Here is a 111932-nt window from a genome sequence, read left to right on the forward strand (position 1 = left end):
ATACCGCGCCACCGTCCTGACCGGCCTGACGACGGACATGCCGGCCTGGCGCGAGGAGATCTTCGGCCCGGTCGCGCCCGTCATCTCCTTCGCCACCACGGAGGAGGCCGCGCGGATCGTCAACGACTGCGAGTACGGACTGTCGGTCGGCATCCTCGGCGACGTCGGTACGGCGATGAAGCTCGCCGACCGGATCGACTCCGGCAAGGTGCACATCAACGAGCAGACGGTCAGCGACGAGCCCAACGCCCCCTTCGGCGGGGTCAAGGCGTCGGGCACCGGCTCCCGGTTCGGCGGCGCCGCGGCCAACGTGGAGGCGTTCACCGAGACCCAGTGGCTCACGGTCCGCCCGGACATCGCCGACTACCCGTTCTGATCCCTCCGGTCACCCCTACCGGTCCCACCCCCGGCCGCCCCGGCCGGTCCGGCTCCGCTCACTCACACCCGTCCCCCGGGGGGAGAGTCACCATGGCTTCCACCACCACGTCCGGCGCGCCCGCGCAGACCGGCCGCGCCGTCGGCGGCACCTGGACGGTGATCCTGTGCTGGATCACCGTCCTGCTGGAGGGCTACGACCTCGTCGTCCTCGGCGCCATCATCCCCACCCTGCTCAAGACCCACCACCTCGGCATGACCGCGGGCGACGCGACCACCATCGCGACGCTCTCGCTGGTGGGCGTCGCCATCGGCGCGGTCTGCGTCGGTCCGCTGGCCGACCGGCTGGGCCGCCGTCGCCTGCTCATCGGCTCGGTCGTGCTCTTCTCGGTCCTCACCATCGTGGTGCCGCTGGCGAACTCCGTCGCGATGTTCGCCGCGCTGCGCCTCCTCGCCGGTCTGGGCCTGGGCGCCTGTATGCCGGTCTCGCTCACGATGATGGCCGAGCACATGCCGGCCAGCCGCCGGGCACGGGCCAGCACCCTGACGATGACCGGCTACCACACCGGTGCGGTGATCACCTCGCTGCTGGCCCTCCAGGTGTCCGACAACTGGGAGATCCTCTTCTACCTGCTCGGCGTCGTCGGCCTGGTGATCGCCGCGATCCAGTGGTTCAAGCTGCCGGAGTCGGCGGCCTTCGAGCGGGCCAAGCGGGACGGGGCGCAGCGGGTGCCGTTCACCGAGCTGCTCAAGCCGGCGTACCTGCGCGCGGGCATCGGCATCTGGGTCGCCTCGTTCATGGGTCTGCTGCTGGTCTACGGCCTCAACACCTGGCTGCCCAAGCTGATGAACGACGCGGGCTACCCCGTGCCGACGGCCGTGACCCAGCTCCTGGTGCTCAACATCGGCGGGGTCGTCGGCCTGGTCCTGGGCGGGTACGTCGCCGACCGGCGGGGCATCAAGGGCACCACGATGGTCTGGTTCGCCGTCTCGGTGCTCATGCTGGGGTGTCTGAGCATCAAGATGGAGAGCGACCTGCTGCTCAACGTCGTGGTCTTCTTCACCGGCGTGTTCGTCTTCTCGGCCATGGTGCTCGTCTACGCGTACGTGACGCACTACTACCCGGCGTCCGTGCGCGGCACCGCGCTCGGCTCGGCGTCCGGGATCGGCCGGATCGGCTCGATCGTCGGCCCGTCGATCACCGGCGCGCTGGTCGCCTCGGGGGTCGGGCACCCGTGGGGCTTCTACTTCTTCGCCGCGGTGGCGGTCCTCGGCTTCCTGGCCGTACTGACGCTGCCGCGCGGCGGCGGGGCCGAGCCGGCCGGGGCCACGGCGCCCGCGGCGCCCGCCGCACCGGCCGGGTGACGCCCTGAGGACATGAGGAACGGGAGCAGTGGGCCGCGCGGCCCACTGCTCCCGTCGGTGTCCGGGTGGGGGTGGTGTCTCAGTCCTTGTCGACCTTCTGGCTCAGCACCTTGCCGTTGGCCGCGTCGACCTCGACGGTGGTCTTGTTCCAGTTGCCCTTGTCGACCACGTCGACGCCCCAGACGACCTGCTGGTTGTCGTTGTCGCCGAGTTCGACGTGGGTGACGGTGCCCTTGGCCTTGGCGGTGGCCGCCTTGACCGCCTGCTGCGGCGTCTGCTTGGCCTTGTCCAGCCACTCGGTGACCTGGGTCTTGTCGTCGGGGTCCTGGTCCGGGTCGACCATGGTGCGGAAGACCTTGCCGCTCACCGCGTCGATGTCGATGCGGTGCAGGGTGCCGTCGGACTGGGCGACCTTGGCCTCCCACTCGGGGGCACCCTCACTGGGCGCGGGGTTCGGCATGCTGGGGCTCGGGGAGCCGGTCGGCGAGCCCGTCGGCGACGCCGTTGCGTCGGCCTCCACGCGCTTGAGTTCGAGGTCCACGAGCTTGCCCTCGGGGACCTCCTTGACGGCGGTGTCGGCGGCCTTGTCCCAGGTGACCTTCGTCGCGGAGACGAGGTCCTTGCGCTGGGTCTGGTCCTCGTTCATCGAGGGAGAGCCGGTGGGGGACGGGGACTGGGTATCGGTGCCGGTCGGGGAGGGAGACTCGGTCTGGGCCGCCTCCGCGACGCTGGAACGGGTCGTGTCGGCGTTCGTGCAGGCCGTCAGCAGCAGGACGGAGGCGCCCAGGGCACCGGTCACGGCCAGCGAACGCAAGGAGGGAAGTCGTCGTGCAGAGCTCATAATGCTGTCCGTAACCGCTCCGTCACGCAGACACACCGCGAAAGTACGAAAATCACCCTATTAGCCGGGGGTGCGACCCGGCCGGCAGCGGGGCCTGCGGAGGCCTCAGCGGGCCCGCACGAACTCCACCCGGCCGCCTCCCGTGGCGGTCACCGGGCATCGGGGCAGCGTCCGGATCCCGCCCCCTTCCAGCCACTCCCGGTAGGCGGTGGACTGACGGGCGGCCTCCCAGTACGCGTCCTCCAGCGCGGGGAAGACGGCGTCCAGCTCGGCCCGGGTGCGGGCGGCCAGCAGCAGGCGTACGCCGAGGGGGTCGCCGTACAGGCGCCGCACCGCCGTGTCGGGGCGGGACTGGGAACTGGGCTGGCAGACCGTGACGACCTCGCCGGTGGCGACCAGGGAGGCGGCCGTGTGGTAGTCGCCGTGCAGCACCCGGGGGTTGAGGCCGACGGCGCGCAGCATGCGGTGCACGCCGTCCCATTCGCCGTCGACGGTGGGGTCGACCATCCACCGGTCGTCGGCGAGGTCGGCGAGGCCGACGACGGGCCGGGCGGCCGCGGGGTGGTCCGCGGGCAGCATGACGAACTGCGGTTCGCGCTCGACCAGGACGCGCAGCCGCAGGTCCTCGGGGATGTGCAGCGCACATCCCTCGACCTCGTGCACGAAGGCGACGTCGAGCTGCCCGTCGGTCACCCGGCGCAGCAGCGCGTTGGCGGAGACGTCCATCTGCAGGGTCGGTTCCAGGCCCGGCCGTCTGAGCCGGCGCAGCCAGCCGGCCAGGGCCCGGCTGGCCGTGGAGCCGACCCGCAGCCTGCTGTCGCCGCCGGCCGCGGCGGCGCGGGCCTCGCGGACCAGGGTGTTCATGTCGGTCAGCAGCGGACGGGCCCGGCCGAGCACCGTCCGGCCGAGCGGGGTGGGGCGGCAGCCGGTGCGCTCCCGGGTGAACAGCGGTCCGCCCAGGGCCTGTTCGATGCGGGTCAACTGGGTGCTCAACGTGGGCTGCGCGACACCCAGTTGGCGTGCCGCCCGGTGCAGGCTGCCGGCGTCGGCGATGGCGCACAGTGCGCGTAGGTGCCTCACCTCGAGCTCCATGCAGGGAGCGTAAAGCGGAACAGTTGGTTGCGCCAGGTGAACAAAACGCGGCGGATCAGGGCGAGTTCTGCACTCTGGTCAAAGCTGGAACGAGTGGCCGGGCGGCGGGTGATAGCCCGGTCCTATCACCTGTTGCCATCATCACAGCGGGCTCATGGGCGCCCCACACTCACCGATGACGACTTCTCCCCACTCCCCCACTCAAGGAGTCATCGATGCGTATCACCCTGCCTCTGCTGTCCACCGCGGTCGGTCTCGGCCTGACGGCCGCCGTGCTCGGCACCGGCCCCGCCGCGACGGCCGCGGCGCCCCAGGAGCCGGTCAGAGCCGCCCAGCTCGGCTACCAGCCCTCGGCCGGCTCGGGCGAGGACGCGGCCGCCAACCGCGCGTTCTTCGAGGCGGTCGTCAAGTCCGTCGCCGAGAAGCGCGCCGCCAACCCGTCCGCCGCCGCGGCCGTCACCGTCTACTACAGCGCCACCAACGCGCCGAGCTTCCGTTCCCAGATATCCCGCTCCGCCCAGATCTGGAACAGCTCGGTGTCCAACGTACGGCTCGCGGAGTCGAGTTCCGGCGCGGACTTCGCGTACTACGAGGGCAACGACTCGCGCGGCTCGTACGCGTCCACGAACGGGCACGGCAGCGGCTACATCTTCCTCGACTACCGCCAGAACCAGCAGTACGACTCGACCCGCGTGACCGCCCACGAGACCGGGCACGTGCTCGGCCTGCCCGACCACTACTCCGGGCCGTGCAGCGAGCTGATGTCGGGCGGCGGCCCCGGCCCGTCCTGCACCAACCCCTACCCGAACTCCAACGAGCGCAGCCGGGTGAACCAGCTGTGGGCCTACGGCTTCCAGGCCGCCCTCGACAAGGCGCTGGAGAAGGCCTCCCAGCGCTGACGTACGCGCACCACCGTGCGGGCGGCCCGGCCGGGCCGCCCGCACGCGTGTGCGCTCCCCGCACCTCCGCTTGGGCAACCTTCCTGCGGGTACTCGCAGTTCACCGGAGAGCGGCATCCCGAAGGAGTCGGACGTGGACGAGCGGATGGCACCTGTCGACGACGGTCTCGGCGACCTGGAGCCGGGCACCAGGCAGCGCACGCAGCTGCGCGTTCGCGTCGCCGACATCGCCTGGACGGCAGCGTGCGCGGTGCTCGCGCTGTGGGCCGTGTGGAGCGCGATCGATCTCGCGCGGGGCGCGACGGCGTGGGTGTACTGCGCCGTGGCCTGGCTGCTGCTCGCGGTGGCGCTGACCGTGCGCGTGCTGGCGGTCCGGCGCAGGACCTCGCTGTAGCGGCAAGGCTCCGGACGCGTCACGGGACCGCGGGCAGCGCGGCACCCACGGCCCGGTGGACGGCGCGGGCGAGCCGGGCGCCCCACTCGGACCTGGGTCCCGCGAAGGCGAGCACCTCGGCCTCGCCGACCGGGGCCCGGGCGGCGACGCACACCGCGTCGGTGGGGGTGCCGGAGCAGTCGAGACCGGCGTCGAGCAGCGCCTGGACCTTGGCCTCGGTCGCCGTCATCACCGCGTTGACCAGGGCGGCGTCGCTCAGTGCGACCGGCAGCGCGGCGACGATGTTGATCGTTCCGGGCGGCACGGCCCCGGCGGCGCCCTCCTCCGGTGCGGCCGCCCAGCCCCGCACCGAGATGCCGGCGGTCGCCACGGCCTCGGCCCCGCCGTCCCGCGCCCGGCCGTGGGCGGACACGTCGGCGGCCGTCATCAGGCCCACGCCCGGCCCGTGGGCCCCGGCGGCTCGGGCCAGGTCGGCCAGGTGCCGTGCGGGGTCGGTGCGCCGGTAGCCGTGGGCGACCTGGGCGTTGAGCACCCAGGCGCGCTCTCCGGTCCCGCCGCCCAGCACGGCGCTGCTGACCATCCGCCACCCCGGCCCCGGGCGCCACAGCAGGGCGTGCAGCCGTTCGCCGTCCTCCACCCGGGTCAGGTCTTCCACGTTCAGCAGGCGGTCGGCCCCGGTGCGGGGCGGCGGCAGGAGGGCGGGCACGGGTCGGGGCTCCCAGCGGTGATCGGCGCAGGTCGGAGGCGGGCCGGACGATCGTACTCGGGGCCGGTGTCCCGGCCGCCGGCCGGCCGGTCCGTCGCGGGGCGCATTGCGGACCCGGGTCCGGGCACCTTCACTGAACACAACTTCGCCACCAGGCGACGGATCGGAGGCCGCGATGCTGTCCCACACCCTGGAGCATGGGGTCCTGGTCATCACGGTGGACCAGGACCCGGGTATCGCCGGGCGGGCCACCCTGACCACGCACATCACCAACCTGGTCGACGCCCATCAGCCGACCCCCGTCGTCATCGTCCTGACCGAGCGGGCGGGTGGCCACGCCGCGGTCAGCGCGGTGCTCCGGGCCCATCAGTGGTGCGGGCGGCTGGGTGTCCTGATGTCCGTCGTGACCCACAGCGCGCCCGTCCGGCGGCTGCTCGAGGCCAACGCCGACTCCTCGGGGCCCCGGCTGGTGGTGCACGCCCGCGTGGACACCGCGATCAGCACCGCGTTCACCGCCGCGGCCTAACGCCCGTACCGGAGTTCCGCGGCGGGCGCCCTCGGCCGCCACCGGCGCTACTGCTGTCCGAGCCAGAGGTCGGGGCCGAAGACCTCGTAGTGGACGGCCTCGGCGGGCACCCCGCGGCGCAGCAGGTCGCCGCGGACCGCGCGCATGAAGGGCACCGGGCCGCACAGGTAGACCGTGAGGTCCGCGGGCAGCTCGAGGTCGCCGAGGTCGGCTCGGCCGGTGGACGCCTCCGGGGCCTGGTCGCCGGGCTCCTCGTACCACAGGTGGAGCCGGGCGCCCGGCAGCGTGCGTATCAGGTCGAGCTGCTCCTGCCGGTGGGCGTGGTGGTCGGGGGTGCGGTCGGCGTGCACGACGGTCACCGGGCGGGTGGCACCGGCGGCGGCCAGGTGGTCGAGCATCGAGAGCATCGGTGTGACGCCGATGCCGGCGGAGACCAGCAGCAGCGGGCCGTCGTGCTCCGCCAGGGCCAGGTCCCCGGCGGGAAGCGACACGTTGAGCTGGTCGCCCTTGCGGGCGTTCGCGTACAGCCAGGAGGAGACCTCGCCGTCCGGCTGCCCGTCGCCCCGGACGCGCTTGACGGTGATGCGCCAGTCGGACCGGCCGGGCGCGGCGGACAGGCTGTACTGGCGGATCTGCCGGGCGCCGTCGGCCAGTTCGACCTGGACGCTGACGTACTGGCCCGGCCGGAACGGCGCGACGGGACGGCCGTCGGCCGACCCCAGGACGAGGGAGACCGCGTCGGCGCTCTCCTCGACCCGGTCGACGATCTCCATGGTGCGCCAGACGTCTCCCTCCGCGACGCCCTTCTCGGCGTAGAGGCGGGCCTCCAGGGCGATGAGCGCGTTGGCCATCAGCCAGTAGACCTCGTCCCAGGCCCGGGCCACCTCGGGGGTGACGGCGTCGCCGAGCACGTCGACGACGGCGGCCATCAGGTGCCGGTGGACGATCGTGTACTGGTCGGGGGTGATGCCGAGCGAGGCGTGCTTGTGCGAGATGCGGGAGAGCATCACGTCGGCGCGCTCGTCCGGGTTCTCCAGCAGCAGGCCGGCGAACGCGGCGACCGAGCCCGCCAGGGCCCGCTGCTGCTCGCCGTTGGCCTGGTTCCCCCGGTTGAACAGGTCCCGCAGCAGCTCCGGGTGGGCGTCGAAGAGCTTGCGGTAGAACAGGTCGGCGATGTCACCGATGGCCGCTCCGACGGCGGGAAGGGTGGCTCGGACCACGGGAACGGACTGTTCGGAGAGCACAGCGACTCCTTAATTGGTAGATGATATTCGTGTTTTAGGTCACAGCTCGACGGCCCCAGGGGGCCGCCGCCCGTCATCCCGAGGGGCGGTCCGTCAGGCCGAGGAGGACCGGGCCGGTCGGTGCGGCCACCAGGTCGGTCACGGTCAGCGGGTCGAGCGCCGCGTAGAACGCCTCCTGGGCGTCGCGCAGCGCACGGCGCAGCCGACAGGCCCCGCGCAGCGGGCAGGGGTTGTCGCCCTCGCAGTCGACCACCTCGGCCTCGCCTTCGAGTTCGCGCACCAGCCAGCCGACGGAGGCGCGCCGGCCCAGGTCGGTCAGGGTCAGCCCGCCGCCGCGACCGCGTCGCGCCTCCACCACACCCAGGTGCTGCAGGCGGGTGATGGCCTTCGCCGCGTGCGTGTACGGCACCCCCACGACCTCGGCCACCTCTCGGGTGGCCAGTGGTTCGTCACCGTCTCTCACGACCGCCAGGCGCATGACCGAACGCAGCGCCAGGTCGGTGAACTTCGTCAACCGCACACCGGGACGCTATCAAATGCGCATGCTAGATTCGCCTTTACCCGGGGTACTGGGCCTGTGCGGTGCGTCACTGGACCGGCCTCCCCGGCACGGACCGCTCAACGGGGCGGCGTACGGACACGGTTGGGCATACGGAACGGCGGTACCTGATGGCAGCGGAAGACGGCGGCTCCCCGGGCACCGCGGGCCCTCCCCTCCCCCGGGTGCTGTGCGACACGGCGGAGCTCCTGTCCCTGGGCGGCGACGCGCCGGCCGGCGCCCTGTGGAAGCTGGCGGAACCCGGCCGGCAGCTCGACGCCAACGTCGTCCGCCTCCCCGCCGGCGGCCGGGTGGACACCCACACCGAGCCCGACCTCGACGTCCTGCTCCTGGTCCTCGAGGGTGCGGCCCGCCTCGATGCGGGCGACGGCGAGCACCCACTGCGCGCGGGCGTCCTGACCTGGCTGCCGCACGGCTCGACCCGGGCCGTCCTGGCCGGGCCGGACGGGGTGACGTACCTGACCGTGCACCGCCGGCGCCCCGGCATGCGCATCCAGCCGCCGGAGGCCGCCGACCGGCTGAGACGCTCCCTCGGCGGCGACGCCTGACAGACCCCGGGCGACGTCGGCGTACCGGCGCTCTCCGCGCGCGAGGGCCCGCGGCGCCGACCTGGAGCGGACGTGCTGAACCGAGGCCGCTCAGCGTGCCTCGGCACGCAGCTCCGTGAGGGACCGCGCCGTCAGCGGGCGCGGCTCGGCGTCCGGGTCGACGAGTACGACGGTGCAGGTGGCCGCGTGGGTGAGGGCACTGGTGAAGCTGCCGTCGGCGAACTGGACCAGCGGGCCGCGCGGGGAGCGGCCGACCGCGACCGTGCGGGCCCCCACCTCGGCGGCGTGCCGGGCCAGGGCGCGGCCCGCGGCGGCATGGTCGCCGACGCCGGTGAGGATCTGGCCGGTCGCGGCCACCCCCATGCCGTCGAGCCGGTCGAGGTGCGCGGTGACGGCGGCCTTCGCCTGCTCGTCGGTCTCGGTGTCGGCGGCCTGTTCCTCGACGACGGCGGTCCGCCGCACGTGGACGACCTCGAGCGGGCTCGCGGTGTCAAGGGCGATGCGGGCCGCGGCGTCCACGACGGCGGCCGCCTCGCGGTGGGCTGCGACGGCCACGACCACGGGGGGCGCGTCGGTCGCCGCCCGGACCCCGACGGGGGTGAGGGCCGGGGCCACCTGCTCTGTCCCGCCGGTGTCCGTCTCGGCCCGGCGCAGCAGTCGGTGGCCGCTGGCCAGGACGGGGACGGCGAGGAGGAAGGTGGCGGCGCCGAGGTAGAACGGGACGCTCAGATCGGTGGCGTCGGCGAGCTTTCCGGCGACGTAGGGGGCCAGCCCGCCGCCGATGAAGCGCAGGAAGCCGTACGCGGAGGAGGCCACGGGGCGCTCCACCGGCGAGACGAGCATGACGGCCTGCGTGGTGAGGGTGTTGTTGATGCCGATGAAGGCGCCGCTGACGACGACCGCGACGATCACGGTGGTGGGGTCGGTGACGCCGGCGGCTATGACGGCCATGACGACGGCGAGGCCGAGCAGGTTGGCGTAGAGGACGGGCGCGGTGCCGTAGCGGGCCTGCAGGCGGGGGGCGAAGAAGACGCTGAAGGCGGCGACCAGCAGTCCCCAGCCGGTGAAGACCAGGCCGAGTTCGTGGGCGTCCAGCTCCATCGGGTACGGCGCGTAGCCGAGCATGGTGAAGAAGCCCCAGTTGTACAGCAGGGCCATGATGCCCATGGTGAGCAGGCCGCGGTGGCGCAGGGCCTTCAGCGGGGCGAGCGGTGAGGTGACCTTCTCGGGCCTGGGCAGGTCGGGGACGAAGGCGAGGGTGGCGATCAGGGCGACGGCCATCAGGGCGGCGACGCCGAAGAAGGGGCCGCGCCAGCTGATGCCGCCCAGTTCGCCGCCGAGCAGGGGGCCGACGGCGATACCGAGCCCCAGGGCGGTCTCGTAGAGGATGATCGCGCCGCTGAAGCCGCCGCTGGCCGAGGCCACGATGACCGCGAGGGAGGTGGCGATGAACAGGGCGTTGCCCAGTCCCCAGCCGGCCCGGAAGCCGACGATGCCGTTGATGGAGCCGGTGGCGCCCGCCAGGGCGGCGAAGACGACGATGACGGCGAGGCCGGTGACCAGGGTGCGCTTGGCGCCGATGCGGCTGGAGACCCAGCCGACGAAGAGCATGGCGACGGCGGTGACGATCAGGTAGCTGCTGAACAGCAGGGAGACCTGGCTGGGGGTGGCGTCGAGGCTCTCGGCCAGCGCCGGCAGGATCGGGTCGACCAGGCCGATGCCCATGAACGAGATGACGCAGGCGAAGGCGACCGCCCAGACGGCCTTCGGCTGCCGGAAGGGACTGGCGGCCTTTCCACGGGGTGCACTCATGCGCGGTCTTCCTCCGAGGTGTCCTGACGGTGGTGGATGACCCGGGCCAGCGCCAGCAGCGCGGTGGTGGTGGCCTGCCGCTCCGGCCCGGTCATGTCCTCCATGAGCTGCCGCAGGGCCAGGGCGCGCTCGGCCCGGCGCCGGTCCAGGACCTCGACGCCGGTGGACGTCACCGCCACGAGCACGCCACGGCCGTCGCTCGCGTCGGCGGCGCGCCGGGCCAGGCCCGCGCGTTCCAGACGGGTGACGAGCTGGGTCATGTTCGGCTGGGAGACGCCCTCGGCCCTGGCCAGTTCGGTCAGCCGCTGGGGGCCCTCGCGGCTCAGCCTGGCCAGCGTCGAGGAGGCCGCGGTGCTCAGACCGCCGGTCCGGGCGCTCTGCCGCACGTAGCGGATCATCTGCTCCACGGCGACGATCAGGTCGTCCGGGCCCTCCGGGGACGTGTCCATAAGCGCATTATGCATTTAGGTGTAGTACGAAACAAGATAGGTCGCGGCCGCCTCCGCCCTGTTGGTTCGGGCCACCGCTGGGCACTCGGCACGGGAGCGAGGGAGGACACGGCATGGACGACTGGCGCGGCTTCGCGCAGCAGATGGCCTCGCTGGCCCGCGATCTGCTGTCCCAGGAATCGCTGCACGACACACTGGAACGGATCACCGCCTCGGCCACGGAACTGGTGGAGGACTGCGACGCCGCCGGCATCCTCATCCTGCGGGGCACCAAGGTGCAGTCCCTGGCCCCCACCCAACAGGTGGTGATCGACAGCGACGAACTGCAGGGTCGCGTCGGAGAGGGTCCGTGCTTCGACGCCGCTCGCAGCGGCACGGGGGAGCGCCAGTTCCGGATCGCCGACTTCACCGACGAGGCACAGCGCTGGCCCAAGTACGTCCCCGAGGCACGCAAGCTGAACCTCGGCAGCATGATGGGCTTCCTGCTGTTCACCGAGGACGAGGACCTCGGCGCGCTGAACATGTACTCCTACCGCCCCGGCGCGTTCACCGAGGCCGACGAGACGGCCGGCTGGCTGCTGGCATCCCACGCGGCGGTCGCCTTCTCCAGCGCCCGGACGCACGCCCAGATGCAGGAGGCCATCGGCACCCGGCACACCATCGGGGAAGCGATGGGCATCCTCATGGGCCGGCACCGCATCTCCGAGGACCAGGCCTTCGCGGCCCTGCGCCGGTACTCGCAGGACCACAACGTCAAACTGCGGGACGTGGCGGCCCAGGTCTGCGAACGGGGCGGCCTGCCCTGAGCCAACACACAAAAGATGAACGAGTTTCCGCTCTTTCGGATCACGAACCCTCGTATAGTGATCGTCAGTTGAGTGCCGCGTGACAGCCCTCGGCTCGCACGCGCCCCCGTTGGACGACCCGAGGGCCGCTCCGGCGGCCAGGCGAGGACCCGATTGATGACCGCGCCCGCCCGCCCCGGCGACCGCCCCACTCCCCGCGCCCTCGCCGCAGTGGCCCTGCCGTGCGCCCTCGTGTCGGCGCTCGTCGTCGGCGGGGCCGTCGCCGCCGCGCCCTCCTCGGTACGCCTTCCGCTCGGACTCGGCGCCGGTGCCGCGGCGATCCTGCTCTGCGCGGCGCTGACGGCGGCCGTGCACGCGGTCCGTGCCGAACGGGCCACCCGCCGGCTGCTGACGGCCGCCCGGGCGGAGGCGGACGCCGACCGGACCCGGGCCGCGGCCACGGCCGAACGGGAACGGGACGCCCTCGTCGCCGAGTTCACGCGCGAGCGGGAGCGGCTCGCCGAGCAGCGGGACCGGGAGGTGGCACGGCTGACCGAGGAGTCGGCGCGGCTGGGCGAGCGCCTCAGGCAGGCCACCGGTGAGCGGGCCGCCGCCGTCTCCGCGACCGCCAACGCGGCCGGCCGGATGCAGGCGCTGGCCACCGGCATGCTCGCCGACCTGCGCGCCATGGAGGAGCGGCACAGTGACGAGGCCGTCCTCGCCGACCTCCTCCACCTCGACCACCGCACCGCACAGGCGGGCCGGCTCGCCGACTCCGTAGCCGTCCTCACGGGCGCCCGCTCCGGCCGCCGTTGGGCGCGTCCGATCGGCATGGAGTCCATCCTGCGCGGCGCCATGGGCCGGATCGCCGGTTACCGGCGCGTGCGCGTGCACTCCAGCAGCGACACCGCGGTCGCCGGGCACGCCGCCGAGGGCGTCATGCACGCCCTGGCCGAAGTCCTGGACAACGCCGCGAACTTCTCCCCGCCGACGGCGGAGATCCACGTGTACGTGGAGGAGGTGCCGGCCGGTGTCATCGTGTCCGTGGAGGACAGCGGACTGGTGATGGGCGAGGTGCAGCTGCGCCGGGCCCAGCAGGCGGTGGCCGGTGAGACGGCGGGGCTCGGCGGCCTGACCGGCACCCGGCTGGGCCTGGCCGTGGTGGGGCGGCTGGCGGCCAAGTACGGGCTGAAGGTGTCCTTCCGGCCGTCCGCGCGCGGCGGTACGGGCGTACTGATGCTCGTCCCCCAGGACATCCTGAGCGGTCCCGCCCTCCCCGCCGCGCCGGGGGCTGCCCCGGCGGCGACGCCCGCGGAGGTCCGGGACGACCGGCGGCACACCCCGAGCCGCCCGCGGCCGGGCCCGCCCCGGCCGACGTGGCCCCCGAGCCGCCGCCCGCCCACGATCTCGCGGACCAGGACCAGGACCGGGACCGGGCCCCACGGGACCAGGACCGACACGGGCCGGACCGGGACCGCGACCAGGAGCCGGACCGGGAACCGGACCCGTCCGCCGAGGAGCTGCTGCCCAAGCGCCGTCGTGGCCGCACCCTCGCCGCCGCCGAACGCGCCCGCGCCGCCGCCCGGGCCGCCGAGCCCCGCGCGAAGCCGTCCGCCGACGACGCGAAGGCCCGCGCCGCCCGCTTCAGCAGCTTCCGCCAGGCCGTCCGGACCACCACCGCCGGCGCCGCCGCCGAACCGGCCGAGACGGCCCCCGACCTCCCGTCCCACTCATCCGCGCACCCGGAAGGCGACACCACTCCATGACCGGCTCGACCACCGCCGACGAGAAGCTCACCTGGCTCATCGAGGGCCTCCTGGAGCGCACGCCGGGCGCGCGGCACGCGCTCGTCCTCTCCCGTGACGGACTCAAGCTGTGCCGCACCCCGGAACTCTCCGTCGACCAGGCCGATCAGCTGGCCGCCATCGCCGCCGGCATCCAGTCGCTGTCCCACGGTGCCTCCGTGGAGTTCGGCGACGGCAGCGGCGGGGTGCGTTCGGCGATGACCGAGTTCTACGGCGGGATCCTGTTCATCGTGGAGGCGGGCGAGGGCGCGCACCTCGCCGTGGTCACCTCCGAGGACGCGGACGCGGGGCTCGTCGGACACCACATGAGCGAACTGATCGAGCAGCTCGGCGAGCACCTCACCGCGCGGCCGCGCACGTCATGAGCCGCCCCGGCAGGGACGACGCGCCCGACCGGCTGTACACCGTCACCCAGGGACGCAGCAGCTCGGGCCCCGACAACCCCTTCGACCTGGTCACCCTCGTGGTCGCCGAGTGCGCGCCGATGCCCGGCATGCAGTCCGAGCACACGGCGATCCTCAGGCTGACCGAGGCCCCCACCGCCGTCGTGGAGATCGCCGCCGAACTGCGGCTCCCGGTGAGCATCACCAAGATCCTGCTCTCCGACCTGCACGCCGCCGGCCGGGTGAGCGCACGCCATCCGTACACGGCAGCCGTCCCCGATCCCGACATCCTGGAGCAGGTGCTCGTTGGACTCCGCAATCTCTGACGCCCGTACCCCGGCGAGCGCCCCGGCGCGCACCCCGCTGGGCGCGGCCGCCGACAACGGTCTGAAGATCGTGGTCGTGGGCGGCTTCGGTGTCGGCAAGACGACCATGGTCCGTTCGGTCAGCGAGATACGCCCCCTCAACACCGAGGAGACGATGACGCAGGCCGGCGAGGCGGTCGACGACATCAGCGAGGTGCGCGGCAAGTCCGCGACGACCGTCGCCTTCGACTTCGGCCGCATCAGCCTCGACGCGCGCAACGTGCTGTACCTGTTCGGCGCGCCCGGACAGGAGCGGTTCTGGTTCCTGTGGGACCGGCTGTTCTCGGGCACGCTCGGCGCGGTGGTCCTCGTGGACACCCGGCGCATCGACGACTCCTGGTACGCGATCGACCGCCTGGAGCACCACGGCACGCCGTTCATCGTGGCCTGCAACGACTTCGGCGGCCCGGAGCACTCGCCCGAGGCGGTCCGCGAGGCCCTCGACCTGGACCCGCGGGTGCCGCTGGTCGCCTGCGACGCCAGGTCCCGCCAGTCCAGCAAGCAGGTGCTGATCACGCTGGTCGAGCATCTCCAGGCCCACTACGCCGGTCCCGCCGCCCGGCCCCGACAGGAGTTCGCGTGAGCACCGACGCCCACGACGTCCCGGGCGCCGTACCGCTCGGCGGCCCCCGCTTCCAGACCGATCCCGCCCTGCTGTACCGGCAGATGCGGCGCGAGCACGGCGCGGTCACGCCGGTCGTGCTGGACGGCGACGTACCGGCCTGGCTGGTGCTCGGGTACCGCGAGCTGCACCAGGTGACCGGCGACCCGGTGCTGTTCAGCCGGGACTCGGACCTGTGGAACCAGTGGGAGAACATCCCGGACGACTGGCCGCTGCTGCCGATGATCGGCCGCAGGCAGCCGTCGATCCTGTACACGGTCGGCGAGCGGCACCGCGAGCGCGCCGCCATGATCAGCGACGCGCTGGAGGCCGTCGACCCGCACCTGTTGCGCGGTCACGCCGAGCGGTTCGCCGACGAACTCGTCGACCGGCTGTGCGCGAAGGGCGAGGCCGACCTCGTCGGCGACTACGCGATGCTGCTGCCGGTCCGGGTCCTGGCCCGTCTGTACGGGTTCCCCGACGAGCAGGGTCCGGCACTGGTCACCGCGCTCAACGACATGATCGACGGCAGGGAGCGGGCCCTGGCGGGCCAGACGCATCTCGGCACGTCCATGGCGCGGCTGCTGGCGGACCGGAAGGCGGCGCCCGCCGACGACGTCGCCTCCCGGATGCTGGCCGACGAGAGCGGCTTCACCGAGGAGGAGGTCGCCCAGGACCTGATGGTGATGATGGCCGCGGGCCACCAGCCGACGGCGGACTGGATCGGCAACTCGCTGCGCCTGATGCTGACCGACGACCGCTTCGCCGCCTCCCTCTTCGGCGGGCGCAACAGTGTCGCCGAGGCCATGAACGAGGTGCTGTGGGAGGACACGCCCACGCAGAACGTGGCCGGCCGCTGGGCCGCCCGGGACACCCAGCTCGGCGGGCGCCGCATCCGGGCCGGCGATCTGGTGCTGCTCGGGCTGCAGGGCGCCAACTCCGACCCGCAGGTCCGCACCGACGGCTCCGCGCTCACCGGCGGCAACAACGCGCACTTCTCCTTCGGCCACGGCGAGCACCGCTGCCCGTTCCCCGCGCAGGAGGTCGCCGAGGTGATCGCGCGCACCGGCATCGAGGTCGTGCTCGACCGGCTGCCGGACATCGACCTGGCGGTGCCCGCCGGGTCCCTCACCCGTCGCCCCTCGCCCTGGCTGCGGGGGCTGACCGAGTTGCCCGTGCGGTTCACCCCGACCACTGCCCTGGGAGGCACGTCAGCATGACGACCGGCACCGAAGAAGCCCGGATCCCGCTGGACCCGTTCGTCACCGACCTGGACGGCGAGAGCGCCCGGCTGCGTGCGGCCGGACCGCTCGCCGCCGTGGAGCTGCCGGGCGGCGTGCCCGTCTGGGCGGTCACCCACCACGCGGAGGCCAAGGCCCTGCTCACGGACCCGCGGCTGGTCAAGGACATCAACGTGTGGGGCGCCTGGCGGCGCGGCGAGATCCCCGCCGACTGGCCGCTGATCGGGCTGGCCAACCCGGGCCGCTCGATGCTCACGGTGGACGGCGCCGAGCACCGCCGGCTGCGCACCCTGGTGGCGCAGGCGCTCACGGTGCGCCGGGTGGAGCACATGCGGGGGCGGATCACCGAGCTGACCGACCGCCTGCTCGACGAACTGCCCGCGGACGGCGGCGTCGTGGATCTCAAGGCGGCCTTCGCCTATCCGCTGCCGATGTACGTCGTCGCCGACCTGATGGGCATCGAGGAGGCTCGGCTGCCGCGGCTGAAGGTGCTGTTCGAGAAGTTCTTCTCGACGCAGACCCCGCCCGAGGAGGTCGTGGCGACCCTCACCGAGCTGGCCTCGATCATGGCCGACACGGTCGCCGCGAAACGCGCCGCACCGGGCGACGACCTGACGAGCGCGCTGATCCAGGCGTCCGAGAACGGCGATCACCTCACCGACGCGGAGATCGTCTCGACCCTGCAGCTGATGGTGGCCGCCGGTCACGAGACGACGATCTCGCTCATCGTGAACGCCGTGGTCAACCTGTCCACCCATCCCGAGCAGCGGGCGCTGGTGCTCTCCGGCGAGGCGGAGTGGTCCGCGGTGGTCGAGGAGACGCTGCGCTTCTCGACGCCCACCTCGCACGTCCTGATCCGGTTCGCGGCCGAGGACGTCCCGGTCGGCGACCGGGTGATACCCGCGGGGGACGCGCTCATCGTCTCGTACGGCGCGCTGGGCCGCGACGAGCGCGCCCACGGTCCGACGGCGGACCGGTTCGACATCACCCGCACGTCCGGGAACCGGCACATCTCCTTCGGCCACGGCCCGCACGTGTGCCCCGGTGCGGCCCTGTCCCGGATGGAGGCGGGCGTGGCGCTCCCGGCCCTGTACGCCCGCTTCCCGCACCTGGACCTGGCGGTGCCGGCCGCGGAGCTGCGCAACAAGCCGGTGGTCACGCAGAACGACCTGTTCGAACTGCCGGTCAGGCTGGCCTGACCCCGCCCGGCCGCGGCCCGGTCCTCCACCCGCGGGGCGTTTGCATCCCGCCCCGCGGGTAACTCCGGCATTCCGGACACCGATCCCCGGGAGTCGCCATGTGGAAGCGCAAGGGCAGGAAGGACCGCCGGGCCGCCAGGCCGGTCCCCATGGAGCTGTGCGACCTGTGTGCCAGGGTCTTCCCCGAGGACGAGGCCGTGACGGGCTACGTGCCGGACTCCTCCGCGGTGCACGCCACCAATGAGTGGTTCGACGGGCTGCGGCTCATCACGGCGTGCTCGGACGACCACTTCGACGTGATCAAGGACGGGTACGCGCACCGGCCCTTCGTGGACGAGGAGCTGTGGGCGGCCAAGCTGACCCGGGCGCTGACCACCGGCCCGCCGGCCCTCTCCATGGACCAGCTCGGCTGCCGGACGGGCCTCCAGGAGCCCCAGATCCGTGCGGCCGTCGCCTGGCACAACGAGCGCATGCGGGAGGCCCAGCAGCGCAGCGACCCCTGACGTCGGCGATCCTGCCGGGTCCGGCGGGGTCAGCGCGGCGGCCGGACTCCGCGCACCCGGTAGGGCTCCGCGTCGGCCCACCTCACCTCCAGGCCGAGGCCGGGCCGCGAGGTGTCGGGGCGCAGGGCCCCGCCCTCGGGCGACGGGACGCCGTCGAACAGCAGCCGCTCGACGCGCACGTGGTCGTGGAAGTACTCCAGGTGCCGCAGCCGGCGCACGGCGCAGAAGGCGTGGGCGGACACCGCGGGCGCGCAGTGCGCGGACAGGTCGAGGTGCCGGGCGGCGGACAGCCCCGCGACCTCCAGCACACCGGTGACGCCGCCGCACCGGGTGACGTCGGCCTGGAGGCAGTCGACGGCGGGTCCCTCGGTGAGGTTGGCGAAGTCCTGCGCGGTGAAGGCGTACTCCCCCGCGGTGATCTCCAGCCTCGCCGGGCCCCGCTCGCGCAGCATCCGCAGCCCCTCCAGGTCGGCGGAGGCGACCGGCTCCTCGAACCAGCGCACGTCCCACTCGTCGTGGAAGCGGTGCGCCCAGTACAGGGCCGCCTTGCGGCCGAGCGCCCCGTTGGCGTCGGTGAACAGCTCGGGCCCGTCGCCGACCGCCCGGCGTACGGCGGTCAGGCGCCGCGGGTCGGCCTCCGGGTCCCGCGAGGTCTTCAGCTTCACGCGCCCGATGCCCTGCCGGACCCATCCGGCGAGCTGGTCGGTGAGGCGGTCCAGGGGATAGTTGGTGAAGCCGCCGCTGCCGTAGACGGGCACCCGGTCGTGGTGGGCCGGCAGCAGGTGGACCAGCGGCAGACCCAGCAGCCGCGCCTTGAGGTCCCACAGCGCCACGTCGACGGCGGACAGGGCCATCGCCCCGACGCCGGGACGGCCGGCGTTGCGCATCCGCGCCCCCATCAGCTCCCACAGCGCGGGCGGCGAGGAGACCGGCCGGCCCTTGACGACGGGCCCGAGCACGGAGTGCGCGAAGGACGCCACCGACACGTCCCCGTAGGTGTACCCGAGGCCGGTGCGGCCGCCGGCGTGCACGCGGACCAGGACCAGGGTCGTGGCGTCCCACTCCAGGGTGCCGTCCTGCTCGCGGCCCTCGGGGCCGTCGGTGGGGACCTCGAAGGCGTGCACGTCGACCGCGTCGACCACGCATTCGTCCAGTGCCGGTGTGTCCTGGCCGGTCAGCGGCGTCATCGCGCACTCCTCGCCTTCGCGTACCGGGGCCGGTTCCCCGCGCCGTCCGGTCCATGCGCGGGCCGTCCGGGTCAACCGACGTTTGTCGGGGCGCGGGCCGGGTCACTCAGTTTCCCGTCGCGAGCCATCGAAAGGACGCCCGAGGAGCACCCGTGAACCGGTTGTGGCGGCCGTTCCACCGTGTGTGGGACTGGCTGGCCGCGTCCGCCCTGGTCCGGCGCGGCCGGGACCTGGAGCTGATGCACAGGGCCATGGGCTTCGCCACCCTCGCCCTGGTCACGCTGGCACCGCTGCTGATCGTGGTGGCGGCGGCCGACCCGCTGGGGCGCGGGGGCTTCGCCTCGTGGCTGGCCGACGGCATGGGGCTGTCCGGGCGCTCGGCCAAGGTGCTGACCGACATCATCAGTCCGCCGACCAAGGTCGTCGGCACGACGAGCGTGTGGGGCGGAATCCTGCTCGGCGTGTTCGGCGTGTCCTTCGCGGCGAGCGTCCAGAACGGCTACGAACGCATCTGGGAACTGCCCTCCGGCCCGTGGCACCGGATCTGGCGCCAGATGACCTGGGTGGCCCTGCTGACCGCCTACCTCTACCAGGAGGTGCAGACGCGGACCGCGCTGCACGGTTCCGCGCGGATCGCGCTGTCGACCGCCAGCGGCATGCTGTTCTTCTGGTGGGGCCAGCACTTCCTGCTGGGCGGCCAGGTCCGCTGGCGCGACCTGCTGCCGGGGGCGGTCGCCACCATGGTGGGGCTGATCGGCCTGCGCGGCTTCTCGTACCTCTTCTTCACGCCGCTGATCCTCGACAACGCGTTCAGCTACGGCGCGGTCGGCATCGTGCTGGTGGTGGAGTCCTGGCTGATCGGGGTCGGGTTCGTCGTCTTCGGCGGCGCGATGGTCGGGCACTGGTTCTGCGAGCACCACTGGTGGGCGCGGAACATCGACCGGAGACCGCCGGACTGACGGTCAGCCCGCGCGTCGGCGCAGGCCCCCGGTCAGGGCCGCGGCGACCGCCCCGGTCACGGCCGTGGCCAGGGCCAGCGGGCGGCGGTTGCGGGAGATCCAGAACTGGACGCTGCGCGCATGGGCCTCGTCGTCGAAGATGCCGTGTGCGCCGTAGTCGTCCGGTGCGGTGTCGTCCGGCGGCTTCCAGAGGTTGGCCGGCCGCGACGGATCGACGGGCCGGTCCGTCTGCTGCCCGTCGTACCCGGTGCGCGCCAGATAGCGGTCGAGGAGCCCCGGGGCGAGCTTCTGGCCGAGCAGGGTGGCGACGGTGGAGCCGCCGACCCAGTACACGCGCCGCTCGGGATGGTCGGCGGCGTGCAGCACGGCCCGGGCGGCGACCTCGGGCTGGTAGACGGGGGCCACCGGGCGCGGATGGCGGGGCAGCCGGGTGAGGACCCAGCTGAACTGGGGCGTGTTGAGGCCCGGCATCTGCACCATGGTCACCCGCACCCCGCTGCGGTCGTGCAGCAGTTCGCAGCGCAGCGACTCGGTGAACCCCTGGATGGCGTGCTTGGCCCCGCAGTAGACGGCCTGGAGCGGGACGCTGCGTTCGGCCAGGGCCGAGCCGACCTGGACGATGGTGCCGCGGTCGCGCGGCGTCATGCGCCGCAGGGCGGCCTGGGTGCCGTGGACGAAGCCGAAGTAGGTGACCTCGGTGGCCCGCCTCAGCTCCTCGGGCCGGATCTCCGGCACGGGCGCGAAGACGGTCGAGAACGCGGCGTTCACCCATACGTCGATCGGGCCGAGTTCCTCCTCGACCCGGCCGGCCGCCGCGTCCACGGCCTCCGCGTCGGCGACGTCCACGACCAGCGGCAGCGCCTGCCCGCCGGCCTCGCGAATCTCCTCGGCCGCCCGTTCCAGGGCGTACTCGCCCCGGGCCAGGAGGGCGACCGCGGCTCCGCGCGCGCCGAAGGCCCGGGCGGCGGCCCGGCCGACGCCGCCGGTCGCGCCCGTGACGACGACGACCTGTCCGTGACCTCGGGCGCCGCTCACTTCCTGCCCCGGCCGGGGAGGTGCTCGGCGTACTCGGTGAGCTTCTGGCGGACGCCCTTGGTGGCGATCCCGGTGGCCTCCGGGTCGTGCAGCGCTGCCTTGATGGCCTTCTTGCCCTGCTCCTTCATGATGTGCGGCGGGATCGGCGCGATCTCCGCGTCCACCTTGAACTCGAGGACCACGGGGCGACCGGCGGAGAGCGCCTCGTCCCAGGCTGCGCCCACCTTCTTGGGGTCGTCGCAGACGATGCCCTTGAGGCCGAGGAGCTCGGCGTAGGCGGCGTAGGGCACATCGGGGATGTCCTGGGAGCCCGGGTACTTGGGGTCGCCGGCCATGGCGCGCTGCTCCCAGGTGACCTGGTTGAGGTCCTGGTTGTTGAACACGCAGAAGATGAGCGGCGCCGACCCGGACAGGCGGTCCAGATAGCGCTTGACGGTGATCATCTCGTTCATGCCGTTCATCTGGAACGCGCCGTCCCCGATGAACGCGATCACCGGCCGCTCGGGGTACGCGAACCGCGCCGCGATGGCGTACGGCGTCCCCGGGCCCATCGTGGCCAGGGTGCCGGAGAGCGAGGCCTGCATGCCGTCGCGCAGCAGGATGTGCCGGGCCCACCAGTTGGTGCCCGAGCCGGAGTCGGCCGTCAGGATGACGTCGTCCGGCAGCCGCGGGGAGAGTTCGGCGGCGACGGCCTGGGGGTTGATGGTCTTGCCGAAGTGCTCGCCCGCCCAGCGGTCGCACAGGTCGTGCCACTCCCGGACGTCCTTCTCGATCTTCTCCCGCCAGCCGCGGTCCTTCTTGCGCTGGAGCATCGGGATCAGGGCGCGCAGGGTCTCCCTGGAGTCGCCGACGAGGTGGGCGTCCATGGGGTAGCGGATGCCGATCATGCGTCCGTCGATGTCGATCTCGACGCCCCGGGCCTGCCCCTCCTCCGGCAGCCACTCCGAGTACGGGAAGCTGCTGCCGACCATGAGCAGGGTGTCGCAGCCCTGGATCATGTTGTCGCTGGCCTTGCTGCCGAGCAGGCCGATGGGGCCGGTGACGTAGGGCAGGTCGTCGGGCAGGACCTGGCGGCCGAGCAGCGCCTTGGCGACTCCGGCGCCGAGCAGTTCGGCGACCTCCTTCACCTCGGCCTCCGCGTTCGCCGCGCCCTGACCGACGAGCATGGCGACCTTGTTGCCCGCGTTGAGGACGTCGGCGGCCTTGCGCAGTTCGTCGAGGTCGGGCAGGACCCGGGGCCTGCTCCAGCCGACGCTGGAGAAGACGGACCCGTGCTCCCTGGGCGGGGAGGGCTGGGCCTCCTCCTCCTGGATGTCGTTGGGGATGATGATCGTGGCGACCCCGCGTGTGGTCAGCGCGGTCTTGAAGGCCCGGTCGACGACGTGCCGGGCCTGGCCCGGATGCACGACCATCTGGCAGTACTCGGAGACGTCCGCGAACAGCTGGTCGAGGGCGATCTCCTGCTGGTAGTGGGTGCCCAGCGACAGCCGCTTCTGCTGGCCCACCACCGCCACGACCGGCTGGTGGTCGAGCTTGGCGTCGTACAGGCCGTTGAGGAGGTGCACGGCGCCCGGCCCCGACGTGGCGACGCAACAGCCCACCTCGCCGGTGAACTTGGCGTGACCGCAGGCCATGAACGCCGCCATCTCCTCGTGCCGGGCCTGGATGAACTCCGGGTCCCCGTCCGCGCGGTCGAAGGCGCCGAGCAGTCCGTTGATCCCGTCACCCGGATAGCCGTACACCCGCTGGACGCCCCACTCGGACAGGCGCTGGAGCACGTAGTCGGCGACTTGGGTCATGGAGCTCTCCCGGGCGTGTGTAGGACAACGGTCGGCTTGTGGGGTTACCCTCCCGGCCGCCCCTAAACCGGCGGTCCGTCCCCTTCGGCCGCTCCCGTGCCCCGCCCGGCTACCCGGGCGGCGGCGCCGTGCTCGCCCGGGTCACCAGCCGGGTCGGCACCAGCGTCGTGCCCTGTTCCGGACCCGCCGCACGCATCTTGCGCAGCACGGCCCGCACGCACAGCCGCCCGACCTCGGCGAAGTCCTGGTGGACGGTGGTCAGCGGGGGCAGGAAGGAACCGGCCTCGGCGATGTCGTCGAATCCGATGACGCTGATGTCCTCGGGCACGCGCCGGCCGCGTTCGTGCAGGGCGCGCAGCAGGCCGAGGGCCATCTGGTCGTTGGCCGCGAAGACGGCGGTGCAGTCCTCGCGGGCGGCGAGTTCCAGGCCGGCCCGGTAGCCGGACTCCGCCGACCAGTCGCCCCGGACGAGCGGCGGCGGGGTGCGGCCGGCCTCGGTGAGCGTGCGCCGCCAGGCGTCGGTGCGGCGCTGGGCGGCGAAGGAGCCCTCGGGGCCGCCGAGGTGCCACACCGTGTCGTGCCCGAGGTCCAGCAGGTGGCGCACGGCGGCGCGGCTGCCGCCGGCCTGGTCGGTGTCGACGACGGTGTAGGTGTCGCCGGCGTCCGAGTCGACCACGACGACCTGGACGTGCGGCGGCAGTTTGAGGGAGGCCGCGTCCAGGAGGTGGACCTCCATGATGACGATGACCGCGTCGACGGCCAGCTCCTCCAGCCGCGAGAACGCGCCGCGCACCTCGTCCTGGGTGGGGACGGCGACCGGCAGCAGCGTCACCGCGTACCCCTCGCTCGCCGCGGAGGTCGCGATGGCCTCCAGGGTGCGCACGTTGCCGGTGGTGGCCAGCGTGAAGGTGATGACCCCGATGGTGCGGAACTCGCCGCGCTTGAGGGCCCGGGCCGCGCTGTTGGGCCGGTAGCCCAGCTCCTTCATGGCCGCCAGCACCTGCTGCCGGGTCTCCTCGGTCACGCCCGCGTAGCCGTTGGAGACGCGGGAGACGGTCTGCGAGGAGACCCCGGCCAGCCGGGCCACGTCCGCCATGGAGGCCGTGCGGTCCCGGCCGCGCCGGGGTGGCGCGGGTGCGCTCGTCGGGACTTCCTCAGCCGTGCTCACTCGCCGTCAGCCGCCTCTCTGTCGCTGTCGGGCCCGGGTGCGCAAGGACCCTTGACCGTCGTCATCGGGGCAGTGTAGACATGCCGCCATCAGATGTTTACGTAAACATAACAGCTCGCCGCTCTTTCGCGGTGCGCCATGTTTACGTAAACATCAGGCGAAGCTCCAGGACGTGGACGAGCGAGGAACGACATGACGACGCTGCAACCGCCGGCCGCCGCCGAGCCGCGGCCGGCCCCGCCCCCGGTGAGGCGGGACCGCCGCTCCTGGACGGGGTGGGGGTTCCTCGGCCCCTTCGTGGCCGTCTTCGCCCTGGTGTTCCTCGCGCCCCTCGCGTACTCGGTCTACCTCAGTCTCTTCCGCGACCAGCTGATCGGCGGGACCACTTTCGTCGGCCTCGACAACTACGCCGAGGCGCTGAAGGACGACCGGTTCTGGGCCTCGCTCGGCCGGGTCTCGCTCTTCCTCGCCGTGCAGGTGCCGATCATGCTCGGCATCGCGCTGCTCGTGGCCCTCGCGCTGGACAGCGGCCGCCTCTACGGCCGGGACTTCTTCCGCATCTCCATCTTCCTGCCGTACGCCGTGCCCGCCGTGGTGGCCACCCTGATGTGGGGCTTCATGTACGGCACCCGCTTCGGCCTGGTCGGTGACATCAACGGCGCGCTGGGCGTGTCGCTGCCCGACCCGCTCTCCCCCGACCTGGTGCTCGCCTCCATCGGCAACATCGTGACCTGGGAGTTCGTCGGCTACAACATGCTGATCTTCTACTCGGCACTGCGCGTCGTGCCGCACTCGCTGTACGAGGCGGCCCAGATCGACGGCGCCGGGCAGATCCGCGTGATCACCGCCATCAAGCTCCCGGCCATCCGCGGGGCCCTGGTGATCGCCACGATCTTCTCGATCATCGGCAGCTTCCAGCTCTTCAACGAGCCCAGCATCCTGCAGCCCCTGGCGCGCAACGCGATCACCACCGACTACACGCCGAACTACTACACGTACGCGCTGTCCTTCAACGGGCAGCAGCACAACTACTCCGCGACGGTCGCCATCGTCATGGGACTGATCACCATGGTCATCGCCTACGCCGTGCAGCTGCGCGGCATGCGCAAGGGAGTGTGAAGCAGCGATGACCAGCCCCGTCGCCACCGCCTCGGACCGTTCCGCACCCACGTCGTCCGGTACCTCCGGCTCCGCCCCGCGGCTGCGCACGCCCCGGCGCCGGCACTCCGCCGACCGGCCCCGGCGCAGCGTGCTGCTGACCGTGCTCACCTCGCTCGTCCTGCTGTACAGCCTGGTTCCGCTGGTCTGGCTGGCCATCAGCGCCACCAAGACGCAGGAAGGGCTGTCCCGTTCCGCCGGTCTCTGGTTCGACGGCGACTTCGCCCTGTGGGACAACATCACCGAGACGTTCACCTACGACGACGGCGTCTTCACCCGCTGGCTGCTCAACACCCTGCTGTACGTGGGGCTGGGCGCGGGCGGCGCCACCTTCCTCGCCGTGCTCGGCGGCTACGCGCTCGCCAAGTTCGACTTCCCGGGCCGGCGGTCCGTCTTCGCCGTCGTCATCGGCGCGGTGGCCGTGCCGGGGACGGCACTGGCGGTGCCGACCTTCCTGATGTTCAGCAAGATGGGCCTCACCAACACCCCCTGGGCGGTGATCGTCCCGTCCCTGATCTCGCCGTTCGGCCTGTACCTGATGTGGGTGTTCGCGACCGAGGCCATCCCGACCGAGCTGATGGAGGCCGCCCGCATCGACGGGGCGGGCGAGCTGCGCACCTTCTTCCGGGTCGCGCTGCCGCTGCTGGCGCCCGGCGTCGTCACCGTCCTGCTGTTCACCATGGTCGCGACCTGGAACAACTACTTCCTGCCGCTGGTCATGCTCAAGGACCCCGACTGGTACCCGCTGACCCTGGGGCTCAACAGCTGGAACCAGCAGGCCGCGACCGCGGGCGGCGAGGCCGTCTTCAACCTCGTCGTCACCGGGTCGCTCATCACCATCCTGCCGCTCATCGCCGCGTTCCTGCTGCTCCAGAAGTACTGGCAGTCCGGTCTCGCCGCCGGAAGCGTCAAGGAGTAGCCCTCCCCCGTCCCGCCTTCCCCCACCCTCCCCCGACCAACAACCCCGCCAACCCTCAACGGTGCCGGTTCCGGCCACGAAGAAGTGGAAGCACGCCCATGCCCACACACCTGACCAAGCACTCGCGCCGCCTCCTGCGCGGCACGGTCCTCGTCTGCGCCCTCGCCCTGGGGGCGACCGCCTGCGGCGACTCCGACGACGGGGGGTCGAGCCAGAAGGCCGTCTCCGAGGCGGACATACAGGCGGCCCTCAAGGAGGGCGGCACCATCACGGTGTGGGCCTGGGAGCCCACGCTCAAGCAGGTGGCCACCGACTTCGAGAAGGAACACCCGGGCGTCAAGGTCGACCTGGTCAACGCGGGGACCAACAAGGACCAGTACACGGCGCTGCAGAACGCCATCTCGGCGAAGAAGGGCGTCCCGGACGTCGCGCAGATCGAGTACTACGCGATGGGTCAGTACGCCCTGACCAAGCAGCTCACCGACCTCAAGTCCTTCGGCGCGGACAAGCTCTCCGCCCAGTTCTCCCCCGGCCCGTGGAACGGGGTGAAGGCCGGTTCGGACGGCGTCTACGCGCTGCCGATGGACTCCGGTCCGATGGCGCTGTTCTACAACAAGAAGGTCTTCGACAAGTACGACATCAAGGTGCCCACCACCTGGGCCGAGTACCTGGACGCCGCCCGCGACCTGCACAAGGCCGACCCGAAGGCGTACATCACCGCCGACAACGGCGACGCCGGGTTCGCCACCAGCATGCTCTGGCAGGCCGGTTCGCGGCCGTACACGGTCGACGGCACCAAGGTGAAGATCGACTTCTCCGACCAGGGCGCCAAGACGTTCACCGGCACCTGGCAGCAGCTCATCGACGAGAAGCTGCTCGCCTCGGTCCCCGCCTGGACCGACGAGTGGTACAAGGGCCTCGGCGACGGCAGCATCGCGACGCTGGCGACCGGCGCCTGGATGCCCGCCAACCTGGAGTCCGGCGCGAAGTCCGCCTCCGGCGACTGGCGCGTAGCCCCGATGCCCCAGTGGAAGGCGGGCGACAAGGTCAGCGCCGAGAACGGCGGCAGCGCGCTCGCGCTCCCGGAACTGGGCAAGAACGAGGCACTGGCGTACGCCTTCGTCGAGTACGCGAACGCGGGTGACGGCGTGCAGACCCGGCTGAAGAACGGCGCCTTCCCGGCGACCACCGCCGACCTCCAGTCCACCAAGTTCCAGGACACCGCGTTCCCGTACTTCGGCGGCCAGAAGGCCAACAAGATCTTCGCCGAGTCGGCCGCGGACGTCCCCGACGACTGGTCGTACCTGCCCTACCAGGTCTACGCGAACTCCGTCTTCAACGACACCGTCGGCAAGGCCTACGTCTCCGGCACCACGCTGGCCGAGGGCCTCGAGTCCTGGCAGGAGGCCTCGGTCAAGTACGGCGAGGAGCAGGGCTTCACCGTCGAGAAGTAGCGCACGCCCCCACCGGAAGGACCGCCATGATCTCCACCCTCCACTCCCGCTCCCACCGCGGGGCGGACGGTGCGCCCGCCCCGCGTCTCGCCTACGGCGCCGACTACAACCCCGAGCAGTGGCCCCGGGAGGTGTGGGAGGAGGACGTACGGCTGATGCGGGAGGCCGGGGTCAACATCGTGTCGCTCGGCATCTTCTCCTGGGCCCGCATCCAGCCGGGGCCGGACACCTGGGACTTCGCCTGGCTCGACGAGGTGATGGACCTGCTGCACGAGCACGGGGTCGGCGTCGACCTGGCGACGGCCACCGCGTCCCCGCCGCCCTGGCTGACCACCGCGCACCCGGAGATCCTCCCGGTCACCGACCGGGGCGAGACGCTGTGGCCGGGAGCACGTCAGCACTGGCGCCCGACCTCGCCCGTCTTCCGGGAGCACGCCCTGCGGCTGGTGCGGAAGCTGGCCACCCGCTACGCCGAACACCCGGCCCTGGTCGCCTGGCACGTCAACAACGAGCTGGGCTGCCACAACGTCTACGACTACTCCGACGACGCCGCCCGCGCCTTCCGGGACTGGCTGCGCGCGCGGTACGGCACCACGGACGCCCTCAACCACGCCTGGGGCACGGCGTTCTGGTCGCAGCGCTACGGCGACTGGGCGGAGGTCCTGCCACCCCGGCTGGCGACCTCGCACCCGAACCCGACCCAGCAGCTGGACTTCAAGCGCTTCTCCTCGGACGCGCTCAAGGACCACCTGCGCGCGGAGCGGGACCTGCTGCGGGAACTGACCCCGGACGTCCCGGTCACCACCAACTTCATGGTGATGCCCGGCACCAAGGGCATGAACTACGCGGACTGGGCCGGCGAGGTGGACTTCGTCGCCAACGACCACTACGTCGTCCCGCACCCCCAGGCCCGCGACGAGCTGTCGTTCTCGGCGAACCTCACCAGCGGCATCGCGGGCGGCCGCCCGTGGTTCCTGATGGAGCACTCCACCAGCGCGGTGAACTGGCAGCCCGTCAACCTGGCCAAGCTGCCCGGCGACATGGCCCGGGACTCGCTGACGCACGTGGCGCACGGCGCCGACGCGGTGTGCTTCTTCCAGTGGCGCCAGTCGGCGGCCGGCGCCGAGAAGTACCACTCGGCGATGGTCCCGCACGCCGGTGCGGACAGCGACCTGTTCCGTACGGTCACCGCGCTCGGCGAGACCCTGAAGACGCTCGCGCCGGTCGCCGGGAGCGAGCGGGAGCCCGCCGAGGTCGGCATCCTCTTCGACTGGGAGTCCCGGTGGGCCAGCGAGCAGGACTCGCACCCCACCTCGCTGCTCGACTACCACCAGGAGGCGCTCGACTGGTACTCGGCGCTGCTCTCCCTGGGCGTCCGCGCCGACGTCGTCACCACCGGCGCGGACCTGAGCCGCCACCGGGTGCTGATCGCGCCGGTGCTGCACCTGGTACCGGCCGAGCTGGCCAAGGAGCTCACGCGCTACGCCGAGCAGGGCGGTCACCTGGTCACCACGTACTTCTCGGGCATCGTGGACGAGAACGACCACGTCTGGCTGGGCGGCTACCCGGGTGCGCTGCGGGACCTGCTCGGCATCCGCGTCGAGGAGTTCGGCCCGCTGCCCGCCGGGCAGAGCGTGGAGCTGGACGGCGCGGGCAGCGGGAGCCTGTGGACCGACCGGATCACCGCGACCGCGCCGGAGACCGAGGTCCTGGCGCACTACCGCACCGGCACCCACGCGGGCCGCCCCGCCGTCACCCGGCGCCCGGCGGGCGGCGGCTCGGCCGCCTACGTCTCCACCCGGCTCGGCGCCGACGGGCTCGCCGCGCTGCTGCCGAGGCTGCTGGAGCCGGCCGGGGTGACCAGCGAGCTGCCCGCCTCGGTGCGGGGACGGGTCGAGGCCACCGTGCGCCGAGGCGCCGGGGGTCGGTTCCTGTTCCTGGTCAACCGGACCGACGAGGCCGTGACCGTCCCCGGGCTCACCGGAGACGTCCTGGTGGGCGACACCGGCGACGAGGGCGCCGTCGTCCTGGCGGGCCGGGGGGTCGCCGTCCTGCGCACGCCCGCCTCCTAGGCACCCCGCACCATCCCATGCTCCCCGGAGCGGGCACGGCCCGCTCCGGGGCCGTCCCCCGCTGCCCCGAACCGGGCGGCCGGGGCCACCGCAGCGACCACACCTTTCCGTTGGGAGCACACGATGGCACGCCGTACCCGCAGCAGACGCCTCCTCGGCGCCGCGGTCCTGACCGCTCTGACCACCGGGGCCGCCCTGCTCGGCGTCCCCGCGCAGGCCGAACCGGCCGCCGCCTCCGTCACGGTGCGACCGGATCCCTCGTACCAGCAGGAGAAGTTCGAGGGCTGGGGCACCAGCCTGGTCTGGTTCGCCAACGCCACCGGCGACTACCCGCCCGAGATCCGCGAGAAGCTGGCCCGCCTGCTGTTCGGCGACGACGGCCTCGGTCTCAACATCGCCCGCTACAACATCGGCGGCGGCAACGCGCCGGACGTCGAGGACTACCTGCGGGCCGGCGGGGCGGTCGAGGGCTGGTGGCAGGCGCCCGCGGGCACCACGCGCGAGGACACCGACTGGTGGAGCGCCGACGACCCGGCCGACTGGAACGAGGACGCCGACGCCACCCAGCGCTGGTGGGTCGAGCGGATCAAGGACGACATCGACCACTGGGAGACGTTCAGCAACTCCCCGCCCTGGTTCATGACCGTCAGCGGTTACGTCTCCGGCGGCTTCGACTCCTCCGCCGACCAGCTGAAGCCCGAGTCGGTCGACGACTTCGCCGCCTACGTCGCGGGGGCGACCAGGCGGTTGGAGAAGGCCGAGGGCATCGAGGTCGACACCGTCGACCCGTTCAACGAGCCCAACACCCCGTACTGGGGTACCCAGCTCGGCGCGGACGGCGATCCCGTCGGCGGCCGGCAGGAGGGCGCCCACATGGGTCCCGAGCTGCAGCGCGAGGTGCTCCGGGCCCTCGCCCCCGCGCTGAGGAAGGCGAAGGTCGAGGCGGACATCTCGGCCATGGACGAGACCAACCCGGGGACCTTCGCCAAGAACTGGAGCGCCTACTCCGACGCCGACCGCGCCCTCGTCGGGCAGATGAACGTCCACACCTACGGCACCGGGCAGCGCACCACCGTGCGGGACCTCGCCAAGGCCGCGGACAAACCGCTGTGGATGAGCGAGGTGGGCGGCGACTGGGGCGACGGCCAGGACTTCGCGGACATGCGGCCCGGCCTCGGCCTCGCCCAGCAGATCGTCGACGACCTGCGGGAACTGGAGCCCCGCGCCTGGGTGTTCTGGCAGCCCGTCGAGGACTACGACAACATGAAGCCGGGCGGCGAGTCCGCGAAGGGCGGCAACTGGGGCAGCATCCAGCTCCCGTTCGACTGCACGGCCCAGGACACCCTGGAGACCTGCCCGATCCGGACCAACACCAAGTTCGACACCGCGCGCAACTTCACCCACTTCATCAAGCCCGGCGACCGGCTGATCCAGACGGACGACACCTCCAGCGCCGCCGCCGTCACCCGCGACGGCAAGGGCGCCTCGGTCGTCCACGTCAACCGCACCGCCGAGGCCCGCACGGTCACCCTCGACCTGTCCAAGTTCCGCGACGTGAGCCGCCGGGCCACCGTGACCCCGGTCGTGACCAGCGCCGACGGCAAGCTGGAGAAGCAGTCCCCGATCCGGGTGAGCGACCGCACGGCCACCTTCACCGTGCCCGCCCAGTCCGTCACCTCGTTCGCGGTCGAGGGCGTCTCGGGCGTCGCGAAGGACGCCGCCGGGCTGCGCAAGGGCCACACCTACACGCTGACCGGCGTGCAGAGCGGCAAGGCCGTCACCGTGGCCGCGGACGGCACGAACCTGGTCCTCGGCACCGGCGCCGACGCGAGCGCCGAGCAGTGGCGGCTGAGCGCGGTGCGCCGGGACGGCGGCGTCCGCGACCGCTACGTCTTCACCCGGCCCGAGGACGGCACGCGCCTCGCCGTGCGCGACGACGTCCCGGTGGCCGAGCCCGACAGGGGCAGGCGGGACCGGGCCGCCGAGTGGCTCGCGTCGAGCACCGGCGACGGCACCTGGACCCTGGTCAACGCGGGCACCGGCCGCCTGCTCGAAGTGGGCGGCCAGGCGACCCACGACGGTGCCGCCGTCACGACCTGGCCGCCCAACTCCGGTGCCAACCAGCGCTGGACGCTGACGGACGTGTCCGCCGGCTGAACCCTCCCCCGGTCGCCGGCACTCCCGTCCGCACGCCCGCCGGCGCTGCGGACGGGAGTGCCGGACCACCCCGTACGGACGCGAGGAGACCGCATGACCACCGACCCCCGTGAACGCGAGGTCCGCCGCAGGATGGCGGCCCGTGAGCTGTACTCGGACGGCGACCCGGGGCTGGCGGCCCTGGCGGAGGAGCGGCTGCGCGGCAAGGAGCTGGCCGACGCCTACAACCGGACCGGCGCACGGGACGAGGAGGGCCGCCGGGCACTGCTGAAGGAGATGCTCGCCTCACTCGGCACGGGGGTGTGGATCGAGCCGCCGCTGCACGTGGCCTACGGCAACCGGGTGCACCTGGGCGACGACGTGTACGCCAACTTCGGCCTCACCCTCGTCGACGACGTCGAGGTCTTCGTCGGCGACCGGGTGATGTTCGCCCCGCACGTGACGGTCAGCACCACCGGGCACCCCGTCCACCCGGACCTGCGCAGGGACGGCACCCAGTTCTCGGCGCCGGTGCGCATCGAGGACGACGTGTGGATCGGGGCCGGCGCGCTGATCATGCCGGGGGTGACCGTCGGCCGGGGGTCGGTGGTCGGCGCGGGCAGCGTGGTGACGGCACACGTGCCGCCGATGACGGTCGTGGCCGGGACCCCGGCGCGGGTGCTGCGCGCGATCACCGACGCCGACCGCGAGTGGAGCTACCGTCCGCCGCGCACCCTGGGCCCGAGTGGGGACGGGGGACCGGGGTGACGGGGTGACGGGGTGACCGGCAACTTCCGCCGCCCGTCCGGCACATGGCACGGCGCCGCCGCAGTACGATGATCCAGAACTGCGGCGGAGCGTCACCCTCCCGGAGCACGGAGCCTGCCATGACCACGGACCACACCCAGCCTCCCCACATCGACACCGGCCGGGCCCACCCCGCGCGGGTCTACGACTGGCTGCTGGGCGGCAAGGACAACTACCCGGTCGACGAGGCGGTGGGCGAGACCCTGCCGCCCGAGGCGCGGGACGCGGCGCGGCAGAACCGCGCGTTCATGAACCGCGCGGTGGCGCACCTCGCCGCGCGGGGCATCGACCAGTTCCTGGACATCGGCACGGGCATCCCGACCGAGCCGAACCTGCACCAGATCGTCCAGCGGACGGTGCCGACGGCCCGGGTCGTCTACGCCGACAACGACCCGATCGTGCTGCGGCACGCGGAGGCGCTGCTGGTCAGCACTCCCGAGGGGGCCACGGACTACATCCAGGCCGATGTCCGCGAGCCCGGGGAGATCGTGCGGCACGCCCGCGGGATCCTGGACTTCGACCGGCCGATCGCCCTGTCGCTGATCGCCCTGATGCACTTCGTCCCCGACGACCAGGACGCCCACGGAATCGTCCGGGGTCTGGTCGAGACCCTCCCCGCGGGCAGCCACCTGGTCCTCTCGCACGCCGCGCTCGACCTCTTCCCCGAACTGGCGGAGCAGGTGATCGCCCAGTACGCCAAGGGCGGCATCCGTCTCGGCTTCCGCACCCGGGCGGAGGTCGCCCGATTCTTCGACGGTCTGGAGCTGGTGCCGCCCGGCCTGGTCACGGCCACCGAGTGGTACGGCGAGGGCCTGGAGCCGCCCGCGCCCGAGGAGAGCGGCATCTACGCGGGCGTGGCGCGCATCCCCTGACGGGTGACGAGGGCGCGGGGGCTCAGCGGCGGCGCCCGCGCGGCGCCCAGCCGCTGCCGACACCGGCGACGTGCAGGGCCAGCAGGGCGAGGCCGATGAGCATGACGTTGGTGGCGGTGAAGACGTCGTTGGTCGAGACCTCCGCCGCGTTGATCAGCCAGGCGATGAGGAACAGAACCGCCGCGATGATGGCGAGCACGGTGTACATCCCTTCGGATCGGCGGCACCGGAGCGGCGCCGTGTCTCGCGTATGCCCCCGACGGGCCGCGTGACACGGCGGAGGGCACCGCGCGCTTCGTACAGTGGAGGACCGGACCGCGGCGAAACCGCCCGGCCCCTCCCGCACACCGCCCCGGAGCCGTCATGCACGACCCGTCCACCGCGCCGGACGACGGCTTCGGCACGCTGTTCGGCCTGGACGCCCTCACGCCCGGTCCGCCGCCCGCCCCCGGACCGCTCTTCCGGGACTCCGCGGCCGCCCGCCGGCTGCTGCCGGTGCGGGAGATCCACGCCGAGCCGGCGGCGGCCGCCTCCCCGCGCGGCCGGCAGGTCCTCGCCCGGTTCCCGGACGCCCGTGTGGTCGAGGTGGACTCCCACTGGGGCATCCCGGGGCTGCACGGCAACGAGGGCAACGTCGAGCGCTGGGTGCGCGTGAAGGGCGAGACGCTCGTCCTGGGCGAGCGGAAGACGACGGCCACCCGGCCCAACGGCCGCTCCGCGGACTGGATCGCGCCGGGTGCCTCCAACGGCTGCGCGATGGCCTGCGCCTACTGCTACGTGCCGCGCCGCAAGGGGTACGCCAACCCCGTCACCGTCTTCACCAACATCGACCGGATCGTCGCCCACCTCGGCCGGCACATCGCCCGGCAGGGACCCAAGCGCGAGCCGAACCAGTGCGACGCCGAGGCCTGGGTCTACGACATCGGCGAGAACGGCGACTGCTCGGTGGACGCTCTGATCTGCGACAACACCGCGGACCTGGTGCACGCCTTCCGGCAGTGGCCGACGGCCAAGGCCTCCTTCGCGACGAAGTTCGTCAACCCCGACCTGCTCGCCCTGGACCCGCGCGGCCGGACCCGGGTCCGCTTCTCCCTGATGCCGCCGGACGACTCCCGGCTGCTGGACGTGCGCACCTCGCCCGTCGCCGAGCGCATCGCCGCGGCCGGCGACTTCCTGGAGGCCGGTTACGAGGTGCACTTCAACCTCTCCCCCGTGGTGGTACGACCGGGCTGGGAGGAGGCCTGGGCCCAGTTGCTGCGGCAGCTCGACGACGTCCTGCCCGAGCGGGTCAAGCGGCAGGCCGCCGCCGAGGTGATCATGCTGACCCACAACCAGGGCCTGCACGAGGTCAACCTGGGCTGGCACCCCCGAGCCGAGGAGGTGCTGTGGCGGCCGGAGATCCAGCAGGCCAAGCGCTCGGAGAACGGTGCGCTCAACGTGCGCTACCGGGCGGACGTCAAGGCCGGGGCGGTGGCCCGGCTGCGTGCGCTCGTCGCCGCTCACGCGCCCTGGCTGCGGATCCGTTACGCCTTCTGAGCGCGGCGCCCGATAATGTTGCGTGTGCAACAACCGCCGGAGGCAACGCTTCCGGCGGTTCCGCGAGCGCACTTGGGAGCCGGCCTTGCCGCACACGATCGACACGACCGGAGACCGGCCGGACGCCGCCACCGCCACCGCCACCGCCACCGCCGCCGAAGAGGGCTGGGTCGAACTCGGCTCGCGCGCGCAACTGCGTGAACTGCTGGGCGAACCCTGGCCCATCGTCATCGACAAGGTGCACGACCGGCTCACGGCCGACGACCGGGACATCCTGGCCCGCTCCCCGTTCTGCCTCCTGGCCACCTCCGACGCGGGCGGCAACTGCGACGTGTCGCCGCGCGGCGACGTACCCGGCTTCACCCACGTCCTCGACTCCCGCACCCTCGCCCTGCCGGACCGGGCGGGCAACCGACGCGGGGACAGCTTCCACAACGTTCTCGCCAATCCGCACGCCGGCCTGCTCTACCTGATCCCCGGCGGCAAGGAGGTGCTCCGGGTCAACGGCCGGGCCCGCATCCTCACCGACGCGCCCTTCTTCGACGCGATGGCGCGCGACGGACGGCGTCCGGACCTCGCCCTGCTCCTGGAGATCGACGAGATCTACCTCCACTGCCCGATGTCCCTGAACCGGGCAGGGCTGTGGAAATCGGGTTCCGCGCAAGCGAGTTGAGCCCTTCGCTCCGCCGCCGCGACGGCGGACGGGGCAGCGTCCGCGCAGCCGTTGTGACCCCCGTCTCTACCAGCACTTTTTAGGTTAGGCTAACCTTCACTGCGTGAGATCAGGTGAAGACGCAGCCGGTACCCCGCGCCTGCGCGGACACGAGCTGTCGGCCACGGGCGTGACCGTCGCGTACGACGGAGTCGATGTCGTGCACGACGCGGAGGTCAGGCTCAGGCCCGGCGAAGTGACCGTCCTGGTGGGCCCGAACGGCAGTGGGAAGTCGACGCTGCTGCGGACCGTCGCCCGGCTGCAGCGGGCCCGCAGTGCCACGCTCAGCCTGGACGGCGCCACCGACGGGCTGGCGCTGACGTCCCGTGAGTTCTCGCGGTACGTCGCCCTGCTGACGCAGGGCCGTCCGACGCCCGGCGGGCTGACCGTGCGGGACGTCGTCGAGTTCGGCCGCTACCCGTACCGGGGCCGCTGGGGACGGCCCGATCCGGACGGCCCCGCCGCCGTCGAGCGGGCGCTCGCGCTCACCGGCGTCGACGGCCTCGCCGACCGCGGCGCGGACCACCTCTCCGGCGGGCAGTTGCAGCGGGTGTGGCTCGCGAGCTGTCTCGCCCAGGAGACCGGCGTACTGCTCCTGGACGAACCCACGACCTACCTGGACCTGCGCTACCAGGTCGAACTCCTCGACCTGGTCCGGGACCTGGCGGACGACCACGGCATCGCCGTCGGTGTCGTCCTGCACGACCTCGACCAGGCGGCGGCCGTCGCCGACCGGATCACGCTGCTCGAAGCGGGCCGCATCGTCGCCGACGGCACACCCGAGGACGTGCTGACGCCGGAGCGGCTCACCGCCGTCTACGGCATCCGGATCGACGTCGACACCGACCCCCTGACCGGCCGGCTGCGCACCCGCCCGATCGGCCGCCACCACATACGCACCCCCCGCACACGAACCCCCGAAAGGCTCGGCACCACCTCATGAGACGCCTCCTGCTCACCGCGGCCGCCACCACCGCCGCGGCGCTCACCCTGGCCGCCTGCGGCACCACCGAACCCGCCGCCGACAAGACGGAGAAGAAGGCCTCCGAGGCGATCACGCTCAAGGACGGCAAGGGCACCGAGGTGAAGCTCGACGGGCCGGCCACCAAGGTCGTCGCCACCGAGTGGAACGTCGTCGAGAGCCTCGTCTCGCTGGGAGTCGACCCGGTCGGCGTCGCGGACGTCAAGGGCTACAAGACCTGGGACAGCGCCGTTCCGCTCAAGAACGAGCCCAAGGACATCGGCACCCGCGGCGAGCCGAGCATGGACACCGTCGCCTCCCTCGCCCCGGACCTCATCGTCGCCACCACGGACCTCACCCCCGCGGCGGTGAAGCAGTTGCGCGAGGTCGCGCCGGTGATCGAGGTGCAGTCCGCCGACGGCGCCGGCCAGATCGACCGGATGCTGGCGAACGTCGACCTCATCGCCAAGGCCACCGGCACCACGGACAAGGCGAAGTCGCTGCGGGACGGCTTCGAGGCCAAGGTCGCCGAGGGCAAGAAGGCCCTGGCCGACGCCGGGATGGCCGGCAAGGGCATCGCCTTCGCGGACGGCTACGTCGCCTCCAACCAGGTCTCGATCCGCCCCTACACCGCGACCTCGCTCATCGGTGAGGTCAACGAGGCCGTCGGTCTGAAGAACGCCTGGACGGTGAAGGGCGACGAGGCCTACGGTCTCGGCGCCACCGACGTCGAGGGCCTGACCAAGCTCCCCGGGGACACCCAGTTCGCCTACATCGGCAACGACGACGACCCGAGCGCCACCCCCTTCACCGGCGAGCTGGCCAAGAACCCGGTGTGGAAGTCCCTGCCGTTCGTGAAGGCCGGTGACGTGCACCGCCTCGACGACGGCATCTGGATGTTCGGCGGTCCCGGGTCGATGGAGGCGTACATCGACGCCGTCGTCGGCGCGCTGACGAAGTAGCGGGGCCATGGCCGTCACCACGACCGAACCCGCCACCGAGCCCACCGCGGCCCGTCCGTCGACGGTCCCGTCGTCCCGGTCGGGCGCGGCCGCGGTGACGGCCGGAATCGTCCTGCTGGTCGCCGTCCTCGCCGTCGTCGACATCACCCAGGGCACCGCCGCCGTCGGGCCCTCCGAGGTCCTCGAGGCCCTGACCGGCCGGGCGGACCCCGACGACGCGTCCGTCGTCGTCGCCTCCCGGCTGCCCCGGATGACCGCGGGGCTCCTGGTCGGTGCCGTGCTCGGCATGGCCGGCGCGGTGCTCCAGGCGGTCAGCCGCAACGTGCTGGCCTCGCCCGACACCCTCGCGGTGAACGCGGGTTCCTATCTGGCGCTCGGGCTGGCCGGCGCCACCGGCGTCTCGCTGCCGATGCTCGCCTCGTCCGGCATCGCCTTCGTGGGCGGTCTGGCGGCGGCGGCCGTCGTGCTCGGACTGTCCGGCCTCGGCACCGGCACCGTCCGGCTCGTGCTGGCCGGCACCGCGCTGATGCTGGGTCTGCACTCCATGACGCAGGCGCTCCTGCTGCTCTTCCCGGAGCAGACGAAGGGCCTGTACGAGTGGAACCAGGGCAGCATCGCCCAGAACGGCTTCGACGGCGTCCTGCAGATGCTGCCGATCGCCCTGGTCGGCCTGATCGGCCTGCTGCTGACGGCCCGCCGGGTGGACGCGCTGGCCCTCGGCGACGACGCGGCGCGCGGTCTCGGCGTCCCGGTGCGGGCGACCCGTCTCACCGTCGTCGTGCTCGCGGCGCTGCTCTCCGCCGCCGCGGTCACACTCGCCGGACCGATCGGCTTCGTCGGCCTGTGCGCACCCGCCCTGGTGCGCCCGCTCGCCCGCCGCTTCCGCGGCTTCAGCCGCTCCCGCACGGCCATGCCCGCGGCGGCGCTCACCGGCGCGGCCCTGGTGCTCGGTTCGGACGTGCTGCTGCGGGCGTTGATCGCGGACGACCGCTCGGTGGCCGTGCCCACGGGCGTCGTCACGAGCCTGGTCGGCGCCGTGTTCCTGGTGGCCATGGCGCTGCGGGTGCGGGACACCGCCGGGGCCGGGGCGCCGGACCGGCTGCGGATCCCGAGCCGGGCGGTGTTCCTGGCCACGGTCGCCGTGCTGGTCGTGGTGCTGGTGGGGCTCGTGATCGCCGCCGTGCTGGTGGGCGACAGCAAGCTGCTGCTCGGCGACGTCGTCAACTGGGCCCAGGGGCGGGCCGGCCGGACCGTCTCCTTCGTGCTGGACACGCGGGTGCCGCGGGTGCTCGCCGCGCTGGGCGCGGGCGCGGCGCTCGCGCTGGCCGGCACGCTCGTGCAGGCCGTCACCCGCAACCCGCTCGCCGAACCGAACGTCCTCGGGGTGACCGGCGGCGGCGCCCTGGGTGCGGTGATCCTGGTGACCACCGTGCCGGCCGCCGGGACGTGGGGCGTGGCGGGAGCGGCGTTCGCGGGGTCCGCGGTCACCGCCGTCCTCGTCTTCGGGCTCGCCGCGCGGGGCGGTTTCCGGCAGAACCGGCTGGTCCTCGTCGGCATCGGCGTGGCCTCCGGGACGGCGGCGCTGATCAGCCTGCTGATCGTGCTCACCGACCCGTTCAACGCCAACAAGGCGCTGACCTGGCTGTCGGGTTCGACCTACGGGCGGACCATGCCGGACGTCGTGCCGGTCGCGCTGGCGCTGCTGGTCGGCATCGGTGTCGCGGTCGCCCGGCGCACCGAACTGGACCTGATCTCGCTGGACGAGGACACGCCGCGGCTGCTCGGCCTGCGGCTGGCACCCGGGCGCCTCGGCTTCCTGGTGCTGAGCGTCGTCCTCAGCGCTACCGCGGTGGCCTGCGCGGGCACCATCGGCTTCGTCGGGCTGGTGGCGCCGCACGCGGCCCGCGCCCTGGTGGGCCGTCGGCACGCACGGGTCGTACCGGTCGCGGTCCTCCTCGGCGCCACGCTCGTCTGCGCCGCCGACCTCCTCGGCCGCACGGTCATCGCCCCGGCCCAGCTCGGCGCCGGGCTCATGACAGCGGTGATCGGAACGCCGTACTTCCTGTACCTGCTGGTACGAAGCCGTCGCTAGGCACGGCGGGGGAAGTGCCGGGCCGAGACCGGCCCGTCGGGCACCCCGGCCCGGCTCTTGTTAGACGCGACGTCAAGTTACTGAACCGTAATGAGTCAGGTGCTACCCCTGGTAACCCCTGTCCGGTTACGGTCCCGTGACCCCACAGGAGCAGCGCGACCACGGCCCCGGCCCCACGGGACCGCGGGCGACCGGATCCGGCCCTTCCCCAGGAGGTTCGCCATGCCCCCACGTCCCCGCATGCTCGCCGCGGCGATCACCGCCGCGCTCGCCCTCGGCGCCCAGGCAGTCCCGGCCGCGGCGGCCGACGGCCCGGCCGGCGACTCGACGACCACGACGTCCCGCGGCGTCGAGATCCCCGCCTTCTACACCCCGCCGTCCGAACTCCCCGGCGCCGACGGCACCCTGATCCGCCATGAACCGCTCCCCCTGGCACTGAGCCTGCCGGGCATCGACGGCCCCCTCCCCGGCCGGGCCACCCGGCTGATGTACAAGTCCACCGACGCGAACGGCGAAGCCGTCGCCGTGACCGGCGCCTACATCGAACCGGCCGCGAAGTGGCGCGGCGACGGACCCCGCCCCCTGGTCGCCGTCGCGCCCGGCACCATGGGACAGGGCGACCAGTGCGCCGCCTCGATGGCCCTGGAGCACCCGTTGCAGCTCAACGGCCAGACGGTCTCGGTCGGTTACGAGGACCTGTCGGTCTACCGGCTGCTGCTGCGCGGCGTCGCCGTCGTCGTCACCGACTACGTCGGCCTCGGCACCACCGACCGGCTGCACACCTACGTCAACCGCGTCGACGGGGCCCACGCCGTGCTGGACGCCGTACGCGCCGCACGCGCCCTCGACTCGGCGTCGGTCACCTCGGGCTCCCGGGTGGGTCTGTTCGGGTACAGCCAGGGCGGCGGCGCCACGGCGGCAGCGGCCGAGCTGCAGCCCTCCTACGCCCCGGACGTCCAGCTGGCGGGCACCTACGCCGGGGCGCCGCCCGCCGACCTCACCGAGGTGACGAAGGCGATAGACGGCAGCGACCTGGCGGGCGCCCTGGGCTGGTCGCTCAACGGCTTCCTGCAGACCGAGCCGGCCCTGCGGCCCATCGCCGACCGGTACATCAACGAGGCGGGCCAGGAGGCGCTGAAGGACCTGTCGACGATGTGCGTGGGCGACGCGCTCTTCGGGTACGGCGGCGACAGCAGCACGGACTGGACGAAGACCGGCCAGTCCATCAGCGACGTCATCCGCGCCGAACCCGCGCTGCAGAGCTTCCTCGCCGAGCAGCGCATCGGCTCGTCCGAGCCCGGCAGTCCGGTGCGGGTGGCCACCGGCGTCAGCGACGACCTGGTCCCCCACGGCCAGGCCCGCCGACTGGCCGTCGACTGGTGCGGCAAGGGCGCGAAGGTGACCTACGTGCCCGTACTGCTCCCGGGCGTGGGCAGCGGCCTGCTCAACCACTTCGCCCCGTTGCTCGCCGACCAGGGCAACGCCATCGCCTGGCTCACCGACCGGCTCTCCGGCGAGCCCGCCGGCTCCAACTGCTGGAGCATGCCCGTACAGCCCTGAGCCCTGTCCCCGGCATGCGCCGACCCCGGGTTCCTGCACAGAATTCGCTCAGGCGAATCGTGGCGGAGCGACGGAGAGGCGACGGCGTGGTGGAGGCGAAGCCCGACGGCGGGTCCGGCCCCCCGGACAGGGCGAAGATGCCGAGCACGATCGCGCACCTGCCGCGGCAGGTGCGCGAGGAGCTGACCCGCCGGCTCCGCCGCACCAGGCGGGCCTTCCGCGAGGACGACGTCCAGGTCGTCGAGGCACCGCTGCTCAAGCGCGCGGTCGGGGCCTCGGCGCTCGGCAACTGCATGGAGTGGTTCGACTTCGGCGTCTACAGCTATCTGGCCGCCACCATCGGGAAGGTGTTCTTCCCCGGCGCCTCCCCGGCCGCCCAGGTCATCTCCTCCTTCGCCACCTTCGCCGCGGCCTTCGTCGTACGCCCGCTCGGCGGCCTGGTCTTCGGGCCGCTCGGGGACCGCGTCGGGCGGCAGAAGGTGCTCGCCACCACCATGATCATGATGGCTCTCGGCACCTTCTCCATCGGCCTCATCCCCAGCTACGCCACCATCGGCATCGCCGCCCCGATCCTGCTGCTGCTCGCCCGAATGGTCCAGGGCTTCTCCACGGGCGGCGAGTACGGCGGCGCCACCACCTTCGTCGCCGAGTACTCACCCGACCGGCGGCGCGGCTTCCTCTCCAGCTGGCTCGACTTCGGCACCTTCGTCGGCTACGCCCTCGGTTCGGCGCTGGTCACCGTCCTGAACCTGGCGCTGACCGACGCCCAGATGCTGCACTGGGGCTGGCGGCTGCCGTTCCTGATCGCCGGGCCGCTCGGCGTCATCGGCCTGTACATGCGGCTCAAGCTGGAGGAGTCCCCCGCCTTCCAGCAGCAGCTCGACGAGCACGAGAAGGGCCTCGCACAGGAGTCGGCGGGCAGCGAGTTCAAGACCATCGTGCGCGAGCACTGGCGCCCGCTGCTGGTGTGCATGGGCCTGGTACTGCTCTACAACGTCACCAACTACATGGTGACCGGCTATCTGCCGACGTACCAGACGGAGACCCTGGACCGCTCCAGCGGCTTCGCGGACGTGCTGGTGCTGATCGGCATGGTGTGGATCGTGCTGCTGATCACCTTCCTGGGCCGGCTCAGCGACCACGTCGGCCGCCGCCCGCTCTACGCCACCGGCGCGGCGGCGATGATCGTGCTCGCCGTCCCGGCGTTCCTGCTGCTGAGGGCGGACGGCGTCTGGGCGCCGGTCCTGGGGGTGCTGCTGCTGTCCACCCTGCTGGCCTGCTTCGCCGCGCCGAGCGCCGCCACCCTGCCGGCGCTGTTCCCGACCGCCGTGCGCTACGCCGCCATGGCCATCGGCTTCAACTTCGCCGTCGCGGCCTTCGGCGGCACCACACCGCTGGTCGCCGAGGCACTGGTCAGCATCACCGGTGACGAACTGATGCCCGCCTACTACCTGATGGTCGCGGGCGCCGTCGGCCTGGTGACCGTGAAGTTCCTGCCCGAGAGCGCCCAGGTGCCGCTGCACGGTTCCCAGCCCATGGTCGGCTCCCGGCAGGAACAGCGCGAACTCATCACGACCTCGAAGGACCTCTACAGCTTCTCCAAGGACCGCTCGGGCGCAGTCTGACGCTGCGCCGCGGGCCGTCGTGCGCGCGCGAACGGGAGTACGGCGCCCGACCCCACGGCCACGCCGGCGAAGACCAGGGCGCTGCCCACCGCCTGGGCGGCGCCGTAGGAGCCGGTACCGACGAGCGGTGCCGTGCACGCGGCGGCGACCGGGATCAGCCCGGAGAACAGGGTGGCGCGCTCGGCGCCGATCCGCTGCATGCCCATGTACCAGCACACGAACCCGACGACGGTGACCACCACCGCCTGCCACAGCAGCGCGCCCGCCTCCACCGCGTCGGGCCGGCGCAGCCACCCGGACCCGTCGGCCAGGACACCGGCCAGCGCCGACTCGGCCGCCGCGACGCCACACACCACGGTGGACAGCAGCCGCGGGCCCAGCGGCCGCAGTACGGGCACGGCCAGCACCGCGAAGCCGACCTCGCCGACCAGGGCGCACACGGAGAAGGCGATGCCCGCGCCGTCGGTGCGCCCCCAGCCCTGGACCGTGAAGGCGCCCACGGCCACGAACAACGCCCCGTACAGGACGATCCGTTGCGGACGGCGCCCCTCCAGGAGGGGGACCAGGACGGCGACGACCACGGGCGCGCAGCCCACGAAGACGCCGGGTACCGCGGGCTCCGCCGTGCGCTCCGCGGCGAGTACGGCCAGGTTGAAGCCGACCATGCCCACGGCCGCCAGCAGCGCCAGGCGCAGCCACCGGGCGGCGCCGAGGGCGCGCAGCCGGGTCGCCGCGCCGGGCCCGGCCAACGGGACGAGCAGCAGGAAGGCCAGGCCGTAGCGCAGGAACTGGCCGCCCGCGTACGGGTAGTCGCCGAGCAGGCTGTTGGCGGTGAAGGACCCTCCGACGAGGACACATGCGAGCGCGGCGAGCAGGGACCCGCGCGTGGTGGTGGCGTTCATGGCCACGACGCTAGAGAGCGCGGCGGCCCGTCACGGGGTCCACTTCGCGTGCGCTGTCGGGGACCAATCCGCACCGCGGGCCGCTCACACGCCCGTCACGGATTCTCCTTCACGTGCATGTCCCGTCGATCGCGGGTAGTCGAAGGGTCCCGATGCCAACACATCGGGACAGCAAGGGATTTGACGGTAATGGACTGACATGGGGAGGACCTTCCAGTGCGAACCGGCAAAGTGGCAACCGCTGTGGCGACCGCGAGCGTGTCCGTCGCCCTACTGGCCGGCTGCGGCGGCGATTCGGGTGACGAGGGCAAGCCGTTCGAGGGGCAGAGCGCCGACGACATCGCCGCGAAGGCCGTCGAGGCCACCCGGCAGGCGACGTCCATGCATGTGAAGGGCGACACCCGGTTGGAGGACGGCAGCACCGTCACCATCGACGTCTCGGTCGACCGGGAGAAGAACTGCCAGGGCACCATCGGCGCCGGCGAGACCAGGGCTGACGTGCGGCACACCGACGCGACCCTCTACCTGCGCGGCGACGAGCAGTACTGGCGGACCGCCCTCGAGCAGCAGCCCGACGCGGCGCAGAAGATGGCGCCGAAGCTCCAGGACAAGTGGGTCAGGATGCCGGCGAACGATGCCACGACCGCCGGAGTCTGCGACAAGCAGGGCTTCATCGCCGCCATGGACGAGGACGAGTCCGAGCGCCGGGGCATGAAGCGGGGCTCCACGACGGAGGTGAACGGGGAGGAGGCCCTGGCACTGACCAAGGACGCCTCCGGCGGCGAGAAGCTCACCCTCTACGTCGCCACCGAGGGCGAGCCGTACATCCTGAAGACCACCACCGAGGGCGGCAAGAGCCCCGGCGGCGTCACGTTCAGCGAGTACGGCGAGGCGGTGAACCCGCAGCAGCCGCCGGCCGACGAAACGGTCGACATGAAGGAACTCGCCGGCGAACAGCGGACCTGACCGGTCTAGGATCTGCCGCCGCCTGCCTCCCCACGCTCCCGGTCCGAACTCGGCCACACATAGGGCAGGTCGTCCGGAACCCCTGGGAACAGCTCGGCGTACACCTCGGGCTCCTTGCGCACCAGGGCCGAGCGGTGACTGCGGTGGAAGGCCTCGTCGCCGAGCCAGGGCGGCAGTTCCCCGGCGGCCGACAGCTCCTCCTGGTCGCGCACCGGTTCGCCCGGACGGACCTCGGCGAGTCCGGCGACCAGCGAGGCCGCGCAGCTGTCCTGGTGACCGTGCTCGCGCCAGACCCGGCAGACGTCGAGGCCGTAGCGGACCAGGGCCTCCTCGTAGCCCGCCCACATCCGCACCGCCGGGTGGCGGCGCCAGCCGTAGCCGGGGACGGTGAGTCCGCGCAGCACCTGGAGCGCCTCCACGCGCTGTTTGCCGAGGCGGCGGCGGTCCAGGGCCAGGGCCGAGTCCCGGAAACCGGGGTGCGGCAGGAAGGTCTGCATGCGGGTGCCGCTCCGTTCAGCCGGGGAAGAGGCCGCGGGCGCGCAGGTGTCCGCGGCGTTCGGCGTAGGCGAGGTCGTCGCGCCACAGCCGGCCCGCGGCGGCGCGCATCAGCGGGCGCAGGGCCGGCGCGAGGCGGCGGGCCAGGGGGAAGCCGGGCCGGTCCGAGGTGGCCAGCACGGCCTCGGTCACGGCGGTGCGCGGCCGCCCGTTTTCGTCCGGTCCGAGCGGCGTGGCGTGGCTCTCCACGACCGACCCCGCGCCCTCGCCGTCGGTGATGCGCATGACGACGGTGCGGGGTCCGGGCGCGGTGAACTCGGCCCGTACGGGGACGACCAGGCGCCCGGTCAGCCGGAAGGAGACGTCCACGACGAAGCGGTCACCGCTCCCGTCGTCGTCCGGGGCCTCGCCGGGTGTCCCGGCGACGGTGAGGTCCACGAAGGAGTACGGGTGGAACCAGGCTCCGTGCCACGGGTCGAGCCGGTTGGCGACCACGTCCTCGGGCTCGCAGGTCCCCACCCCGCGCCACACGGACGTCAGCGCCGTCTCGCGGGGCGGCCGTTCGGGCACGAGGGGCGCCGGGGTCGGTGACTCCTCCCCCACGGTGTCCAGCCGCACCCACACCAGTACGCCGTCGTCGTGGACCGGCAGCGGCTCCCAGCCCGCGAACGGGGCGCCGTCCAGGGCGAGTCCGTGCCAGTGGCACACCAGCGTGCCGCACCGCACCGGGCTGTCGGCCAGCGGGGCGCCGAGGTGCGGGCAGGCGCCGGGGCCGCCCACCAGACGCCCCCGCGCGTCGCGCCAGACGACGACCTCGACGCCCTCGACGGTGCCGGACAGCGGTCGCGTGGGACGTACGTCGGTGCTCCCGCCGAGGACGTACCAGTTGCCCGAGGGACGGGCCTCGGCGCGCTTGAGGGCTGCGGCGACGAGGGCGGGGCGTGCCTCGCGCCACGTCGGCCGTTGCCGCTCCCAGGGGACCGCGCGGCGCCGCAGCCGCAGCGGGAGGCGTCCTCGGCGGGGGCGGGGGTCCGGGCTCATCGGGGCTCCTTCACGTCGCGGGCGTCACCGCCGCACGGCACGGGCGTCGGCGGCATGCGTCGTGCGCCGAGCCGGGCGGCGAGCACACGGACGAGCCCGTCGGCCGCGACGGCCGCACGGCGCCGCCGGGACACCACCGCACGGCGGTGCAGGACCGCGTACCCTCCCTCCGCGACGGTGTCGAGGATGTGCCGGTAGAGCAGGTACGCGGTGCGGATGCAGGGCCGCGCGACGGGGTCGAGCATGGCCAGTCCGGGTTCGGCCTCGCGGTAGACGGCCCGGGTGAGGTCCTCGGCGGCCCGCAGCGCGGCCGTGATGCGCGGGTCGTGGCGGCCGGTGGACCTGCTCCAGAGCAGCAGGTCCCGGTCGACGCCGTGCGCGGCCAGCAGGTCGGCGGGGAGGTAGATCCGGCCGCGGTCCAGGTCCTCGCCGACGTCCCGCAGGAAGTTGGTCAGCTGGAAGGCGACGCCCAGTGCGGCGGCGTGCGGGGCGGCCAGGGCGCGGGCGGTCACGGTGCCGAGCACGGGCAGCATCTGGAGGCCGATGACGGCGGCCGAACCGTGCATGTAGGCGCGCAGGTCGGCGTAGGTGGCGTAGTCGGTGACCGTGAGGTCGGCGCGCATCGAGGCCATGAAGTCGGTGAAGTGCGCCGGATCGATGGCGTACCGGTCGGCGGTGTCGGCCAGGGCGAGCACCACGGGTTCGGCGGCCGGGCGGCGGCCGGTGAACGCCCGTCGCAGCAGCGTGTCGAGGCGGGCTAGGGCGGCGGCGCGCTCGGCGGGCGTGGCACCGGCCCCGGTGTCGTCGACGATGTCGTCCGCCCACCGCGCGAACCCGTACAGGGCGTGCACGGCCGGTCTGCGGTCGGCGGGCAGGAGTCGGGTGGCCAGGAAGTAGGTGCGTCCGTGGCGGGCGTTGAGGTGCCGGCAGCGGATGTAGGCGGCGCGCAGCCGCGGGTCGGTGATGCCGGCGGCGTCGAGTTCGCGCCGCGTCATCGGCGACCGCCCCGTGCCGCGGCGGGGCGGGCCCGCCCTCCGGTGATGCGGGCGGCGGCCAGTTTCCCGGAGAGAAGTACCGTCGGCACCCCGACGCCCGGAGTGGTCCCGCAGCCCGCGAGGACCGCGTTGTCGGTGCCGCCCACCAGGTTGCGGGGCCGGAAGGGCCCGGTCTGGGCGAGGGTGTGGGCCACCGAGAACGGGGTGCCGGCGGCATGGCCCTGCGCGGTCCAGTCGGCGGGTGTCACCAGGCACTCCTGCTCGACCGCGGCGGCGATGCCGGTCAGTCCCCGGCGTTCCAGGGTGGCGAGCAGGCGGTCGCGGTAGCGGGGGGCGAGGTCGTTCCAGGCGCGGGCGCCGGGGCCGATGTCGGTGTTGGGGCAGGGCGCGAGGACGTAGTGGAGGTGGCGGCCCTCGGGGGCGAGGGTGGGGTCGTGGGCGGTGGGTCTGGTGATCAGCAGGGAAGGGTCGGTCATGAGGGTCCCGGTCCTGGTGAGTTCGTCGAAGGTCCGTCGCCACGCGGCGCCGAAGGAGAGCGTGTGGTGGGCGAGGTGCGGCCAGGTGCGGGTGGTACCGGCGTGCAGGACGACGGCGGAGGGCGCGTGCCGCAGGGCTAGGGGGCGGCGCGGCCGGCGGCCCAGCAGCCGGTGGACGACGGGCAGGTCGGGGGTGAGTACGACGGCGTCGCACGGGATGCGCTCGTGTTCGGTGACGACCGCGGTGACGCGGGTGCCGGACCGCTCCAGGCGGGTGACGTCGCGTCCCAGGCGCAGGTCGGCCCCGGCGTCCACGGCGGCACCGGCCATGGCCCGGGGCAGGGCGTGCATGCCGCCGCGCGGGAAGTACACGCCGGCCACGGTGTCCATGTACGCGATGACGGCGTAGGCGGCCAGCGCGCGGGCCGGTGCGACGCCGGCGTACAGGGCCTGGAAGGAGAAGACCCGCTTGAGCCGTTCGTCCGTCAGGAAGCGTCCGACGCGGGCGTCCAGACGGCCGAAGCCGCCGAGGGCGGCGAGCCGGGCCAGGTCGGGGGTGAGCAGGCCGAGCGGCGAGTCGAAGTTGGCGTCGATGAACCGGCGCAACTGCACGGCGTACAGCCGCCCCAGCCAGTCGCGCAGCCGCCGGTACCCGGCCGCCTCCCGGGCCCCGGCGAACCGTTCGACCTCCGCCTCCATGGCGTCGGCGTCCGTGTGGACGTCCAGTGCGCTGCCGTTGGCGAAGCAGGCGCGGTAGGCGGGGTGCAGGGGCAGCAGTTCGACGCGGTCGCGCAGCCGCTCGCCGACGGCCGCGAAGGCCTCGTCGGCCAGGTCCGGCATGGTCAGCACGGTCGGGCCGGTGTCGAGGTGGTAGCCGCCGAGCTCACGCCGTCCGGCCCGGCCGCCGGGCAGCGCTTCGCGTTCCACGACGGTCACCCGCCGTCCCGCGCCCAGCAGGTGCAGGGCGGCGGACAGCCCGGCGAGCCCGGCCCCGACGACCACGACGTGGTCCGTGCGTCCGGGTACCGTCCGCGTCATCGCACACCCCGGACCGCGCGCGGCCGGCCGGTCCGGTGGGTGCCGTCGTCGTCGACCGTGCCGGGGCGCATCGCGGGGTCCTCTCGTGGGGTTCGGTCATGCCTTCCCCCTTCGCTTCCGGTACGACGCCGCAGGGGCCGGTTCCCGTCCGGCAGTCACCCGTCCGGCAGTCACCTGCCCGGCAGCCGCCCGTCCGGCAGCCACTCGTCCGGCAGCCGCCCGTCCGGCAGTCGCCCGTCCGGCGGTGCCGCGGCCCCGGGCGGGCGCCCTTGTCGCGCCGTTCAGCGCGCCGTACGGCCGCGGGCGGCGGCGGGCGGAATACTCCGCCGCACCGGATCGGACCGGCGTGCGGACCCACGGGAAGGAGGCGGGCGTGCTCGACGCGGACATCGTGGTCGTCGGGGCGGGGGCGGCCGGGCTCTCCCTGGCGCACCGGCTCCCGGCGCGGGCGTCACCCCGTGCGGTGTCCTCCGTCGTCCTGGTCGATCCGCCGCCGGGGCCGCTGCGGCCGCCGCGTCGCACCTGGTGCTTCTGGGAGGCCGGGCCCGGCCGCTTCGACCCGGCGGCGACCGCGTCGTGGGAGTGGCTGCGGGTGCACGGCCGGGACGGGCGGGCCGTCCGGCGGCACATCGCGCCCACCCGCTACAAGATGATCCGCTCGGACGACTTCGAGGCGCTGGTGGAGCGCGATCTGAAGGACCGTCCGGGGCTGCGGCGCGTCGAGGCCGTCGTCGGCGCCGTGACCGGTCTGCCCGACGCCACCGTGCGGGTGGCGGCCACGGACGCGGCGGGCGCGCCGGTCGACCTGCGCGCCCGCTGGGTCTTCGACTCCCGTCCGCCGGACCGGCTGCCGGCCGCCCGCACCCGTCTGCTCCAGCACTTCCGCGGCTGGTTCGTCCGTACCGAGCGGCCGGTCTTCGAGCCGGACACGGTCGACCTGATGGACTTCCGCACCGCGCAGCCGGCCCGGGGTCTGTCGTTCGGCTACGTGCTGCCGACCGGACGGCACACCGCGCTGGTCGAGTACACCGAGTTCGGCCCGGAACCCCTGACGACCGAGGCGTACGACCACGCGCTGGAGGACTACGCGGGGCGGGTCCTGCGCACCGGCGCGACGGAGGTGCTCTCGGCCGAGCAGGGGGTCATCCCGATGACCGACGCGGTCTTCGACCGTCGGGCCGGGAGTTGCGACCGGGTCTTCCGGATCGGGGTCGCGGGCGGCGCGACCCGGGCGTCCACCGGCTACACCTTCGCCGCCGTGCAGCGGCAGTCCGAGGCCGTCGCGCGTGCGGTGCGCGCGGGCCGCCCTCCGGTGCCTCCCGCCCCGCACCCGGCACGGGCCCGGCTGATGGACGCGGTGCTGCTGCGCGCCCTGGACACCGGCCGGGTCGACGGACCCGACCTCTTCTTCCGGCTGTTCGACCGGGTACCCGCCGACCGGCTGCTGCGCTTCCTCGACGGCCGGTCGCGGCTGTACGAGGACCTCGCAGTCGGGCTGCGCGTGCCCGTCCGGCCGATGCTGCGCACGGCGGCCGAACTGCCGTGGGTGCGCCGCCGCCACCTGCCCGTCCACTGAGCGCCGACCGACCCGGGAGCCCTCGATGCCCTCGCCGCCCGACACCGTGCGGGTCACCGCGCCCGACCGCGCGGCAGGCCGCCACGGTCGGCCGCCCGCCACCCGACCGCGCCGCCACGCCCACGCCCACGCCCCGCGCTCCGGCGTGACACGGAGTGGCCCCGCCCGCGGCGGCGGTGCGCGGTGATCCGGCGTGGTGGGACGGGGCAGCGGGGCGAGGGAGGGCTTCCCGGGAGGGACCGGCGGGCGCGGGTGCTGCGCCCGGGGCCGGGGCGGGAGCGGGTGGCCGGTGATCCGCCGTCGGTGGCGGTGGTCGGCGGCGGCATCGCGGGCCTCGCGGCGGCGACCGCCCTGGCGGAACGCGGGGTGCGCGTGGTGCTGCACGAGCGCGAGCCCGTGCTCGGCGGCCGGGTCGGGGGCTGGACGATCGCCCTGCCGGACGGCACTCCGGCCACGATGAGCCGGGGCTTCCACGCCTTCTTCCGTCAGTACTACAACCTGCGGAGTCTGTTGCGCCGTTGCGATCCGGGCCTCGGCATGCTGACCGGCCTGCCGGACTACCCGCTGCGGCACAGCGGCGGGCTGTGCGACAGCTTCCGCAGGATTCCGCGCACTCCCCCGTTCAGCGCCCTCGCCTTCGTCGCCCTGAGCCCCAGCTTCGGCCCGCGCGACCTGGCGGCCCTGCGGCCCTCCGCCGCGCTGCCGCTCCTCGACGTCCGTACCGGCCGCGTCCACGAGCGCCTGGACGACGTCAGCGCCCACGAGTTCCTCGACTCCCTGCGCTTTCCGGCCGCCGCGCGCCATCTCGCCTTCGAGGTGTTCTCCCGCAGCTTCTTCGCGGACCCGCGCGAGCTGTCGGCCGCGGAGATGGCGCTGATGTTCCACATCTACTTCCTCGGTTCCAGCGAGGGGCTGCTGTTCGACGTACCGCGCGAGCCGTTCCCGCAGGCGCTGTGGGACCCGCTCGCGGGACACCTGGCACGGCACGGGGCCGAGGTGCGGACGAGCACGTCCGTCGAGGCCGTCCGGCCCGGTCCGTCCGGCGGGCAGCTCGTGGTCGACGCCGCCGGAGCCCGGCCGTACGACGCCGTGGTGCTCGCGATGGACGCCGGCGGGCTGCGGGGCGTGGTCGCCCGCTCACCGCACCTGGGCGACTCCGCCTGGCGGGCACGGGTGGCACGGCTGCGCGACGCTCCGCCGTTCCTGGTCTCCCGGTTGTGGCTGGACCGCCCGGTGGCCTCCGGCCGGCCCGGTTTCCTCGGCACGAGCGGTTACGGCCCGCTGGACAACGTCAGCGTGCTGTCCCACTGGGAGGGCGAGGCGGCCCGCTGGGCGGCGCGCACCGGCGGCTGTGTCGTCGAACTCCACGCCTACGCCGTGCCGCCGACGGCGGTCCGGGAGGTCGAGGAGAAGCGGCTCGTCGACGCGTTGCACCAGGTGTATCCGGAGACCCGTCGGGCCCGGGTGGTCGCCGCACGGCACGAGTGGCGGGCGGACTGCCCGCTGTTCACCGTCGGTGGCTACCGCGACCGTCCCACGGTCCGCACCCCCGACCCGGCCCTCGTCGTCGCCGGGGACCTGGTCCGCACGGATCTGCCGGTGGCGCTGATGGAGCGCGCGGCGACGTCCGGGTTCCTCGCCGCCAACGCCCTGCTGGAGCGGTGGAGCGTGCGGGGCGAGACGCTGTGGACGGTACCCGACCGGGGCCGCTCCGCGCCGCTGCGTGCCCTGGCGCGACGGTTCGGGACGCGCTGAACCGGGCATCGCGCCGGCCCCGGTGGCTACGTACGCGTTCCCGCCGCGTGGCCGGCCCGGCCGCCCTCCCCGAGCGGACCGGTGGGTCCCAGTGCGTCCTCGGCCTCCAGGCGGGGCAGTTCGCGGCGGGACAGCCGTGCCACCACGGGCGGCAGTGACGCGCGCCCCAGCTGCACCAGGCGCAGCCAGCCCGGCACGTACACGGCGCTGCGGCGGCGCTCCAGTGCGCGGACCAGCCGGGCGGCGACGTCGTCCGCCGAAAAGGTGCGGCGGGCCGGAGGCGGCATGTGGGTGCGCAGTTCGCGCAGGACCGGGTGGCGGTCGGCGTCCCGGATCATGTCGGTGTCGATCCAGTTGAGGTAGGCGATGCCCACGGCGACGCCGCGGTGGGCGACCTCGGCGCGCAGCGAGTGGGCGAAGGCCTCCACGCCCGCCTTGGAGGCGCAGTAGGCGCTCATCATGGGCGCAGCACCGAGCGAGGCCAGCGAGGCGATCTGGAGGTGGTAGCCCGCGGTGTCGAGCAGGTCCGGCAGGAAGGCGCGGGCCGTGTGGGCGCTGCCGGTCAGGTTCACGTCGACGACGCGGCGCCACTCGGCGGGGTCCGACGTGGCGAAGGGCCCGCCGTGCGCGACCCCGGCGTTCGCCACCACGACCGACGGCTTGCCCAGGCGCCGGCGCGTCTCACCGGCCGCGTCGGCCAGCGCGGCGGGGTCGGTGACGTCGGCCTCGACGGCGAGCGCCGGGGTCGGCAGCTCCGCCGCGAGGGCGTCCAGCCGGGGCTTCTCGAGACCGAGCAGCGCGATCCGGGCGCCGCGCAGCGCGCAGGCGCGGGCCAGGGCGGCGCCGAGTCCGCGCGCGGCGCCGGTCACCACGACGGTGCGGTTCTGCAGGGGACTGTCTGTCACCGGTCGGCCCTTTCCTCGGGTGCTTGGCGTACGGTCGCGACGGTCAGTGCCGGTCACCCGCCCGGTCCCGCCGGGTCAGGGCCCGCTGGACCCGGGCGAGGCCCGCGAACCGGTGCTGGCGCAGGGCGGCGCGCGCGGCGTTGGCGCCGGGCGCTCCGTGTACGCCGCCCCCGGGGTGGGCGCCCGCGGAGGCGAGGAAGAGACCGGCCACCGGGGTCTCGGGCCGCCCGGTGCCGGGCACGGGCCGGAAGACGAGTTGCTGGTGCATGGCGGTGGTGCCGCCGTTGATGGCGCCGCCCTCCAGGTTGGCGTCCATGGCCTGGAGCGTCGGCGGGGCGAGCACGCGGCGGGCCCGTATCAGGGCCCGGAAGCCGGGCGCGAAGCGTTCCACCTGGCGTTCGACCCGGTCGGCCATCAGTTCCCGCTCCCGGGTGTCCCAGGTGCCGGTGATGCCCTCCTCGCCCGCGTCGGCGCGGATGTCGTGGGGGACGTGGGTGTAGGCCCAGGCGGACTCCGTGCCGCGCGGTGAGCGGGTCGGGTCCGTGGTGGTCATCTGGCCGAACAGCGCGAAGGGACGGTCGGGGACCTGCCGCATGGCGATCTGGGCGGCGAACCGGGTCAGTTCGTCGAGGCCGTCGGACAGGTGCACGGTGCCGGCCCGCGCCGCCGCCTCGCACCGCCAGGGCACGGGCCCGTCCAGCGCCCAGTCCACCTTGAAGGTGGCGAAGTCCCACTGGAAGCGCCGCAGGTCGGTGAGGACCTGGTCCGGCAGGTCCGCGGGGGCGACCAGACCGCCGTAGAGGGCGGGCACGGAGACGTCCGCGAGGACGGCGCGGCCCGCGGTGACCGTCTCCCCGTCGGCGGTGCGCACGCCGACGGCGCGCCGGTCGCGGACCAGGACCCGTTCGACGCGCCGACCGCAGTGCAGCGTGCCGCCCCGGGCGCGCAGCCGGTGGACCAGGGCCTCGGTGAGGGCGCCGGAACCGCCGACCGGTACGGGGAAGCCGTAGGTCTGTCCGAGCATCGACATCAGCCAGCCGAAGCCGCCGCTGCCGGCCGCCTCGGGGGCGAGGTCGGCGTGCAGGGCGTTGCCGGCCAGGAGCAGTCTGCCTCCCTCGCCGCGGAACTCCTCCTCGCCCATGCGGCGCACCGGCAGCACCAGGGTGCGGGCGAGCCTGAGTCCGCCCGCGCCGCGCAGCCGCAGGGCCAGCCGGGCGGTGGCGCGCACCGGCGGGAAGGGGGTGAACAGGGCGTCCAGGATGTCGGCCCGGTAGCGGTCCCACACGGAGTGCAGCCGCTCCCAGGCGGCGCCGTCCCCGAGGGCGAAGGCGTCGAGGGAGGCGGCGGTGGTCGCGACGTCGCGGTCGAGGACGGCGCAGGTCCCGTCGGTCAGGGGGTGGGCCAGTACGTGGGGCGCGTGCGCCCAGCGCAGTCCGTGCTCCTCCAGCCGCAGTCCGCCGAGGACCGGGGAGGCGGCGGCGAGCGGGTAGAAGGAGCTGAACAGGTCGTTGACGAAGCCGGGGGCGACCTCGCCGTCGTGCCGTACCGCGCCGCCCGGCTCGGGCTGCTCCTCCAGGACCGTCACGCTCCAGCCGGCGTCGGCCAGCAGGTTCGCCGCCACCAGCCCGTTGGGCCCGGCCCCGACCACGACGGCGTCAGGCACGGCCGGTCCCCGGCCGGTACGCCACGGACCCCGTCGCCTCCGAGGGGTCGGGACGGCACCGCTCACCGGCCGCGGACTCGCACAGGTTGGCGAGCCTGGCGAGCATGGCCCGGTGCCGCACCTGGATCAGCGCCTCGACGCCGACGTTGTGCAGCAGACCCCCCGGCCCGCGCAGGGGGTGTTCGTCCACGATCACCAGGCACTGCTCGCCCCAGGGGCGCAGCTCGACGGCGATCCGGGCGGTGCCGAGCCTGCCCGCCTTCGCCTCCAGCTCCAGCTCCGAGCCCGGCACGCAGCGTCTGACCACCGACTCGTTGTTGAGCCGCAGCGGCCCGAGCCGCACCTCGTACGCGATCGTGGCGCCGACCTGCGGCCACTGTCCGGCCCCGGGGGTGACCTCGGAGGGTCCCACGACCCACTCCACGTACAGGTCGCCGTCCGCGAGGACGTCCCAGACCGCGTCCGGGGTCGCCTGGATGAGCCTGTGCCGAACCGCCACGCGTACCTCCCACGTCAGTGGCCGCCGTGCGGCCGTCATCGCGAGGACGCAGCACTGAGTGCCCCGTCGGCGCCCGGCCAACCGGAGGGAACGGGTCGACGTGGCGCCGAACCGGCGGCACGGAAAGGCCGTGCATTGGCATGGACCTGATGACAAGGGCTGGCTAAGCTCGAAGCGACCCGATGAGAGCGCTCTCAAACCGCGGTTGTTCCATGCCATCTGTTCCACCCCCACCTTGCTGGAACGACGAAGGGCAACTCCCGTGAGACGCAGCAGACTCAGGCACCTCGGCCTGGCCGGACTCCTCGTACTCGGCAGCCTCACCGCGGTCGGCACCCTGCCGGCCTCGGCGGCCGACGCCCCCACGCACTCCCCCTCCTCCTCCGAGCAGCCGGCCTCCGCCGGTCTGCTGGACGCCATGCAGCGGGACTTCGGCCTCACCCGGGCCGAGGCCGAGGACCGGCTCGCGGCCGAACGCGAGGCCACCGGCATCGAGCCCGCGGCACGCCGGGCGGCCGGAAAGGCCTTCGGCGGCTCGTGGTTCGACGCGGACGCCGGACGGCTGACGGTGGCCGTCACCTCGGACGCGGCACCCTCCACCCTGCGCGCGGTCCGCGCCACCGGCGCGCAGGTCCGCACCGTGGAGCACAGCGCACAGCAGCTCGACGCGGCCAAGGCGCGCGTCGACCGGCTCGACGCACCGGCCGGAGTGAGCAGCTGGCGCGCCGACCGGGCCACCAACAAGGTCGTCGTGGACGTGGTCGCGGCCGAGCGCGCTGACAACGATGTCCAGAGCTTCCTGAAGCAGGCCCGCGCGACCGCGCCGGTCACGGTGCGGACGGTGCCGTCGGCCCCGCAGACCTTCGCGGCGGGCACCGTCGGCGGTGACCCCTACTACACCGGCAACGTCCGCTGCTCCATCGGCTTCTCGGTGCACGGCGGGTTCGTCACCGCCGGGCACTGCGGCCGGGCCGGCGCCGGGGTCAGCGGCTGGGACCGCTCGTACATCGGCACCTTCCAGGGCTCGTCCTTCCCCGACAACGACTACGCGTGGGTCAGCGTGGGCAGCGGCTGGTGGACGGTGCCGGTCGTGCTCGGCTGGGGCACCGTCTCCGACCAGCTCGTGCGCGGCTCGAACGTGGCACCCGTCGGTGCCTCGATCTGCCGCTCCGGGTCGACCACGCACTGGCACTGCGGCACCGTGCTCGCCCACAACGAGACGGTCAACTACAGCGACGGCTCGGTGGTGCACCAGCTGACCAAGACCAGTGTGTGCGCCGAGGGCGGCGACTCCGGCGGCTCCTTCATCAGCGGTGACCAGGCACAGGGCGTCACCTCGGGCGGCTGGGGCAACTGCTCCAGCGGCGGGGAGACCTGGTTCCAGCCGGTCAACGAGATCCTCAACCGCTACGGCCTGACCCTGCACACGGCCTGACCGGACGGCGGCGGGGAGGGACGGGCCGTTGTCCGCGGTCCGTCCTTTCCCTGCCGCCGTTGTCCGTGGTCCGTCCGTCTCCGGGCCGCCGGTGTGTCCGCGGCCCGTCTCTCTCCTGACAGCTGTGTCCGGGGCTCCGCGGGCCCCCACGCGCCGGCGGGCTCAGGCCTCGCCGGGTCCGGTCCCGTGCTCCGGCACCTCCGGGCCCGTCGCCGTGGTCAGCCGACGGTAGGCCGCCCGCGCGTGGACCAGCCGGGCCAGCCGTGCCGACGAGGGCCGCGCCGAGCAGACAGGCCAGCCAGAGCGCGTCCCGCCGGCCGGCCCAGGTGAGCGTGCCGGCCGGCGGTATGGCGAAGCCGTTGAGGGACAGCCAGCACAGCACGGCCGTCCCCGGTGCGGCCGTGAACCGGGCGCAGAGGCCGAGCAGGGCCGCCAGCAGGGAGAGGGCGACCAGGGCGAGTCCCGGACGCCCCGCGCCCACGATGCCGTTGAGCAGCCCGACCAGGAGGAGGGCACCGCCGAACGCACCCGCCCACACCAGGGGAGCCGCGACCGGCCGGGGAACGGGTCTGGCACCGCTGCCCAGGGGCACCCACTCGATCATGCTGACGGCTCCTTCCGGTCCCGGACGCGTCCGACCCCGGCGTCGGACAACGACCCTGTGGGCAGATTGTCCCACCGGGAGCCGGGGCGCCGTGCCGCCCGGAGCGACGACCGGCCATGCCCGCGGGCCTCGACGCGTGACCCTTCGCCTCCCCGGCCAGTGCTCGGCTAGTGCTCGGCCTCCGTGTGCTCCGGGGAGGACGACGACCTGAACGCGGGAGAGGCCTGGGCCGGCACCGGCACCGGGTCCGGCTCGGGGCGGCCGTCGCCTTCCGTCTCCGCGCCGCCGGTCCCGCCACCCGCCGCGGCGACCGGTGTCCTCGTCCCCGGCAGGAGGCCGCCGGCGGCTCGCAGCGCGGCGGCGAGGACGTGGGCGCGTCCCGCGACGATGGGGCCGAGGACGGCGAGGACGAGGACGTATCCGGCGATGAAGGGAGCGAGCCGGGCGTCGAGTCCGGCGCCCGCGGCCATCGCGGCCAGGATCAGCGCGAACTCCCCGCGGGCGACGAGGGTGGTGGCGATCTCCGCGGCCGGTTCGGAACCGTAGTGGTAGACCCGGGCGACGCACAGCCCGGCGACGATGTTCATGACGACGGTCAGGGCCGCCGCCGCGGCCACCGGACCGGCGACGGAGGCGAGGTCGCCGGGGTCGATGGCGAGCCCGAAGGCGAAGAAGAAGATGGCTGCGAAGGCGTCGCGCAGCGGATGCACCAGTTCGCGGATCCGCGGCCCCGAGGGCGTGCCGGCGAGGATCAGACCGACCATGAAGGCGCCGATGGCGTCGGCGACGCCCAGGACTTCGGAGACACCGGCGACGAGCACCGCGGCACCGAGGAAGCTGATGACGAGCAGTTCGTTGTCCCGCGTGTGGATCAGTCGCCCCACCAGCCGGGTGCCGTAGCGGGCCGCGGCCGCCAGTACCAGCAGGAAGCCGAAGGCCTTGCCTGCCTGGAGGGCGGTGTCGGCGACGCCGTGCGCGCCGGAGATCACCGGCTGCAGGGCGGCCAGGTACAGCGCGAGGAAGATGTCCTCGACGACGATGACACCGAGGATCAGGCGGGTCTCCGGGCGGCCGATCCGGCCCAGGTCGATGAGGATCTTGGTGACGATCGCGGACGAGGAGATGCCGAGCACACCCGCCAGCACCAGGGCCTCGCGCACCCCCCACCCGAGGACGAACCCGAAGCCGAGTCCGGCGCCCACGTTCAGGAGCAGGTAGATGCCCCCGGCGGTGAGGAGCCGTTTGCCACCGCTCTTGAGGTCGTCGAGGTGGAACTCCAGCCCGAGGTAGAAGAGGAGCAGCACCAGTCCGAGTGCGGAGAGCATCTCGAAGTCGTGCGCGTCCTCGACCAGGACGAAGCCCGGTGTGTGAGGGCCGAGCAGGATGCCGGCGAGCATGAACAGAGGGATCGTCGGAAGTCCGATCCTCCCGCCGAGGCGGGCGAGGAACGCGGCGGCGACGAAGGCACCGCCCATGGCGAGCAGGGTGTCAGCGTGTCCCACGGGTCACCGCCTTCGACCGCGCGGAGGTTCGGGAGGGCTTCACTTGACGGGGATGGATGCGGGTTCTCCTTCTTCGGGGATGCGTCATCGGACGAGCGGACGGGCGGGCCGACGGACGAGCGGACGGACGGGCGGACGGACGGGCGGGCGGACGGGCGGGCGGGCGGTCCGGCAAGCGGCCGGCCGGGAAGCCGGGCCGACAGCCGAACCGGCAGACGGGCAGACGGGCAGACGGACATACGGGCGGACGGGCAGACGGGCGTACCGACACCGGGGCATGCGGGCGGGCACGCCGCCCGGGGCATCCGCGTCGCGACACCGCCCCCGGCACCCGGGGTGCGCACCGCACACCCGGAACGAACCACGCGGCAACGCCCCTGAACGGGCGGCACCAGCCGCCGGCCCACGCCCTCCCCCGGCACCCGCGAGGACCGCCGGAGCGCGGCGCCGGTCCACGGTCACACGCCGGGCCACCGCGCGGCCATCGGGGACGACACCCAAATGGTCCGGCGGCCGACACCCATCGTGCCCGCCGGGCAGGCCGCTCGGCGGCCCGAGGAGGATGCGCCGCGGCCGACTCGGGGATCCCGGCCGCGGCGCCTCCTGCCGCCCCGGGTGCGGGAGGACGACGCGCGCCGGGGCATGACCGGCGACTTCCCCGGCTCCCCGTGAGGACACTGCACCAACCGAGTGATCGTCAGGAAGCGGCCCCCGCTTCCTGATTCCCGGCCCGGGCCCCCGGAGTCCGGCCTGAGGGACTTCGACGCCGCCCGCTGCGACAGCGGGCCGCTCCGCAACCGGCCCGCGCAGGTCCAGGACCATGACCCCAGCCGACAATCACGCCGACCCGGTACGCCGTCCGCCCCGCCGCGGGATGCGACGGGGCAGACGGCTTGCGGACGGTCCGTCAGCACGGTGTGGTTGCCATCAACTTCTCGAACGAAGCCATGCAGTCCGGGCAGTGACGCGCCCGTTCACCGTCGGATGCCTCTATACGTTCACGGAGCTGCTGTCCGCAGAGTGTGGCCGCGGCCTGTTTGGACAGTACGTGCCACACCAACGCTCCGCCCGCCTTCTCCGGGCCCACGCACATTTCGTACATGATCGGCCTCCCAGCCTGGACGCCGCTGACACTCTCCAGGAGACACCGGTTCGGCCGTGACCAGTAGCGTTCGGGGTCCATTCGGGTGACGGCCACTTCGGCCGCCCGGGGCGGGCGCACACCCGCAGGGCTGCAAACGATCAGCCAACCGGCCCTGTACGGGTGGCCGCGTGACGCGCCGTCCACCGGACCTCTGACGCCTGGTCAGGGCGCGCGCACGCCGGTGACGACGAAGCCGCTGCGGGGGCGGGTGGGGATGCGGCGCAGCGGGATGCGCAGGTCCTGCTCGGGGACCGTGCAGTCCAGGCGCGCCAACCGCACCGCCAGGGACTCCAGCAGGCCGACGGTGACGCGCTCGCCGGGGCAGCGGTGACCGGCCGCGGGGTCGCCGCCGCCCTGCGGGACCAGTTCGTCGGGGGCGGGTGGCCGGTCCAGGAACCGCTCGGGCCGGAAGTCGTACGGGTCGCCCCAGAGTTCCTCGTCGTGGTTCTGCCCGTAGACGTCGAGCAGCAGGATCCCGCCCGCCGGGACGGACTGGCCGTGCCAGGTCAGCTCCGTCACGGTGCGGCCGCCGAGGAACGGGGCGAACGGGTAGAAGCGGCGGACCTCGTGCGCGAAGGCCGTGGCGTACGCGCCGTCCCCGCCGCGCAGCCGCTCGCGGTGGGCCGGCCACCGGTGCAGGGCGTGGGCGGCGAAGGCCACGAACCAGCTCACGGCGACCGTGGGGCGCAGGACGTTCAGCAGTTCCACGGCTGCCGTGCGGGAGTCCAGCAGACCCTCGGCCGGGTCGCGGTGCCGGGCCACCCGCTCCAGCATCGAGTCCGCCGGAGCGGCGAGGGTCCCGGCCCTGACCTCCTCGACCAGGCGGGCCGTCCGGGCCTCCTGCCGGGCGCGGGCGCGACGGGCCCGCAGGTGGCGCGGCCCCGGGGTGGCGAAGCCGTCGACCATCGCGATCAGATCCCGTGCCAGGAGTTCGGCGTCGACGGCCCGGGGCGGGAGTCCTGCCCAGTCGCAGACCCCGCGGGTGAGCACGACGGCCGCCTCGTCGAACAGTACGACGCGTTCGCGCCCGCTCCAGGTGCGCACGGCCTCGTCCCACGCCGCGGTGACGTGGTCGGTGAGGCGGGCCACGCGGTCGGCCTCCAGCAGCGGCAGGAACAGCTCCTTGCGGGCGCGGTGGGCGGCGCCGTCGAGGGTGTGGACCGCGCCCTGTCCGAACAGGGTGTCCAGCACGGGTGCCGGGACGGCGCCGTGGCGGTGGACGTGCGACTCGTCGTAGAAGAAGCGCACGGCTTCCGGTCCCCGTACCGCCAGCGCGGGCCTGCCGAGCAGCCGGGTGCGCAGCACGGAGCCGGTGCTGTCGCGCATGCGGTTCGGCAGCCAGGCGTACCCCTCGACGAGCAGTGCCGGGGTGCGGTCCATCAGCGGGCGGCGGTGAGCGTCCATGGCGGGTGGGTGCCCCGGGGCCGCGGGCGGACACCCGGGCCGCGCTCGCCGCGGGCGCGCTCACGGCCACCGTCCGGCCGCGCCCAGCGGCGGGGACCCGGCGCTGAGCGATGTCCGCATCCGGGCGGCCGAGGTCCGTCTCCGCCGGGAGCGGGGCAGGTGCACAACCTCCGTCCGGGGGCGGCGAGAGGATCGCCGGCGTCCTGGACTGCTGGGGGCGCCTCGTCCTCCTCAGCCGGCCGCGTTGTCGGTGCGCAGCCTCACCTGTTCCTCCAGCCGCCGCAGGCTGCCGTCGAGGGCCTCGGCGACCGTCCGCCGGCCCGGGTCGTGGGTGTCGTCGAAGAACGACAGGTGCACCGTGACCTCGCTGGCCCCGCTGTCGAGCCCGGCGACCTGGAGCCAGCCGGCGTAGCTGCCCTGTTCGCGGGTGCCCCACTCGAGCCGCATCTGCTCGGGCCGGGCACTCAGCAGCGCCGAGGTGTCCTGGTCGGTGCGGTCCTCGTGCACGGTGACGGCGGGCGGTTCCTCCGGCTCCACGTGCAGGTCCCGGGGCAGCCAGGTCCCCAGCTGCCCCACGTTCGCGGCCTGGTCGAAGACCTGCTCGGGCTGGGCGGGCATGGTGCGGGAACGCTCGTACTCGGTCATGCGGCACCACTCCTCGGCGCTCGGGGTCGTACGAGGTGACGCGTGCCCCTTCTGGCGGGACCGAAGCGCCGCACGGTTGGACGGCACGACGGGCGGGGTGGGACGGGCGGTGCCAGACTGCTGGGCATCGTCCCCGCCGCGGCGGGCTCTCGACGAGAGGAGACGAGGTGTCCACGTCGGACCCCGACGACGCGGGGCTGCGGAGCTTCCTCGCCGATCCGGCCCACCTCACCCTGGACCTGCGCACCGCCACCGCCCGGTGCGTCAAGGCGCTGGGACTGCGGCACGCCGTCGTCTACCTCGTCGACCTCCAGCAGCGCCACCTCGTGCCCCAGACGGCCGTGGCCCCGTCGGTCCCGGTCGACGGTTCGCCGGCGGGGTGGGCGTACCGCACCCAGTCGCTGCGGGTGGAGGAGTCCGGAACGGGCGGCGGCATCACCGCCTGGTTCCCGCTGCTGGACGGCGCGGAGCGGCTCGGCGTGCTGGCCCTGTGCGAGACGGCCCTCACCGCCTCCTCGCTGACCCGCGGCCGGGCGCTCGCCTCACTGCTCGCCATGGTGATCACGTCCAAGCGGCTCTACGAGGACTCCTTCGTGCGGCGCACCCGCACCGAGCGCATGGAGCTGCCCGCCGAGATGCTCCGCGCCCTGCTGCCGCCGCGCACCATCGGCAACGGCAACGTCGTGTCGACGGCGGTGCTGGAACCCGCCTACGAGATCGGCGGCGACGCCTTCGACCACGCGCTGACGGAGACCACCCTGCACGTGGCCGTCCTGGACGCGATGGGACACGACCTGGCCTCCGGACTGACCACCACGGTCTCGCTGGCGGCCTGCCGCAACGCCCGGCGCACCGGCGCCGACCTGCCCGAGCTGGTGCGCGGCGTGGACGAGGCGCTGTCCAGCTGGCTCCCGGACAAGTTCTGCACCTCGGTCATCGCGCAGCTCGACCTGGTCACCGGCGTGCTGCGCTGGGCCAACTGCGGTCACCCCGCGCCCATCCTGATCCGCGACCAGCGGCTGATCATCGACGCCATGGAGCGCGACGCCGACCCGCCCATGGGCATGCCGTCACTGCTCAGCCCGCACGCGCGCCGGACGCACGAGATCTCGCTGGAGCCCGGGGACCGGGTGCTGATGTACACCGACGGTGTCGTGGAGGCCCGGACCCGGGAGGCCAAGCTGCTGGGTCTCGAACGCTTCGCGGACTACGTCATCCGGGCCACGGCCGGCGGTGAGCTGGCGCCGGAGTCCTTGCGCCGGCTGATCCACTCGATCCTGGCCATGCAGGAGGGCCGGCTGCGGGACGACGCGACGCTGCTGATGTTCGAGTGGCGGCCGCCGTCGTGACGCGGCACCGGTGTTCGCGTCCGCCTCACACGGTGTGCCCGCGGGCGCGCAGCCAGGCGTGCACGGTGTCCTTGTCCGCCGGGGTGATCCGCACGGGGCCCGCCACGTAGGGGCCCTCGTCCTCGGTGAAGCCGGTGTCCGTGACCCTGGCGGTGACCCAGGTGGCCAGGTCCTGGGCGGACCGGTCGGACAGCGCGTCCCGTTCCCATCCGTCCCGGGCCTCGTCGGCGGCCTCGGGATCGTGCCGTTCGGTCTCGGCCAGCCAGGCCGCCACCAGCCGTTCCACGGTCCGCAGGTCGGCGGAGCCGGTCCGCTGTCGCATCCGCTCGTCGCTCATGCCGGCCGAGTGCCCGCGATCCCCGCGCGCCTCACACCGGCACCTGCCGCGGTGTCGGCGGTACGGCACCGGGTACCCGCCCGGCGAGAAGGGGAGGGCCGGTCCGGTCCGTTCCGCCGACGGCGACAGCCCGGGAAGGGGACAACGATGAGGCAGCCCGCCGACGAGCAGGCAACCGGCCGACGGGCCGGCGTCTCCGAGCTGCGCCCGGCCGACGGGGACCGCGGCCCCGCGCCCCGCCGCGAGGCACCCCACGAGGATCTCCCGCTCGACCGCAACCAGGCGATCCTCCAGGCCGCCAAACAGGTGGGCTCGACCCTGAAGAAGGCGGAGCACCCGTTCGCGCTGGCCGGCAGCGTCGCCGTGTACGCGCACGGCGGCACCCAGAACCTCCAGCACGACGTCGACTTCTGCATCCGTCCCGAGGACGCCGACGCCGTCGCCGCGACGCTGCGGGAGGCGGGGCTGACGGTGTACACGCCGCCCGAGGACTGGCTGCTCAAGGCGGACTGCCTGGGGCAGCAGGTCGACCTGATCTTCGAGCTGGCGCACGAGCCGGTCACGACGGCTCTGCTGGACCGGGCCCGGGATCTGTCGGTCGACTCGGTCCTGATGCCGGTCCTGTCGCCGACCGACCTGCTGCGCGGTCTGCTGGCCGCCTTCTCGGAGCACCACTGCGACTTCGGCGCGGTACTGCCGATCGCCCGCACCCTGCGCGAGAAGATCGACTGGGCGGCACTGCGCCGCGACTGCGGCGACGATCCGATGCCCGCCGCGTTCTTCTTCGTTCTCGAACGGCTGGAGATCATCCCTCCGGCCGGTCCGCCGGCCACCGCCCCGAAGGAGGACCAGCCATGAGCGACCCCGGTGTCCAGAACGTCGAATACCGTGTGGCGCACCTTCAGGACCGGCTCGCCGCGGAGGAACTGGGGGAACTCGGTGTCCGTGCCGAGGTCAGGGCCGGGGCGGTCGCGCTGACCGGGACGGTGCCCTCCGCGCAGTGCCGCGAGACCGTGCTGCGCCTGGCCCGTGAGGAGCTGGCCGGGCTGACCGTGCACGCCGACGTCGTGGTGGCGCAGACCACCCGCCCCGACCACGCGGAGGAGCTGTGACGATCCGGGTCGCCGCCGTCGGGGACATCCACATGGGACCCGACAGCGAAGGGCTGCTGCGGCCGGCCTTCGAAACCCTGCCCGACTGTGCCGACGTGCTGCTGCTGGCCGGGGACCTCACCCGGCACGGCACCCCGCGGGAGGCGCGGGTGGTCGCCCGGGAGGTGCGGGACCTGCCGGTGCCGGTGGTGGCGGTCCTCGGCAACCACGACCACCACGACGAACGGCCGGAGGAGGTCACCGCGATCCTCCGGGACGCCGGGGTGACCGTGCTGGAGGGCGAGGCGACGGTCGTGGAGTGCGCCGGGGGCCGACTGGGGATCGCCGGGACCAAGGGCTTCGGCGGCGGGTTCGTGGGGCGCAGCGCCGGTGAGTTCGGTGAGCCGGTGATGAAGGAGTTCGTGCGGACCACCCGCCGTTCGGCGGACAGCCTGCACGCCGCGCTGAAGCAACTGGACGAGGAGGACTGCGCGGCGCGGGTGGCGCTGACGCACTTCTCCCCCGTCGCGGACACGCTCGCCGGGGAGCCGCCGGAGATCCATCCGTTCCTCGGCAGCTACCTCCTGGCGGAGGCGATCGACACGGCCGGCGCCGACCTGGCCGTCCACGGCCACGCCCACCTGGGCACGGAGCACGGGATGACGGCGGGCGGAGTCCGGGTGCGCAACGTGGCGCAGCCGGTCATCCAACGGGCCTTCAACGTCTACCGGCTGGACGGGGACTGACCGCCCGCCCGTCCGGCCGTCAGGTCCGTCCCGTGTCCCGCGCGCTCTCCGTCTCCCGCGTGTGCTGCGTGTTCTCCGTGTCCCGCGTCGTGCGTCCCAGGCAGGTGACGTCCGCGGGGTCGAGACCGGACGCCGCGACCTCGTGGAAGCCCAGGCGGTCGTAGAAGGCCCTGGCCGGGGTGTTGGCCGTCGCCATGACCAGGTGGACGGCGGGGACGCCGCGTTCGCGCAGGGCCCGCCACAACGTCCGCATCAGGGTCCGGCCGTGGCCCCGCCCCTGCCAGTCGGGCAGCAGGTCGATGTGCAGATGGGCGGGGTAGGCCGCCAGTTCCGGGACGACCATGCGCTCCGGGTCGTGCAGCAGTCCGGCCATGACCTCGTCCGGGGTCCGGGTGCCGGGCGGCCCCTGCGGGGCCGGGAACCGGTCGGCGACCCTCGGCAGCCACTTCGTCCGGAACTCGGCGGCGAAGCGCGCGGTGTCCGCGGTGCCGAGAATGTACCCGACCGCGCGGCCCCGCCCGTCGTCCAGCACGAAGGCCAGACCGGGGTCCAGGTGGACGTAGGGCGCGGCGAAGATGGCCGGCAGGACGGCGGGGTCCGCGTACACGGGCCGGCTGTCCCGGCCGTTGTGCGCGGTCCGGATGCAGATGTCGTCGAGGGCCGGGGCGTCGGCGGGGCGGTAGGGGCGTACCGAGGCAGTCGCTGTCACCTCGGCATCCTGCCCGCTTGGGAGCGCTCCCACAAGTGGCTCGCTTCGATCGGTGGCGCCCGGGTACCCGGCGGCCGGCAGTGCGACGTACGTGGGCGGGAGGCCGGCGATGGAGGATGCGACGGACCGGATCGCGCGGCCGTGGGGCACACGGGTGCCCTACGGGCGGCACGAGACCTGGCCGGCCCGGGTGGACACGTTCCTCGCCGAAGGGGTGGAGCCCGGGGCGGTGCGGCGGTGGGTGCAGTCCGCGTCGATCCTGCACTCGGACGGCGACGCCATGGACATCGCGGTGGCCGACGGCCGCATGGTGGGCGTACGGGGCCGGGACGTGGACCGGGTCAACCGGGGGCGGCTCGGCCCGAAGGACCTGTTCGGCTGGCAGGCCAACGCCTCCCGTGACCGGCTGACCCGGCCGCTGGTGCGGCGGGACGGGCAGCTGGTGGAGACGGACTGGGACACCGCGATGGACCTGGTGGCCGCCCGCTCGCGCGAACTGCTGGACTCGCGCGGGCCGGGCTCGATCGGGTTCTACACGAGCGGTCAGCTGTTCCTGGAGGAGTACTACACCCTCGCGGTCCTGGCCCGGGCCGGCATCGGCACCAACCACCTCGACGGCAACACCCGGCTGTGCACGGCCACGGCCGCGGAGGCGTTGAAGGAGACCTTCGGCTGCGACGGGCAGCCCGGCAGTTACGACGACTTCGACCACGCCGACGTGGTCGCGCTGTTCGGCCACAACATCGCCGAGACCCAGCCCGTGCAGTGGATGCGGCTCCTCGACCGCCTGGAGGGCGCGGACCCGCCGCGGCTGCTGTGCGTGGACCCGCGCCCCACCCGCGTCGCCGAACACGCCGCCGTACACCTCGCGCCTCGCAGCGGCACCAACGTCGCCCTGCTCAACGCGCTGCTGCACGAGACGATCCGGCACGAGCGGATCGACCGGGACTTCATCGACGCGCACACCGTCGGCTTCGAGGAACTGGCCGCCCGGGTCGCCGACTGCACGCCCAAGTGGGCGGCGGAGATCTGCGACGTGCCCGCCGCCCGGATCGAGGAGGCGGCCGAACTCGTCGGCACCGCCGAAGCGTTGGTCTCCACGGTCCTCCAGGGTGTCTACCAGTCCCACCAGGCGACCGCCGCCGCCGTCCAGGTCAACAACCTGCACCTGATCCGCGGGATGCTGGGCCGGCCCGGTGCCGGGCTCCTCCAGATGAACGGCCAGCCCACCGCCCAGAACACCCGCGAGTGCGGGGCCAACGGCGACCTGCCGGGCTTCCGCAACTGGCAGAACGACGCCCACGTGGCCGACCTGGCCCGGGTGTGGAACGTCGAGCCGGAGACCGTCCCGCACTTCGCGCCGCCGACCCACGCGATGCAGATCTTCCGGTACGCCGAGCAGGGCTCGCTGCGGATGCTGTGGATCAGCGGAACCAACCCCGCCGTCTCGATGCCCGAACTGCCGCGCATACGCTCGATCCTGTCGCAGGAGCGGCTGTTCACGGTCGTACAGGACCTCTACCTGACGGAGACGGCGCGGCTGGCCGACGTGGTGCTGCCCGCCGCGACCTGGGGCGAGAAGACCGGCGCGCTCACCAACGCGGACCGCACGGTGCACCTGTCCTGCAAGGCGGTGGAGCCGCCCGGTGAGGCCAGGCCCGACCTGGACATCTTCCTGGACTACGCACGGCGCATGGACTTCCGGGACAAGGACGGCGGGCCGCTGATCACCTGGGACGACCCGGAGTCGGCGTTCGAGGCGTGGAAGCGGTGCAGCGCGGGCCGACCCTGCGACTACACGGGCCTGTCCTACGCCAGGCTGCGCGACACCAGCGGCACCCAGTGGCCCTGCGACGACCGCGCGCCCGAGGGGACGGCTCGGCTCTACACGGACGGCATCAGCTGGGCCCACCCCGACATGTGCGAGAGCTACGGCAAGGACCTGGAGACCGGGGCCTCGCAGGAGGTCGTGGAGTACCGCTCCCTCAACCCCGACGGCAGGGCGATGCTCAAGGCCGCCGCCTATCTGCCGCCGCACGAGGAGCCGGACGAGGAGTACCCGTTCCAGCTGACGACGGGGCGGACGCTCTACCACTTCCACACCCGGACGAAGACGGGGCGCGCGCCCCAGCTCAACGACGCGGCCCCCGACGTGTGGGTGGAGGTCTCCGCCGGGGACGCGGAGCGGCTCGGCCTCGGCGAGGGCGACCTGGTCGAGGTCACCAGCAGGCGCGGCTCCCTGCGCGGGCGGCTGCGGGTGACCGGCATCCGGACAGGGCTGCTGTTCGTGCCGTTCCACTACGGCTACTGGGACACCGCGGGCGGGTCGGGGCCGGGCCCGGACACCCCCGGGCGGGCCGCGAACGAGACCACGGTCACCGACTGGGACCCGGCTTCCAAGCAGCCGCTGTTCAAGACGGCCTCGGCCGCGCTCACCCTCGTGGAGCGCGGGGGCGGACGGCCCTCCCCGGCGCCGACCACCACCGCGTCCGCACCGGTCGCCGCCGGTGCAGCCCCGCCCACCTCGGGCGGTCCGGCGGCGCGCACGACGGAGCAGGAGCCCACCGAGTTCCCACACGGCCACGAGGAAGGCGCCCGGTGAACGGCATCGACCTGACCCTGCGCACGCTGCACCGCGGCGAACGCCATCTGGCGCACGACCTGGTGACCGTCGCCGAGCGGCACCGCACCGAGCACGAGGTCCACCATGTCGCCACCGACCTCGCCCGCTGGTCCCGCGAGCACATGCGGCAGCTCGCCGAGACCGCCGCGGAGCGCGGCGTGAAGCTGGGCGAGCCGCCGGACCACTCCACGGACGGCGTCTTCGCGACCCTGCGCGAGAAGGCGTCCGAGGCGGTCGTGCACCGGCCGGAGCCGGGCCTGCTCCTCCTGCGCGACCTGCGCGAGCTGCATGTCCGCGCGGCGGAGAACTCGCTGCACTGGGAGATGCTGTCCCAGGCCGCCCAGGCGTCCAGGGACAGCGCACTGCTGACGCTCGCCTCCTCCTGCCACCCGCAGACACTGCGCCAGATGCGCTGGACCAACACCATGATCAAAAACCTGGCGCCGCAGGTCCTCACCAGCCTCTGAGCTGCGTCCCGCCCGCCCGCTGCGGTGCCCGACACCGCCGGTGCGCCACCGGACGCCGAATGGCGGCGGCGGGCCGTGGCACCTGATGATCCCAGTGGGGCACCAACCCCTGGTGTCCCCGTCGGTACCCCCTCCGAGAGAGCGAGACAGCGTCATGAGTCTTCTGCGTCTGGCCGGCCGGCCGATGCTCGCCTCGATGTTCGTCGCGGGCGGCCTGCAGTCGCTGCGCAGGCCCCAGGACGTGGCACCGGCGGCCGAGCCGGTCGTGCGGCCGGTGGCCGACCGCGTACCGGTGCTGCCCGACAGCACCGAGCAACTCGTACGGCTCAACGGCGCCGTGCACGTGGTGGGCGGAATCATGCTCGGCATCGGCCGCTGTCCGCGGCTCGCGGCGCTGGCCCTCGCCGTGACGCTGGTCCCCACCACGCTGGCGGCGCACCGGTACTGGGAGGCGGAGGACCCGTCCGACCGCGCCCAGCAGCGTGTCCACTTCCTCAAGAACCTGTCCATGATGGGCGGGCTGCTGATCGCGGCCGACGACACGGGCAGCGCCCCCTCGCTGCTGTGGCGCGGCCGGCACGCCGCCCATGACCTCCGGCACGACGCCCACCTGGTGCACCGCTCGGTCCGGGCCGCGGCCGGCCCCGCGGCACGGGCGGGCGGTGTCCGGGCCAGGCTCGGGGCCTGACCGGGCGTTAACCCGCCTCCTGCGGGGGGACCCGGGGCCCGTGGCGGTGAGTCCCGCAACCGCCACGACCCTCTTGGAGGTGGACATGGGACACGGAGGAAACGTCATCGACGAGCTGACGACCGATCACCGTGAGGTCGAGGAGCTCTTCGGCAGGATCGAGGCGCTGCCGCCCGGTCACAAGGACCGCAAGCTGTACGCCGATCAGGCCACGATCGAGCTGGTCCGGCACTCGGTGGCGGAGGAGGCGTATCTGTACCCGGCCGTCCGGGAGCACGTGCCGGGCGGCGGTGCTCTCGCGGACAAGGAGCTCGAGGACCACGCCGGGGCCGAGCAGATCATGAAGGACCTGGAGGGCTGCGCGGCGGACGACGCCGAGTTCGACCGGTTGATCGGCAAGCTGATGAGCGAGATCCGTGAGCACGTCGCCGACGAGGAGGGCAACCTGTTCCCGAGGCTGCGCGAGGCCTGCCCCGCGGACGCCCTGGACGAGTTGGGCGAGAAGGTCCGTCGGGCGAAGAAGACGGCGCCGACCCGGCCGCACCCGTCGACCCCGGACAAGCCGCCGATGAACAAGCTCCTCGCCCCCGGCGCGGGCATGGTCGACCGCGTGCGGGACGCGCTGTCGGGGCGGGGCAGGTCCGACTGACTGAGCGGCCACCGCCGGTTCATGTGCGAAGGGTCCCGCCGCGGCGACGGGACCCTTCGCACGTATGCCGGAGGCGACGGGACCCTTCGCACCTATGCCGGACGGGGCCCTCGCACGTGCCGGGTGACGGCAGGCTCACCCCTACGCCCACCACTCCCCCATCCGTTCCTCCGTCGGCTCCCGGGTCGCCGTCGGTACCGGGTCGGGCCGGTCGCGGAAGGCGGCGACGGTGCGCTCCAGGCCGTCCTGCCAGGTCACGCTCGGCAGCCAGCCGAAGATCTCGCGGGCGAAGCCGGTGACCGGCCGGGGCCGCGGGCGCTCGTCCCCGGCGTCCTCGACGAAGGCCAGCGGGGAGCGGGAGCCGGTCAGCTCGATCACCAGGCGGGCGATCTCCGCGGCGGTGGGCTCCTCGTCGCCGCCGATGTCCACGGGCCGCACCGACCGTCCGGCCGCGACCAGGAGTACGCCGTCGACCATGTCGTCGACGTAGCACAGGGGGTGCGTCCCGCTGCCGTTCCCGGGGACGGTGACCGGCCGGCCGGTCAGGGCCGCTTCGATCAGCGCGGCCGGTGTGCCCGCGCCGTCCGCCCGCATGCCGGGTCCGTAGCCGTCGAACAGCCGGACGATCCCGGCGTTCGAACCGTGGGCGCCCGCGTGTGCGGCGACCAGGGCCTCGGCGAACCGGACGGCCTCGGCGCAGGCACGGTGCGGGCCGACCGGGTCGGCGTCGTCCGCGGCGTCGCCGCGGGCGTCGGGTCCGCCCGGGGGCGAGGAGGCGAGGAGGAACCGGGCGCCGTCCCGGCCGGCCACGGACAGCGCGGTGCGGGTGCCCAGGCTGCCCGCGTCGAGGGCTTCGACGGGCCGGTCCGGCCGGGCGGCCGGGGACGCGGGGCCCGCCAGGTGCAGGACCAGGTCGTAGGGGCCGGTGAGCGCGTCCGCGCAGCCGGGTGCGGAGATGTCCCGCTCCAGGAAGCGGAAGCCGGGGCGGCCCGCCAGGTGGGCCACCTTCTCGGCCCGCCCCGTGGAGAGGTTGTCCAGGCAGTCGACCTCGGCCCCCGCGTCCAGCAGCCGGGTGCACAGGTGCGAGCCGAGGAATCCGGCGCCGCCGGTCACCAGGACGCGGTCCCAGGGCGTGCGGGGCTCCCCCCGTGGGCTGAACGCCGCCATCGGCATCATGAGGACGACCTTTCTCCCTCGGAGCGCTGAACAGCGTGCGCCGAGTGCCCCGCCGGGGCGCTCACATGCTCCGGCGCCCGCCACGGGACGACGGTCCGTGACCGCGGTCACGGACCGCGGGTGGTGCGCCGCCCGCCGCGGACCGCTGTGATCAAGCACACTCTTCGGCTCAAATGCGGCAGCGGCGGCGGCGGTTGGCCCGTCCGGGCCGTGGGCGGGGGCGCGGACCGACGACGACTCGCCGGTCCCTTCTGCCACGATGGTCGGCGCCGTGTCCGGATCGGTGGAACAGCCGCGCAGCGCAGCCGGCCTACTCGTTCCCGTCCGCTTCCCCTACGGGTCCCGCGACCCGCCTTCGAGTGGCGCACTGTGTCTTCTTCCCCCGTCTCCGCCCCGCCGTCCCCTGTCGCCCCGCCGTCCGAGCCGTCCCGGTCGCCGTGGCGGTCCCTGAGACACCGCAGCATGCGCTGGTGGTCGGTCGCGAACTTCGTCTCGAACGCCGGTACGTGGATGCAGCTCACCGTGCAGAACCTGCTGGTCCTGCAGATCACCGGCTCCGCCGCGGCGACCGGTCTGTCGATGTCGGTCCAGGCTGCGCCCGCCCTGCTGATCAGTGTGTTCGGCGGCGCGGCCGTCGACCGCTGGCCGCGCAAACTGACCGCCGCGGTCAGCCAGGCACTGCTCGGAGCCGTCGCGTTCGTGACCGCGCTCATGGTGGCGCTCGACCGGCTCGACATGGCCTCCCTGATGGTGCTGGCCGCCGTCACCGGCGTCATCGCCACGGTCGACGGCCCGGCGTGCTCCCTGCTGGGCAACGACCTCGTCCCGCGCGAGGACGTGCCCTCCGCGATCGGGGTGGGCGCCCTGGTGCACCAGGCGGGCCGGCTCACGGGGGCCGCGCTCGCCGGTGTGACGGTCGGCTTCCTCGGCACGGCCGCCGCGTACGCCGCCAACGGCCTGTCGTTCCTGTTCGTGGCCTCGGTCATCCCCTTCCTGCGCCCGGCCCGGGGTGCGGTCAGGCATGCTGCGGCGGAGGAGGAACGCGGCACGAAGGACACCATGAGCGTGCGCGAGGGGCTGGCCTTCTTCGCGCGCCGCCCCCGGCTGCTGGCGCTGGCCGGTGTCACCGGGGTCAGCGCGGTCTTCGGGCGCAACTACCAGTTGACCCTGGCCGTGCTGGTCACCGGGCCGCTGGCGGGCGGCGCCGGGTCCTTCGGCACCGTGTCCACGGTGCTGGCGGTCGGCGGCATCGTCGGCGCCGTCCTGGGTGCCCGGCTGCGCCGCCCCTCGGTACGGGTGGTGGGCGCGCTGGCCGCGGCGGGTGGGCTGTTGCAGGTGGTGGCGGGGCTGTCGCCGTCGCTGGCCGTCCTGCTGGTGATGGTGCTGCCCATGGCCGTCGTGGAGTCCGTCTCCGACACCGCCGGTACGGCGGTGCTCCAGACCGACCCGCCCGCACACCTGCGGGGCCGGGTGCTGGGGGTGTGGGGCAGCATCGGCACGGTGTGGGGCCTGGGCGGGCCGCCCGCGCTGGGCCTCCTGATGGAGCTGGCCGGTGCCCGCGGCGCCCTGATCGCCGGTGGGTTGGTCATCGCCGGCACGATCGGCGCGGGCCACCTCCTGCGCGAACGCCGGGCGGCGGTGCCCAGGGTGTCCCCGGTGGCGAACCTGGAGACGGCTGCCTGAGGACCCGCCCGGCTCCGCGCGGACGTCCGCGCCCCCTCGCGCCGCGGGTCAGGCGACGAGTGCCCGGCCCGGGTCCAGCCGGGCCAGGAGCGCGGCGTGGTGCAGGGCGGCGACGGGGGCGACGAGGTCCGGGTGGCGCAGCAGGGCCGCCGCCCGGCGGTCGGCGTCGCCGGGTGCGAGCAGGCGGCGGAACTCCGCCGGTGTCCCGGCCGAGGGGCCGCCCTCGGCCAGCGCGGCCACGGCCGGCCCGGCGAGCGCCGGGTCGGTCAGCAGGCAGGCCGCCCAGCTGGCGACGACCTCGTCCACCCAGGTCCGCCAGGCGTCCGCGTCCGGGTCGGTGGGCGTCGCGCCGTCGGCTCCCGTGATCCAGTCGAGCCGGGCGGAGCCTCCGGGGCCCGCCACGCCCAGCAGCGCCACGTCCATCGGGGTCGGATAGCGCAGCCGGGCGGCGACCGTCACGGCCTGCCGCGCCTGCACCTCGCACAGGGCGTCGGCCAGGGCGCCGCCGGACGCCGGGTAGGCGCGGACGAGCCACTGTGCGGTCGCCGCGATGACGGGGGAGAGATCTGTGTGCACTGCCGGGCCGTCCGAACTGCTCGTCGTGGGGAACACGGGGTCCGTGGAAACGGTAGCCCGCGGCGCACCGCCGGGAACATGGCCCGGCTCCCGCCCGGGGCGTGGCCTCGGCCACACCATGGCGTACGGATCCGTGCCCGCCCGGGGGATGCGATCCTGGAGCGCGTTCGCCGATCGGCAAAGTCCCGCCCGGCCCACCGGTGTGGAGGAACAGTCCTGAGTACCACCGTCCTCTCCGAGGCCGTGCCCGTCGTCCTGCTGCTGGGCGTCCTGGCCTTCGCCGTGCTGCGCCCCCGGGGGCTCCCGGAGGCGGTGGCCGCCGTGCCCGCCGCCGTGCTGGTCGTGGCGCTCGGCATGGTCTCCCCGCACCGGGCGTGGGAGCAGACCCGTACGCTGCTGCCGGTCGTCGTCTTTCTCGCACTCGTGCTGATGCTGGCGTACCTGTGCGCCAAGGAGGGCCTGTTCGAGGCCGTCGGCGCGGCCGTGGCCCGCAGGTGCGGCGGCAGTCCGCGGCGGCTGCTGACCGGGGTCTTCGCCGTGGCCTGCGCGGTCACGGCCGTGCTCAGTCTGGACGCGACCGCCGTACTGCTCACCCCCGTGGTCCTGGCCACCGCCTCCCGGGCCGGTGCGCGGGCCCGCCCGCACGTGTACGCGACCGCGCATCTGGCGAACTCCGCCTCGCTGCTCCTGCCGGTCTCCAACCTGACCAACCTGCTGGCGTTCACGGCCAGTGGGCTGACCTTCACCCGGTTCGCCGCGCTGATGGCGCTGCCCTGGCTGGCCGCGATCGCCGTCGAGTACGCCGTGTTCCGCCGTTTCTTCCGCACCGACCTGGCCGAGCCGGTGTCCGCGGCCCCCGTCCGCCCCGGCTCCGTGTCCGTCGCTCCCGGTCCCTCCGGACCCGTTGGACCCACTGGACCCAGCGGACCCATCGGATCGGCCCCCGCGAAGGCTCGGGGCGGCGCCCCCGGTGCCGGGCCGGGCGTGGCGTCCGCGCCGGCCGCGCCCGCCGTGCCCCGCTTCACCGTGGTCGTCGTGGCCCTGACCCTGGCCGGGTTCGCGCTGGCCTCGCCGGCCGGGGTGGACCCCGCCTGGGCCGCGCTGGGCGGCGTGCTGGTGCTCGGGGTACGGGCGCTGGCCCGCCGCCATGTCACGCCCCAGGAGATGGCGGGCGCCGCCGCGCCGCTGTTCTGCCTGTTCGTACTCGCCCTCGGCATCGTGGTGCAGGGGGTGCTGGCGGGCGCGTCGGCGACCGGGCTGGGGAGGCTGCTGCCGGACGGGGACTCGCTGCCGGCGCTGCTCGGGGTGGCGGCGGTCGCCGCGGTGCTGGCCAACGTCGTCAACAACCTGCCCGCCGTACTCGCCCTGCTCCCGCTGGCCGCGCCCGCCGGTCCGGCCCAGGTCCTCGCCGTGCTGATCGGGGTGAACCTGGGCCCCAACCTGACCTACGTCGGCTCGCTGGCGACCCTGCTGTGGCGGCGCATCCTGCACCGGCACGGCATCGAGGTGGAGCTGGGCCGGTTCACCGCCCTGGGGCTGCTCACCGTGCCGGCCACGGTCGCCGCCTCGACAGTGGCCCTGTGGGGGGCGCTGCGCCTCGTCGGGGCCTGACGCCCGCGGCACCGCCGCCCGCCGGACATCCGCTCACTGGGTCGCCACGACGATGCAGCGCCGCAGCTCCGCCAGCGCCCCGGGATCGCCCTCGACGGTCACACCGCGGTCCCCGTCGGCCCCCGCCCGGTTCCACAGCGACCGCAGCACACTCTCCGGCGGGCCGCTCAGCGTCGCGTCGGCCGTGCCGTCGCCCGCGCCGTCCGTGACGGTGAACTCGCCCGGTCCGGTCCGCACCCGCCAGGCGGCGCGGTCGCCGGCCCGCACCAGGAACGTACGCCCCGGCGAGCCGTCCAGGATCTCCGTGAAGTAGTCGCCCCACTCCGCCACCGAGTACGCGACGAAGACCTTCAGCAGTTCGTCGACGCCGTCCACGGCGAGGTCGTCGGGTACGGCGGTGACGGGCCGTCCGGTGGCGAGTTCGGCGTCGATGCGGTGGACGACCGTCTCCTGCGCCATCCGCCGGATCCAGAAGCCGACGCTCTGGTCGGGCCCGTACCAGGTGCCGGCCGGGTCCTCGGGGGCGCGGGCGGCGAACTCGGCGCGCAGCGCGGCGTAGCCCCGGTCGAGCAGCTCCGTCGGTGCCTCGTCGGCGAACTCCTTGGGCGGCCAGGGCTCGGGCTCGGCCCCGTCGCGCATGGCGGCGGCCTTGTGCAGGTAGACCTCGCCGACGTGACGGGTCAGATCGGCGACGGTCCAGCCGGGGCAGGTGGGCACCGGGGCGTCGGGGTCGGTCTCGACGACGCCCCGCAGCCGGTCGTGGTCGGTCGCGAGGCAGTCGAGGAAGCGGGTGAACTCCATGCCGCCGAGCCAAACACACGCTCAGGCCCGGGGCACGCCGTTTTCACCTTCCCGGCGTCCCCGCGCCCCCAGCCCGGCCCGCGCTCACCACGCCGGGCTGGGGACCGCGGGGCGCCGGACCGCTTCGGCGGCGTCCCGCAGGTGCAGCGCGACGGAGATCAGGGCGCGCAGTGCGGAGGGCCGCAGGCTCTGGGCGCTCTCGGCGGCCAGCACCAGCAGGCAGCCCGCGGCCTGCTCGACGACCGGGACGGAGAAGGCGAAGTCGTCGCCGTCGGCGCCGCGGAAGGCGCGCCACGGTGTGGCGGCACCGTCGATGGCCTTGTGCACGGCCTGCTCGAGGTGCTGTGCGGCCTGCCGGCACACGGGGGCGGGCAGAACGATCGTGCGATGAAACGCTGAACTGGTCATAGTCCCACTGCTCCCCCGCGCCGGGGCCTTTCGATCGGCACACCGGGCGCTTTTCACCGGGTCGGCGGCAGCGGCGCCCCGGGCACTCATGTCCCAACGGGTCACATGTCCCACTGGGACATTTTCAGGTGTACGCTCGGAGGCATGACGGCAACGAAGCCCTCCCCCGCCACCGAGGACCGGCGGCAGCGCAAGGCGCGGCAGACCCGCGACGCGCTGGCCACCGCCGCCTGCGACCTGATCCTGGAGCACGGGCCGGCGGCGACCACGGTGGAGGCGATCGCCGAGCGCGCGGACGTCACGCGCCGCACGTTCAGCCGGCACTTCGCCGGCAAGGAGGACGCGGCGCTCGACTTCGTCCGCCGGGACGGCGACCGGATCAACGCGCTGCTGCGCTCCCGCCCCGCCGGGGAGCCGCCCCTGCTGGCCTATCGCAGGGCCGTACGGGAGTGGCTGGCCGACCGGGAGGACCCGGCCTGGCACGTGCGTCCGCGGATGCGCCGCCTGCTGGCCCTGGCCGACACCGAGCCCGAGCTGTTCGCCGCCTACCAGCGCATCCGGGTCGACGCCCAGGAGGAGTCGATCCGCATCGTCGCCGCCCGGCTCGGCAGCGACGACGTCCGGGACGTGCGCCCGGCCGCCGTCGTCGACGCCGCCGCCGGGGTCCTGATCGCCGCCCTGCGCCTGTGGGCGCGCGGCGGTGAGGGGGACTCGGCAGCCGCAGACCTCGCCGCCCTCGTGGAGCAGGCCTACGACGCCCTGACCTCGGAGGCCGCGGCCGCGACCCCCGAAAGCACCACCGAAGAGTGAGAACAGCACCATGAGCACCACCGGAACCACCCCCGCCACCACCGGGTACGCCGCCGAGTTCGCCGGCCGTACCGCCCTCGTGACCGGCGCCGCCTCCGGCATCGGCCTGGCCACCGCCCGTCGGCTCGGCGCCGGCGGCGCCCGGGTCGTCGTCGCCGACTTCAACGCCGAGGGCGCCGAGAAGGCCGCCGCCGAGCTGAGGGCCGGGGGCGTCGAGGCCGCCGCGGTCGAGCTGGACGTCACCCGCCCGGAGTCCGTCGAGGCGGCCGTCGGGTTCGCCGTCGACACGTTCGGCTCGCTGGACCTCGCCGTCAACAACGCCGGTATCGGCGGCCCCAGCGCCCCGACCGGCGAGTACGACGTGGAGGCCTACCAGCGCGTCGTGCGCACCAACCTCGACGGCGTCTTCTACTCGATGCGCTACGAACTGCCCGCCATCGAGGCGGCCGGCAAGGGCGGCTCGATCGTGAACGTCGCCTCCATCCTCGGCTCGGTCGGCTTCGCCGGCTCCCCCGCCTACGTCGCCGCCAAGCACGGCGTGGTCGGGCTGACGAAGGCGGCCGCCGCCGAGTACGCCGCCCGGGGCATCCGGATCAACGCGGTCGGTCCGGGCTTCATCGACACCCCCCTGCTCAAGACCATGGACGAGGCCGCCTACCAGGGGCTGGTCGCCCTGCACCCGGCCGGCCGCCTCGGGCGCTCCGAGGAGGTCGCGGAGCTGATCGCCTTCCTGCTGTCCGACCGCGCGTCCTTCGTCGCGGGCAGTTATCACCTGGTCGACGGCGCCTACACCGCCGTCTGACCGGCACTCGCCCGTCCGAGGGGGAAGTCCGGGGGAAGTCCGGGGGAAGAGAACAAAGGAGTTCGATCATGAAGGCACTGCAGTACCGCACCATCGGCGCCCCGCCCGAGGTCGTCACCGTCCCGGACCCGGAACCGGGCCCCGGCCAGGTGCTGCTGAAGGTGACCGCGGCCGGAGTCTGCCACTCCGACATCGCGGTGATGAGCTGGCCCGCCGAGGGCTTCCCGTACGAGCTGCCGCTCACCCTCGGCCACGAGGGCGTCGGCACCGTGGCCGCGCTCGGCGCCGGGGTGACGGGGCTCGCCGAGGGCGACGCGGTCGCCGTGTACGGGCCCTGGGGCTGCGGCACCTGCGCCAAGTGCGCGGAGGGCAAGGAGAACTACTGCCTGCGCGCCGCCGAGCTGGGCATCCACCCGCCGGGGCTCGGGCGCCCGGGGTCCATGGCCGAGTACCTGCTGATCGACGACCCCCGGCACCTGGTCCCGCTGGACGGGCTCGACCCGGTCGCGGCGGTGCCGCTCACCGACGCCGGACTGACGCCGTACCACGCGATCAAGCGGTCGCTGCCCAAGCTGGTCCCCGGCTCCACCGCGGTGGTCATCGGCACCGGTGGCCTCGGCCACGTCGCCATCCAGCTGCTGCGCGCCCTGACGTCCGCCCGGGTGGTCGCCCTGGACGTCAGCGAGGAGAAGCTGCGCCTCGCCCGCGAGGTGGGCGCGCACGAGGCGGTGCTGTCGGACGCGAAGGCCGCGGACGCGGTGCGCGACATCACCGGCGGTCTCGGCGCCGAGGCCGTGTTCGACTTCGTCGGCGTGGCGCCCACCGTGAAGACCGCCGGAGCCGTCGCGGCCGTCGAGGGCGATGTCACCCTGGTCGGCATCGGCGGCGGATCGCTGCCCGTCGGCTTCGGCATGCTGCCGTTCGAGGTGTCGGTCAACGCTCCCTACTGGGGCAGCCGCAGCGAGCTGATCGAGGTGCTGAACCTGGCCCGCTCCGGTGCCGTGTCGGTGCACACCGAGACGTACTCCCTGGACGACGCCCCGCTCGCCTACGAGCGGCTGCACGAGGGCAGGGTCAACGGCCGCGCGGTGATCCTGCCCCACGGCTGACCGGCCCGGACCCCGCGGCCGCGGCACGATCCGCCGGGGCGGCCGAGGGGGCGCGACCGGTCCCCCGTTCCGGTCGTGCCCCCGTCCCGTCGAACCTACGTGGACGGGTCCGCCGTTGTGAATCGTGCCGGTGCCCGCTGCCGGGCCCGGAGCACTCACTCGTGCACAGGTGAGTCCGGATGGCCCGGTTTCGTCCCGTGCAGGAGCGGCTGGCCGAGGTCACCGGCCGCCAGGTGGGCCAGCACGACCTCGTACAGGTCGCTGCCCGCGGCGAGCAACTGGCGTTCGAGGACGGGTTCGGCGCTGCGGACGTGCTCGCGGACGGTCTGCGCGTGCATGCCGAGCTGCTGGGCGGCACGCTCGGCGTTGCCGCCCGCGGCGATCCAGGTGCGCAGGGTGCGCCGCAGGTCCCGGCCGTCCGGGTCGAGGCGGCAGAGCAGGTCGACGGCCCAGGTGCGCAGCGCGGGCCCGGTCAGCAGGTCGGTGAGCCGGGCGGCGCCTGCCCGTGCGCCGGCGCCCGGCGGGGGTTCGGCGAGGCCCACCTGGGCGTTCAGGGCCAGGTGGACGGCGGCCCGGACGGTCAGGTCGGCGAAGTCCGTGCGCAGCAGCGACTCGACCCGGTCCATGCGGGCGCGGACCGTGTTGCGGCTGACGCCGAGGACCTTCGCCGCGTTGACGGCGGTGAACTCCAGACCGAGCCGGGTGGTGGCGATCAGTTCGGCGCGGGTGTGGTGCGACAGTCCGTCCAGCGGGCTCAGCACGTCCGCCGTCCAGTCGTGCAGCGCCGCCGGGTCCATCAGCCGCTCGGGGCGGGTCCGCTCGGCGTACAGGGCCGCCTTCTCCGGGCGGAACCGGGCCACGGCCAGGGCGCTGACGGCCTGTCCGTAGGCGGCCGCGGTGCGGGCCAGGCCCTGCCGGGCGCTGCCGCCGACGAACACGCCGGGGCGGCGGCCGACGAGCGTGCGCAGTTCCTGCCCGGCCGTGTCGCGCGGGGCGAGCACGATGACGTGTCCGTCGACCGCCGGGCACCGCACGACCAGCGCCCGTTCCCCCGTCGCCGACAGGCACTCCTCGGCGAGGCGGTCCCGTTCGGCGGGGCTGCTCTCCACGACGTACACGCACGCCGTGTCGGTGTCGAGGAGGCCGGGCCAGAGTCCGGCGGCGACGCGGCGGGCGGAGACGGTGTCCTCCACCATCAGCAGTTGCAGGATGGCCAGGCGCAGGTCGGAGGTGGCCCGCCGCAGCCGGTGTCCGGCCGCGGTCGACTCGTGGCCGGCCAGCAGCAGCTCCAGCACCTGGGCGGCGTGCGTGACGATGTCGGAGACGCGCCGGTCGAAGGGCTCCTCGCGGGCGACGGCGAGGACGGCGGCCGCTGCCGGACGGGACCGCTCCACGCGCACCAGCCGCAGATGGCGGCCCCGGTCCTCCAGGGCGGCGGACGCGATCCGGCCGGAGGTGACGTCGGCGGCCAGGACGTCGTCCAGCGGGACCCGGGTGCCGGCCAGCAGCCGGCCGGTGTCGTCCTGCAGCGCGACGGTCGCCCGCGCGATGCCCGCGAGCCACGCCACGACCCGGTTCAGGTCGCGGCCGGCCGGCCGCAGGTGGTCGAGCAGTTCCTGCGCCCATCCCGCGTGCTCACCGGCCCCGGACGTCCGCTGCCGTCCGCCGTCCTCTCGGCCCGCCACGTCGGCCTTCTCCTCGTCTCGCCTCGTCCCCGGCCCAGGTCCGGGACGTTACCTCATGGCTGCGCGCACGGGACCCCTCCGGCCGTCGGCGGCGGGGCCGCGCCGGGGCCTGTCGGGCGGGGCGGGCGAGCGGGCATAAGCTCGGTGAATGGCGAAGTACTTCGACGTGCACCCCGACAACCCCCAGCCGCGCAGCATCGCCCAGGTCGCCGACAGCGTCCGCTCCGGCGCGCTGATCGCGTATCCGACGGACTCCTGCTACGCGCTGGGCTGCCGACTGGGCAGCCGCGACGGGATCGACCGCATCCGGTCGATCCGGCACCTGGACAACCGGCACCACTTCACCCTCGTCTGCCAGGACTTCGCGCAGCTCGGGCAGTTCGTACAGATCGACAACGACGTGTTCCGGGCGATCAAGGCCTCGACGCCCGGCAGCTACACCTTCATCCTGCCCGCGACGAGGGAGGTGCCGCGCGCGCTCCAGCACCCGAAGAAGAAGACGGTGGGCGTGCGCATCCCCGACCACGTCGTCACCCAGGCCCTGCTCGCCGAACTCGGTGAACCGCTGCTGTCCAGCACGCTGTTGCTGCCCGACGAGGAGGAGCCGATGACGCAGGGCTGGGAGATCAAGGACCGGCTCGACCACGTGCTGGACGCGGTCGTCGACTCCGGGGACTGCGGCACCGAGCCCACCACGGTCGTCGACTTCTCCGGCGGCGAGGCGGAGATCGTGCGGCACGGCGCGGGCGACCCGACCCGGTTCGAGTAGCGAGCCGTCCGCCGCCCGACCGCACGAACAGAGAGAGGCACACCATGACCGCCACAGCGGGAACCGCCCTCGACATCCCCACCGGCGACGGCACCGCCGACGCCTACCTGACCCGTCCGGCCGACGGGGGACCGCATCCGGCGGTCCTGCTGTACATGGACGCCTTCGGGCTGCGTCCCAGCCTGCGGTCGATGGCCGACCGGCTGGCCGGTGCCGGGTACACCGTCCTGGTGCCGAACGTCTTCTACCGCAGTGGACGGACTCCCGTCGTGGAGCTGCCCGGGTTCATCGACCCGGGGGCGCGCCCGGAGATCTTCGAGCGGCTCGGTCCGATCATGCGGTCGCTGACCCCGGACCTGGCGATGCAGGACGCCGACGCCTACCTGCGCCTGCTGGCCGGCCGTCCGGAGGCGGCCGACGGTCCGGTCGCGCTGGTCGGCTACTGCATGGGTGCCGGGCTCGCCCTGCGCACCGCGGGGACGTATCCGGACCGGGTCGCCGCGGTCGCCGGGTTCCACGGCGCCAACCTGGCGACGGACGGGCCGCACAGTCCGCACCTGGTGGCCGGGGACATCACCGCCGAGGCGTACTTCGCCCACGCGGACCAGGATCCGGGCATGGACGCCGAGCAGCAGGAGCGCCTGGCGGCGGCGCTGACGGCGGCCGGTGTCCGGCACCGCTGCGAGGTCTACGCCGGCGCCCACCACGGCTACACGCAGGCCGACACCGCGGCCTACGACCCGGAGGCGACCGAGCGGCACTGGGCGGCCCTGCTCGACCTCCTGAAGCGGACGTTCTGACCCCGGACGCCCCGAAACGGCCCGTCCTGGGCGGGAGTTGGTGCGCCTCCCCACGTCCGGCCCCGGGTGCGGGCGTTGTTACCGTGCCCGGGTGTCCAACTCCTCACGCGATTCAGCCGAAGGCGCCGGCTGGGGCTCCGCCGAGCCCGGCGCCTACCGAGCGCTCATGCCGGGGCGCACCGAGAAGCTGTCCTGGCTGAGCCCGAGAACGCTGTGGGCCGCCCGCAACGGCGTGCTGGCCTCCTGGTTCGGGGACCCCACGGGCCGGACCCGCTCCCGCTGGGTGGCGCAGCGGGCGGCGGCCGGCGCACCGGCCGACAAGGTGATCCGCCGGGACGACCCCGACCGGTTCTCCTTCCTGGTCATCGGCGACACGGGCGAGGGCGACGACCCCCAGTACGCCGTCGTGCCCGGGCTGCTGGAGGCCGGCCGGGACACCCGGTTCGCGGTCCTCGCGAGCGACGTGATCTACCCGGTGGGCAGTGCCGACGACTACGGCACGAAGTTCTTCCGCCCCTACCGCGACTACCGGGCGCCCATATACGCGATACCGGGCAACCACGACTGGTACGAGGACCTGGGCGGCTTCATGCGGGTCTTCTGCGACGACGCCCCGCCCCTCGCCCCGGAGGCCGCGCCGCGCCGGTTCACCCGCGCGTGGCTGCGGTCCCTGTTGTGGCACCGGCCGCGTCCGGACGACGGCGCCCGGCTGGCCGAGGCGCGCGAGCTGCGCCCGGCACCGTCCCAGCAGGCCGCTCAGCCGGGACCGTACTGGGCCGTCGACGCCGGTCCGGTCAGGATCGTCGGCATCGACACCGGTCTGCTGGGCACCGTCGACGCCGAGCAGGGTGCCTGGCTGCGCGAGGTGTCGGCGGGAGACCGGCCGAAGATCCTGGTCACCGGGTCGCCCCTGTACGTGGACGGCGAGCACCACCCGTGCGAGATCGAGGGCGGCGGCACGGTCGACGACATCGTGCGCGACCCCGCCAACCACTACGTCGCGGCGATCGGCGGCGACATCCACAACTACCAGCGCTACCCGGTCGACGTGGACGGCCGCACCGTGCAGTACGTCGTGGCGGGCGGCGGCGGGGCGTTCATGCACGCCACGCACACCATCCCGCGCGTCTCGGTGGCCGGCGTCACCGAGGACGACTTCCGCTCCTACCCGCTGCGCGGCGACTCGCTCGCCTTCTACGGCGCCCTGTACGGCCGTCGGCTCCGGCTGCGGCGTTTCTTCACCCTCACGGAGGCCGAGGCGACGGCCGTGATCGCCGAACGCCTCGGCATCCGCACCGGCCGCGCACCGGGCGGCGGCGCGCGGGTCACCCGGCGCACCCGGATCGTGGCCGGGCTGCTCGGCACCGCGCGGCGGCCCGAGCGCCGCAAGCGGTTCCGGCTGCCCGTGCGCAAGATCTACACGTCGGTGTTCTCGCCGGGGTCGGCGACGTACAGCCCGCCCTTCTTCAAGTGCTTCCTGCGCCTGGACGTGACGCCGGAGGCGGTCAGGCTGCGCTGTTACGCCGCCACGGGGAACCGGGCGCAGGAGGTGGACCCGCCGGTCGAGGACGAGGTGACGATCCCGCTCGGGTGACCGGCGCCCGGCCCGCCGCAGGCCGCGGCCGCCTCACCAGCGGCCCGCCCCGCTGCCGACGAGCGGCTCCGAGGGGGTGCCGTCGACGCCCACCGGTACGTCGCCGGTGAGCATCACCCGGTGCATGGTCCGGGGGTGGTCGAGGTGGGCGTGGTCGCCGGGGGCGAGGTGGATGGTGGCCCGGTTGTCCCAGAAGGCGACGCTGCCGGGCTCCCACCGGAAGCGGACGGTGTACTCGGGGCGGGTGGCCTGCTCCAGGAGGAGTTCCAGGATCGCCGCGCTCTCGGGGCGGGAGAGCCCGGCGATCTGCTCGACGTAGTAGCCGTTGACGAACAGCACCCGCTCCCCCGTCTCCGGGTGGACCCGGACCAGCGGATGCACCGTCGCGGTCTGGTGGTCCAGGAGGTGCCGGACGTAGGCGTCGTCGCCGGGCCGGGGCTGGTAGCCGACGCCGAGGCGGTGTTCGGCGCGCAGGGTGTCGACGAAGGCGCGCAGCGGGGCGGACAGTCCGGCGTAGGCGGCGGCGAGGTTCGCCCAGGTGGTGTCGCCGCCATAGGGAGGCACCGTCTCGGCGCGCAGGACGGTCGCGGCCGGCGGGTCGACGCGGGCCCCGTGGTCGCAGTGCCAGCCGCGCAGCAGCGTGTGGCGCCGGCGCCGCAGCCACTCGTCGTGCTCCATCCCGAAGCGCCCGCCCAGCTCCAGCCGGTCGGCGGTCGTCTCGACCTCCGGGAAGCCGGCCGGGGACGCCTTGCCGCGCCGGGGCAGGACGACCGGCTCGCCGAAGAGGCGGGCGAAGGCGACGTGCCCGGCGTGGTCGAGGCGCTGGTCGCGGAAGAACACCACCTTCCAGCGCAGTACCGCCGACCGCACCGCCGCGACCTGTGCGGCGTCGAGGCCCGCCGCGAGGTCGACGCCGCGGATCTCGGCGCCGATGTGTCCGGCGACCGGTTCCACCTCGATCCCCGTCGCCCCGTCCGTTGCCGTGTCCCTCGCATTGTCCTTCGCGCTGTCCGTCGTCATGCGGAGATCGTGGCAGACCCTCCGCCGCGCCGTCCGGTTGATCACCGGTCGCCGCTTGGGCGAGGCTGGACGGGCGGCACACCGCCGCGCACAGTCGAGGGAAGGTCCCACGGTGATCAGCATTCCCGCGTACACGCTCAACGACGGCACCAGCCTCCCCGCCCTGGGCCTGGGCACCTGGCCGATGAAGGACGAGGAGGCCGAACGGGCGGTCCGCGCGGCCCTGGAGACGGGGTACCGCCTGATCGACACGGCGACGAACTACCGCAACGAGACCGGCGTCGGACGCGGGGTCGCCTCCGCCGGTCTCCCCCGCGAGGAGATCGTCGTGACGACCAAGCTGCCCGGCCGGCACCACGGCTACGAGGAGACGCTCGCCTCCTTCGAGGAGTCCCGCGCCCGTCTCGGTCTGGAGTACGTCGACCTGTACCTGATCCACTGGCCGCTGCCGCGCGTGGACAAGTACGTCGACTCCTGGAAGGCCATGGTCAAGCTGCGCGAGGACGGCCTCGTACGTTCGGTGGGCGTCTCCAACTTCACGGCGGAGCACATCGAGCGGCTGGAGAAGGAGACGGGCGTCCTGCCGTCCGTCAACCAGATCGAGCTGCACCCGCTCCTCCCGCAGGACGAGCTGCGCGCCTACCACGAGCGCAAGGGCATCCGCACCGAGAGCTGGAGCCCGCTGGGCCGGGGCAGCGACCTGCTGGACGACCCCGCCGTCGCCGCGGTCGCCGAGGCACACGGTGTGACGCCCGCCCAGGCGGTCCTGCGCTGGCACACCCAGCTGGGCGCGGTGCCGATCCCGAAGTCCGCCGACCCGGCGCGGCAGCGGGCGAACCTGGACGTCTTCGGCTTCGAACTGGACGCCGAGCAGATGCGCGCGGTGGCGGACCGCGTCCACCGGCGGATCGGCGGCGACCCGGAGGTGCACGAGGAGTTCTGAGCGGGGTACCCGGTGCGGGTCGGTGAGGGTCGGGGGCTCCCGGGAAGGAGCGGCAGGTGGACGGCGAGGACGACGGGCTGCGGGACTACCACGGCAAACGGGACTTCGGCCGGACCGGGGAGCCGGCGGGACCGGGAGCTCCCGGCGAGGGCGGGGACGGGCCACCGCGCTTCGTCGTGCAGATCCACGACGCGAGCACCCTGCACTTCGACTTCCGGCTTCAGGTGGCCGACGTGCTGAAGTCCTGGTCGGTACCGAAGGGGCCGTCGGCCGACCCGCGCGACAAGCGGCTCGCGGTGCCGACGGAGGACCATCCGCTGGAGTACGAGGAGTTCGAGGGCGTGATCCCGGCGGGTGAGTACGGGGGCGGCACGGTCATCGTGTGGGACCACGGCACCTACGAGCCGCTGAGCCACGACCGGCGGGGACGGCCCGTCGACTTCGCCGAGTCGCTCGCGCACGGGCACGCCCGGTTCCGGCTGCACGGCGCGAAGCTGCGCGGAGAGTACGCGCTGACCCGGTTCCGCGGCGGCCCGGACGGCGGTGCCGGTGCGGACCCGGCGTGGCTGCTGGTCAAGACGGCCGGCGGCGGGCGCGGGCACGGCACCCCCGACCCCCGGCGGGCCCGGTCCGCGCGCACCGGCCGGACCCTGGCGCGGGTGGCCGCGGAGGACGGCGAGGAGTAGAGGAGTAGGGGCGGACCGGAGCAGAGCAGGGGCTGCGCCGCCTGTTCACTCCGGGGGCAGGGGCTGTTCGGCCCAGATGGTCTTGCCGGTGTCCGTCTGGCGGCTGCCCCAGCGCTCGGTGAGCTGGGCGACCAGGAGCAGACCCCGGCCGCCCTCGTCGAAGGCGTGGGCGCGGCGCAGGTGGGGTGAGGTGGAGCTGGCGTCGGAGACCTCGCAGATGAGCGCGGTGTGGCGGATGAGGCGCAACTGGATGGGCGGCTCGCCGTACCGGATCGCGTTGGTGACCAGTTCGCTGACCACGAGTTCGGTGACGAAGGCCGTGTCGTCCAGCCCCCAGACCGTCAGCTGTTCGCCGACGGACCGTCTGGTGGCCGCCACCCCGGCGGGGTCGGGAGGGACGTCCCAGATGCGCACCCGGTCCTCGCCCAGGGCCCGGGTGCGGGCCAGCAGCAGCGCGACGTCGTCGCCGGGCTCCTCGGGCAGCACGGCCTTGAGGACGCCGTCGCACAGCGCGTCGAGGGAGGTCGCGGGCGCGGTCAGCGCCCGGCACAGTTCGGCGGTGGCGTGGTCGACGTCGCGGTCCCGGTCCTCGACCAGTCCGTCGGTGTAGAGGGCGACGACGGAGCCCTCCGGCAGCTCCAGCTCCGTCGCCTCGAAGGGCAGTCCGCCGACGCCGAGCGGCGGCCCGGCGGTCATGTCGACGAGGCGGGTGGTGCCGTCCGGGAGGAGGAGGACGGGCGCCGGGTGACCGGCGGTCGCCAGGGCCAGTCGGCGGGAGACGGGGTCGTACACGGCGTACAGGCAGGTGGCGCCCAGTTCGGCGACCTCCGTGTCGCCGCCGTCGGGCGCGCCGCCGGCCGCGAGGTGGGAGACGAGGTCGTCGAGGTGGGTGAGGAGCTCGTCGGGGGGCAGGTCGACGTCGGCGAGGGTGCGGACGGCCGTGCACAGGCGGCCCATGGTCGCCGTGGACGGGATGCCGTGGCCCACGACGTCGCCGACGACGAGGCCGACGCGGGTGCCGGAGAGCGGGATGACGTCGAACCAGTCGCCGCCGATGCCCGCCGCGGACGCGGAGGGGAGGTAGCGGTGGGCCACCTCGACCGCGGCCTGACCGGGCAGGTCCCTGGGGAGCAGGCTGTGCTGGATCGCCAGGGCGGTGGAGCGCTCGCGCGCGAAGCGGCGGGCGTTGTCCATGGAGACGGCGGCCCGGGAGACCAGTTCCTCGGCGAGTACGGCGTCCTCCGTGGCGTACGGCTCCCGGGGCGCGGTCCGGGCGGCCAGCGCGACGCCCAGGGTGGTGCCGCGGGCGCGCAGGGGGACGGCCAGGGTCGAGCAGACGGCTTCGCGGAACGGGCGGTTGTGCGGGGTCTCGGCCTCGCGGGTGCGCATCCACCGGTCGAAGTCCGGGTCGCCGGGGCCGCTGAGGACGACGCGGCCCTCCCGGACCGCCCGGACGGGCGGGCTGTCGGACGGGTGGATCTCCTGCCCGCCGAGGTGCACGGCGGGGGTGGGGAAGCCCTCGGTGGCGGAGGCGTGGGCCACCCGGCGCAGTTCGCCGGTCCCGGGCGGCACGGCGAGGGGCTCGTCGGTGCCGAGCACCCAGTCGAGCAGGTCGACGCTGGCGAAGCCTGCGAACCGGGGTACGAGGAGCCCGACCAGTTCCTCGGCGGTGCGGACGACGTCGAGGGTGCTGCCGACCGCCCCGGCCGCGTTCAGCAGGGCCAGCCGCTCCCGGGCCCGGTGCTGCTCGGTGCTCTCCAGCGCCGCCATGGCGACGGCGGTGAGCGTGCCGGAGGCGTCGTGGACCGGCCAGATCTCCACGGTCCAGGCGTGCAGGCAGCTGCCCGCGGGCGCGGGGGCGTAGCTCTCGTACTGGACGGGCCGTCCCCGGTCGGCCGCCACCCGCAGGTGGTGCAGGAAGCTCCGGGGGTCGCCCTCGAAATCGGCCAGCGTGTCGGACAGGCTGCGGCCGAGCAGTTCCTCGGCGGGCCTGCCCATCATCCGGCACGCGGTGTCGTTGACGTGCACGAAGCGCAGCTCGGGGTCGAGGACGGACATGGACAGGGAGGCCTGCCGTACGGCGTCGTCGATCAGGGCGGGCGCCGGGCCGCCGGGCGCGTCGGCGGTCGCCAGATAGCCGCCGGGAGCGCCGTCGGCGCCCCGCAGGGGGCGGATCCGCAGCCCGAGGCCCACCGGGCGGCCGTCCCGGTGGCGGACCACGACGGTGCCGGACAGGGCGGTGCCGGCCGGGTCGGTGCGGGTCAGGGGGCGGGTGGGTGCGCCCCGCGCGAGCAGATCCCGCGCGGGGCGTCCTACGACCTCCTCGGCCGCGTGTCCGGTGAGCCGCCGCGCGCCGTCGCTCCAGCCCGTCACCAGTCCGCGGGCGTCGACGGTCATCGCGGCGGAGGAATCCTCCATGCCGTCCAGGATCATCCCAGGACGATGCGGTATCAACCGGGGCGGGGCGCGGGTGGTCCCGTCACGGTCGGTGGGCGCGGAGCGCGGCGAGGGCGCGGTCGGCGTGCGTGTTCATCCTGATCTCGCTGCGCACGACCTCCAGCAGGGTGCGGTCCTGCCCGACGACGAAGGTGACCCGCTTGGTGGGAGCCAGGCTGAAGCCCCGCTTCACCCCGAACCGCTCACGGACCGCACCGTCGGTGTCGGACAGCAGCGGCATGCCCAGGGTGTGGCGCCCGGCGAACTCCTGCTGGCGTTCGACGGGGTCGCCGCTGACGCCGACGGGCCGGGCACCGACCGCGGCGAACTCGGCGGCGAGGTCGCGGAAGTGACAGGCCTCCGCGGTGCAGCCGGTGGTCAGGGCGGCGGGGTAGAAGAAGAGGACGACCGGGCCGTCGGCGAGCAGCTCGGACAGGCGGCGCGGGGTGCCGGTCTCGTCCGGCAGCGTGAAGTCCTCGACGGTGTCGCCCACGGCGGGGAGCGCGCTCATGACCGGCCCTCGCTGCCCCGGGCGACGGCGCGGGCCCACAGCACGAGCGGCACCTGCACGGGCAGCCGTCCCAGGGCGGCGGCCTGCTGCGGGGCGGGGTGGTGCCGCCAGTCCCAGGCCATCTTGACGTTGGCGGGGAACACCCCGACGAAGAAGGCCGCGGCGCTCAGCGCGGCGGCCCTGCGGGTGCGCGGCACGGCGAGTCCGGCGGCCAGCGCGAGTTCGGCGACGCCGCTGGCGTACGTCCAGGCCCGGGGGGAGCCCGGCAGGGAGCGCGGGACGGTGGCGTCGAAGGGGCGGGGCTGGGCGAAATGGGCGGCGCCCGCGGTGGCCAGCAGGCCGGCGAGCAGCAGGTGTGAGCGTTCGGACCGTGACACGGTTCCTCCTCATGGGGGCCTGCCGCGCGATATTACTCGACGGTAAGAACCGGGGGGTGAGCGGTTGCCGCCCGGCGGTTGTGGGTGCCGGGCGTACAGCCGAACGCACGCCGGAAGACCTCGATGAACGCGCTGGCGGAGGACCAGCCGCAGCGGTGGGCGACGGTGGTGACGGGCAGGTCGTCGGCGAGCATGCGCAGGGCGTGGTAGAGGCGGGACTGGGTGCGCCACTGGGGGAAGGTCATGCCGAACTCGCGGCGGAAGAGCCGGCTGAGGGTGCGTTCCGCGGTGCCGGTGGCGGCGCCGAGGGCGGCGAGGGTGCGGGTGTCCGCGGGGTCGGCGTGGACCAGCGCGCAGACCTCGGCCAGCCGGGGGTCCCTGGGGGTCGGCAGGCGCAGGGGCTGCTGCGGCGAGGCGCGCAACTGGTCGCACAGCACGGCCAGGAGGCGGCCGCGTTCCGGGCCCGTGTCGCGGGGGGCGAGGGTGTGGGCGACGATCAGTTCGCGCAGCAGCGGGCCGACGGCGAGGACGGCGGGGGTGTCCAGGCCGAGCGGGTTGGCGTCGGCGGGCAGGCCGACCAGGTGCAGGTCGAGGCGGCCGTGGGCGCGGTGGGCGTGCACGGTGCCGGCCGGGATCCAGATGGCGCGCGTCGCCGGCGCGAACCAGGTGCCGGACTCGGTGGTGACGGCCACGACGCCGGACCCGGCGTGGACGATCTGGTGCTCGTCGTGCCGGTGGGCGTCGATCCGCTGCCCGGCGTCCAGCCGCTGGGCGCGGGTCGGGGCGACCGGGGTGTGGCGGACGTCCGGTTGACGGACGTCCGGTTGACGGATGTCCGGTTGGCGGATGCCCGGTTGACCGACGTTCGAGTGGCGGATGTTCGACACAATTCGGCAGGTTATCGAAAGCGGGCCAGTCCCGGTACGCGTGACGATCGACGGGTGACTCCCACTCGCGACCGGCCCCTCGTCCTGCTGTCCTTCGGCCACGCCTGCGTCGACGTCTACCAGGGCAGCGTGGCCGCCCTGGTGCCGTACTTCGTCGCCGAGCGGGCGTACGGCTACGCCGCGGCCTCGGGCGTCGTCCTCGCCGCCTCGTTGCTGTCGTCGCTGGTGCAGCCGCTGTTCGGGGCGCTCACCGACCGGTGGGCGCTGCCGTGGCTGCTGCCGGTGAGCACGCTGACCGCCGGGGCGGGCGTCGCCCTCGGGGGCGTCACCGACTCCTACCCGCTCACCCTCGCGGCCGTCGCGGCGGGCGGTGTGGGGATCGCCGCGTACCACCCGGAGGCGGCGCGGGCGGCGCGGGCGGCCGCACGGGGCAGCCATACGGCGATGGGGTGGTTCTCCCTGGGCGGCAACGTCGGCTTCGCGCTGGCCCCGCCGCTGGTGTGGGCCGTCGTCGGGGGCGGGGGTCTGGGCGCGTCCTGGCTGCTGGCGCTGCCCGCGGTGGCGGGGGCCGTGCTGTGCGGGGTGGCGGTGCGTTCGGCCGGGGCGGCGCGTGCGGCGGGCGGCAAAACGGCGGTGGCGGCGGGGAGCGACGACTGGGCGTCCTTCCTGCGGCTCACCGGCGCCGTCGTGTGCCGTTCCGTCGTGTTCGTCGGCCTGAGCACGTTCGTGGCGCTGTACGTGCGGGAGCGGGTGGGCGGCGGCAGCGCGGCGGGGACGGTGGCACTGTTCGTGCTCTATCTGGGCGGCGCGGTGGGCACCGTCGCCGGGGGGCGGCTCGCGGACCGGTACGGGCGGCTGAGGGTGGTGCGGCGGTCGTACGTCCTGACGGTCCTCGCGGTGGCCGGGGTCGTCCTCGTGCCCGGTCCCGCGGTGTACCTGTTCGTCGCCCTGACGTCGGCGGGGCTGTACGTGCCGTTCTCCCTGCACATCACGCTGGGCCAGGACTACCTGCCGCGCCGGGTGGGGACGGCGAGCGGGGTGACGCTGGGCCTCGCGGTGAGCGTCGGCGGGCTCGCCGCCCCGGCGCTGGGCGCACTGGCCGACGCGTCCTCGCTGCGGACGGCCCTGCTGCCGCTGGTGGCGCTGCCCGCCGTGGGCAGGGTGCTCCTGTGCGGCCTGCGCGAGCCGGTCCCGCCCCCTCCGCCGCCCGCCGTCGGGTCACGGACGGCACGCGACGCCGACGTGCGGTGAGCGACGCCGAGGTGCTGCGCCGAGGTGCGACGCCGAGGTGCGACGGGCTGCCGGCCATCCGCCGTCCCGGTCGCCACCGTCACCCGGCCGGCCCGCGCCGGGGCGCCGCCGAGGACACCGTGACCCGGATCCGCCTCGGCCGTTGACCGCACCCCTTCACCTTCCGGCGCCCGTCATCCCCCGCCCCGGGGCGTGACGGGCGCCAGCCACATGCCCACGATCGCGTCGACGAGGCCGTCGGCCGCGTCCTGCCAGCTGGCGCGCGGGGTCGGGCGGTTCTCGGCCAGGGCCCGCTCGCGCTCCTCCGCCGTGTGCACGATGAGGTGGCGGGCCATGTCGCCCCGCTCCGCGCGGACCTCGTCCGGCAGCGCGGGCATGCACCGGTTGCGCCCGACGATGATCGCCCGCAGGGAGACGGAGGCCCGGGACTCCTCGGTCATGATCTGGCGCAGCGCCGGGTCGGTCATGACCTGGGCGCAGAACCGCGCGTACCAGGTGGGGCTGCCCAGCGCCGCCAGGTGGTCGAACTGGGGACGGACCAGGCAGTCCACCCAGTCGCGCAGGTCGGGCGAGTCGCCGAGGGCGGCGAGCTGCCGGGCGCGCAGCTCCTCGACCCGCTCCGAGTGGCGCTGTGCGATGGCCCGGACGAGGTCCGTCTTGGTGCCGAAGTGGTAGCCGACCGCGGCGTTGTTGCCCTGCCCGGCGGCCTCGCTGACCTGGCGGTTGGAGACCGCGTACACCCCGTGCTCGGCGAACAGCCGCTCAGCGGTGGTCAGGATCAGCTGCCGGGTCGCGCTGACCTGTTCCGTCCGGACCGCCCTGCCCGCCATGATCACCACCGCGCCGGGACTCTCTCCGCACCGCCCGCGACGACCAGCCCCTCGAGTCGTCGCAGGTCCGCCGACGTACGGCGGGTCCTCACGAAAGCCTACGGCGCGGCGGCGGGACATCACCGACCGGCCCGGACGGGCGTTCGGTCCGTACACCCCGTAGGATACTTCAATCGACTGACTTAAAGGCTCGCGTTCCGGTTTCTCCCGCCCGTCGGGGAACTCATCGCTCGAAAGGCTCCTCCATGCCCGCTTCCCCCGCCTCACCACGGCCGAACGCCGTGGTGGCGGTACTGGCCCTGGCCGGGATCGTCGTCGCTCTGATGCAGACCCTGGTCATCCCGATCATCCCGGAGCTGCCGAAGCTCCTGGACGCGTCGGCCTCGGACGCGGCCTGGGCGGTGACCGCGACGTTGCTCGCCTCCGCGGTGGCCACTCCGGTCGTCGGCCGGCTCGGCGACATGTTCGGCAAGCGGCGGATGCTGCTGCTCAGCCTGGTGCTGCTGATCGCCGGTTCGGCGGTCTGCGGCCTGAGCGACGCGCTGGTCCCGATGGTCGTCGGCCGCGCCCTGCAGGGCCTGTCGGCCGCCGTGATCCCGCTCGGCATCAGCATCATGCGCGACGAACTGCCCGTCGAGCGGCTGGCCGGTGCCACCGCGGTGATGAGCGCCTCCCTCGGCGTCGGCGGCGCGCTCGGCCTGCCCGCCGCCGCGCTGATCGCCGACAAGCTCGACTGGCACATGCTGTTCTGGCTCTCCGGCACGCTCGGAGCGGTGTCGCTGGTGCTCGTGCTGACACTGGTGCCCGAGTCGGCGGTGCGCACCGGCGGCCGCTTCGACCTGCTCGGCGGCATCGGCATGGCCGCCGGCCTCGCGAGCCTGCTGCTGGCCATCTCCAAGGGCGGCGACTGGGGCTGGACCTCGGGCACCACCCTGGGCCTGTTCGCGGCGGCCGTGGTGATCCTGCTGGTCTGGGGCTGGTGGGAGCTGCACACCCCGGAGCCCCTGGTGGACCTGCGCACCACCGCCCGCCGCCAGGTGCTCTTCACCAACCTGGCGTCCGTCGCCATCGGCTTCTCGATGTTCGCGATGTCCCTCGTCCTTCCGCAGCTGCTGCAGTTGCCCGAGGCCACCGGTTACGGACTCGGCCGCTCGCTGCTGACCACGGGTCTGGTGATGGCGCCGTCCGGCCTGGTGATGATGGCGTTCGCCCCGGTCTCGGCGAAGGTCTCCAAGTCCAGGGGCCCGAAGGTGACGCTGATGATCGGCGCCCTGATCGTGGCGGCCGGCTACGGCCTGAACATCGTGCTGATGGCCGAGGTCTGGCACCTGGTCCTGGTCTCCTGCGTCATCAGCGCGGGCATCGGCTTCGCCTACGGCGCCATGCCGTCGCTGATCATGGGCGCGGTTCCGCCGAGCGAGACGGCCGCCGCGAACAGCCTCAACACCCTGATGCGGTCGCTCGGCACGTCGGTCGCCAGTGCCATCGCCGGTGTGATCCTGGCCCAGCTGACCATCGACCTGGGCGGCTTCGCCCTGCCGTCCGAGAACGCGTTCAAGGTGGTTATGGCCATCGGCGCGGGCGCGGCCCTGCTGGCCACCGCCCTCGCGTCCTTCATCCCCCGGCACCGCCCGGCCGGCACCCAGGCGGGCCCGGCGCCGGCCGACGGTGTCGCGTCGGAGCCCGCCTCCGTCCGCTGAGGCGACGGCGCCGGTCCCGGCCGGGACCGGCGCCGTTCAGGCGAACCTGGCGGGCAACGCGCGTGGCGGCGCCCCGGCGGGTCGAGTACTGACCCGTGGAGCTGCCGCCGATCCCTCCGATGCTCGCCACCCCCGGCACCCTGCCGCCCGCCGGGCAGGACGCGCGCTGGGCCTACGAGACCAAGCAGGACGGCCAGCGCGTGGTGGTCTACCTGCCCGGCGACGGGAGCGTCCTGCTGCGTGCCCGCTCCGGCCAGGACATCACCGCCGCCTATCCGGAACTGGCTCCGCTCGCCACCGCGCTCGGCGGGACCCCCGCCGTACTGGACGGGGAGGTGCTGGCCCTGGACGAACAGGGCCGTGCCGACTTCCAGTTGCTCCAGTCCCGGATGGGCCTCGCGCACACTCCGGCCCGGGCGGCGCACCGGGCGGCGCGCGTTCCCGTCCACCTGGTTCTGTTCGACGCCCTGCACCTGGCGGGCCGCTCCCTGCTGCGCCTGCCCTACACCGGCCGCCGCGAGCGGCTCACCGACCTCGGCCTGAACGGGCCGTCGTGGTCGACCCCGGCCGCGCTGGTCGGGCACGGCGAACAGGCCCTGCGGGCCACCCGCGAGCACGGCCTGGAGGGGCTGGTGTGCAAGCGGCTGGACTCGGTGTACGAGCCCGGGGTCCGCTCCCGGGCCTGGATCAAGATCCGCAACATGCGCAGCGAGGACGTCGTGGTGGGCGGCTGGCTGCCCGGCAAGGGGCGGCTCGGCGGCCTCCCCGGCGCCGTCCTGGTCGGCCAGCGCGCCGCGGGCTGGCTGCGCTACGTCGGCGGGGTCGGCACCGGCTGGAGCGCGGGCGAGCGCACCGAGCTGGCCGCGCTGCTGGCGGCCGCGGCCAGTGACGCCTGCCCCTTCGACCCGGTGCCGCGGGTGCCAGGGGCACGCTGGGTCCTGCCCCGGCTGGTGGGCGAGGTCCGCTACAGCACCCGCACCCGGGAGGGCATGCTGCGCCAGCCGTCCTGGCTCAGGCTCCGCCCGGACCTGGCGCCCGAGGAGTCGGCCGCGGACCTTCCGGACGACCTGGCGTGAGCGCCTGACTCCGGGTCAGGTGTTGGGCTCGCCTTCACCGCGGGGACGCCCGTGCGCCCTTGGCGCGGGAGGGAAAAGAGGGGACCCTGAACTCCCCTTCCCCCCACAGCCGTTGGGCTGCACCAGCCCGAGGAGGACGCGATGTCCCCGCGTAGCACCACGACGCCCCGCCGCAGATGGCTCACCGTACCGCTCGGTGCCCTCGCCCTCGTCGTCGCCTTTCCCGCCACCGCCTTCGCCGCCCCGCCGCCGGGGCTGCCCGGCAACGCCGACGGCCTGGAGCGGATGTACCAGCCCGCCTACGACTACGACACCGACGGCTGCTATCCCACCCCGGCCATCGGCGCCGACGGAGCGGTCAACGGCGGGCTGAACCCGACCGGGGCGCTCAACGGCAACTGCCGGGACGCCTCCGACCTGGACAACACCAACGGCTACGCGCGGGCCAAGTGCGACGGCGACTGGTGCGCCTACATGTACGGCCTCTACTTCGAGAAGGACCAGGCCCTGCCGGGCACGAGCCTCGGCGGCCACCGGCACGACTGGGAGCACGTGGTGGTGTGGGTGAGGGACGGCGCCGTGCGGTACGTGTCGACCTCCAACCACGGCTCGTTCAGCGTGCACGAGCGTTCCGCCGTCCGCTTCGACGGCACCCACCCGAAGATCGTCTACCACAAGGACGGCATCAGCACCCACTGCTTCCGCCTGGCGACCTCGGGCGACGAGCCCCCGGAGAACCACGAGGGCGCCTGGCAGTACCCGGCCCTGGTGGGCTGGAACGGCTATCCGGCGGGCCTGCGCGAGAAACTGAGCAGCTACGACTTCGGCAGCGCCAACTTCGGCCTCAAGGACGGCAGCTTCGCCTCCCACCTGGCCGCCGCCAAGCCCGCCGGCATCCCCTTCGACCCGAACGCCTGACGCCGGGGGCGGACAGTGGGCCGGTCGGGCGAAGCGGTCGGCCCGGGCCCCTCCGGAGCACTATCGTGTGCGCATGTCCGCCCCCGAACTCATCCGCATCGTCTCCCGCGACTCCCCGATGGCACTGGCTCAGGTCGAGCGCGCCCGGGCCGAGTTGGCCGCCCTCCACCCCGGCGTCCGCACCGAGGTCGTACCGGTGCGGACCACCGGCGACAAGTGGCTCGGTGACCTGTCCCAGGTGGAGGGCAAGGGCGCGTTCACCAAGGAGGTCGACGCCGCCCTGCTGTCGGGCGAGGCCGATCTCGCGGTGCACTGCGTCAAGGACGTCCCCGCCGACCGGCCGCTGCCCGCCGGTACGGTCTTCGCCGCGTTCCTGAAGCGGGACGACGTGCGGGACGCGCTCGTCCACCCGGACGGGCTCACGCTGGACGAGCTGCCGGACGGGACCCGGGTCGGCACGTCCTCCGTGCGCCGTGTCGCCCAGCTGGCCGCCACCCACCCGCACCTGCGGTGCGTCCCCTTCCGCGGCAACGCCAACCGGCGGCTGGCGAAGCTGGCCGCGGGCGAGGCGGACGCGCTGCTGCTCGCCGTGTCCGGGCTGGAGCGCATCGGCCGGACCGACGTGATCAGCGAGGTCCTCTCCCCCGAGACGATGATGCCGCCGATCGGCGCGGGCATCCTCGCCCTGCAGTGCCGCGAGGGCGACCGTGCGCTGATCGAGGCGGTCAGCGCACTCGGCGACCCCCGCACGCACCGGGAGGCCACGGCGGAGCGCATGTTCCTGCACGTCCTGCAGGGGCACTGCAACAGCCCGATCGCCGGGCACGCGCAGGTGGACCGGAGCGGTGAACTCTCGCTGCGGGCCTGCGTGTTCACTCCCGACGGCAAGGTACGGCTGAACGCGCACGAGTGGGCCGGCCGCCTCGATCCGGCGACCCTCGGCACGTCGGTCGCGGTGGCCCTGCTGCGGCAGGGCGCCCGGGAGATCATCGACGGCATCGCGCACTGAGCGGCGGCCGCCCGGCGGATCAGGCGGTGCCCTCCTCCGACTGGCCCCGCAGGTACGCGTTCACCTGGTGCACGAGGCCCTCGTCCCGCACCCCGCCGCACGGGGCGGCGCCGGCACCGTCGGGCAGCCCGGGGGCGCCGCTCCACAGCCGGCGGTCGGCCCACTCCTCGTCCACCCTCAGCTGCACCTGGACGTCGACCTGGCTCAGGCTCGCCTCCGGCCCGGCGGCGTAGAGCACGGCGGTGGCCCGGCGCAGCGGGTAGACGTCGAAGCCCTCGATGAACTGGGAGTTGCGCCAGTCGAGGAAGGCGCTCTCCCCGTCGGGGCCGATCCGCACGTCGATCTGGCCGTCCTCCAGGTGGATGCCGAGGTGCCGTACGCCCCGGTTCTCGACGGTCACCCGGACCCGGAAGTACGTCAGCCCCTCGGCGGCGTCGTCGCGGCCCCGCGGCGGCTCGGCCGGCTCAAGACGGTGGACGCGGACCCGCAGGCCGGCGTGCTCGTCGTACTCCTGCCAGTCCCCGACCACGTTCGGCTCGTACACGGTGCCCCTCTCGACCTCTCGACGCTGCTTCCTATCCGTACGCTCAGCGCACTGTCAAATGAGCGGAATGCGCTGTGGCCAGGGGCTTCGCCCCTTTTGATCGGTGATCAAGCGTTGCCCAGCGACGATCCGCCGGCGCCGGTCCGCGCGATCACCGGGAGCGTGCCGCACATCACGTCCAGCGACGGGGCGGCCGCACCGGTCACCGGCATGCAGCCGTTCGAGTGGCCGTCCGGGGGATTCGCGCTCAGTATCCATATATACGAGGACTTGCCAGCACCCCTGCTGAGGGAGGTGCGCGTGATGCGTGTCGCCGGCAGAACCCAGCCCCACCCGCACGACGACGCCCCCGACACGGCCGCGGCGTTCGAACGGCTCGCCGGGCTGCCCGAGGGACCGGAGCGCAAGGCGCTGCGGGACGATCTGATCCGGCTCTGGCTGCCCATGGCGGAGCGGATCGCCGTCCGCTTCCGGGGCCGCGGCGAGAACCTGGAGGATCTCTATCAGGTGGCGGCCCTCGGCCTGGTCAAGGCCGTCGACCACTACGACCCGGAGCGCGGCCACGCCTTCGAGGCGTACGCGGTGCCGACCGTGACCGGCGAGATCAAACGGCACTTCCGCGACCACATGTGGACCCTGCACGTACCCCGCCGGATCCAGGACCTGCGCAACCGGGTCCGCAAATCGGCGAAGGAACTGGCGCAGACCACGCCGGGGCGTGCCCCGACCGTCGAGGAGATCGCCGAGCACGCGCAGCTGACCACGGTCGAGGTGCGCACCGGCATGGAGGCCTTGGAGTGCTTCTCGGCCCTGTCGCTGGAGGCGGAGATGCCCGGCACCGACGGGTACGCCCTCGGGGACGCGCTGGGCGGCCCCGACCCCGCCTTCGACGCGGTGGTGGACCGGGTGGCCGTCCGGCCCTGCCTCGAGGCACTGCCCGAGCGCGAGCGCACCATCCTCTACCTGCGCTTCTTCGCGGGGATGACCCAGAGCCGCATCGCCCAGCAGCTCGGCATCTCGCAGATGCACGTCTCCCGGCTGCTCACCGGCTGCTTCGACCGGATACGCGAGGAGATCCTGGCGGAGGCCCGCTGAGCCCGGACCGCCCCAGGCGGTCCTCCAGGGCGGCCAGGATCTCCGGCGGTATCACTCCGGTGCGCCCCCAGATGAGTATCGCTTCGGCCACATTGCGGAGTTTGATGTTCGTATGCTGGGAAACTTCCTTCAGGACGATCCACCCCTCGTCCGGCGTCACCCCGCCGAGGGCGATGACCACCCCTATGGCCTGGTCGACGACGGCGTGCGAGACCACCGCCTCCTTGAGCTGCCGCACCTGCTCCTGGAGCAGGAAGATCTGGTCCGGGTCGGAGTCCGGCCCGGGGTCCGGGCGCACGTCGGTGGGGGGCACGGTCACCTCGGAGCCTCCGTTTCGGCACCATGTGCGGGGTACTCGCCAGGCGCCCGCCGCACTCCCGGCCGGACACTGGTGTGGAGCCGGTGGCTGCCGGTGGACGAGACCAGGACACGACTGCCATGAACCACGACACGACCTCCTCCACCCGCGGGGAGAGCCTCCTGTCCACGCACTCCGTGTACGGGGCCCCCTGCTGGGTGAGTCTCACCAGCCGTGACCTGGAGGCCACCGAGGAGTTCTACTCCGCCGTGCTGGGCTGGCGGTGGCGGCCCGCCCGGCTGGGCGAACCCTTCCGGATCGCCCTGGCCGACGGGGTGCCGGTGGCCGGGATCGCCGCCGTCGCCGCGATGTGGCAGATGGCGGTGGCATGGACGCCGTACTTCGCCGTGCGCAGTGCGGACGAGGCCGTGTCCCGCGCGCAGGAGCGCGGCGGCACCGCCGCGGTCGGGCCGATCTCCCTGCCGCCGGGGCGGGCGGCCCTGCTCGCCGACCGGGACGGGGCGACGTTCGGGATCTGGGAGGGCGAGCTGTTCTCGGACTGGGACGCCTGGCGCACCAAGCGCCCCGCCTTCATCCGGCTGCACACCCGCGACGCCTTCGACGCCGCGATCTTCTACGGCGAGATCTTCGAGTGGGCGTCGGGGCAGGGCTGCGAGGTCCGGTACGAGGGCGACGAGGTGGTCCTGCGCCACGAGGGCGAGGTCGTGGCCCGCATCGAGTCGGGAGCACTGGGAGCGGCTCCCGACCCGGCCGTCCGGCCGCACTGGCAGATCCACTTCGCGGTCGAGGACGTCCCGGCCTGCGCCCGCGTCGCGGAGCGGCACGGTGGCAGCGTGCTCTCGCTGAGCCCCGACGAGGCGGTGCTCCGGGACGCCGACGGCGCGCAGTTCACGGTGACCGCGCGCCGCCTCGGCAGCTGATCTCACCGGCTCACCGGCCGGTGCGGGAGGGCCGGGAGAGCAGCACGAGGCTGCGCTGCTCCACGGTCAGCCGGGTGCCCGCCTTGTGCTCGGCCTCGTCGGGGACGCCGTCCGGGTCGGCGGTGTCGACCAGGGCCGTCCAGCGTTCGCCGTAGCCGGCGTCGGGCAGCCGGAAGTCGGCCGGCTCCCAGTGGCTGTTGAGCAGCAGCAGGAAGGAGTCGTCGACCACGGGCCGGCCGCGGGGGTCCGGCTCGGCGATGGCGTCGCCGTTGAGGAAGACGCCGACGGTGTGCGCGTCGGAGCGCTGCCAGTCGTCGTCGGTCATCTCCCGCGCGTCGGGCAGCAGCCAGACCAGGTCGGGCAGCGGCTGGTCGGCGTGGGTGAGGGTCTCCCCGTGGAAGAAGCGGCGCCGGCGCAGTACGGGGTGGTCGGCGCGCAGCGCGATCAGGCGCCGGGCGAAGTCCAGCAGCGCGCGCTGCTCTTTGCCGAGCCGCCAGTCGATCCAGGAGATCTCGTTGTCCTGGCAGTAGGCGTTGTTGTTGCCCCGCTGGGTGCGGCCCAGTTCGTCGCCGTGGCAGAGCATCGGGATGCCCTGGGAGAGCAGGAGGGTGGCCAGGAAGTTGCGCTGCTGGCGGCCGCGCAGCTCCCGCACGGCGGGGTCCTTGGTCTCGCCCTCCGCGCCGCAGTTCCAGGACCGGTTGTGACTCTCGCCGTCCCGGTTGTCCTCGCCGTTGGCCTCGTTGTGCTTGTCGTTGTACGAGACGAGGTCGCGCAGCGTGAAGCCGTCGTGCGCGGTGACGAAGTTGACGCTGGCGCGAGGGCGGCGGCGGCTGTGCTGGTACAGGTCGGAGGAGCCGGTCAGCCGGGAGGCGAACTCGCCGAGCGAGTGGTCCTCGGCGCGCCAGAAGTCCCGTACGGCGTCTCGGTACTTGCCGTTCCACTCCGACCACAGCTGCGGGAAGTTGCCCACCTGGTAGCCGCCCTCGCCGACGTCCCAGGGTTCGGCGATCAGCTTGACCCGGCTGATCACCGGGTCCTGCTGGATGAGGTCGAAGAACGCGGACAGCCGGTCCACCTCGTGGAACTGCCGGGCCAGGGTGGCCGCGAGGTCGAAGCGGAAGCCGTCCACGTGCATCTCGGTGACCCAGTACCGCAGCGAGTCCATGATGAGCTGGAGGACGTAGGGGTGGCGCATCAGCAGGCTGTTGCCGGTGCCGGTGGTGTCGTAGTAGTGCTGCCAGTCGCCGTCCACCAGGCGGTAGTACGAGGCGTTGTCGATGCCGCGGAAGGAGAGGGTGGGGCCCTTCTCGTTGCCCTCGGCGGTGTGGTTGTAGACCACGTCGAGGATCACCTCGAGGCCGGCCTCGTGCAGGGTCTTGACCATCGACTTGAACTCGCTGACCTGCTGGCCGCGGGTGCCGAGGGCGGCGTAGCCGTTGTGCGGCGCGAAGAAGCCGATGGTGTTGTAGCCCCAGTAGTTGGACAGGCCGCGGTCCTGGAGCACGCCGTCGTGCACGAACTGGTGCACCGGCATCAGCTCCACGGCACTCACGCCGAGGGAGGTCAGGTGCTCCACGACCGCCGGGTGGGCGAGGCCCGCGTAGGTGCCGCGCAGTTCCTCGGGCACGTCGGGGTGGGTGCGGCTGAGGCCGCGGACGTGGGCCTCGTAGATGACGCTCTCCGAGTACGGGCGCCGGGGCGGCCGGTCGTCGCCCCAGTCGAAGAAGGGGTCGGTGACGACGCCGAGCATGGTGTGCCCGGCGCTGTCGCCCGGGTCGGCCTTGCCCCTGGTCCGCTCGAAGAGGGAGGCGTGGTTGTCCACCAGCCCGTCCACGGCCCGCGTATAGGGGTCGAGGAGCAGCTTCGCCGGGTTGCAGCGGTGGCCGACGGCCGGGGCCCACGGGCCGTGGACCCGGTAGCCGTAGCGCTGCCCCGGGCCGACGCCGGGCAGGTAGCAGTGCCACACGAAGCCGTCGACGTCGGGCAGCGGGACGGTGCTGTGGTTGCCGTCGTCGTCGACCAGCACGAGGTCGACCCGCTCGGCGACCTCGCTGAACAGGGCGAAGTTGGTGCCCTGCCCGTCGTACGCGGCCCCCAGGGGGTAGGGGTGCCCGCTCCACACGGGCGACCCCTTCCAGTTCGGCCTGGGGCGGGTCACCGGGCCTCCTCCAGAACGCCGTCGGACGTACGTGCCCGGCCGGCCGCCCGGGCCACCGGCATGATCTCTCGCGGCACTTCCAGCCCCTCCTGGGTGATCGGCTCGGGATCCGTCGCGACCAGCGGGACGCGTTCGCCGGCGCGGGCTCGGCGCGAGAACCAGATGACCTTCGCCCCGGTGTCGGTGGCGCAGCAGCCCCAGCCGTCGCTGTTGGCCGCGAGGTGCTGCAGACAGGTGCGCAGGTCCTGGTCGGGACGGAGCGCGTGGTCGTTGCCCCCTACGGCCGTGATGAGGTGCTGGCGGTTCCACCACATCTCGATCGACGTGTTCTTGTCGCTCGCGTGCTCGTCGATCGCCAGCAGCAGCATCTCGGCACCCGAGCACACGGGTTCGACGAGGTTCTCCAGGTTCCAGAACCGGAGGTGAGCGGCCAGGATGCGCCTGACCTGTCCGACCCGTTCCGGGCTCACTTCCACGTCGAGGTGGTAGTAGCAGGGCACTGCGGTCTTCATCGTCGTGGCTCCTCACCGCGAAGGCTCTCGCTCCTCCTCGTCCCTTGGGGGACGGGCTCCCCGATCACGAAGCGTGAGCGCTGATCGCTTCTGAGTCACTCCAGAGTGGGAGCGGTAGTCCATTCGTGCAACACGAGCAGCTCGGGGGCCGGAATCCGGGCGGGGAACGGGTGACGCAAAAGCGGTTGAAGATCCAACAAGACGGGGCGTGACCGTCCATGCACCATGTGTGAAGAACTCGACCGTCCAGAACCCGATCGTCCGTACCACCGGACCGTCCGGAAGGTGACCGGCCATGCTGCTCCCCGCGAAGAGCGAAGTCGCCCGGCAGCTGCGGCATTACCGCGCCTGGGAACGCTCGATGCTGGCGTCCCCCACGGACGTCACCGTCCGGACCACCTTCGAGGACTCCGGCTACACCCTCTGCGTGCTGATGGGGAAGCGGTGCGCACGCGAGGCGGCGGACGCGGCCGAACGGTATCTGCGGTCGAACCTGGTCACCCATGCGCAGGAACAGCTCACCCATGCGCAGGAACAGCCGGAACGGCTCGCCCCGTCGGGGCACCGGGCCCCCTCCGGCGCCGCCTGACCCGATCGGCCCAACCCAATCCGGCCGGGCCCCGCGCCCGGCCACGAGCACGGCGGAGGTGAGATGCGGATGAGCGCGACCGTGGGGATCGGACGTATCCCGGTCCGGGACGTCCAGCCGGTGGTGGAGTACGGCAGGCGTCCGGCGAAGGCGGTGACGGGAGAGACGTTCGAGGTCACCGCCACCGTGTTCCGTGAGGGGCACGACGCGGTGGCCGCCAACGTCGTGCTCAAGGACCCCGAGGGCCGGCCGGGCCCCTGGACGCCGATGCGGGAACTGGCCCCGGGCAGCGACCGCTGGGGCGCCGAGGTCACCCCGGACGCGCCCGGCAACTGGACGTACCGGGTGGAGGCGTGGAGCGACCCGGTCGCCACCTGGCGGCACGCCGCACGGATCAAGGTCCCGGCCGGCATCGACGCCGGCCTCGTGCTCGAGGAGGGGGCCGAGCTGTACCGGCGGGCCGCCGCGGGGGTGCCGAAGGACTCCGGGCGGGACGTGCTGCTGGCCGCCGCCACGGCCCTGCTCGACGACACGCTGCCCGTGGCCACCCGCCTGGCGGCGGCGTTGACGCCTCAGGTGGACGCGGTCCTGGCCCGCCACCCGCTGCGCGACCTGGTCACCTCCTCCGACCCCCTCCCCCTGCTCGTCGAGCGCGAACGCGCCCTGTACGGCGCCTGGTACGAGTTCTTCCCCCGCTCCGAAGGCACCCCCGACACCCCCCACGGCACCTTCCGCACCGCCGCCCGCCGCCTGCCCGCCATCGCCGCCATGGGCTTCGACGTCGTCTACCTCCCCCCGATCCACCCCATCGGCACCACCCACCGCAAAGGCCGCAACAACACCCTCTCCGCCACCCGTGACGACGTCGGCGTCCCCTGGGCCATCGGCTCCCCCGAAGGCGGCCACGACACCGTCCACCCCGCCCTGGGCACCCTCGACGACTTCGACCACTTCGTGAGCGAAGCCACCCGCCTCGGCCTGGAAATCGCCCTGGACTTCGCCCTCCAGTGCTCCCCCGACCACCCCTGGGTCCACAAACACCCCGAGTGGTTCCACCACCGCCCCGACGGCACCATCGCCCACGCCGAGAACCCGCCCAAGAAATACCAGGACATCTACCCCATCGCCTTCGACGCCGACCCCGACGGACTCACCACCGAAACCGTCCGCGTCCTGCGGCACTGGATGGACCACGGCGTCCGCATCTTCCGCGTCGACAACCCCCACACCAAACCCGTCGCCTTCTGGGAACGCGTCATCGCCGACATCAACACCACCGACCCCGACGTCATCTTCCTCGCCGAGGCCTTCACCCGCCCCGCCATGATGGCCACCCTCGCCCAGATCGGCTTCCAGCAGTCCTACACCTACTTCACCTGGCGCAACACCAAACAGGAACTCACCGAATACCTGGAGGAACTGTCCGGCGAGGCGGCCTCCTACATGCGGCCCAACCTCTTCGCCAACACCCCCGACATCCTGCACGCCTACCTCCAGCACGGCGGCCGCCCCGCCTTCGAGGTCCGCGCCGTCCTCGCCGCCACCCTCTCCCCCACCTGGGGCATCTACAGCGGCTACGAACTCTGCGAGAACACCCCCCTGCGCGAGGGCAGCGAGGAATACCTCGACAGCGAGAAGTACCAGCTCACCCCCCGCGACTGGACCCGCGCCGCCCGCGAGGGCACCACCATCGCCCCCCTCGTCACCCGCCTCAACACCATCCGGCGCGAGCATCCCGCGCTGCACCGGCTCAGGAACCTCCGCTTCCATCACACCGACAACGACGCGCTCATCGCGTACAGCAAGCGCGCGGGCTCCGACGTCGTCCTGGTGGTCGCCAACCTCGATCCGCATCGCACCCAGGAGGCCACGATCTCGCTCGACATGCCGCAGCTCGGCCTGGACTGGCACGAGTCCGTGCCGGTCCACGACGAACTCACCGGCCGGACCTACCACTGGGGCCGGGCGAACTACGTGCGGCTCGAGCCCGGCCGGGCTCCCGCCCACGTCTTCCACGTCAAGCGTCCGTCCGCCGCCGCCGCGCCGCAGAACGGAGGGTCAGGAGCCTCATGACCGTCAACGAGCCCGTACCTGACACCTTCGAGGACACCCCCGCGGGGGACCGGCACCCGGACTGGTTCAAACGAGCCGTCTTCTACGAGGTCCTCGTCCGCTCCTTCCAGGACAGCAACGGCGACGGCATCGGCGACCTCAAGGGCCTGACCGCCAAGCTGGACTACCTGCAATGGCTGGGCGTGGACTGCCTGTGGCTCCCGCCCTTCTTCAAGTCGCCGCTGCGCGACGGCGGTTACGACGTCTCCGACTACACCGCCGTCCTGCCGGAGTTCGGCGACCTGGCCGACTTCGTGGAGTTCGTGGACGCGGCCCACCAGCGCGGCATGCGCGTGATCATCGACTTCGTCATGAACCACACCAGCGACCAGCACCCGTGGTTCCAGGAGTCCCGCAGGAACCCGGACGGGCCCTACGGCGACTACTACGTCTGGGCCGACGACGACACCCAGTACGCCGACGCCCGCATCATCTTCGTCGACACCGAGGCGTCCAACTGGACCTACGACCCGGTCCGCGGCCAGTACTACTGGCACCGGTTCTTCTCCCACCAGCCGGACCTCAACTACGAGAACCCGGCCGTGCAGGAGGAGATGCTCGCCGCCCTGAAGTTCTGGCTGGACCTGGGCGTGGACGGCTACCGTCTCGACGCCGTGCCCTACCTGTACGCCGAGGAGGGCACCAACTGCGAGAACCTGCCCGCCTCCCACGCGTTCCTCAAGCGGGTGCGCCGCGAGATCGACGCGCAGTACCCGGACACCGTACTGCTGGCCGAGGCCAACCAGTGGCCGGAGGACGTCGTCGACTACTTCGGCGACTACTCCACGGGCGGCGACGAGTGCCACATGGCCTTCCACTTCCCGGTCATGCCCCGCATCTTCGTGGCCGTGCGCCGCGAGTCCCGCTACCCGGTCTCCGAAATCCTCGCCAAGACCCCCGCCATCCCGTCCGGCTGCCAGTGGGGCATCTTCCTGCGCAACCACGACGAGCTGACCCTGGAGATGGTCACCGACGAGGAACGCGACTACATGTACGCGGAGTACGCCAAGGATCCGCGCATGCGCGCCAACATCGGCATCCGCCGGCGCCTGGCCACCCTGCTGGACAACGACCGCGACCAGATCGAGCTGTTCACCGCCCTGCTGCTCGCCCTCCCGGGATCCCCGATCCTCTACTACGGCGACGAGATCGGCATGGGCGACAACATCTGGCTCGGCGACCGCGACGCCGTCCGCACCCCCATGCAGTGGACGCCCGACCGCAACGCCGGCTTCTCGACCTGTGACCCGGGCCGCCTCTACCTGCCCACGATCATGGACCCGGTCTACGGCTACCAGGTGACGAACGTCGAGGCGTCCATGGCCTCGCCGTCCTCCCTGCTGCACTGGACCCGCCGCATGATCGAGATCCGCAAGCAGAACCCCGCCTTCGGCCTCGGCACCTACACCGAACTCCCCTCCTCCAACCCCGCGGTGCTGGCCTTCCTGCGGGAGTACGAGGACGACCTGGTGCTGTGCGTGAACAACTTCGCACGGTTCGCCCAGCCCACCGAGCTGGACCTGCGCGAGTTCGCCGGACGCCATCCGGTCGAGCTGTTCGGCGGGGTCCGCTTCCCCGCCATCGGCGAACTGCCGTACCTGCTGACCCTCGGGGGCCACGGCTTCTACTGGTTCCGGCTCACCCGAGTCGCATCCCGCATCGGCCGCCGCGCTTGAGCGTGGGCCGAGGAAAGGACGCGTCACCATGCCGAAGACCGCACCCCTGCGCCCCAGACGCAGGCAGCTCGCCGAGCCGATGGCGTCGCTCGGCGAGTTGCTGCGCCAGTGGCTGCCGCGCCAGCGCTGGTTCGCGGGCAAGGACCGGCCCGTGGCCGAGCTGGGTCTGCTGTCGATGACCGAGCTGTTCCCGGGCTGTCTGCACCTCCTGGTGCACACCGGACAGGGCTCCGTTCCCTCCCCGGGCGGCGCTGCACCGGCCGGGGACTGCTACCAGCTGCTCCTCGGTGTGCGCGAACAGCCCGCGCCGCGGCTGGGCCGGGCCGTCATCGGACAGGTGCAGGAGGGGCCGCTGGCCGGGCGGACGGTCTACGACGCGCTGCACGACCCCCGGACCGCCCAACTGCTCCTGGAACGGCTCCGGCACCCGGGTAAGGCGGGCCCCCTGCGCTTCGAGGCCGACCCCGCGCGGCCGGTACCCGGCCATCTCGCGCCGCGGCTGCTGGACGCCGAGCAGTCCAACTCCTCGCTGATCTACGGCGACGAGTTCATCCTGAAGCTGTTCCGCCGCATCCAGCCCGGCGTCAACCCCGACCTGGAGGTGCCGGACGCGCTGGCCCGGCAGGGCTGCGGCCGGGTACCGGCGCCGGTGGCCTGGATGCGCACGACCTACCCGTACGGGGCGACGCTCGGCGTGCTCCAGCCGTTCCTGCACGGTGCCTCCGACGGCTGGACCCTGGCTCTCGACGCGCTCGCCGCGGGGGACGAGTTCACCGTGCAGGCGCACGAACTGGGGCAGGCGATGGGCGACGTGCACCTCGCCCTGGCCTCCGCCTTCCCGGTCGGCGCGCCCGGCGAGAACGGCCGCACGGCGGCGGCGATGACCGAGCGGCTGACCGCGGCGGCGCACTGCGTACCGGCGCTGCAGCCCTTCGTCCCGGGTCTGCGGGCGGCCTTCGCGGCGCTGTCGACCTGCGACTGGGGGCCGCCCGCCCAGCGCATCCACGGCGACCTGCACCTCGGTCAGGTGCTGCGGGCCGGCCGCGACTGGTTCGTCATCGACTTCGAGGGCGAGCCCTCGCGCCCGCTGGCCGAGCGGCGCAGCGCGCACTCCCCCGTCCGCGACATCGCGGGGATGCTGCGGTCCTTCGACTACGCCGCCCGGCAGCGCCGGCCGTGGCGCCCGGAGTGGGCGCGCCGCTGCCGGGAGGCGTTCTGCGCGGGCTACGCCGCCCGCGCCGGGTGGGACCCCCGTAAGAAGCACGGCCTGCTGCGCGCCTACGAGACCGACCGTGCCGTGTATGAGGTGCTGTACGAGGCCCGGCACCGCCCCGACTGGCTTCCCGTACCCATGGCGGCGATCGAACGACTCGCCGTGAGAGGAGACTGACCCGTGGCCCTCCGCGACACCTCGATCCCCGAGCCGTCCGGTCCCGTCGCGCCCGCACCCGGTGCGTGCGCGACCGCGCCGCCGCTGGACCCCACCGACCGGGGGCGCCTGCTGGCGGGCGCCCACCACGACCCGCACGCCCTGCTGGGCGCCCACCCGGTGCCCGGCGGCATCGCCTTCCGGGCGCTGCGCCCCTTCGCCCGCGAGGTGAGCGTGGTCGTGGACGGCGAGCGCCACGCCCTGGCGTCGGAGGAGGACGGCCTGTTCTCCGGTGTGCTGCCGCTCGCCGGGATCCCGGCGTACACGCTGGTGGTGGCCTACGAGCAGGGCGAGGCGCAGGAGACGCACGACCCGTACCGCTTCCTGCCCGCCCTCGGCGAGCTGGACCTGCACCTGATCGGTGAGGGCCGGCACGAGCAGCTGTGGCAGGCGCTCGGCGCGGAGCCGATGACGCACGAGGGCGTCGCCGGCACCCGGTTCACGGTGTGGGCGCCGAACGCCCAGGGGGTGCGGGTCGCCACCGACTTCACGCACTGGGACGGCACCGCGTTCCCGATGCGTTCGCTTGGTTCGTCCGGGGTGTGGGAGCTGTTCCTGCCGGGCGTCGGCGAGGGCACCCGGTACAAGTTCGAGATCCACTCGCGGTACGGGCACCGGTTCCTGAAGGCCGACCCGATGGCCCGCGCGGCCGAGGAGCCGCCGAACACCGCGTCCGTGGTGACCGCCTCGCGCTACGAGTGGGGCGACGCCCAGTGGATGCGGACCCGCGCCGACACGCCCGTGCACGAGGCGCCGTTCTCGGTGTACGAGGTGCACCTGCCGTCCTGGCGGCCGGGCCTGACCTACCGCGAGCTGGCCGAGGAGCTGCCCGCCTACGTCAAGGACCTGGGCTTCACCCACGTCGAGCTGATGCCGGTCGCCGAGCACCCCTACGGGCCGTCCTGGGGCTACCAGGTCACCGGTTTCTATGCGCCGACCGCGCGCCTCGGCTCGCCGGACGACTTCCGCTTCCTGGTCGACGCGCTGCACCGGGCAGGCATCGGCGTGATCATGGACTGGGTGCCGGCGCACTTCCCGAAGGACGACTGGGCACTGGGCCGCTTCGACGGCGACCCGCTGTACGAGCCCGGGGACTCCCGGCGCGCGGAGCACCCGGACTGGGGTACGTACACCTTCGACTTCGCGCGGACCGAGGTGCGCAACTTCCTCGTGGCGAACGCCGTGTACTGGTGCGAGGAGTTCCACATCGACGGGCTGCGGGTGGACGCGGTCGCCTCGATGCTCTACCTGGACTACTCGCGCGACTCCGGCCAGTGGGAACCCAACCAGTACGGCGGCCGGGAGGACCTGGCGGCGATGGCCTTCCTCCAGGAGATGAACGCGACCGTCTACCGGCGCTGCCCCGGCGTGGTGACCATCGCCGAGGAGTCGACCGCGTGGGGCGGGGTGACCCGGCCCACCGACACCGGCGGGCTCGGCTTCGGCCTGAAGTGGAACATGGGCTGGATGCACGACTCGCTGGAGTACGTCGCCCACGAGCCGGTGCACCGCAAGTACCACCACCACGAGATGACCTTCTCGATGGTGTACGCGTACAGCGAGAACTACGTGCTGCCGATCTCCCACGACGAGGTGGTGCACGGCAAGCAGGCGCTGGTGTCGAAGATGCCCGGCGACTGGTGGCAGCGGCGGGCGAACGTGCGCGCCTACCTGGGCTTCATGTGGGCACACCCGGGCAAGCAACTGCTGTTCATGGGCCAGGAGTTCGCGCAGGGCGCCGAGTGGTCGGAGAAGCAGGGGCCCGAGTGGTGGCTCCTGGACGAGGGGTACCACTCGGCGGGCGACCACCGCGGGGTGCAGGACCTGGTCCGCGAGCTCAACACGCGCTACGCGCGCACTCCGGCCCTGTGGCAGCGCGACACCGACCCGGCCGGCTTCCGGTGGGTCTCGGTGGACGCGGCCGAGGACAACGTCTTCGCGTTCCTGCGGTACGGCACGGACGGCACTCCGCTGCTGGCGGTGTCGAACTTCTCGCCGGTCGTCCGGCACGAGTACGGGCTCGCCGTCGGCGACGAGGCCGTCGCCTGGCAGGAGGTGCTCAACACCGACGCCGAGGAGTACGGCGGCAGCGGCGTGAGCAACGCGGACCCGGTGAAGCCGGAGGACGGGAGCATCCGGATCACCCTGCCCCCGCTGGCGACGGTGTGGCTGATGCCGTACGCCCTGTGAGCCCGCCAGGTGTCCGACCGGCTGTCCGGGGCAGTCGGTCGGTGACACCGGCCCACAGAGAGGCGGCATCACGTGCGCACCGTCGGAGTGGAGGAGGAGCTCCTCCTGGTCGATCCCGCGACCGGTGAGCCGCGGGCGCTGTCCGCCGCCGTACTCGCCCGGGCCTTCCTCGACGACTCGGAGCAGGACGTCTTCGAGAAGGAGCTGCACGAGCAGATGCTCGAGTTCGCCACGCATCCGCAGGCGGACATGGAGCGGCTGCACGCCGAGATCGTCCGCTGCCGCGGGGAGGCCGGGCGGCATGCCGGCGGGATCGGGTGTGCCGTCGCCGCGCTCGCCACCTCACCGCTGCCGGTGACGCCCTCCATCGGCGTGAACCGGCGCTACGAGTGGATGGCCGAGCAGTACGGCGTCGTGGTCCACGAGCAGCTGGTCCTGGGGTGTCATGTGCACGTCTCGGTCGACTCCGACGAGGAGGGCGTCGCGGTGATCGACCGGGTGCGGCCCTGG

General features: G+C 73.6%; 103 protein-coding genes and 2 pseudogenes (2 of these 105 only partly in view). 64 read left to right on the plus strand and 41 right to left on the minus strand.

What is annotated here, in order from left to right; all coding sequences use genetic code 11:
• Positions 1-376, plus strand: partial view of a benzaldehyde dehydrogenase gene (locus Sru02f_RS22620; RefSeq protein WP_109032198.1) — the 3' end only. 1079 nt of this gene lie to the left of the window's left edge; the window shows 376 of its 1455 coding nt (coding positions 1080-1455); its start codon lies beyond the left edge, outside the window; its stop codon occupies positions 374-376.
• A 92-nt stretch (positions 377-468) separates the two neighbouring features.
• Positions 469-1740, plus strand: coding sequence for an MFS transporter (locus tag Sru02f_RS22625; protein WP_109032197.1), 1272 nt, complete (start codon positions 469-471; stop codon positions 1738-1740).
• Between the two features lie 79 nt (positions 1741-1819).
• Here the strand turns inward: Sru02f_RS22625 and Sru02f_RS22630 are convergent, their stop codons facing one another.
• Together Sru02f_RS22630 and Sru02f_RS22635 are read right to left on the minus strand one after the other, a co-directional pair.
• Positions 1820-2581, minus strand: a complete 762-nt coding sequence (locus tag Sru02f_RS22630; protein ID WP_109032196.1) for a PepSY domain-containing protein — start codon at positions 2579-2581, stop codon at positions 1820-1822.
• 105 nt (positions 2582-2686) lie between these two features.
• The gene (locus Sru02f_RS22635) at positions 2687-3673 is read right to left on the minus strand and encodes a LysR family transcriptional regulator (protein ID WP_109032195.1); all 987 of its coding nucleotides are present in this window, start codon (positions 3671-3673) and stop codon (positions 2687-2689) included.
• Positions 3674-3888: 215 nt separating this feature from the next.
• On the opposite strand from Sru02f_RS22635, the gene snpA reads away from it, so the two are divergent.
• Positions 3889-4572: a snapalysin gene (gene snpA / locus Sru02f_RS22640; RefSeq protein WP_109032194.1), complete on the plus strand. Its 684-nt coding sequence runs from the start codon at positions 3889-3891 to the stop codon at positions 4570-4572.
• A 133-nt stretch (positions 4573-4705) separates the two neighbouring features.
• Positions 4706-4966, plus strand: a complete 261-nt coding sequence (locus tag Sru02f_RS22645) for a hypothetical protein (RefSeq protein WP_109032193.1) — start codon at positions 4706-4708, stop codon at positions 4964-4966.
• Between the two features lie 19 nt (positions 4967-4985).
• Here the strand turns inward: Sru02f_RS22645 and Sru02f_RS22650 are convergent, their stop codons facing one another.
• Positions 4986-5672, minus strand: coding sequence for an adenosylcobinamide amidohydrolase (locus Sru02f_RS22650; protein WP_109032192.1), 687 nt, complete (start codon positions 5670-5672; stop codon positions 4986-4988).
• Positions 5673-5847: 175 nt separating this feature from the next.
• Here Sru02f_RS22650 and Sru02f_RS22655 point away from each other — a divergent pair, with 175 nt between their 5' ends.
• Positions 5848-6198, plus strand: a complete 351-nt coding sequence (locus tag Sru02f_RS22655) for a hypothetical protein (RefSeq protein WP_003971713.1) — start codon at positions 5848-5850, stop codon at positions 6196-6198.
• Between the two features lie 47 nt (positions 6199-6245).
• On the opposite strand, the gene Sru02f_RS22660 is transcribed toward Sru02f_RS22655, so the two are convergent.
• Positions 6246-7442: a globin domain-containing protein gene (locus Sru02f_RS22660; protein ID WP_109032191.1), complete on the minus strand. Its 1197-nt coding sequence runs from the start codon at positions 7440-7442 to the stop codon at positions 6246-6248.
• A 73-nt stretch (positions 7443-7515) separates the two neighbouring features.
• A complete protein-coding gene (nsrR, locus tag Sru02f_RS22665; RefSeq protein WP_003971716.1) occupies positions 7516-7962 on the minus strand; it encodes a nitric oxide-sensing transcriptional repressor NsrR in 447 nt (148 codons plus the stop codon).
• A 149-nt stretch (positions 7963-8111) separates the two neighbouring features.
• Here nsrR and Sru02f_RS22670 point away from each other — a divergent pair, with 149 nt between their 5' ends.
• Positions 8112-8549, plus strand: a complete 438-nt coding sequence (locus tag Sru02f_RS22670) for a hypothetical protein (protein WP_109032190.1) — start codon at positions 8112-8114, stop codon at positions 8547-8549.
• Between the two features lie 90 nt (positions 8550-8639).
• On the opposite strand, the gene Sru02f_RS22675 is transcribed toward Sru02f_RS22670, so the two are convergent.
• Positions 8640-10361: an MFS transporter gene (locus Sru02f_RS22675; RefSeq protein ID WP_109032189.1), complete on the minus strand. Its 1722-nt coding sequence runs from the start codon at positions 10359-10361 to the stop codon at positions 8640-8642.
• Positions 10358-10810, minus strand: coding sequence for a MarR family winged helix-turn-helix transcriptional regulator (locus tag Sru02f_RS22680; RefSeq protein ID WP_244941849.1), 453 nt, complete (start codon positions 10808-10810; stop codon positions 10358-10360). The genes Sru02f_RS22675 and Sru02f_RS22680 overlap by 4 nt, the downstream gene beginning before the upstream one ends.
• Positions 10811-10923: 113 nt before the next feature.
• Here Sru02f_RS22680 and Sru02f_RS22685 point away from each other — a divergent pair, with 113 nt between their 5' ends.
• From Sru02f_RS22685 to Sru02f_RS22720, 8 genes and pseudogenes are all read left to right on the plus strand, one after another.
• A complete protein-coding gene (locus Sru02f_RS22685; protein ID WP_109032187.1) occupies positions 10924-11616 on the plus strand; it encodes a GAF and ANTAR domain-containing protein in 693 nt (230 codons plus the stop codon).
• 156 nt (positions 11617-11772) lie between these two features.
• A pseudogene (locus Sru02f_RS22690) lies at positions 11773-13361 on the plus strand (ATP-binding protein).
• Positions 13358-13765 carry a roadblock/LC7 domain-containing protein gene (locus tag Sru02f_RS22695; protein ID WP_003971722.1) on the plus strand — a complete coding sequence of 136 codons (408 nt, stop codon included), beginning with the start codon at positions 13358-13360 and terminating at the stop codon, positions 13763-13765. The pseudogene Sru02f_RS22690 and the gene Sru02f_RS22695 overlap by 4 nt, the downstream one beginning before the upstream one ends.
• Positions 13762-14109: a DUF742 domain-containing protein gene (locus tag Sru02f_RS22700; protein WP_003971723.1), complete on the plus strand. Its 348-nt coding sequence runs from the start codon at positions 13762-13764 to the stop codon at positions 14107-14109. The genes Sru02f_RS22695 and Sru02f_RS22700 overlap by 4 nt, the downstream gene beginning before the upstream one ends.
• Entirely contained in the window at positions 14090-14731 is a 642-nt protein-coding gene (locus tag Sru02f_RS22705; protein ID WP_167469546.1) for a GTP-binding protein, read from the plus strand. Before Sru02f_RS22700 ends, Sru02f_RS22705 begins: the two co-directional genes overlap by 20 nt.
• Positions 14728-15969: a cytochrome P450 gene (locus Sru02f_RS22710; RefSeq protein WP_011031651.1), complete on the plus strand. Its 1242-nt coding sequence runs from the start codon at positions 14728-14730 to the stop codon at positions 15967-15969. The genes Sru02f_RS22705 and Sru02f_RS22710 overlap by 4 nt, the downstream gene beginning before the upstream one ends.
• Positions 15966-17189: a cytochrome P450 family protein gene (locus Sru02f_RS22715; protein WP_109032185.1), complete on the plus strand. Its 1224-nt coding sequence runs from the start codon at positions 15966-15968 to the stop codon at positions 17187-17189. The genes Sru02f_RS22710 and Sru02f_RS22715 overlap by 4 nt, the downstream gene beginning before the upstream one ends.
• Positions 17190-17287: 98 nt before the next feature.
• Positions 17288-17692 (plus strand): hypothetical protein, encoded by a 405-nt coding sequence (locus tag Sru02f_RS22720; protein ID WP_011031649.1) that lies wholly within the window; start codon positions 17288-17290, stop codon positions 17690-17692.
• Positions 17693-17721: 29 nt separating this feature from the next.
• Here Sru02f_RS22720 and Sru02f_RS22725 read toward each other — a convergent pair whose 3' ends face one another.
• On the minus strand, positions 17722-18879 hold the full coding sequence (locus tag Sru02f_RS22725; RefSeq protein ID WP_109032184.1) for an enolase C-terminal domain-like protein: 1158 nt from the start codon (positions 18877-18879) through the stop codon (positions 17722-17724).
• A 152-nt stretch (positions 18880-19031) separates the two neighbouring features.
• On the opposite strand from Sru02f_RS22725, the gene Sru02f_RS22730 reads away from it, so the two are divergent.
• The gene (locus Sru02f_RS22730) at positions 19032-19838 is read left to right on the plus strand and encodes a hypothetical protein (RefSeq protein WP_011031647.1); all 807 of its coding nucleotides are present in this window, start codon (positions 19032-19034) and stop codon (positions 19836-19838) included.
• Between the two features lie 3 nt (positions 19839-19841).
• Here the strand turns inward: Sru02f_RS22730 and Sru02f_RS22735 are convergent, their stop codons facing one another.
• The 3 genes from Sru02f_RS22735 to Sru02f_RS22745 all read right to left on the minus strand — a co-directional run bounded on the left by Sru02f_RS22735 (position 19842) and on the right by Sru02f_RS22745 (position 23840).
• Positions 19842-20873, minus strand: coding sequence for an SDR family oxidoreductase (locus tag Sru02f_RS22735; protein WP_109032183.1), 1032 nt, complete (start codon positions 20871-20873; stop codon positions 19842-19844).
• A complete protein-coding gene (locus Sru02f_RS22740; RefSeq protein ID WP_109032182.1) occupies positions 20870-22672 on the minus strand; it encodes a thiamine pyrophosphate-requiring protein in 1803 nt (600 codons plus the stop codon). The genes Sru02f_RS22735 and Sru02f_RS22740 overlap by 4 nt, the downstream gene beginning before the upstream one ends.
• 109 nt (positions 22673-22781) lie before the next feature.
• Entirely contained in the window at positions 22782-23840 is a 1059-nt protein-coding gene (locus Sru02f_RS22745) for a LacI family DNA-binding transcriptional regulator (RefSeq protein WP_109032181.1), read from the minus strand.
• A gap of 192 nt (positions 23841-24032) precedes the next feature.
• Here Sru02f_RS22745 and Sru02f_RS22750 point away from each other — a divergent pair, with 192 nt between their 5' ends.
• The 7 genes from Sru02f_RS22750 to Sru02f_RS22780 all read left to right on the plus strand — a co-directional run bounded on the left by Sru02f_RS22750 (position 24033) and on the right by Sru02f_RS22780 (position 33258).
• On the plus strand, positions 24033-24959 hold the full coding sequence (locus tag Sru02f_RS22750) for a carbohydrate ABC transporter permease (protein WP_109032180.1): 927 nt from the start codon (positions 24033-24035) through the stop codon (positions 24957-24959).
• 7 nt (positions 24960-24966) lie between these two features.
• Complete coding sequence (locus Sru02f_RS22755; protein WP_109032179.1) at positions 24967-25917, plus strand: carbohydrate ABC transporter permease; 951 nt, start codon at positions 24967-24969, stop codon at positions 25915-25917.
• 98 nt (positions 25918-26015) lie between these two features.
• On the plus strand, positions 26016-27371 hold the full coding sequence (locus tag Sru02f_RS22760; protein ID WP_109032178.1) for an ABC transporter substrate-binding protein: 1356 nt from the start codon (positions 26016-26018) through the stop codon (positions 27369-27371).
• A 26-nt stretch (positions 27372-27397) separates the two neighbouring features.
• A complete protein-coding gene (locus tag Sru02f_RS22765; RefSeq protein ID WP_109032177.1) occupies positions 27398-29443 on the plus strand; it encodes a beta-galactosidase in 2046 nt (681 codons plus the stop codon).
• Between the two features lie 123 nt (positions 29444-29566).
• Positions 29567-31600 carry an RICIN domain-containing protein gene (locus Sru02f_RS22770; protein WP_109032176.1) on the plus strand — a complete coding sequence of 678 codons (2034 nt, stop codon included), beginning with the start codon at positions 29567-29569 and terminating at the stop codon, positions 31598-31600.
• A 93-nt stretch (positions 31601-31693) separates the two neighbouring features.
• Entirely contained in the window at positions 31694-32347 is a 654-nt protein-coding gene (locus Sru02f_RS22775) for a sugar O-acetyltransferase (RefSeq protein WP_109032175.1), read from the plus strand.
• Between the two features lie 119 nt (positions 32348-32466).
• On the plus strand, positions 32467-33258 hold the full coding sequence (locus Sru02f_RS22780; RefSeq protein ID WP_109032174.1) for an SAM-dependent methyltransferase: 792 nt from the start codon (positions 32467-32469) through the stop codon (positions 33256-33258).
• Between the two features lie 22 nt (positions 33259-33280).
• On the opposite strand, the gene Sru02f_RS22785 is transcribed toward Sru02f_RS22780, so the two are convergent.
• Positions 33281-33466, minus strand: coding sequence for a hypothetical protein (locus Sru02f_RS22785; RefSeq protein WP_003971740.1), 186 nt, complete (start codon positions 33464-33466; stop codon positions 33281-33283).
• Positions 33467-33621: 155 nt separating this feature from the next.
• On the opposite strand from Sru02f_RS22785, the gene Sru02f_RS22790 reads away from it, so the two are divergent.
• The 7 genes from Sru02f_RS22790 (at position 33622) to proP (ending at position 42706) form a co-directional block, all read left to right on the plus strand.
• A complete protein-coding gene (locus Sru02f_RS22790; protein WP_109032173.1) occupies positions 33622-34794 on the plus strand; it encodes a spore photoproduct lyase family protein in 1173 nt (390 codons plus the stop codon).
• Between the two features lie 85 nt (positions 34795-34879).
• Positions 34880-35467, plus strand: coding sequence for an MSMEG_1061 family FMN-dependent PPOX-type flavoprotein (locus Sru02f_RS22795; protein WP_109032172.1), 588 nt, complete (start codon positions 34880-34882; stop codon positions 35465-35467).
• A 103-nt stretch (positions 35468-35570) separates the two neighbouring features.
• Positions 35571-36449, plus strand: a complete 879-nt coding sequence (cdtA, locus tag Sru02f_RS22800; RefSeq protein ID WP_109032171.1) for a siderophore ABC transporter ATP-binding protein CdtA — start codon at positions 35571-35573, stop codon at positions 36447-36449.
• A complete protein-coding gene (gene cdtB / locus Sru02f_RS22805; protein ID WP_109032170.1) occupies positions 36446-37429 on the plus strand; it encodes a siderophore ABC transporter substrate-binding protein CdtB in 984 nt (327 codons plus the stop codon). The genes cdtA and cdtB overlap by 4 nt, the downstream gene beginning before the upstream one ends.
• Before the next feature lie 7 nt (positions 37430-37436).
• Positions 37437-39521 (plus strand): siderophore ABC transporter permease CdtC, encoded by a 2085-nt coding sequence (gene cdtC, locus Sru02f_RS22810; RefSeq protein WP_109032169.1) that lies wholly within the window; start codon positions 37437-37439, stop codon positions 39519-39521.
• A 222-nt stretch (positions 39522-39743) separates the two neighbouring features.
• Positions 39744-41081 (plus strand): lipase family protein, encoded by a 1338-nt coding sequence (locus Sru02f_RS22815; protein ID WP_109032168.1) that lies wholly within the window; start codon positions 39744-39746, stop codon positions 41079-41081.
• A gap of 137 nt (positions 41082-41218) precedes the next feature.
• Positions 41219-42706 (plus strand): glycine betaine/L-proline transporter ProP, encoded by a 1488-nt coding sequence (gene proP, locus Sru02f_RS22820; RefSeq protein ID WP_109032555.1) that lies wholly within the window; start codon positions 41219-41221, stop codon positions 42704-42706.
• On the opposite strand, the gene Sru02f_RS22825 is transcribed toward proP, so the two are convergent.
• Complete coding sequence (locus Sru02f_RS22825) at positions 42670-43608, minus strand: DMT family transporter (protein WP_109032556.1); 939 nt, start codon at positions 43606-43608, stop codon at positions 42670-42672. The genes proP and Sru02f_RS22825 overlap by 37 nt on opposite strands.
• A 243-nt stretch (positions 43609-43851) precedes the next feature.
• On the opposite strand from Sru02f_RS22825, the gene Sru02f_RS22830 reads away from it, so the two are divergent.
• Positions 43852-44574, plus strand: a complete 723-nt coding sequence (locus tag Sru02f_RS22830) for a hypothetical protein (RefSeq protein ID WP_244941848.1) — start codon at positions 43852-43854, stop codon at positions 44572-44574.
• A 5-nt stretch (positions 44575-44579) separates the two neighbouring features.
• On the opposite strand, the gene Sru02f_RS22835 is transcribed toward Sru02f_RS22830, so the two are convergent.
• Genes Sru02f_RS22835 through crtI form a run of 4 tightly spaced genes read right to left on the minus strand, consistent with a single transcriptional unit; the run spans position 44580 to position 48619 of the window.
• The gene (locus Sru02f_RS22835; RefSeq protein WP_109032166.1) at positions 44580-45071 is read right to left on the minus strand and encodes an MSMEG_6728 family protein; all 492 of its coding nucleotides are present in this window, start codon (positions 45069-45071) and stop codon (positions 44580-44582) included.
• Between the two features lie 16 nt (positions 45072-45087).
• Entirely contained in the window at positions 45088-46110 is a 1023-nt protein-coding gene (locus tag Sru02f_RS22840) for a DUF5914 domain-containing protein (RefSeq protein ID WP_109032165.1), read from the minus strand.
• Positions 46107-47105 (minus strand): phytoene/squalene synthase family protein, encoded by a 999-nt coding sequence (locus Sru02f_RS22845; protein ID WP_109032164.1) that lies wholly within the window; start codon positions 47103-47105, stop codon positions 46107-46109. Before Sru02f_RS22845 ends, Sru02f_RS22840 begins: the two co-directional genes overlap by 4 nt.
• Positions 47102-48619, minus strand: coding sequence for a phytoene desaturase family protein (gene crtI, locus Sru02f_RS22850; protein ID WP_109032163.1), 1518 nt, complete (start codon positions 48617-48619; stop codon positions 47102-47104). The genes Sru02f_RS22845 and crtI overlap by 4 nt, the downstream gene beginning before the upstream one ends.
• A 373-nt stretch (positions 48620-48992) precedes the next feature.
• On the opposite strand from crtI, the gene Sru02f_RS22855 reads away from it, so the two are divergent.
• Together Sru02f_RS22855 and Sru02f_RS22860 are read left to right on the plus strand one after the other, a co-directional pair.
• A complete protein-coding gene (locus Sru02f_RS22855; protein WP_109032162.1) occupies positions 48993-50195 on the plus strand; it encodes a lycopene cyclase family protein in 1203 nt (400 codons plus the stop codon).
• Positions 50196-50447: 252 nt separating this feature from the next.
• Positions 50448-51950, plus strand: coding sequence for an FAD-dependent oxidoreductase (locus tag Sru02f_RS22860; RefSeq protein WP_244941847.1), 1503 nt, complete (start codon positions 50448-50450; stop codon positions 51948-51950).
• Positions 51951-51976: 26 nt separating this feature from the next.
• On the opposite strand, the gene Sru02f_RS22865 is transcribed toward Sru02f_RS22860, so the two are convergent.
• Genes Sru02f_RS22865 through Sru02f_RS22875 form a run of 3 tightly spaced genes read right to left on the minus strand, consistent with a single transcriptional unit; the run spans position 51977 to position 55017 of the window.
• Entirely contained in the window at positions 51977-52855 is an 879-nt protein-coding gene (locus Sru02f_RS22865; protein ID WP_109032160.1) for an SDR family oxidoreductase, read from the minus strand.
• 43 nt (positions 52856-52898) lie between these two features.
• Positions 52899-54518, minus strand: a complete 1620-nt coding sequence (locus tag Sru02f_RS22870; RefSeq protein WP_109032159.1) for a phytoene desaturase family protein — start codon at positions 54516-54518, stop codon at positions 52899-52901.
• A complete protein-coding gene (locus Sru02f_RS22875) occupies positions 54511-55017 on the minus strand; it encodes an SRPBCC family protein (RefSeq protein WP_109032158.1) in 507 nt (168 codons plus the stop codon). Before Sru02f_RS22875 ends, Sru02f_RS22870 begins: the two co-directional genes overlap by 8 nt.
• Before the next feature lie 262 nt (positions 55018-55279).
• Between Sru02f_RS22875 and Sru02f_RS22880 the strand changes: the two genes are divergently transcribed.
• On the plus strand, positions 55280-56452 hold the full coding sequence (locus Sru02f_RS22880; RefSeq protein ID WP_109032157.1) for a S1 family peptidase: 1173 nt from the start codon (positions 55280-55282) through the stop codon (positions 56450-56452).
• Positions 56453-56614: 162 nt separating this feature from the next.
• Here the strand turns inward: Sru02f_RS22880 and Sru02f_RS22885 are convergent.
• The 4 genes and pseudogenes from Sru02f_RS22885 to Sru02f_RS22900 form a co-directional block, all read right to left on the minus strand.
• Positions 56615-57056, minus strand: a pseudogene (locus tag Sru02f_RS22885) (hypothetical protein).
• A 167-nt stretch (positions 57057-57223) separates the two neighbouring features.
• Entirely contained in the window at positions 57224-58558 is a 1335-nt protein-coding gene (locus tag Sru02f_RS22890) for a cation:proton antiporter (protein ID WP_109032156.1), read from the minus strand.
• A 1306-nt stretch (positions 58559-59864) separates the two neighbouring features.
• Positions 59865-61106: a cytochrome P450 gene (locus tag Sru02f_RS22895; RefSeq protein WP_109032154.1), complete on the minus strand. Its 1242-nt coding sequence runs from the start codon at positions 61104-61106 to the stop codon at positions 59865-59867.
• Positions 61107-61337: 231 nt separating this feature from the next.
• Complete coding sequence (locus Sru02f_RS22900; protein WP_109032153.1) at positions 61338-61751, minus strand: SRPBCC family protein; 414 nt, start codon at positions 61749-61751, stop codon at positions 61338-61340.
• A 35-nt stretch (positions 61752-61786) separates the two neighbouring features.
• On the opposite strand from Sru02f_RS22900, the gene Sru02f_RS22905 reads away from it, so the two are divergent.
• On the plus strand, positions 61787-63100 hold the full coding sequence (locus Sru02f_RS22905; protein WP_109032152.1) for a PP2C family protein-serine/threonine phosphatase: 1314 nt from the start codon (positions 61787-61789) through the stop codon (positions 63098-63100).
• Positions 63101-63125: 25 nt separating this feature from the next.
• Here Sru02f_RS22905 and Sru02f_RS22910 read toward each other — a convergent pair whose 3' ends face one another.
• Positions 63126-63437 (minus strand): hypothetical protein, encoded by a 312-nt coding sequence (locus Sru02f_RS22910; RefSeq protein ID WP_109032151.1) that lies wholly within the window; start codon positions 63435-63437, stop codon positions 63126-63128.
• 147 nt (positions 63438-63584) lie between these two features.
• On the opposite strand from Sru02f_RS22910, the gene Sru02f_RS22915 reads away from it, so the two are divergent.
• From Sru02f_RS22915 to Sru02f_RS22925, 3 genes are read left to right on the plus strand one after another with little or no spacing between them, the layout of a single operon-like run.
• A complete protein-coding gene (locus Sru02f_RS22915) occupies positions 63585-64295 on the plus strand; it encodes a nucleotidyltransferase family protein (protein ID WP_109032150.1) in 711 nt (236 codons plus the stop codon).
• Positions 64292-64549 carry a BON domain-containing protein gene (locus Sru02f_RS22920; RefSeq protein WP_109032149.1) on the plus strand — a complete coding sequence of 86 codons (258 nt, stop codon included), beginning with the start codon at positions 64292-64294 and terminating at the stop codon, positions 64547-64549. Before Sru02f_RS22915 ends, Sru02f_RS22920 begins: the two co-directional genes overlap by 4 nt.
• Positions 64546-65274 carry a metallophosphoesterase family protein gene (locus Sru02f_RS22925; RefSeq protein ID WP_109032148.1) on the plus strand — a complete coding sequence of 243 codons (729 nt, stop codon included), beginning with the start codon at positions 64546-64548 and terminating at the stop codon, positions 65272-65274. Before Sru02f_RS22920 ends, Sru02f_RS22925 begins: the two co-directional genes overlap by 4 nt.
• Before the next feature lie 19 nt (positions 65275-65293).
• Here the strand turns inward: Sru02f_RS22925 and Sru02f_RS22930 are convergent, their stop codons facing one another.
• Positions 65294-65983, minus strand: a complete 690-nt coding sequence (locus tag Sru02f_RS22930) for a GNAT family N-acetyltransferase (RefSeq protein WP_164279029.1) — start codon at positions 65981-65983, stop codon at positions 65294-65296.
• Between the two features lie 109 nt (positions 65984-66092).
• On the opposite strand from Sru02f_RS22930, the gene Sru02f_RS22935 reads away from it, so the two are divergent.
• The 4 genes from Sru02f_RS22935 to Sru02f_RS22950 all read left to right on the plus strand — a co-directional run bounded on the left by Sru02f_RS22935 (position 66093) and on the right by Sru02f_RS22950 (position 70410).
• Entirely contained in the window at positions 66093-68585 is a 2493-nt protein-coding gene (locus Sru02f_RS22935) for a nitrate reductase (RefSeq protein ID WP_109032146.1), read from the plus strand.
• Positions 68582-69073, plus strand: coding sequence for a hypothetical protein (locus Sru02f_RS22940; protein ID WP_109032145.1), 492 nt, complete (start codon positions 68582-68584; stop codon positions 69071-69073). Before Sru02f_RS22935 ends, Sru02f_RS22940 begins: the two co-directional genes overlap by 4 nt.
• Before the next feature lie 154 nt (positions 69074-69227).
• Positions 69228-69761 carry a DoxX family protein gene (locus Sru02f_RS22945; protein ID WP_109032144.1) on the plus strand — a complete coding sequence of 178 codons (534 nt, stop codon included), beginning with the start codon at positions 69228-69230 and terminating at the stop codon, positions 69759-69761.
• 85 nt (positions 69762-69846) lie between these two features.
• Positions 69847-70410 (plus strand): hemerythrin domain-containing protein, encoded by a 564-nt coding sequence (locus tag Sru02f_RS22950; protein ID WP_109032143.1) that lies wholly within the window; start codon positions 69847-69849, stop codon positions 70408-70410.
• Positions 70411-70551: 141 nt separating this feature from the next.
• Here Sru02f_RS22950 and Sru02f_RS22955 read toward each other — a convergent pair whose 3' ends face one another.
• The gene (locus tag Sru02f_RS22955; protein ID WP_109032142.1) at positions 70552-71586 is read right to left on the minus strand and encodes an NAD-dependent epimerase/dehydratase family protein; all 1035 of its coding nucleotides are present in this window, start codon (positions 71584-71586) and stop codon (positions 70552-70554) included.
• A 462-nt stretch (positions 71587-72048) separates the two neighbouring features.
• On the opposite strand from Sru02f_RS22955, the gene Sru02f_RS22960 reads away from it, so the two are divergent.
• Complete coding sequence (locus Sru02f_RS22960) at positions 72049-73269, plus strand: MFS transporter (RefSeq protein WP_203697612.1); 1221 nt, start codon at positions 72049-72051, stop codon at positions 73267-73269.
• A gap of 48 nt (positions 73270-73317) precedes the next feature.
• Here Sru02f_RS22960 and Sru02f_RS22965 read toward each other — a convergent pair whose 3' ends face one another.
• Positions 73318-73845 (minus strand): hypothetical protein, encoded by a 528-nt coding sequence (locus tag Sru02f_RS22965; protein WP_167469544.1) that lies wholly within the window; start codon positions 73843-73845, stop codon positions 73318-73320.
• 243 nt (positions 73846-74088) lie between these two features.
• On the opposite strand from Sru02f_RS22965, the gene Sru02f_RS22970 reads away from it, so the two are divergent.
• On the plus strand, positions 74089-75456 hold the full coding sequence (locus Sru02f_RS22970) for an SLC13 family permease (RefSeq protein ID WP_109032139.1): 1368 nt from the start codon (positions 74089-74091) through the stop codon (positions 75454-75456).
• A 33-nt stretch (positions 75457-75489) separates the two neighbouring features.
• Here the strand turns inward: Sru02f_RS22970 and Sru02f_RS22975 are convergent, their stop codons facing one another.
• Together Sru02f_RS22975 and Sru02f_RS22980 are read right to left on the minus strand one after the other, a co-directional pair.
• Positions 75490-76257, minus strand: a complete 768-nt coding sequence (locus tag Sru02f_RS22975; RefSeq protein ID WP_109032138.1) for a maleylpyruvate isomerase family mycothiol-dependent enzyme — start codon at positions 76255-76257, stop codon at positions 75490-75492.
• 84 nt (positions 76258-76341) lie between these two features.
• Entirely contained in the window at positions 76342-76665 is a 324-nt protein-coding gene (locus Sru02f_RS22980) for a hypothetical protein (RefSeq protein ID WP_003971778.1), read from the minus strand.
• A 144-nt stretch (positions 76666-76809) separates the two neighbouring features.
• On the opposite strand from Sru02f_RS22980, the gene Sru02f_RS22985 reads away from it, so the two are divergent.
• The 3 genes from Sru02f_RS22985 (at position 76810) to Sru02f_RS22995 (ending at position 79386) form a co-directional block, all read left to right on the plus strand.
• Positions 76810-77475: a TetR/AcrR family transcriptional regulator gene (locus Sru02f_RS22985; RefSeq protein ID WP_003971779.1), complete on the plus strand. Its 666-nt coding sequence runs from the start codon at positions 76810-76812 to the stop codon at positions 77473-77475.
• A 10-nt stretch (positions 77476-77485) separates the two neighbouring features.
• Positions 77486-78277, plus strand: a complete 792-nt coding sequence (locus Sru02f_RS22990) for an SDR family NAD(P)-dependent oxidoreductase (protein WP_109032136.1) — start codon at positions 77486-77488, stop codon at positions 78275-78277.
• A gap of 68 nt (positions 78278-78345) precedes the next feature.
• Positions 78346-79386, plus strand: coding sequence for an NAD(P)-dependent alcohol dehydrogenase (locus Sru02f_RS22995; protein ID WP_109032135.1), 1041 nt, complete (start codon positions 78346-78348; stop codon positions 79384-79386).
• A gap of 155 nt (positions 79387-79541) precedes the next feature.
• Here the strand turns inward: Sru02f_RS22995 and Sru02f_RS23000 are convergent, their stop codons facing one another.
• Complete coding sequence (locus tag Sru02f_RS23000) at positions 79542-81071, minus strand: helix-turn-helix domain-containing protein (protein ID WP_109032134.1); 1530 nt, start codon at positions 81069-81071, stop codon at positions 79542-79544.
• Between the two features lie 148 nt (positions 81072-81219).
• On the opposite strand from Sru02f_RS23000, the gene Sru02f_RS23005 reads away from it, so the two are divergent.
• The 3 genes from Sru02f_RS23005 to Sru02f_RS23015 all read left to right on the plus strand — a co-directional run bounded on the left by Sru02f_RS23005 (position 81220) and on the right by Sru02f_RS23015 (position 84234).
• On the plus strand, positions 81220-81840 hold the full coding sequence (locus Sru02f_RS23005) for an L-threonylcarbamoyladenylate synthase (RefSeq protein WP_164277745.1): 621 nt from the start codon (positions 81220-81222) through the stop codon (positions 81838-81840).
• A gap of 44 nt (positions 81841-81884) precedes the next feature.
• Positions 81885-82640: a dienelactone hydrolase family protein gene (locus Sru02f_RS23010; RefSeq protein WP_109032133.1), complete on the plus strand. Its 756-nt coding sequence runs from the start codon at positions 81885-81887 to the stop codon at positions 82638-82640.
• A gap of 91 nt (positions 82641-82731) precedes the next feature.
• A complete protein-coding gene (locus Sru02f_RS23015; RefSeq protein WP_109032132.1) occupies positions 82732-84234 on the plus strand; it encodes a metallophosphoesterase family protein in 1503 nt (500 codons plus the stop codon).
• 33 nt (positions 84235-84267) lie between these two features.
• On the opposite strand, the gene Sru02f_RS23020 is transcribed toward Sru02f_RS23015, so the two are convergent.
• The gene (locus Sru02f_RS23020) at positions 84268-85254 is read right to left on the minus strand and encodes a TauD/TfdA dioxygenase family protein (protein WP_109032131.1); all 987 of its coding nucleotides are present in this window, start codon (positions 85252-85254) and stop codon (positions 84268-84270) included.
• Positions 85255-85366: 112 nt separating this feature from the next.
• Between Sru02f_RS23020 and Sru02f_RS23025 the strand changes: the two genes are divergently transcribed.
• Together Sru02f_RS23025 and Sru02f_RS23030 are read left to right on the plus strand one after the other, a co-directional pair.
• Positions 85367-86197 (plus strand): aldo/keto reductase, encoded by an 831-nt coding sequence (locus Sru02f_RS23025; protein ID WP_109032130.1) that lies wholly within the window; start codon positions 85367-85369, stop codon positions 86195-86197.
• A 56-nt stretch (positions 86198-86253) separates the two neighbouring features.
• Positions 86254-86883: a DNA polymerase ligase N-terminal domain-containing protein gene (locus Sru02f_RS23030; RefSeq protein ID WP_109032129.1), complete on the plus strand. Its 630-nt coding sequence runs from the start codon at positions 86254-86256 to the stop codon at positions 86881-86883.
• Positions 86884-86928: 45 nt separating this feature from the next.
• On the opposite strand, the gene Sru02f_RS23035 is transcribed toward Sru02f_RS23030, so the two are convergent.
• The 4 genes from Sru02f_RS23035 to Sru02f_RS23050 all read right to left on the minus strand — a co-directional run bounded on the left by Sru02f_RS23035 (position 86929) and on the right by Sru02f_RS23050 (position 91040).
• Positions 86929-89301 (minus strand): SpoIIE family protein phosphatase, encoded by a 2373-nt coding sequence (locus Sru02f_RS23035; RefSeq protein WP_167469543.1) that lies wholly within the window; start codon positions 89299-89301, stop codon positions 86929-86931.
• A 61-nt stretch (positions 89302-89362) separates the two neighbouring features.
• On the minus strand, positions 89363-89830 hold the full coding sequence (locus Sru02f_RS23040; protein WP_003971790.1) for a peroxiredoxin: 468 nt from the start codon (positions 89828-89830) through the stop codon (positions 89363-89365).
• Positions 89827-90207 (minus strand): DoxX family protein, encoded by a 381-nt coding sequence (locus tag Sru02f_RS23045; RefSeq protein ID WP_109032127.1) that lies wholly within the window; start codon positions 90205-90207, stop codon positions 89827-89829. The genes Sru02f_RS23040 and Sru02f_RS23045 overlap by 4 nt, the downstream gene beginning before the upstream one ends.
• A 32-nt stretch (positions 90208-90239) precedes the next feature.
• Positions 90240-91040 (minus strand): helix-turn-helix domain-containing protein, encoded by an 801-nt coding sequence (locus Sru02f_RS23050; RefSeq protein ID WP_167469590.1) that lies wholly within the window; start codon positions 91038-91040, stop codon positions 90240-90242.
• Between the two features lie 108 nt (positions 91041-91148).
• On the opposite strand from Sru02f_RS23050, the gene Sru02f_RS23055 reads away from it, so the two are divergent.
• Positions 91149-92345 carry an MFS transporter gene (locus Sru02f_RS23055; RefSeq protein WP_109032125.1) on the plus strand — a complete coding sequence of 399 codons (1197 nt, stop codon included), beginning with the start codon at positions 91149-91151 and terminating at the stop codon, positions 92343-92345.
• Positions 92346-92518: 173 nt separating this feature from the next.
• Here the strand turns inward: Sru02f_RS23055 and Sru02f_RS23060 are convergent, their stop codons facing one another.
• Positions 92519-93175 (minus strand): TetR/AcrR family transcriptional regulator, encoded by a 657-nt coding sequence (locus Sru02f_RS23060; RefSeq protein WP_109032553.1) that lies wholly within the window; start codon positions 93173-93175, stop codon positions 92519-92521.
• A 245-nt stretch (positions 93176-93420) separates the two neighbouring features.
• Here Sru02f_RS23060 and Sru02f_RS23065 point away from each other — a divergent pair, with 245 nt between their 5' ends.
• From Sru02f_RS23065 to hemC, 4 genes are all read left to right on the plus strand, one after another.
• On the plus strand, positions 93421-94875 hold the full coding sequence (locus tag Sru02f_RS23065) for an MFS transporter (RefSeq protein ID WP_109032124.1): 1455 nt from the start codon (positions 93421-93423) through the stop codon (positions 94873-94875).
• Positions 94876-94970: 95 nt separating this feature from the next.
• Positions 94971-95951 carry an ATP-dependent DNA ligase gene (locus Sru02f_RS23070; RefSeq protein ID WP_373103521.1) on the plus strand — a complete coding sequence of 327 codons (981 nt, stop codon included), beginning with the start codon at positions 94971-94973 and terminating at the stop codon, positions 95949-95951.
• A 141-nt stretch (positions 95952-96092) separates the two neighbouring features.
• Complete coding sequence (locus Sru02f_RS23075) at positions 96093-96869, plus strand: NPP1 family protein (RefSeq protein ID WP_109032122.1); 777 nt, start codon at positions 96093-96095, stop codon at positions 96867-96869.
• A gap of 67 nt (positions 96870-96936) precedes the next feature.
• Entirely contained in the window at positions 96937-97878 is a 942-nt protein-coding gene (gene hemC, locus Sru02f_RS23080) for a hydroxymethylbilane synthase (RefSeq protein ID WP_174855085.1), read from the plus strand.
• 19 nt (positions 97879-97897) lie between these two features.
• Here hemC and Sru02f_RS23085 read toward each other — a convergent pair whose 3' ends face one another.
• Positions 97898-98422 (minus strand): hypothetical protein, encoded by a 525-nt coding sequence (locus Sru02f_RS23085; RefSeq protein WP_109032120.1) that lies wholly within the window; start codon positions 98420-98422, stop codon positions 97898-97900.
• A gap of 303 nt (positions 98423-98725) precedes the next feature.
• On the opposite strand from Sru02f_RS23085, the gene Sru02f_RS23090 reads away from it, so the two are divergent.
• Positions 98726-99517 carry a SigB/SigF/SigG family RNA polymerase sigma factor gene (locus Sru02f_RS23090; protein WP_109032119.1) on the plus strand — a complete coding sequence of 264 codons (792 nt, stop codon included), beginning with the start codon at positions 98726-98728 and terminating at the stop codon, positions 99515-99517.
• Here Sru02f_RS23090 and Sru02f_RS23095 read toward each other — a convergent pair.
• A complete protein-coding gene (locus Sru02f_RS23095; RefSeq protein ID WP_244941846.1) occupies positions 99465-99836 on the minus strand; it encodes an ANTAR domain-containing protein in 372 nt (123 codons plus the stop codon). The genes Sru02f_RS23090 and Sru02f_RS23095 overlap by 53 nt on opposite strands.
• A 119-nt stretch (positions 99837-99955) precedes the next feature.
• On the opposite strand from Sru02f_RS23095, the gene Sru02f_RS23100 reads away from it, so the two are divergent.
• Positions 99956-100756: a VOC family protein gene (locus tag Sru02f_RS23100; protein WP_164278947.1), complete on the plus strand. Its 801-nt coding sequence runs from the start codon at positions 99956-99958 to the stop codon at positions 100754-100756.
• A gap of 10 nt (positions 100757-100766) precedes the next feature.
• Here Sru02f_RS23100 and glgX read toward each other — a convergent pair whose 3' ends face one another.
• Together glgX and Sru02f_RS23110 are read right to left on the minus strand one after the other, a co-directional pair.
• The gene (glgX, locus tag Sru02f_RS23105; RefSeq protein ID WP_109032118.1) at positions 100767-102914 is read right to left on the minus strand and encodes a glycogen debranching protein GlgX; all 2148 of its coding nucleotides are present in this window, start codon (positions 102912-102914) and stop codon (positions 100767-100769) included.
• On the minus strand, positions 102911-103426 hold the full coding sequence (locus Sru02f_RS23110) for a pep a2 (protein WP_109032117.1): 516 nt from the start codon (positions 103424-103426) through the stop codon (positions 102911-102913). The genes glgX and Sru02f_RS23110 overlap by 4 nt, the downstream gene beginning before the upstream one ends.
• Positions 103427-103721: 295 nt before the next feature.
• Between Sru02f_RS23110 and Sru02f_RS23115 the strand changes: the two genes are divergently transcribed.
• From Sru02f_RS23115 to Sru02f_RS23140, 6 genes are all read left to right on the plus strand, one after another.
• Positions 103722-104015: a DUF5133 domain-containing protein gene (locus Sru02f_RS23115; protein WP_109032116.1), complete on the plus strand. Its 294-nt coding sequence runs from the start codon at positions 103722-103724 to the stop codon at positions 104013-104015.
• 63 nt (positions 104016-104078) lie between these two features.
• A complete protein-coding gene (locus Sru02f_RS23120; protein ID WP_373103524.1) occupies positions 104079-106088 on the plus strand; it encodes an alpha-1,4-glucan--maltose-1-phosphate maltosyltransferase in 2010 nt (669 codons plus the stop codon).
• Positions 106085-107803, plus strand: a complete 1719-nt coding sequence (gene treS, locus Sru02f_RS23125) for a maltose alpha-D-glucosyltransferase (RefSeq protein WP_109028956.1) — start codon at positions 106085-106087, stop codon at positions 107801-107803. The genes Sru02f_RS23120 and treS overlap by 4 nt, the downstream gene beginning before the upstream one ends.
• A gap of 28 nt (positions 107804-107831) precedes the next feature.
• Complete coding sequence (locus Sru02f_RS23130) at positions 107832-109193, plus strand: maltokinase N-terminal cap-like domain-containing protein (protein ID WP_109028955.1); 1362 nt, start codon at positions 107832-107834, stop codon at positions 109191-109193.
• A 3-nt stretch (positions 109194-109196) separates the two neighbouring features.
• Positions 109197-111422 carry a 1,4-alpha-glucan branching enzyme gene (gene glgB, locus Sru02f_RS23135; RefSeq protein ID WP_109028954.1) on the plus strand — a complete coding sequence of 742 codons (2226 nt, stop codon included), beginning with the start codon at positions 109197-109199 and terminating at the stop codon, positions 111420-111422.
• Positions 111423-111494: 72 nt separating this feature from the next.
• On the plus strand, positions 111495-111932 hold the start of the coding sequence (locus Sru02f_RS23140) for a glutamate--cysteine ligase (RefSeq protein ID WP_109028953.1). It continues 654 nt past the right edge of the window; only the first 438 of its 1092 coding nucleotides appear in the window; its start codon is at positions 111495-111497; its stop codon lies beyond the right edge, outside the window.

This window comes from Streptomyces rubrogriseus (genome assembly GCF_027947575.1).
Taxonomy (GTDB): Bacteria; Actinomycetota; Actinomycetes; order Streptomycetales; family Streptomycetaceae; genus Streptomyces; species Streptomyces rubrogriseus.

What these genes read in the sequence shown, in the direction of transcription:
- Sru02f_RS22990 (WP_109032136.1), top strand. Translation starts at nt 77,486, where the DNA reads ATGAGCACCACCGGAACCACCCCCGCCACCACCGGGTACGCCGCCGAG.
- Sru02f_RS22980 (WP_003971778.1), bottom strand. Translation starts at nt 76,665, where the DNA reads ATGACCAGTTCAGCGTTTCATCGCACGATCGTTCTGCCCGCCCCCGTG.
- Sru02f_RS23065 (WP_109032124.1), top strand. Translation starts at nt 93,421, where the DNA reads ATGCCCGCTTCCCCCGCCTCACCACGGCCGAACGCCGTGGTGGCGGTA.
- Sru02f_RS22655 (WP_003971713.1), top strand. Translation starts at nt 5,848, where the DNA reads ATGCTGTCCCACACCCTGGAGCATGGGGTCCTGGTCATCACGGTGGAC.
- Sru02f_RS22695 (WP_003971722.1), top strand. Translation starts at nt 13,358, where the DNA reads ATGACCGGCTCGACCACCGCCGACGAGAAGCTCACCTGGCTCATCGAG.
- Sru02f_RS22945 (WP_109032144.1), top strand. Translation starts at nt 69,228, where the DNA reads ATGAGTCTTCTGCGTCTGGCCGGCCGGCCGATGCTCGCCTCGATGTTC.
- Sru02f_RS22765 (WP_109032177.1), top strand. Translation starts at nt 27,398, where the DNA reads ATGATCTCCACCCTCCACTCCCGCTCCCACCGCGGGGCGGACGGTGCG.
- Sru02f_RS22755 (WP_109032179.1), top strand. Translation starts at nt 24,967, where the DNA reads ATGACCAGCCCCGTCGCCACCGCCTCGGACCGTTCCGCACCCACGTCG.
- Sru02f_RS22680 (WP_244941849.1), bottom strand. Translation starts at nt 10,810, where the DNA reads ATGGACACGTCCCCGGAGGGCCCGGACGACCTGATCGTCGCCGTGGAG.
- proP (WP_109032555.1), top strand. Translation starts at nt 41,219, where the DNA reads ATGCCGAGCACGATCGCGCACCTGCCGCGGCAGGTGCGCGAGGAGCTG.
- Sru02f_RS22740 (WP_109032182.1), bottom strand. Translation starts at nt 22,672, where the DNA reads ATGACCCAAGTCGCCGACTACGTGCTCCAGCGCCTGTCCGAGTGGGGC.
- Sru02f_RS22985 (WP_003971779.1), top strand. Translation starts at nt 76,810, where the DNA reads ATGACGGCAACGAAGCCCTCCCCCGCCACCGAGGACCGGCGGCAGCGC.
- Sru02f_RS22955 (WP_109032142.1), bottom strand. Translation starts at nt 71,586, where the DNA reads ATGATGCCGATGGCGGCGTTCAGCCCACGGGGGGAGCCCCGCACGCCC.
- Sru02f_RS22720 (WP_011031649.1), top strand. Translation starts at nt 17,288, where the DNA reads ATGTGGAAGCGCAAGGGCAGGAAGGACCGCCGGGCCGCCAGGCCGGTC.
- Sru02f_RS22785 (WP_003971740.1), bottom strand. Translation starts at nt 33,466, where the DNA reads ATGTACACCGTGCTCGCCATCATCGCGGCGGTTCTGTTCCTCATCGCC.
- Sru02f_RS23060 (WP_109032553.1), bottom strand. Translation starts at nt 93,175, where the DNA reads ATGGCGGGCAGGGCGGTCCGGACGGAACAGGTCAGCGCGACCCGGCAG.
- Sru02f_RS22675 (WP_109032189.1), bottom strand. Translation starts at nt 10,361, where the DNA reads ATGAGTGCACCCCGTGGAAAGGCCGCCAGTCCCTTCCGGCAGCCGAAG.
- Sru02f_RS22670 (WP_109032190.1), top strand. Translation starts at nt 8,112, where the DNA reads ATGGCAGCGGAAGACGGCGGCTCCCCGGGCACCGCGGGCCCTCCCCTC.
- cdtC (WP_109032169.1), top strand. Translation starts at nt 37,437, where the DNA reads ATGGCCGTCACCACGACCGAACCCGCCACCGAGCCCACCGCGGCCCGT.
- Sru02f_RS23075 (WP_109032122.1), top strand. Translation starts at nt 96,093, where the DNA reads ATGTCCCCGCGTAGCACCACGACGCCCCGCCGCAGATGGCTCACCGTA.
- Sru02f_RS22895 (WP_109032154.1), bottom strand. Translation starts at nt 61,106, where the DNA reads ATGGACGCTCACCGCCGCCCGCTGATGGACCGCACCCCGGCACTGCTC.
- Sru02f_RS22685 (WP_109032187.1), top strand. Translation starts at nt 10,924, where the DNA reads ATGGACGACTGGCGCGGCTTCGCGCAGCAGATGGCCTCGCTGGCCCGC.
- Sru02f_RS23005 (WP_164277745.1), top strand. Translation starts at nt 81,220, where the DNA reads ATGGCGAAGTACTTCGACGTGCACCCCGACAACCCCCAGCCGCGCAGC.
- Sru02f_RS22790 (WP_109032173.1), top strand. Translation starts at nt 33,622, where the DNA reads ATGCACGACCCGTCCACCGCGCCGGACGACGGCTTCGGCACGCTGTTC.
- Sru02f_RS22920 (WP_109032149.1), top strand. Translation starts at nt 64,292, where the DNA reads ATGAGCGACCCCGGTGTCCAGAACGTCGAATACCGTGTGGCGCACCTT.
- Sru02f_RS22835 (WP_109032166.1), bottom strand. Translation starts at nt 45,071, where the DNA reads ATGCAGACCTTCCTGCCGCACCCCGGTTTCCGGGACTCGGCCCTGGCC.
- Sru02f_RS22910 (WP_109032151.1), bottom strand. Translation starts at nt 63,437, where the DNA reads ATGAGCGACGAGCGGATGCGACAGCGGACCGGCTCCGCCGACCTGCGG.
- Sru02f_RS22915 (WP_109032150.1), top strand. Translation starts at nt 63,585, where the DNA reads ATGAGGCAGCCCGCCGACGAGCAGGCAACCGGCCGACGGGCCGGCGTC.
- Sru02f_RS22635 (WP_109032195.1), bottom strand. Translation starts at nt 3,673, where the DNA reads ATGGAGCTCGAGGTGAGGCACCTACGCGCACTGTGCGCCATCGCCGAC.
- Sru02f_RS23010 (WP_109032133.1), top strand. Translation starts at nt 81,885, where the DNA reads ATGACCGCCACAGCGGGAACCGCCCTCGACATCCCCACCGGCGACGGC.
- Sru02f_RS22630 (WP_109032196.1), bottom strand. Translation starts at nt 2,581, where the DNA reads ATGAGCTCTGCACGACGACTTCCCTCCTTGCGTTCGCTGGCCGTGACC.
- Sru02f_RS22840 (WP_109032165.1), bottom strand. Translation starts at nt 46,110, where the DNA reads ATGAGCCCGGACCCCCGCCCCCGCCGAGGACGCCTCCCGCTGCGGCTG.
- Sru02f_RS22760 (WP_109032178.1), top strand. Translation starts at nt 26,016, where the DNA reads ATGCCCACACACCTGACCAAGCACTCGCGCCGCCTCCTGCGCGGCACG.
- Sru02f_RS22715 (WP_109032185.1), top strand. Translation starts at nt 15,966, where the DNA reads ATGACGACCGGCACCGAAGAAGCCCGGATCCCGCTGGACCCGTTCGTC.
- Sru02f_RS22780 (WP_109032174.1), top strand. Translation starts at nt 32,467, where the DNA reads ATGACCACGGACCACACCCAGCCTCCCCACATCGACACCGGCCGGGCC.
- snpA (WP_109032194.1), top strand. Translation starts at nt 3,889, where the DNA reads ATGCGTATCACCCTGCCTCTGCTGTCCACCGCGGTCGGTCTCGGCCTG.
- Sru02f_RS22770 (WP_109032176.1), top strand. Translation starts at nt 29,567, where the DNA reads ATGGCACGCCGTACCCGCAGCAGACGCCTCCTCGGCGCCGCGGTCCTG.
- Sru02f_RS22625 (WP_109032197.1), top strand. Translation starts at nt 469, where the DNA reads ATGGCTTCCACCACCACGTCCGGCGCGCCCGCGCAGACCGGCCGCGCC.
- Sru02f_RS22700 (WP_003971723.1), top strand. Translation starts at nt 13,762, where the DNA reads ATGAGCCGCCCCGGCAGGGACGACGCGCCCGACCGGCTGTACACCGTC.
- crtI (WP_109032163.1), bottom strand. Translation starts at nt 48,619, where the DNA reads ATGACGCGGACGGTACCCGGACGCACGGACCACGTCGTGGTCGTCGGG.
- Sru02f_RS22750 (WP_109032180.1), top strand. Translation starts at nt 24,033, where the DNA reads ATGACGACGCTGCAACCGCCGGCCGCCGCCGAGCCGCGGCCGGCCCCG.
- Sru02f_RS22935 (WP_109032146.1), top strand. Translation starts at nt 66,093, where the DNA reads ATGGAGGATGCGACGGACCGGATCGCGCGGCCGTGGGGCACACGGGTG.
- Sru02f_RS22975 (WP_109032138.1), bottom strand. Translation starts at nt 76,257, where the DNA reads ATGGAGTTCACCCGCTTCCTCGACTGCCTCGCGACCGACCACGACCGG.
- Sru02f_RS23120 (WP_373103524.1), top strand. Translation starts at nt 104,079, where the DNA reads ATGCGGATGAGCGCGACCGTGGGGATCGGACGTATCCCGGTCCGGGAC.
- Sru02f_RS23090 (WP_109032119.1), top strand. Translation starts at nt 98,726, where the DNA reads ATGCGTGTCGCCGGCAGAACCCAGCCCCACCCGCACGACGACGCCCCC.
- Sru02f_RS22815 (WP_109032168.1), top strand. Translation starts at nt 39,744, where the DNA reads ATGCCCCCACGTCCCCGCATGCTCGCCGCGGCGATCACCGCCGCGCTC.
- Sru02f_RS22950 (WP_109032143.1), top strand. Translation starts at nt 69,847, where the DNA reads ATGGGACACGGAGGAAACGTCATCGACGAGCTGACGACCGATCACCGT.
- Sru02f_RS22775 (WP_109032175.1), top strand. Translation starts at nt 31,694, where the DNA reads ATGACCACCGACCCCCGTGAACGCGAGGTCCGCCGCAGGATGGCGGCC.
- Sru02f_RS23020 (WP_109032131.1), bottom strand. Translation starts at nt 85,254, where the DNA reads ATGACGACGGACAGCGCGAAGGACAATGCGAGGGACACGGCAACGGAC.
- Sru02f_RS22995 (WP_109032135.1), top strand. Translation starts at nt 78,346, where the DNA reads ATGAAGGCACTGCAGTACCGCACCATCGGCGCCCCGCCCGAGGTCGTC.
- Sru02f_RS23130 (WP_109028955.1), top strand. Translation starts at nt 107,832, where the DNA reads ATGCCGAAGACCGCACCCCTGCGCCCCAGACGCAGGCAGCTCGCCGAG.
- Sru02f_RS22725 (WP_109032184.1), bottom strand. Translation starts at nt 18,879, where the DNA reads ATGACGCCGCTGACCGGCCAGGACACACCGGCACTGGACGAATGCGTG.
- Sru02f_RS23040 (WP_003971790.1), bottom strand. Translation starts at nt 89,830, where the DNA reads ATGAGCGCGCTCCCCGCCGTGGGCGACACCGTCGAGGACTTCACGCTG.
- Sru02f_RS23100 (WP_164278947.1), top strand. Translation starts at nt 99,956, where the DNA reads ATGAACCACGACACGACCTCCTCCACCCGCGGGGAGAGCCTCCTGTCC.
- Sru02f_RS23110 (WP_109032117.1), bottom strand. Translation starts at nt 103,426, where the DNA reads ATGAAGACCGCAGTGCCCTGCTACTACCACCTCGACGTGGAAGTGAGC.
- Sru02f_RS23115 (WP_109032116.1), top strand. Translation starts at nt 103,722, where the DNA reads ATGCTGCTCCCCGCGAAGAGCGAAGTCGCCCGGCAGCTGCGGCATTAC.
- Sru02f_RS23035 (WP_167469543.1), bottom strand. Translation starts at nt 89,301, where the DNA reads ATGGAGGATTCCTCCGCCGCGATGACCGTCGACGCCCGCGGACTGGTG.
- Sru02f_RS22960 (WP_203697612.1), top strand. Translation starts at nt 72,049, where the DNA reads ATGCGCTGGTGGTCGGTCGCGAACTTCGTCTCGAACGCCGGTACGTGG.
- cdtB (WP_109032170.1), top strand. Translation starts at nt 36,446, where the DNA reads ATGAGACGCCTCCTGCTCACCGCGGCCGCCACCACCGCCGCGGCGCTC.
- Sru02f_RS22900 (WP_109032153.1), bottom strand. Translation starts at nt 61,751, where the DNA reads ATGACCGAGTACGAGCGTTCCCGCACCATGCCCGCCCAGCCCGAGCAG.
- treS (WP_109028956.1), top strand. Translation starts at nt 106,085, where the DNA reads ATGACCGTCAACGAGCCCGTACCTGACACCTTCGAGGACACCCCCGCG.
- Sru02f_RS22825 (WP_109032556.1), bottom strand. Translation starts at nt 43,608, where the DNA reads ATGAACGCCACCACCACGCGCGGGTCCCTGCTCGCCGCGCTCGCATGT.
- Sru02f_RS22845 (WP_109032164.1), bottom strand. Translation starts at nt 47,105, where the DNA reads ATGACGCGGCGCGAACTCGACGCCGCCGGCATCACCGACCCGCGGCTG.